This is a genomic window from Lentzea miocenica, from assembly GCF_033949945.1.
Taxonomy (GTDB): Bacteria; Actinomycetota; Actinomycetes; order Mycobacteriales; family Pseudonocardiaceae; genus Lentzea; species Lentzea miocenica.
The window spans coordinates 110,373-219,994 of record NZ_JAXAVW010000006.1; the positions used below are offsets into that span (position 1 = coordinate 110,373).

The 109,622-nt window shown below is 69.5% G+C and carries 121 protein-coding genes (2 of these 121 cut by a window edge); 58 read left to right on the forward strand and 63 right to left on the reverse strand.

The window, feature by feature from the left end:
• On the reverse strand, nt 1–140 hold the start of the coding sequence (locus SK803_RS09285) for a hypothetical protein (protein WP_319965414.1). The gene continues 268 nt to the left of window position 1, outside the view; only the first 140 of its 408 coding nucleotides appear in the window; its start codon is at nt 138–140; its stop codon lies off the left edge, out of view.
• Nucleotides 137–691 (reverse strand): sigma-70 family RNA polymerase sigma factor, encoded by a 555-nt coding sequence (locus SK803_RS09290; protein WP_319965415.1) that lies wholly within the window; start codon nt 689–691, stop codon nt 137–139. The genes SK803_RS09285 and SK803_RS09290 overlap by 4 nt, the downstream gene beginning before the upstream one ends.
• Before the next feature lie 198 nt (nt 692–889).
• Between SK803_RS09290 and SK803_RS09295 the strand changes: the two genes are divergently transcribed.
• The gene (locus SK803_RS09295; protein WP_319965416.1) at nt 890–1,066 is read left to right on the forward strand and encodes a hypothetical protein; all 177 of its coding nucleotides are present in this window, start codon (nt 890–892) and stop codon (nt 1,064–1,066) included.
• Nucleotides 1,067–1,079: 13 nt separating this feature from the next.
• On the opposite strand, the gene SK803_RS09300 is transcribed toward SK803_RS09295, so the two are convergent.
• Genes SK803_RS09300 through SK803_RS09310 form a run of 3 tightly spaced genes read right to left on the reverse strand, consistent with a single transcriptional unit; the run spans nt 1,080 to nt 2,256 of the window.
• On the reverse strand, nt 1,080–1,556 hold the full coding sequence (locus SK803_RS09300) for a DUF6183 family protein (RefSeq protein WP_319965606.1): 477 nt from the start codon (nt 1,554–1,556) through the stop codon (nt 1,080–1,082).
• Entirely contained in the window at nt 1,495–1,755 is a 261-nt protein-coding gene (locus SK803_RS09305) for a DUF6183 family protein (protein WP_319965417.1), read from the reverse strand. Before SK803_RS09305 ends, SK803_RS09300 begins: the two co-directional genes overlap by 62 nt.
• 9 nt (nt 1,756–1,764) lie before the next feature.
• Nucleotides 1,765–2,256: an FBP domain-containing protein gene (locus SK803_RS09310; protein ID WP_319965418.1), complete on the reverse strand. Its 492-nt coding sequence runs from the start codon at nt 2,254–2,256 to the stop codon at nt 1,765–1,767.
• A 67-nt stretch (nt 2,257–2,323) separates the two neighbouring features.
• On the opposite strand from SK803_RS09310, the gene SK803_RS09315 reads away from it, so the two are divergent.
• Both SK803_RS09315 and SK803_RS09320 read left to right on the forward strand, forming a co-directional pair.
• Complete coding sequence (locus SK803_RS09315; protein ID WP_319965419.1) at nt 2,324–2,893, forward strand: TetR/AcrR family transcriptional regulator; 570 nt, start codon at nt 2,324–2,326, stop codon at nt 2,891–2,893.
• Nucleotides 2,894–2,935: 42 nt separating this feature from the next.
• The gene (locus SK803_RS09320) at nt 2,936–3,880 is read left to right on the forward strand and encodes a hypothetical protein (protein ID WP_319965420.1); all 945 of its coding nucleotides are present in this window, start codon (nt 2,936–2,938) and stop codon (nt 3,878–3,880) included.
• Here SK803_RS09320 and SK803_RS09325 read toward each other — a convergent pair whose 3' ends face one another.
• Nucleotides 3,881–4,318 carry an Lrp/AsnC family transcriptional regulator gene (locus tag SK803_RS09325; RefSeq protein WP_319965421.1) on the reverse strand — a complete coding sequence of 146 codons (438 nt, stop codon included), beginning with the start codon at nt 4,316–4,318 and terminating at the stop codon, nt 3,881–3,883.
• A 130-nt stretch (nt 4,319–4,448) separates the two neighbouring features.
• On the opposite strand from SK803_RS09325, the gene SK803_RS09330 reads away from it, so the two are divergent.
• Both SK803_RS09330 and SK803_RS09335 read left to right on the forward strand, forming a co-directional pair.
• Nucleotides 4,449–5,717 (forward strand): ArgE/DapE family deacylase, encoded by a 1,269-nt coding sequence (locus tag SK803_RS09330; RefSeq protein WP_319965607.1) that lies wholly within the window; start codon nt 4,449–4,451, stop codon nt 5,715–5,717.
• A 49-nt stretch (nt 5,718–5,766) separates the two neighbouring features.
• On the forward strand, nt 5,767–6,510 hold the full coding sequence (locus SK803_RS09335; protein ID WP_406601512.1) for a M15 family metallopeptidase: 744 nt from the start codon (nt 5,767–5,769) through the stop codon (nt 6,508–6,510).
• Between the two features lie 6 nt (nt 6,511–6,516).
• Here the strand turns inward: SK803_RS09335 and SK803_RS09340 are convergent, their stop codons facing one another.
• On the reverse strand, nt 6,517–7,170 hold the full coding sequence (locus tag SK803_RS09340; RefSeq protein WP_319965423.1) for a VOC family protein: 654 nt from the start codon (nt 7,168–7,170) through the stop codon (nt 6,517–6,519).
• Nucleotides 7,171–7,260: 90 nt separating this feature from the next.
• Here SK803_RS09340 and SK803_RS09345 point away from each other — a divergent pair, with 90 nt between their 5' ends.
• The gene (locus SK803_RS09345; RefSeq protein WP_319965424.1) at nt 7,261–7,860 is read left to right on the forward strand and encodes a hypothetical protein; all 600 of its coding nucleotides are present in this window, start codon (nt 7,261–7,263) and stop codon (nt 7,858–7,860) included.
• Here SK803_RS09345 and SK803_RS09350 read toward each other — a convergent pair.
• Both SK803_RS09350 and SK803_RS09355 read right to left on the reverse strand, forming a co-directional pair.
• Nucleotides 7,857–11,921, reverse strand: coding sequence for an nSTAND1 domain-containing NTPase (locus SK803_RS09350; protein WP_319965425.1), 4,065 nt, complete (start codon nt 11,919–11,921; stop codon nt 7,857–7,859). The genes SK803_RS09345 and SK803_RS09350 overlap by 4 nt on opposite strands.
• A gap of 107 nt (nt 11,922–12,028) precedes the next feature.
• The gene (locus tag SK803_RS09355; protein WP_319965426.1) at nt 12,029–12,787 is read right to left on the reverse strand and encodes a hypothetical protein; all 759 of its coding nucleotides are present in this window, start codon (nt 12,785–12,787) and stop codon (nt 12,029–12,031) included.
• 360 nt (nt 12,788–13,147) lie between these two features.
• Between SK803_RS09355 and SK803_RS09360 the strand changes: the two genes are divergently transcribed.
• The 6 genes from SK803_RS09360 (at nt 13,148) to SK803_RS09385 (ending at nt 18,025) form a co-directional block, all read left to right on the forward strand.
• Complete coding sequence (locus SK803_RS09360) at nt 13,148–14,140, forward strand: hypothetical protein (protein ID WP_319965427.1); 993 nt, start codon at nt 13,148–13,150, stop codon at nt 14,138–14,140.
• A 69-nt stretch (nt 14,141–14,209) separates the two neighbouring features.
• Entirely contained in the window at nt 14,210–15,076 is an 867-nt protein-coding gene (locus SK803_RS09365) for a hypothetical protein (RefSeq protein WP_319965428.1), read from the forward strand.
• A 6-nt stretch (nt 15,077–15,082) separates the two neighbouring features.
• The gene (locus tag SK803_RS09370) at nt 15,083–15,868 is read left to right on the forward strand and encodes a pentapeptide repeat-containing protein (RefSeq protein ID WP_319965429.1); all 786 of its coding nucleotides are present in this window, start codon (nt 15,083–15,085) and stop codon (nt 15,866–15,868) included.
• 43 nt (nt 15,869–15,911) lie between these two features.
• Entirely contained in the window at nt 15,912–16,325 is a 414-nt protein-coding gene (locus SK803_RS09375) for a hypothetical protein (protein WP_319965430.1), read from the forward strand.
• A gap of 69 nt (nt 16,326–16,394) precedes the next feature.
• Nucleotides 16,395–17,471: an agmatine deiminase family protein gene (locus tag SK803_RS09380; protein ID WP_319965431.1), complete on the forward strand. Its 1,077-nt coding sequence runs from the start codon at nt 16,395–16,397 to the stop codon at nt 17,469–17,471.
• 8 nt (nt 17,472–17,479) lie between these two features.
• Nucleotides 17,480–18,025: a TetR/AcrR family transcriptional regulator gene (locus tag SK803_RS09385; RefSeq protein ID WP_319965432.1), complete on the forward strand. Its 546-nt coding sequence runs from the start codon at nt 17,480–17,482 to the stop codon at nt 18,023–18,025.
• On the opposite strand, the gene SK803_RS09390 is transcribed toward SK803_RS09385, so the two are convergent.
• From SK803_RS09390 to SK803_RS09400, 3 genes are all read right to left on the reverse strand, one after another.
• Nucleotides 18,022–18,786 carry an alpha/beta fold hydrolase gene (locus tag SK803_RS09390; RefSeq protein ID WP_319965433.1) on the reverse strand — a complete coding sequence of 255 codons (765 nt, stop codon included), beginning with the start codon at nt 18,784–18,786 and terminating at the stop codon, nt 18,022–18,024. The two genes, SK803_RS09385 and SK803_RS09390, sit on opposite strands and share 4 nt — an antisense overlap.
• A gap of 82 nt (nt 18,787–18,868) precedes the next feature.
• The gene (locus SK803_RS09395) at nt 18,869–19,318 is read right to left on the reverse strand and encodes a hypothetical protein (RefSeq protein ID WP_319965434.1); all 450 of its coding nucleotides are present in this window, start codon (nt 19,316–19,318) and stop codon (nt 18,869–18,871) included.
• Between the two features lie 106 nt (nt 19,319–19,424).
• A complete protein-coding gene (locus SK803_RS09400; protein ID WP_319965435.1) occupies nt 19,425–19,973 on the reverse strand; it encodes a TetR/AcrR family transcriptional regulator in 549 nt (182 codons plus the stop codon).
• 83 nt (nt 19,974–20,056) lie between these two features.
• Between SK803_RS09400 and SK803_RS09405 the strand changes: the two genes are divergently transcribed.
• Nucleotides 20,057–21,268, forward strand: a complete 1,212-nt coding sequence (locus SK803_RS09405) for an FAD-dependent monooxygenase (RefSeq protein ID WP_319965436.1) — start codon at nt 20,057–20,059, stop codon at nt 21,266–21,268.
• A gap of 18 nt (nt 21,269–21,286) precedes the next feature.
• On the opposite strand, the gene SK803_RS09410 is transcribed toward SK803_RS09405, so the two are convergent.
• Nucleotides 21,287–22,942 (reverse strand): M14 family metallopeptidase, encoded by a 1,656-nt coding sequence (locus SK803_RS09410; protein ID WP_319965437.1) that lies wholly within the window; start codon nt 22,940–22,942, stop codon nt 21,287–21,289.
• 227 nt (nt 22,943–23,169) lie between these two features.
• Between SK803_RS09410 and SK803_RS09415 the strand changes: the two genes are divergently transcribed.
• From SK803_RS09415 to SK803_RS09425, 3 genes are read left to right on the forward strand one after another with little or no spacing between them, the layout of a single operon-like run.
• Nucleotides 23,170–23,892 (forward strand): class I SAM-dependent methyltransferase, encoded by a 723-nt coding sequence (locus SK803_RS09415; RefSeq protein WP_319965438.1) that lies wholly within the window; start codon nt 23,170–23,172, stop codon nt 23,890–23,892.
• On the forward strand, nt 23,885–24,505 hold the full coding sequence (locus SK803_RS09420; protein WP_319965439.1) for a DinB family protein: 621 nt from the start codon (nt 23,885–23,887) through the stop codon (nt 24,503–24,505). Before SK803_RS09415 ends, SK803_RS09420 begins: the two co-directional genes overlap by 8 nt.
• Before the next feature lie 5 nt (nt 24,506–24,510).
• A complete protein-coding gene (locus tag SK803_RS09425) occupies nt 24,511–25,101 on the forward strand; it encodes a DinB family protein (protein ID WP_319965440.1) in 591 nt (196 codons plus the stop codon).
• A 57-nt stretch (nt 25,102–25,158) separates the two neighbouring features.
• Here SK803_RS09425 and SK803_RS09430 read toward each other — a convergent pair whose 3' ends face one another.
• Entirely contained in the window at nt 25,159–25,683 is a 525-nt protein-coding gene (locus SK803_RS09430; RefSeq protein ID WP_319965441.1) for a hypothetical protein, read from the reverse strand.
• 120 nt (nt 25,684–25,803) lie between these two features.
• Here SK803_RS09430 and SK803_RS09435 point away from each other — a divergent pair, with 120 nt between their 5' ends.
• From SK803_RS09435 to SK803_RS09445, 3 genes are all read left to right on the forward strand, one after another.
• The gene (locus SK803_RS09435; protein WP_319965442.1) at nt 25,804–26,772 is read left to right on the forward strand and encodes an ArsR family transcriptional regulator; all 969 of its coding nucleotides are present in this window, start codon (nt 25,804–25,806) and stop codon (nt 26,770–26,772) included.
• Between the two features lie 67 nt (nt 26,773–26,839).
• A complete protein-coding gene (locus SK803_RS09440) occupies nt 26,840–27,415 on the forward strand; it encodes a pyridoxamine 5'-phosphate oxidase family protein (RefSeq protein ID WP_319965443.1) in 576 nt (191 codons plus the stop codon).
• A gap of 79 nt (nt 27,416–27,494) precedes the next feature.
• Nucleotides 27,495–27,998 (forward strand): pyridoxamine 5'-phosphate oxidase family protein, encoded by a 504-nt coding sequence (locus SK803_RS09445; protein WP_319965608.1) that lies wholly within the window; start codon nt 27,495–27,497, stop codon nt 27,996–27,998.
• Here SK803_RS09445 and SK803_RS09450 read toward each other — a convergent pair.
• Both SK803_RS09450 and SK803_RS09455 read right to left on the reverse strand, forming a co-directional pair.
• A complete protein-coding gene (locus tag SK803_RS09450) occupies nt 27,975–29,261 on the reverse strand; it encodes a M20/M25/M40 family metallo-hydrolase (protein WP_319965444.1) in 1,287 nt (428 codons plus the stop codon). The two genes, SK803_RS09445 and SK803_RS09450, sit on opposite strands and share 24 nt — an antisense overlap.
• A gap of 152 nt (nt 29,262–29,413) precedes the next feature.
• Nucleotides 29,414–30,241 carry a M55 family metallopeptidase gene (locus SK803_RS09455; protein ID WP_319965445.1) on the reverse strand — a complete coding sequence of 276 codons (828 nt, stop codon included), beginning with the start codon at nt 30,239–30,241 and terminating at the stop codon, nt 29,414–29,416.
• A 45-nt stretch (nt 30,242–30,286) separates the two neighbouring features.
• Between SK803_RS09455 and SK803_RS09460 the strand changes: the two genes are divergently transcribed.
• The 5 genes from SK803_RS09460 (at nt 30,287) to SK803_RS09480 (ending at nt 36,511) form a co-directional block, all read left to right on the forward strand.
• On the forward strand, nt 30,287–32,050 hold the full coding sequence (locus SK803_RS09460; protein WP_319965446.1) for an ABC transporter substrate-binding protein: 1,764 nt from the start codon (nt 30,287–30,289) through the stop codon (nt 32,048–32,050).
• Nucleotides 32,051–33,001, forward strand: coding sequence for an ABC transporter permease (locus tag SK803_RS09465; RefSeq protein ID WP_319965447.1), 951 nt, complete (start codon nt 32,051–32,053; stop codon nt 32,999–33,001). It abuts the gene before it with no gap.
• Between the two features lie 292 nt (nt 33,002–33,293).
• On the forward strand, nt 33,294–34,181 hold the full coding sequence (locus SK803_RS09470) for an ABC transporter permease (protein ID WP_319965448.1): 888 nt from the start codon (nt 33,294–33,296) through the stop codon (nt 34,179–34,181).
• 4 nt (nt 34,182–34,185) lie between these two features.
• The gene (locus tag SK803_RS09475; RefSeq protein WP_319965449.1) at nt 34,186–35,748 is read left to right on the forward strand and encodes an ABC transporter ATP-binding protein; all 1,563 of its coding nucleotides are present in this window, start codon (nt 34,186–34,188) and stop codon (nt 35,746–35,748) included.
• 1 nt (nt 35,749) lies between these two features.
• On the forward strand, nt 35,750–36,511 hold the full coding sequence (locus SK803_RS09480; protein ID WP_319965450.1) for a hypothetical protein: 762 nt from the start codon (nt 35,750–35,752) through the stop codon (nt 36,509–36,511).
• On the opposite strand, the gene SK803_RS09485 is transcribed toward SK803_RS09480, so the two are convergent.
• Both SK803_RS09485 and SK803_RS09490 read right to left on the reverse strand, forming a co-directional pair.
• The gene (locus SK803_RS09485) at nt 36,432–39,200 is read right to left on the reverse strand and encodes an ATP-binding protein (RefSeq protein WP_319965451.1); all 2,769 of its coding nucleotides are present in this window, start codon (nt 39,198–39,200) and stop codon (nt 36,432–36,434) included. The genes SK803_RS09480 and SK803_RS09485 overlap by 80 nt on opposite strands.
• A gap of 99 nt (nt 39,201–39,299) precedes the next feature.
• Nucleotides 39,300–39,707, reverse strand: a complete 408-nt coding sequence (locus SK803_RS09490; RefSeq protein WP_319965452.1) for a cupin domain-containing protein — start codon at nt 39,705–39,707, stop codon at nt 39,300–39,302.
• A 53-nt stretch (nt 39,708–39,760) separates the two neighbouring features.
• Here SK803_RS09490 and SK803_RS09495 point away from each other — a divergent pair, with 53 nt between their 5' ends.
• A complete protein-coding gene (locus SK803_RS09495; protein WP_319965453.1) occupies nt 39,761–40,741 on the forward strand; it encodes a GlxA family transcriptional regulator in 981 nt (326 codons plus the stop codon).
• Here SK803_RS09495 and SK803_RS09500 read toward each other — a convergent pair.
• From SK803_RS09500 to SK803_RS09520, 5 genes are all read right to left on the reverse strand, one after another.
• Nucleotides 40,719–41,753 (reverse strand): GrpB family protein, encoded by a 1,035-nt coding sequence (locus SK803_RS09500; protein ID WP_319965454.1) that lies wholly within the window; start codon nt 41,751–41,753, stop codon nt 40,719–40,721. The genes SK803_RS09495 and SK803_RS09500 overlap by 23 nt on opposite strands.
• A 34-nt stretch (nt 41,754–41,787) precedes the next feature.
• The gene (ligD, locus tag SK803_RS09505; protein ID WP_319965455.1) at nt 41,788–42,660 is read right to left on the reverse strand and encodes a non-homologous end-joining DNA ligase; all 873 of its coding nucleotides are present in this window, start codon (nt 42,658–42,660) and stop codon (nt 41,788–41,790) included.
• Complete coding sequence (gene ligD / locus SK803_RS09510; protein WP_319965456.1) at nt 42,650–44,092, reverse strand: non-homologous end-joining DNA ligase; 1,443 nt, start codon at nt 44,090–44,092, stop codon at nt 42,650–42,652. Before ligD (SK803_RS09510) ends, ligD (SK803_RS09505) begins: the two co-directional genes overlap by 11 nt.
• Entirely contained in the window at nt 44,093–44,923 is an 831-nt protein-coding gene (gene ku / locus SK803_RS09515; RefSeq protein ID WP_319965457.1) for a non-homologous end joining protein Ku, read from the reverse strand. It lies immediately after the preceding gene.
• A gap of 125 nt (nt 44,924–45,048) precedes the next feature.
• Complete coding sequence (locus SK803_RS09520; protein WP_319965458.1) at nt 45,049–46,026, reverse strand: tyrosine-type recombinase/integrase; 978 nt, start codon at nt 46,024–46,026, stop codon at nt 45,049–45,051.
• Between the two features lie 563 nt (nt 46,027–46,589).
• Here SK803_RS09520 and SK803_RS09525 point away from each other — a divergent pair.
• From SK803_RS09525 to SK803_RS09535, 3 genes are read left to right on the forward strand one after another with little or no spacing between them, the layout of a single operon-like run.
• Nucleotides 46,590–47,084 (forward strand): DinB family protein, encoded by a 495-nt coding sequence (locus SK803_RS09525; RefSeq protein WP_319965459.1) that lies wholly within the window; start codon nt 46,590–46,592, stop codon nt 47,082–47,084.
• 15 nt (nt 47,085–47,099) lie between these two features.
• Nucleotides 47,100–47,900: an LLM class flavin-dependent oxidoreductase gene (locus SK803_RS09530; RefSeq protein ID WP_319965460.1), complete on the forward strand. Its 801-nt coding sequence runs from the start codon at nt 47,100–47,102 to the stop codon at nt 47,898–47,900.
• A 36-nt stretch (nt 47,901–47,936) separates the two neighbouring features.
• Nucleotides 47,937–48,743 carry an LLM class flavin-dependent oxidoreductase gene (locus SK803_RS09535; RefSeq protein WP_319965461.1) on the forward strand — a complete coding sequence of 269 codons (807 nt, stop codon included), beginning with the start codon at nt 47,937–47,939 and terminating at the stop codon, nt 48,741–48,743.
• On the opposite strand, the gene SK803_RS09540 is transcribed toward SK803_RS09535, so the two are convergent.
• On the reverse strand, nt 48,723–49,283 hold the full coding sequence (locus tag SK803_RS09540; protein WP_319965462.1) for a TetR/AcrR family transcriptional regulator: 561 nt from the start codon (nt 49,281–49,283) through the stop codon (nt 48,723–48,725). The genes SK803_RS09535 and SK803_RS09540 overlap by 21 nt on opposite strands.
• 9 nt (nt 49,284–49,292) lie before the next feature.
• Nucleotides 49,293–50,162 carry an SDR family NAD(P)-dependent oxidoreductase gene (locus SK803_RS09545; protein ID WP_319965463.1) on the reverse strand — a complete coding sequence of 290 codons (870 nt, stop codon included), beginning with the start codon at nt 50,160–50,162 and terminating at the stop codon, nt 49,293–49,295.
• Nucleotides 50,163–50,257: 95 nt separating this feature from the next.
• Here SK803_RS09545 and SK803_RS09550 point away from each other — a divergent pair, with 95 nt between their 5' ends.
• Entirely contained in the window at nt 50,258–50,809 is a 552-nt protein-coding gene (locus tag SK803_RS09550) for a cadmium resistance transporter (protein ID WP_319965464.1), read from the forward strand.
• Between the two features lie 29 nt (nt 50,810–50,838).
• A complete protein-coding gene (locus tag SK803_RS09555; protein WP_319965465.1) occupies nt 50,839–53,784 on the forward strand; it encodes an NACHT domain-containing protein in 2,946 nt (981 codons plus the stop codon).
• On the opposite strand, the gene SK803_RS09560 is transcribed toward SK803_RS09555, so the two are convergent.
• Together SK803_RS09560 and SK803_RS09565 are read right to left on the reverse strand one after the other, a co-directional pair.
• On the reverse strand, nt 53,696–53,962 hold the full coding sequence (locus SK803_RS09560) for a hypothetical protein (protein ID WP_319965466.1): 267 nt from the start codon (nt 53,960–53,962) through the stop codon (nt 53,696–53,698). The genes SK803_RS09555 and SK803_RS09560 overlap by 89 nt on opposite strands.
• A gap of 2 nt (nt 53,963–53,964) precedes the next feature.
• Nucleotides 53,965–54,909 carry a helix-turn-helix transcriptional regulator gene (locus tag SK803_RS09565; RefSeq protein ID WP_319965467.1) on the reverse strand — a complete coding sequence of 315 codons (945 nt, stop codon included), beginning with the start codon at nt 54,907–54,909 and terminating at the stop codon, nt 53,965–53,967.
• 52 nt (nt 54,910–54,961) lie between these two features.
• Between SK803_RS09565 and SK803_RS09570 the strand changes: the two genes are divergently transcribed.
• The 4 genes from SK803_RS09570 to SK803_RS09585 are packed head-to-tail and all read left to right on the forward strand — an operon-like array spanning nt 54,962 to nt 58,147.
• Entirely contained in the window at nt 54,962–56,044 is a 1,083-nt protein-coding gene (locus SK803_RS09570) for an epoxide hydrolase family protein (RefSeq protein ID WP_319965468.1), read from the forward strand.
• 15 nt (nt 56,045–56,059) lie between these two features.
• The gene (locus tag SK803_RS09575) at nt 56,060–56,809 is read left to right on the forward strand and encodes a ZIP family metal transporter (protein WP_319965609.1); all 750 of its coding nucleotides are present in this window, start codon (nt 56,060–56,062) and stop codon (nt 56,807–56,809) included.
• Nucleotides 56,810–56,851: 42 nt separating this feature from the next.
• Nucleotides 56,852–57,778, forward strand: a complete 927-nt coding sequence (locus SK803_RS09580) for an isopenicillin N synthase family dioxygenase (RefSeq protein ID WP_319965469.1) — start codon at nt 56,852–56,854, stop codon at nt 57,776–57,778.
• A 9-nt stretch (nt 57,779–57,787) separates the two neighbouring features.
• Nucleotides 57,788–58,147, forward strand: coding sequence for a VOC family protein (locus SK803_RS09585; protein ID WP_319965470.1), 360 nt, complete (start codon nt 57,788–57,790; stop codon nt 58,145–58,147).
• Here the strand turns inward: SK803_RS09585 and SK803_RS09590 are convergent.
• The 3 genes from SK803_RS09590 to SK803_RS09600 all read right to left on the reverse strand — a co-directional run bounded on the left by SK803_RS09590 (nt 58,144) and on the right by SK803_RS09600 (nt 60,267).
• The gene (locus SK803_RS09590) at nt 58,144–58,773 is read right to left on the reverse strand and encodes a class I SAM-dependent methyltransferase (protein ID WP_319965471.1); all 630 of its coding nucleotides are present in this window, start codon (nt 58,771–58,773) and stop codon (nt 58,144–58,146) included. The two genes, SK803_RS09585 and SK803_RS09590, sit on opposite strands and share 4 nt — an antisense overlap.
• Nucleotides 58,774–58,871: 98 nt before the next feature.
• Nucleotides 58,872–59,393, reverse strand: coding sequence for an AAA family ATPase (locus tag SK803_RS09595; RefSeq protein ID WP_319965472.1), 522 nt, complete (start codon nt 59,391–59,393; stop codon nt 58,872–58,874).
• Between the two features lie 10 nt (nt 59,394–59,403).
• Nucleotides 59,404–60,267: a sucrase ferredoxin gene (locus SK803_RS09600; protein ID WP_319965473.1), complete on the reverse strand. Its 864-nt coding sequence runs from the start codon at nt 60,265–60,267 to the stop codon at nt 59,404–59,406.
• 110 nt (nt 60,268–60,377) lie between these two features.
• Between SK803_RS09600 and SK803_RS09605 the strand changes: the two genes are divergently transcribed.
• The gene (locus tag SK803_RS09605) at nt 60,378–60,749 is read left to right on the forward strand and encodes a DoxX family protein (protein ID WP_319965474.1); all 372 of its coding nucleotides are present in this window, start codon (nt 60,378–60,380) and stop codon (nt 60,747–60,749) included.
• Here the strand turns inward: SK803_RS09605 and SK803_RS09610 are convergent.
• The gene (locus SK803_RS09610; RefSeq protein ID WP_319965475.1) at nt 60,746–61,069 is read right to left on the reverse strand and encodes a hypothetical protein; all 324 of its coding nucleotides are present in this window, start codon (nt 61,067–61,069) and stop codon (nt 60,746–60,748) included. The two genes, SK803_RS09605 and SK803_RS09610, sit on opposite strands and share 4 nt — an antisense overlap.
• Nucleotides 61,066–61,653, reverse strand: coding sequence for a PadR family transcriptional regulator (locus SK803_RS09615; RefSeq protein WP_319965476.1), 588 nt, complete (start codon nt 61,651–61,653; stop codon nt 61,066–61,068). Before SK803_RS09615 ends, SK803_RS09610 begins: the two co-directional genes overlap by 4 nt.
• A gap of 48 nt (nt 61,654–61,701) precedes the next feature.
• Between SK803_RS09615 and SK803_RS09620 the strand changes: the two genes are divergently transcribed.
• On the forward strand, nt 61,702–62,400 hold the full coding sequence (locus SK803_RS09620) for an SDR family oxidoreductase (RefSeq protein WP_319965477.1): 699 nt from the start codon (nt 61,702–61,704) through the stop codon (nt 62,398–62,400).
• 46 nt (nt 62,401–62,446) lie between these two features.
• Nucleotides 62,447–63,124: a hypothetical protein gene (locus SK803_RS09625; RefSeq protein ID WP_319965478.1), complete on the forward strand. Its 678-nt coding sequence runs from the start codon at nt 62,447–62,449 to the stop codon at nt 63,122–63,124.
• Here SK803_RS09625 and SK803_RS09630 read toward each other — a convergent pair.
• Together SK803_RS09630 and SK803_RS09635 are read right to left on the reverse strand one after the other, a co-directional pair.
• On the reverse strand, nt 63,078–63,692 hold the full coding sequence (locus SK803_RS09630; RefSeq protein WP_319965479.1) for a TetR/AcrR family transcriptional regulator: 615 nt from the start codon (nt 63,690–63,692) through the stop codon (nt 63,078–63,080). The two genes, SK803_RS09625 and SK803_RS09630, sit on opposite strands and share 47 nt — an antisense overlap.
• Nucleotides 63,679–63,885 carry a hypothetical protein gene (locus SK803_RS09635; protein WP_319965480.1) on the reverse strand — a complete coding sequence of 69 codons (207 nt, stop codon included), beginning with the start codon at nt 63,883–63,885 and terminating at the stop codon, nt 63,679–63,681. The genes SK803_RS09630 and SK803_RS09635 overlap by 14 nt, the downstream gene beginning before the upstream one ends.
• A 26-nt stretch (nt 63,886–63,911) precedes the next feature.
• Between SK803_RS09635 and SK803_RS09640 the strand changes: the two genes are divergently transcribed.
• Nucleotides 63,912–64,412 (forward strand): CGNR zinc finger domain-containing protein, encoded by a 501-nt coding sequence (locus SK803_RS09640; RefSeq protein ID WP_319965481.1) that lies wholly within the window; start codon nt 63,912–63,914, stop codon nt 64,410–64,412.
• A gap of 62 nt (nt 64,413–64,474) precedes the next feature.
• Here SK803_RS09640 and SK803_RS09645 read toward each other — a convergent pair whose 3' ends face one another.
• Both SK803_RS09645 and SK803_RS09650 read right to left on the reverse strand, forming a co-directional pair.
• Nucleotides 64,475–65,374 (reverse strand): pentapeptide repeat-containing protein, encoded by a 900-nt coding sequence (locus SK803_RS09645; RefSeq protein WP_319965482.1) that lies wholly within the window; start codon nt 65,372–65,374, stop codon nt 64,475–64,477.
• Nucleotides 65,375–65,454: 80 nt separating this feature from the next.
• Nucleotides 65,455–65,952, reverse strand: coding sequence for a hypothetical protein (locus SK803_RS09650; protein WP_319965483.1), 498 nt, complete (start codon nt 65,950–65,952; stop codon nt 65,455–65,457).
• 50 nt (nt 65,953–66,002) lie between these two features.
• Here SK803_RS09650 and SK803_RS09655 point away from each other — a divergent pair, with 50 nt between their 5' ends.
• A complete protein-coding gene (locus SK803_RS09655) occupies nt 66,003–67,427 on the forward strand; it encodes an amidase (protein WP_319965484.1) in 1,425 nt (474 codons plus the stop codon).
• 36 nt (nt 67,428–67,463) lie between these two features.
• On the opposite strand, the gene SK803_RS09660 is transcribed toward SK803_RS09655, so the two are convergent.
• The 5 genes from SK803_RS09660 to SK803_RS09680 form a co-directional block, all read right to left on the reverse strand.
• On the reverse strand, nt 67,464–68,537 hold the full coding sequence (locus tag SK803_RS09660; RefSeq protein ID WP_319965485.1) for a hypothetical protein: 1,074 nt from the start codon (nt 68,535–68,537) through the stop codon (nt 67,464–67,466).
• Nucleotides 68,538–68,600: 63 nt separating this feature from the next.
• Complete coding sequence (locus SK803_RS09665; RefSeq protein ID WP_319965486.1) at nt 68,601–69,899, reverse strand: RNA polymerase sigma factor; 1,299 nt, start codon at nt 69,897–69,899, stop codon at nt 68,601–68,603.
• A 28-nt stretch (nt 69,900–69,927) separates the two neighbouring features.
• Nucleotides 69,928–70,350, reverse strand: coding sequence for a YciI family protein (locus SK803_RS09670; RefSeq protein ID WP_319965487.1), 423 nt, complete (start codon nt 70,348–70,350; stop codon nt 69,928–69,930).
• Nucleotides 70,351–70,543: 193 nt separating this feature from the next.
• A complete protein-coding gene (locus SK803_RS09675; protein WP_406601509.1) occupies nt 70,544–71,749 on the reverse strand; it encodes an SPFH domain-containing protein in 1,206 nt (401 codons plus the stop codon).
• 26 nt (nt 71,750–71,775) lie between these two features.
• On the reverse strand, nt 71,776–72,201 hold the full coding sequence (locus SK803_RS09680; RefSeq protein ID WP_319965488.1) for an NfeD family protein: 426 nt from the start codon (nt 72,199–72,201) through the stop codon (nt 71,776–71,778).
• Between the two features lie 153 nt (nt 72,202–72,354).
• Here SK803_RS09680 and SK803_RS09685 point away from each other — a divergent pair, with 153 nt between their 5' ends.
• Nucleotides 72,355–72,936: a dihydrofolate reductase family protein gene (locus SK803_RS09685; protein WP_319965489.1), complete on the forward strand. Its 582-nt coding sequence runs from the start codon at nt 72,355–72,357 to the stop codon at nt 72,934–72,936.
• On the opposite strand, the gene SK803_RS09690 is transcribed toward SK803_RS09685, so the two are convergent.
• The 3 genes from SK803_RS09690 to SK803_RS09700 are packed head-to-tail and all read right to left on the reverse strand — an operon-like array spanning nt 72,917 to nt 74,933.
• Entirely contained in the window at nt 72,917–73,723 is an 807-nt protein-coding gene (locus SK803_RS09690) for a DUF3097 domain-containing protein (protein WP_319965490.1), read from the reverse strand. The genes SK803_RS09685 and SK803_RS09690 overlap by 20 nt on opposite strands.
• Before the next feature lie 59 nt (nt 73,724–73,782).
• A complete protein-coding gene (locus tag SK803_RS09695; protein WP_319965491.1) occupies nt 73,783–74,499 on the reverse strand; it encodes an aminoglycoside phosphotransferase family protein in 717 nt (238 codons plus the stop codon).
• Nucleotides 74,500–74,504: 5 nt separating this feature from the next.
• Nucleotides 74,505–74,933 (reverse strand): hypothetical protein, encoded by a 429-nt coding sequence (locus SK803_RS09700; RefSeq protein ID WP_319965492.1) that lies wholly within the window; start codon nt 74,931–74,933, stop codon nt 74,505–74,507.
• Nucleotides 74,934–75,216: 283 nt separating this feature from the next.
• On the opposite strand from SK803_RS09700, the gene SK803_RS09705 reads away from it, so the two are divergent.
• Entirely contained in the window at nt 75,217–76,017 is an 801-nt protein-coding gene (locus SK803_RS09705; RefSeq protein WP_319965493.1) for an AAA family ATPase, read from the forward strand.
• On the opposite strand, the gene SK803_RS09710 is transcribed toward SK803_RS09705, so the two are convergent.
• From SK803_RS09710 to SK803_RS09720, 3 genes are read right to left on the reverse strand one after another with little or no spacing between them, the layout of a single operon-like run.
• On the reverse strand, nt 76,007–77,101 hold the full coding sequence (locus SK803_RS09710) for a S66 family peptidase (RefSeq protein WP_319965494.1): 1,095 nt from the start codon (nt 77,099–77,101) through the stop codon (nt 76,007–76,009). The genes SK803_RS09705 and SK803_RS09710 overlap by 11 nt on opposite strands.
• Nucleotides 77,102–77,123: 22 nt before the next feature.
• Entirely contained in the window at nt 77,124–77,912 is a 789-nt protein-coding gene (locus SK803_RS09715; RefSeq protein ID WP_319965495.1) for an SCO1664 family protein, read from the reverse strand.
• Nucleotides 77,913–77,922: 10 nt separating this feature from the next.
• The gene (locus SK803_RS09720; RefSeq protein WP_319965496.1) at nt 77,923–78,495 is read right to left on the reverse strand and encodes a DUF3090 domain-containing protein; all 573 of its coding nucleotides are present in this window, start codon (nt 78,493–78,495) and stop codon (nt 77,923–77,925) included.
• A gap of 78 nt (nt 78,496–78,573) precedes the next feature.
• Here SK803_RS09720 and SK803_RS09725 point away from each other — a divergent pair, with 78 nt between their 5' ends.
• The gene (locus SK803_RS09725) at nt 78,574–80,475 is read left to right on the forward strand and encodes a prolyl oligopeptidase family serine peptidase (protein WP_319965497.1); all 1,902 of its coding nucleotides are present in this window, start codon (nt 78,574–78,576) and stop codon (nt 80,473–80,475) included.
• Nucleotides 80,472–81,320 carry a S66 peptidase family protein gene (locus tag SK803_RS09730; RefSeq protein WP_319965499.1) on the forward strand — a complete coding sequence of 283 codons (849 nt, stop codon included), beginning with the start codon at nt 80,472–80,474 and terminating at the stop codon, nt 81,318–81,320. The genes SK803_RS09725 and SK803_RS09730 overlap by 4 nt, the downstream gene beginning before the upstream one ends.
• Before the next feature lie 9 nt (nt 81,321–81,329).
• Here the strand turns inward: SK803_RS09730 and SK803_RS09735 are convergent, their stop codons facing one another.
• Both SK803_RS09735 and SK803_RS09740 read right to left on the reverse strand, forming a co-directional pair.
• Nucleotides 81,330–82,043, reverse strand: a complete 714-nt coding sequence (locus SK803_RS09735; RefSeq protein ID WP_319965500.1) for a poly-gamma-glutamate hydrolase family protein — start codon at nt 82,041–82,043, stop codon at nt 81,330–81,332.
• Between the two features lie 54 nt (nt 82,044–82,097).
• Nucleotides 82,098–82,529: an Hsp20/alpha crystallin family protein gene (locus tag SK803_RS09740; protein ID WP_319965501.1), complete on the reverse strand. Its 432-nt coding sequence runs from the start codon at nt 82,527–82,529 to the stop codon at nt 82,098–82,100.
• Nucleotides 82,530–82,632: 103 nt separating this feature from the next.
• Between SK803_RS09740 and SK803_RS09745 the strand changes: the two genes are divergently transcribed.
• Entirely contained in the window at nt 82,633–83,178 is a 546-nt protein-coding gene (locus tag SK803_RS09745; protein WP_319965502.1) for an HSP18 transcriptional regulator, read from the forward strand.
• Nucleotides 83,179–83,438: 260 nt separating this feature from the next.
• Entirely contained in the window at nt 83,439–83,795 is a 357-nt protein-coding gene (locus SK803_RS09750) for a VOC family protein (protein ID WP_319965503.1), read from the forward strand.
• 57 nt (nt 83,796–83,852) lie between these two features.
• Here the strand turns inward: SK803_RS09750 and SK803_RS09755 are convergent, their stop codons facing one another.
• From SK803_RS09755 to SK803_RS09765, 3 genes are read right to left on the reverse strand one after another with little or no spacing between them, the layout of a single operon-like run.
• Entirely contained in the window at nt 83,853–85,058 is a 1,206-nt protein-coding gene (locus tag SK803_RS09755; RefSeq protein WP_319965504.1) for an acyl-CoA dehydrogenase family protein, read from the reverse strand.
• A 1-nt stretch (nt 85,059) separates the two neighbouring features.
• A complete protein-coding gene (locus SK803_RS09760) occupies nt 85,060–86,076 on the reverse strand; it encodes a phosphotransferase family protein (RefSeq protein ID WP_319965505.1) in 1,017 nt (338 codons plus the stop codon).
• Complete coding sequence (locus SK803_RS09765; RefSeq protein WP_319965506.1) at nt 86,073–86,729, reverse strand: HAD family hydrolase; 657 nt, start codon at nt 86,727–86,729, stop codon at nt 86,073–86,075. Before SK803_RS09765 ends, SK803_RS09760 begins: the two co-directional genes overlap by 4 nt.
• 145 nt (nt 86,730–86,874) lie before the next feature.
• On the opposite strand from SK803_RS09765, the gene SK803_RS09770 reads away from it, so the two are divergent.
• The 4 genes from SK803_RS09770 (at nt 86,875) to SK803_RS09785 (ending at nt 92,576) form a co-directional block, all read left to right on the forward strand.
• A complete protein-coding gene (locus SK803_RS09770) occupies nt 86,875–88,374 on the forward strand; it encodes a carboxylesterase/lipase family protein (protein ID WP_319965507.1) in 1,500 nt (499 codons plus the stop codon).
• 5 nt (nt 88,375–88,379) lie between these two features.
• Nucleotides 88,380–89,858 (forward strand): carboxylesterase/lipase family protein, encoded by a 1,479-nt coding sequence (locus SK803_RS09775; RefSeq protein WP_319965508.1) that lies wholly within the window; start codon nt 88,380–88,382, stop codon nt 89,856–89,858.
• Nucleotides 89,859–89,861: 3 nt separating this feature from the next.
• Nucleotides 89,862–91,157: an MFS transporter gene (locus SK803_RS09780; protein ID WP_319965509.1), complete on the forward strand. Its 1,296-nt coding sequence runs from the start codon at nt 89,862–89,864 to the stop codon at nt 91,155–91,157.
• A 165-nt stretch (nt 91,158–91,322) separates the two neighbouring features.
• The gene (locus tag SK803_RS09785; RefSeq protein WP_319965510.1) at nt 91,323–92,576 is read left to right on the forward strand and encodes a GGDEF domain-containing protein; all 1,254 of its coding nucleotides are present in this window, start codon (nt 91,323–91,325) and stop codon (nt 92,574–92,576) included.
• Here the strand turns inward: SK803_RS09785 and SK803_RS09790 are convergent.
• The gene (locus SK803_RS09790; protein ID WP_319965511.1) at nt 92,573–93,415 is read right to left on the reverse strand and encodes an alpha/beta fold hydrolase; all 843 of its coding nucleotides are present in this window, start codon (nt 93,413–93,415) and stop codon (nt 92,573–92,575) included. The two genes, SK803_RS09785 and SK803_RS09790, sit on opposite strands and share 4 nt — an antisense overlap.
• Before the next feature lie 10 nt (nt 93,416–93,425).
• Here SK803_RS09790 and SK803_RS09795 point away from each other — a divergent pair, with 10 nt between their 5' ends.
• Nucleotides 93,426–93,890, forward strand: coding sequence for a PPOX class F420-dependent oxidoreductase (locus SK803_RS09795; protein WP_319965611.1), 465 nt, complete (start codon nt 93,426–93,428; stop codon nt 93,888–93,890).
• Between the two features lie 15 nt (nt 93,891–93,905).
• Here SK803_RS09795 and SK803_RS09800 read toward each other — a convergent pair whose 3' ends face one another.
• From SK803_RS09800 to SK803_RS09810, 3 genes are all read right to left on the reverse strand, one after another.
• On the reverse strand, nt 93,906–94,550 hold the full coding sequence (locus SK803_RS09800) for a VOC family protein (RefSeq protein ID WP_319965512.1): 645 nt from the start codon (nt 94,548–94,550) through the stop codon (nt 93,906–93,908).
• 15 nt (nt 94,551–94,565) lie between these two features.
• Entirely contained in the window at nt 94,566–96,566 is a 2,001-nt protein-coding gene (locus tag SK803_RS09805; protein ID WP_319965513.1) for a putative bifunctional diguanylate cyclase/phosphodiesterase, read from the reverse strand.
• A 73-nt stretch (nt 96,567–96,639) separates the two neighbouring features.
• Nucleotides 96,640–96,981 carry a hypothetical protein gene (locus SK803_RS09810; RefSeq protein ID WP_030475304.1) on the reverse strand — a complete coding sequence of 114 codons (342 nt, stop codon included), beginning with the start codon at nt 96,979–96,981 and terminating at the stop codon, nt 96,640–96,642.
• Nucleotides 96,982–97,360: 379 nt separating this feature from the next.
• Between SK803_RS09810 and SK803_RS09815 the strand changes: the two genes are divergently transcribed.
• Together SK803_RS09815 and SK803_RS09820 are read left to right on the forward strand one after the other, a co-directional pair.
• Nucleotides 97,361–98,122, forward strand: a complete 762-nt coding sequence (locus SK803_RS09815; RefSeq protein ID WP_319965514.1) for a glycerophosphodiester phosphodiesterase — start codon at nt 97,361–97,363, stop codon at nt 98,120–98,122.
• 54 nt (nt 98,123–98,176) lie between these two features.
• A complete protein-coding gene (locus SK803_RS09820) occupies nt 98,177–99,586 on the forward strand; it encodes an MFS transporter (RefSeq protein WP_319965515.1) in 1,410 nt (469 codons plus the stop codon).
• Here the strand turns inward: SK803_RS09820 and SK803_RS09825 are convergent.
• The 3 genes from SK803_RS09825 to SK803_RS09835 are packed head-to-tail and all read right to left on the reverse strand — an operon-like array spanning nt 99,549 to nt 101,637.
• The gene (locus SK803_RS09825) at nt 99,549–100,436 is read right to left on the reverse strand and encodes a hypothetical protein (RefSeq protein WP_319965516.1); all 888 of its coding nucleotides are present in this window, start codon (nt 100,434–100,436) and stop codon (nt 99,549–99,551) included. The two genes, SK803_RS09820 and SK803_RS09825, sit on opposite strands and share 38 nt — an antisense overlap.
• Entirely contained in the window at nt 100,433–101,293 is an 861-nt protein-coding gene (locus SK803_RS09830; protein WP_319965517.1) for a hypothetical protein, read from the reverse strand. Before SK803_RS09830 ends, SK803_RS09825 begins: the two co-directional genes overlap by 4 nt.
• Nucleotides 101,290–101,637, reverse strand: a complete 348-nt coding sequence (locus SK803_RS09835) for a PadR family transcriptional regulator (protein WP_319965518.1) — start codon at nt 101,635–101,637, stop codon at nt 101,290–101,292. The genes SK803_RS09830 and SK803_RS09835 overlap by 4 nt, the downstream gene beginning before the upstream one ends.
• Nucleotides 101,638–101,973: 336 nt before the next feature.
• Between SK803_RS09835 and SK803_RS09840 the strand changes: the two genes are divergently transcribed.
• Nucleotides 101,974–102,729 (forward strand): thymidine kinase, encoded by a 756-nt coding sequence (locus SK803_RS09840; RefSeq protein ID WP_319965519.1) that lies wholly within the window; start codon nt 101,974–101,976, stop codon nt 102,727–102,729.
• Between the two features lie 238 nt (nt 102,730–102,967).
• Entirely contained in the window at nt 102,968–103,312 is a 345-nt protein-coding gene (locus SK803_RS09845; protein WP_030466135.1) for an RNA polymerase-binding protein RbpA, read from the forward strand.
• A gap of 97 nt (nt 103,313–103,409) precedes the next feature.
• Here the strand turns inward: SK803_RS09845 and SK803_RS09850 are convergent, their stop codons facing one another.
• Nucleotides 103,410–104,042: a TVP38/TMEM64 family protein gene (locus SK803_RS09850; RefSeq protein ID WP_319965520.1), complete on the reverse strand. Its 633-nt coding sequence runs from the start codon at nt 104,040–104,042 to the stop codon at nt 103,410–103,412.
• Between the two features lie 30 nt (nt 104,043–104,072).
• On the opposite strand from SK803_RS09850, the gene SK803_RS09855 reads away from it, so the two are divergent.
• The 3 genes from SK803_RS09855 to SK803_RS09865 all read left to right on the forward strand — a co-directional run bounded on the left by SK803_RS09855 (nt 104,073) and on the right by SK803_RS09865 (nt 106,318).
• Nucleotides 104,073–104,897: an aldo/keto reductase gene (locus SK803_RS09855; protein WP_319965521.1), complete on the forward strand. Its 825-nt coding sequence runs from the start codon at nt 104,073–104,075 to the stop codon at nt 104,895–104,897.
• A gap of 11 nt (nt 104,898–104,908) precedes the next feature.
• Complete coding sequence (locus SK803_RS09860; protein ID WP_319965522.1) at nt 104,909–105,679, forward strand: NYN domain-containing protein; 771 nt, start codon at nt 104,909–104,911, stop codon at nt 105,677–105,679.
• A 213-nt stretch (nt 105,680–105,892) separates the two neighbouring features.
• The gene (locus SK803_RS09865) at nt 105,893–106,318 is read left to right on the forward strand and encodes an MgtC/SapB family protein (protein WP_319965523.1); all 426 of its coding nucleotides are present in this window, start codon (nt 105,893–105,895) and stop codon (nt 106,316–106,318) included.
• Here SK803_RS09865 and SK803_RS09870 read toward each other — a convergent pair.
• From SK803_RS09870 to SK803_RS09880, 3 genes are all read right to left on the reverse strand, one after another.
• Nucleotides 106,315–106,623: a DUF1540 domain-containing protein gene (locus SK803_RS09870; protein ID WP_319965524.1), complete on the reverse strand. Its 309-nt coding sequence runs from the start codon at nt 106,621–106,623 to the stop codon at nt 106,315–106,317. The two genes, SK803_RS09865 and SK803_RS09870, sit on opposite strands and share 4 nt — an antisense overlap.
• Before the next feature lie 108 nt (nt 106,624–106,731).
• On the reverse strand, nt 106,732–107,499 hold the full coding sequence (locus SK803_RS09875; protein ID WP_319965525.1) for an amino acid ABC transporter ATP-binding protein: 768 nt from the start codon (nt 107,497–107,499) through the stop codon (nt 106,732–106,734).
• Nucleotides 107,496–108,965 carry an ABC transporter substrate-binding protein/permease gene (locus tag SK803_RS09880; RefSeq protein WP_319965526.1) on the reverse strand — a complete coding sequence of 490 codons (1,470 nt, stop codon included), beginning with the start codon at nt 108,963–108,965 and terminating at the stop codon, nt 107,496–107,498. The genes SK803_RS09875 and SK803_RS09880 overlap by 4 nt, the downstream gene beginning before the upstream one ends.
• Before the next feature lie 74 nt (nt 108,966–109,039).
• Here SK803_RS09880 and SK803_RS09885 point away from each other — a divergent pair, with 74 nt between their 5' ends.
• On the forward strand, nt 109,040–109,622 hold the 5' portion of the coding sequence (locus SK803_RS09885) for an alpha/beta fold hydrolase (protein ID WP_319965527.1). Its footprint extends 197 nt past the window's final position; only the first 583 of its 780 coding nucleotides appear in the window; it begins with the start codon at nt 109,040–109,042; the stop codon falls past the right edge of the window.

Genomic DNA, 109,622 nt, shown 5'->3' on the forward strand with positions numbered 1-109,622 from the left:
GACTCGACCAGCGCGGCGAGTTCGGCGTCGAGGGCGCGCAACGCCAACGCGGCGCTCGCGTCGCGCATCACGCCCGCCGGGACCGGGTCGAACTCGTCGGCCGCGGCGCGCAGCAGGTCGAGGAAGTCGTCGTCGTTCATGACCGTCCCTCCAACAGCTCATTGCCCCTGACCAGCGCTTTCAACCGGCCGAGGCAGCGCTGGCGGATCGGCCCGATGCTGCCGACCGGCATGTCCAGCGCGAGGGCGACTTCGGCATAAGCAGGCGGCGGCGAGGCCATCAGCACGCGCAGCAACTGCCGGCAGCGGTCCGGGAGCCGCTCGAAGACCCGCCACAGCGCGGCGTTGCGTTCGCCGACGAGGAGTTCGTGGTCGACCTCGGGGGCCGGGTCGGGGGAGTCGGCGATCTCCTCCGCCGGTTCCGGCAGACGTCCGGCGCGCCGCAGCAACTGCAGGCACTCGTGCCGTGCCGTGGTGGCGAGCCAGCCGGCGAGGCGTTCCGGTTCGGTGATGCGGTCCAGGTGCTCGACCAGCTTGATCCACGTGCACTGGACGGCGTCGGCCGCGTCGGCGTCGCCGAGGCGGTAGGCGCGGGCGATCGACCAGAGCAGACCGTTGAACTGTCTGACCAGCGCGTCCCACGCGGCCTGGTCGCCACGTGCGGCCGCGGCCACCGACGCTGGGATGTCCATGTGCTCATGATGCCGCGCGATCCGGCCATGATTCGCCGATTGCACCCGAATGTCGTTCGGTCGCTGATGGACACGCGGCTGCGTGGGCGGGATGAGCGCCGCGACCCGCCCATCGTCGGGAATCGCGAAATTGCCGCCCAATCCGGCGGTCCCGGGTGCATGCTGTGTTCTACATCTCAACCCGAGGACTGATGAAAAATGACCAGTGCGACCGCCGGCTCCCGCCACAACTGGGAGTCCGACCTGGAGCGCTACCGGATCAAAGCGGTGCACGTGCTCGACACGCACCTGCCCGCGACGACCGGATGCACCGAGTGCGGCGACCCGTGGCCGTGCGCTCGTGCGTGCACAGCGGAGCTCGTGCTCGAACTCTGATCCGTGAGCTGACCTAGTCGGTGTCCGTCGCGGCCAGCACGGTCAACCGCGTGCGGTCCGGCGACACCGCGACGATCGCGAGGTCCCAGTCGACGCCCTCGAACCAGACGGTCTCGGGATCGAACCGGTACCAGCTCCACTCGAGCACGCGGGCTTCCACGTCCGCGGCGCTCGCCGTTTCCTCCAGCCCGACGATCCCGGCCATGGAGTGCCAGGCAGCGAGGCGGCCGTAGGCGCCGTGCGCACCCGTGTTGCACACGCCTCCCAGCGACGACGCGGCGAACAACGCCCGCCACGCCTCGGCCGCGGTCGAGCCGGTCACCCAGAACCTCCTGGTCTCGCCGTCCGTGCACTGCAGCCTGAGGCTCAGCAGCACGTTCGCGAGCAGGTCGACGTCCAGGGGCTCGGCGAACTCGAAAGTCCGCGCTTCAAAGCATCCGTTGGGGCCTGGTGAAGTCGCCGTGGCCGTTCTCGTCGTACTCCGGCAGATCGACGTTCTCCTCCAGCTCTGACCGCGTGAGCGGTAGCCAGGCCAGTGGGTGGTCGCCGAGGTCGATCCCAGGCACCTCGACGGCGCGGAGCACGAGTTCGTGCAGCAGACAGGCTCGCTCCTCACCCGGCGCCGCGGCGGACAGATCGGCCGCTCCGCGCGAGGCGAGCATCGAGGCGGTGTGCCGGTGATCAACCACGTGCGGATCCTACGAGTTCACCCGGTGGAGGAACGCGCTGATCCCTGAGACCATCCGCTCGACCTGCTCGTCGAGCGTGATCGACTCGTGGAAACGCGAGCCGGGTCCCGCGTTCTTCTTCCCGCGCAGGTACAGCGAACACTGCAGGTCAGCGCACACGTAGACGCCGACCGAGTTGCCCAGCTGCCCGGACTTGCCCGCCTTGCGCGCGGTCATCAACGACACCCCGTCACCGGAATGCGTGGTCAGGCACCACGAGCACATCGTCTTGCGCGCTCGCCCGGCCTGCGCGGCCCGCCGCAGCGCGATGCCGGCGAGCCGTCCCTCGACGTCGATCACCAGATACGAACGGTCCGGTGCGGCGGGGTCGGTCCAGCCCAGGAAGTCGAGGTCGTCCCAGCGCCGATCCCCGAGGTCCTTGGGTACGTGCATGCGCTTCGCCTCGCCCTTGGTGGAATTGACGAAGGACGCGCGGATGTCGTGTTCCGTCAGCGGCTTCATGCCCAGGGACGCTAGGCTTACCTAGAGGTCCTAGGCAAATCATTATGGACCCTAGGAAGGGTGGCGCATGGCACGCGCGGGGCTCACGGCGGACCGCCTGACACAGGCGGCGGCGGAGCTGGCCGACGAGGTCGGCTTCGAGAACGTGACGGTGTCCGCGCTGGCCCGGCACTTCGGCGTGAAGGACGCCTCGCTCTACTCGCACATCCGCAACGCCCACGACCTGCGCGTCCGCCTCGCCGTCCTGGCACTGGCCGAACTCGCCGACCAGGTCTCCGACGCGCTGGCCGGCCGTTCGGGCAAGGACGCGCTGGTGGCGTTCGCCAACGCCTACCGGAGCTACGCGCTCGCCCACCCCGGCCGCTACGCCGCGATGCAGATGGCACTGGACCCGGACACCGCCGCGACGTCGGCCGCCGGCAAGCACGCCGAGATGACCCGCGCGATCCTGCGCGGCTACGACCTGTGGGAACCCGACCAGACCGACGCCGTGAGATTGCTGCACAGCACGTTCCACGGCTACGTCTCGCTGGAACGCGCCGGGGCATTCCACAGCCACCCGCGCGGGGTGGAGGCGTCGTGGATCCGCACGCTCGACGCGCTCGATTCGCTGCTGCGCGCGTGGCCGGTCGGCTAACCTCGTGCGCATGATCGACAGAATCGAGTCCCACGTCCGCCGATGAGCGTGACGCCCGAGCCAGGTTCGCTCGGATCCCTGTTCGACCACGCGTTGGCGCTGCACCGTCAGTTCCCCGACGATCCTCTTCCCCGGGACGGGTCACCCTACCCGGACGACGCCCGGTATCGCGCTCGCGGCGACCGTTCGCAGAACCTTCGCACCGCCGGCGCCGACGCGGCGGCCGTTCTCGACTGGTACTTCGCCTCTTCCGAGGCGTCGCTGGAGCAGCTCGCCGAGAAGTTGGCCGACCTCCAGGTCCCGATTCACCGCAACGACCACATCACCGCCGCGGCGCTGCGTGCCGACCGTGCACGTGTCCGGCGAACCGGCCGATGGCTCGTGCGTCACGGCCGTGACCGCGGCACGGTCGTCGTTGGTCTGGGCCTGCTTGCGACCGACCACGACGAGCGCGACGTCCCGCTGATCCAGACCATCGGGCTGCTCTCCAACCACTTCGCCCCGCTCGCCGCTGCCGCACTGCTCCGGCGGCGGTCCGGCGGCGAGGCGTTGACGTGGCTCGGTCACCGCACCGCCGGTTGGGGTCGTGTCTACGTCGTCGAGGCGCTGTGCACACGACATCACGGTGGCCCGTGGTTGCTTCGGCACGCATGCGACGGCGACTACCTGAACGGCTACTTCGCTGGAGAGGTCGCGACAGCTGCCCATCTGCACGCGGCGATCACGTCCGACGACGTCGACGAGGAGCTCATCGACCACACAGGCCAGTTGCTGGAGATCATGACCTGGTGCGGCGGCATGGGCATGACCCTGCAGAGGTACCCACCCGCCGGCGCGGTCGTCGAGGCCTACGCCCGGCACGTCGCGCGGCTGCCCTCCACCGTCACCCGACTCCGGCACCGGGCCGCCATCGCCGAGTACGTCCAGGCCGTCCCGCTCACCGGTCTCAACACCGCGACGGTGGTGCGGATGCTGCTGGCCGATTGATCACAGGCGCGGCCGGGAGAGCAGCCGGGAGAGCACGATCGCGCTCTCGGTCCGCTCGACCGGCGCGGTGGCCCGCACGCGCTGGATGGCCTGTTCCAGGTGCGGGATGTCGCGGGCGAGCAGGTAGATCATCGCGTCGGCGGCACCGGAGACGGTGCAGGCTTCGACGATCTCGGGGATGTCGTCGAGGGCCCTGCGCAGGTCGGCCGGGGTGGGGTTGCCGGCGCAGTAGACCTCCACGAACGCCTCGGTGTGCCACGCGAGTGCCTGCGGGTCCACGATCGCGGTGAACCCGCGGATCGCGCCGCTCGACACCAGCCGGTCCAGCCGTCTCTTGGCGGCGGACGCCGACAACCCGGCGGCCTTGCCGATCTCGGAGTAGGTGGCGCGGGCGTTGCGCAGCACGCACTGGATGATCGCTTCGTCGATGCCGTCCATACCTGCGAGCATGCGTCGCCGCGCAAAGAACCGCCAACGGGTGCCCTGATTTGCAAAAAACCCAGTACAGCGCGCCACAGATGACAATTGTTTGCAGTGCCCGGCCGAACCTAGTCTCCGGCTTGTGACGATGAGAGATGTGGAGGCGGCCGCGCTGGACGCGGTGGACGAGGCGGCGATCGGGCGGCTTCTGCTGGAGCTCCTCGAGGTGCCGAGCGTGACGGGCAGCGCCGCGGAGTCCGAACTGCAACACGTCCTGGCCGGACAGCTGGAGCGCCTGGACCTCGACGTCGACCTGTGGTCGATGGACCTGCCCGGCCTGCGGGCACATCCCGAGTTCCCCGGCGGTGAAGCCCCGCGCACGGAGGCGTGGGGCCTGGTCGGCGGGACCCGGCGGCGGGGTGACGGGCCGACTTTGGTTTTACAGGGGCACGTCGACGTCGTTCCTCCCGGTGACCTGGCGCGGTGGGAGGGCGATCCGTTCCGCCCGCGGGTCGCCGGGGACGTGGTGCACGGCCGCGGCGCGTGCGACATGAAGGCCGGTGTGGTGGCGATCCTCGCCGCACTGGCCGCGATCCGCGCGGCCGGCGCACCGTTGCGCGGCCAGGTGTCGGCGCATTTCGTCGTCAGCGAGGAGGACGGCGGGCTCGGCGCGTTCGGCACGCTCGCCCGCGGGCACACCGGTGACGCCTGCATCATCACCGAACCGACCAGTGGCGCGTTGATGATCGCGAACGCCGGCGCTCTCACCTTCCGGATCGAGGTGCCGGGCAAGGCGACGCACGGCAGCACCAGGTATGCGGGCGTCAGCGCCATCGACGCCTACCTGCCCGTCCACCACGCGCTCGCCAGGCTGGAGGCCCGCCGCAACGCCGGCGCCGACCCGCTCATGTCGGACTACCCCGTTCCGTACCCGCTGTCCGTCGGCACCGTGCAGGCAGGCGACTGGGCCAGCACCGTGCCGGATCTCCTGGTGGCCGAGGGAAGACTGGGCGTCCAACTGGGAGAGGACCCGGCCCGCGCCCGCGCCGAGCTGGAGGACTGCGTGGCCGAGGCCTGCGCGGCGGACCCGTGGCTGCGCTCGCACCCCGCCGCCGTGACGTGGCCGGGCGGCCAGTTCGCGAGCGGGCGGCTCCCGGCGGGACATCCGCTCGCGGAGGTGGTCGGCGTCGCGCACGCCGACGTCACCGGCGGCGCGCGGCCTGCCGAGCGCGGCGCTCCGTACGGCAGCGACCTGCGGCTGTACGCCGGGGCGGGCATCCCGACGCTGCAGTACGGGCCCGGCGACGTCCGGCTCGCCCACAGCCCGCAGGAACAGGTCCGCGTGAGCGAGATCGTCACCGTCACGCGGGCGTTGGTGCTCGCCACCCTGCGGACGGTCGGCGACCTGTTCCGTTGACCGGTCTCGGCTCTTCAACGCGGGCACCTGCGCTGCTTGGATGAACTCCATGCGCGCCCTGCTGCTCTCCGTGCTGCTGACCCTGTCGTTCGCGATGCCTGCCAACGCCACCAACGGTTTCGTCGTGCTCAAGGACGTCGCCCCGACGATTCTGCACGACATCCGCTACTACACCGCGCACAACTTCGTGGGCACCCGCGTCGACGGCTACCGGCAGCCGCTGTGCATCCTGACCAGGCCCGTGGCCCTCGCGTTGCGCAAGGTTCAGCGCGAGATGCTCGCGCAGGGCTACACGCTCAAGGTCTACGACTGCTACCGGCCGCAGCGCGCGGTCGACCACTTCGTGCGGTGGGCCCGCGATCTCGCCGACCAGCGGATGAAGCCCGAGTTCTACCCGCGGGTCGACAAGACGCGGCTGTTCGAGGACGGCTACATCGCGGAGAAGTCCGGCCACAGCCGCGGGTCCACGCTCGACCTGACGATCGTGCGGCTGCCCGCGCGGTACCAGCGGCCGTACGTGCCGGGGGAGCGGCTGGTGGACTGTGCCGCGCCCCAACGGTTCCCGGACAACACCGTCGACATGGCCACCGGCTACGACTGCTTCGACACGTTGTCGCACACCGACGACCCGCGGGTCACGGGCCAGGCGCGGGAGAACCGGCAGCTGCTGAAGTCGGCGATGGGACGGGCGGGGTTCCGCAACCTGCCAGAGGAGTGGTGGCACTTCACGCTGAACGACGAGCCGTTCCCGGACACCTACTTCGACTTCCCGGTGTCACGCCGCCTGGGCTGAAGCGGCTCAGGTGACCACTTCCAGGAACGCCTGGTCGATCTCGCGGTGGGTGTAGTTGATGCCGCGGGCCGCCTGGTCCATGGTCCAGGTGATGCGCCGGAAGTCCGGTCCGGTGCGGTAGCCGCCGGAGAAGACCTCGTTGCGGTTGCCGGAAGGGTCGAAGAAGTAGATGGTGCCGCCGCGGGTGATGCCGTGCCTGGCGGGGCCGAAGTCGATGGGTACGTCGTCCATGGACATGACGTCGCCCGCGCGCAGCAGGGCGCTCCAGTCGTCGATCTCGTAGGCGAAGTGGTGCAGCTTTCCGTTGGCGCCCTTCACGAACGCGATGTCGTGCGGCTGGTCACCGCAGTACATCCAGGACCCGACCAGGTCGGAGTCCTCGGAGCCTGCCACCAGCAGCCCGCGGAACCACAGGTCGATCACCCCGAGCCGGACCTGCGGCGGCGGCTGGGCGATGAACACGCCGCCCTGCACACCGGGCTTGACGTTGACCACGCCACGTTCCCGCAGGATGCGCAACGCCTCGTTCATGGCGTTCGCGCTGACCCCGAACCGTTCGATCAACTCGGTGCGCAACGCGAAGCGCGCGCCGGAGTCCAGCCGCTGCTCGAGGATCTCCTTCTCGAGGTCGGCCGCGATCCGGTCGGGAACGGACGTCATGGCGGCAGTTTTCCACAGCCACCGGTCACGACCGTTCCGACTTCCCCGTTTCGCACCAAACCAGGCGGCTCCAGGGCTACGATCCCGAGTGTGTCGAAGACCTGGTCTCTCGCCGCCTTGGCCGTCCTCGCCGCCTGCGCCTCCCCGCCGTCAGGTTCGCCGGAAGTCCAGTCGCCCCAGGCGTTTCAGGACGAGCAGTCCAAGTCACCTGTACTGGGCCTGGAGTTCTGGGTGAACGACGCGAAGTCACCGATGCGCACCCGTGCCGAGAACGGCCGCGACGAGGTGGAGACCCAGATCGGCACCGGCGAGTTCGAGGTCCGCTTCCCCAAGCGTGCCAAGTCCGACCTGGCGCTGCGGATGATCTCGTGGACCGACCGCACGATCTTCGTGCTGGAGCCGGGCATGAAGTTCATGGACGTCCAGTACCTGCGGCCGGGCACGGGCATGCCGGACCAGAGGAGCGGCCGGATGACGCTGCTCCTGGACGCCGACTCGGAGAACTACTACGCCGAGAGCCGGGTGCAGAAGCACTCCGACGACCAGGAGAAGGTGTTGTTCAAACGCGCCGAGGAGAGCCCCGACCTGAAGGTCGACTCGCTCTTCGTCACCGCGGTCATCGACTTCAACGAGAACGAGACCGTCGACCCCGGCGAGTACGAGTACTTCAAGGTCCGCCTGGTCCGCTAGCAGCCGGTGCGGTACGGCTGACCCGCGCCGACGTAGTTGTTCCACTCCTCGACGCCGAACTCGCGCCCGGCACGTGCGCAGGCCAGTTCGACGAGGTGCTCCCGCGCGTCGTGCAGCCGGGAGAAGTCCCACAGCGTCACCGCTCCGGCGTTGTCGCCCGAGACCAGCATGCGGCCGTCCGGGCTGAACGCCAGCGTCAAGAACGGCGAGCCGCTCCCGGCCAGCGGTGACCCGATCGGCCGCGGCCGGTCCGGATCCTCCACGTTCCACAACGACACCGTGCCACCCCGGCCGCTGACGGCCAGGATCCGGCTGTCCGGACTGAACGCGACCGCCAGGGTCGAATCGCCCGCGTCCACCACACCGTCGAACCGGCGCGGTGCGGCCAGGTCGCGGAGGTCCCACAGGGCGACCTCGTCGCCGGCGGTCGCCAGCACCTGGCCGTTCGGGGCGAACGCGAAGCCCGCCACGCCGTCGTCGCCGAGCTTCCCGAGGTCACGCACGTCGTTCAGGTCGCTGATGTCGCGCAGGACGAGCGCACCCCCTGGTTCGCCGCCGGTGACGATGGTCCGGCCGTCGGGGCTGAAGGCGACCGCGATCCGGACGTCCTCGCGGTCCGTCGGGCCCCGGCCGATCTCGCGGGGTTCGTTGGGATTGCTGACGTCCCACCGCATCAGGTCGGGTTTCTTGCCCGCGCTGCGCAGTGTGCGGCCGTCCGCGCTGAACTCCAGCGCGACGATCGGGCCGGTGTGGCCGGTCAGCTTGTTCGGGTACTGGGTGACGTGGTCGGGATCGGCGACGTTCCACAGCACGACGGTGTCGTGTTCCGGCGGGTTGTCGCTGGTGGCGAGCACCTTCCCGTCCGGGCTGAACGCCGCCGCGACGGTCATCGCCGGCTGTCCGGCGATGACCGCGTTCGGGGTGTCGCCGAGCGTCCTGGCGGCCACGGGCCTGGCCGGATCGCTGATGTCCACCAACTGGGCTCGCCCACCGTTCACCGCGGTGAGCAACAGACGGTTGCCCGGCTGGATCACCGCGGTCCGGACGCCCACGTAGTGAGTCCGGAACGGCTCACCGAACCTGACCGGCCGCAACACGTCACGGGTGTGCCACAGGACCACTGTCCGGTCGGCACCCGCGGTGGCGAAGGTCGTGCCGTCCGGACTGAACGCGATCTCGTTGACGGCACCGCGGTGGTCCGTGAGCGGCCGGCCGATCCGCCGCGGGGTGGCGGGTGAGCTGACGTCCCACATGATCGCCGTGCCGTCGTCGCTCGCGGTGATCATGGTGAGTCCGTCCGGCGAGAACGCGACGTCGTTGATCACGTTGGCGTGTTCTCCCAGCGCCGCGGTGAGCGGACTGGGCAGGCCTGGATCACGCACGTCCAGCAGCTGCACGGCACCGGGCGCGTTCGCGGCCACCGCCAGCGTCGCGCCGTCCTTGCCGAAGGCGAGCGCGGTGACCGCCTTGCCGGGCTGCACCCGGCCTCGCTCGACCGGGTTGGCCGGATCACGGATGTCCCACAGCACCACGTCCGCGGCCGCGTTCGGCACGGCAATTTCGGACTGGCTGGTGGCGCTCGCCGCGACCTGGCCGTTCGGGCTGATCACCACGTCGCTGAACGCGCCGTTGTGGCGCAACGGCGTGCTGAGCCGGCGTGGTCCCGCCGGGTCGATCACCCAGAAGGTGAGCGCGCTGCCGTTCGTGGCGGCGAGCAGCCGGCCCTCCTGGGCGAACGCGACACCGAGGGTCTCCGGAGTGCGCACAGTCGAACCCGCACCCGGCTGCGCCTCCAGGACGTGCCGTTTCACCGGCTTGGCCGGGTCGGTCACGTCCCACAGGATCACCTCGGCGAAGCTCGCGGTGGCCAGCGTCGCGCCGTCAGGGCTGAACGCCATCGCGGCGACCCAGCCCGTGTGGTCGGTCAACGGCACGCCCAGCTGCTTCGGTTTCGCCGGATCGCTGACGTCCCACAACCGCACGGCGTGGTCGGCGGTGTCACCGGAGGCCATCACCCGGCCGTCCTTGCCGAAGGCCACCGCACGCACCGCGCTGGTGTGTCCGCCGGCCGTGCCCGCGTAGTTGTTCATGGTGACCGTGCTGGTCAGGCTCGCGAGCGCCTCGCTGCCCGACCCGATCTGGTCCGCGGCGAGAGCCAGTTGCAGGGCCAGCCGCGGATCGCTGTCCCGCGCCTCGTCGGCCTGAGCGACGAGACTGCGCACGGTCGCGGCGTCGCGTTCGTCCTTGAGCGTGCCCGCCTGCCACACCGCGATCACCGCGGCGATCAGGGCGGCGACCGACAGCACCGCCATGGCGGTCGTGACAGCGGCGCGTCGCTTGCGGGTTCGCCGCCGGGTGGCGTCGGCCTGGGCGCGGCTGGTGTCGAGGAACTCCTGTCCGCGTTGATCGAGGTTGAGGGGTGTTCTGGGCAGCCCCGCGAGGCGTTCGTCGTCCCACAGATGGGAACCCGCCCGTTTCGCGGCGACCCAGTCCGCGGCGGCACGTTCGACCGTGCGCGCCGCGCGCAGTGCCGACCCCTTCTCCTCGATCAGCTCGTCCAGCGACGGCCAGGCGGTGAGCAGGGCTTCGTGGGCGAGCCCGATCTCGTCGCCGTCCTTGGTGAGCAGTCGTTCGTCGACGAACACGGAGAACGCCGCCGCCAGCTCGTCAGTCAGCTGGCCGACCTCCACGCGGCGCCGCGAACGCCGGTCCGCGTCGTCGAGCGTGACCAGGCGCAGCAGCCCGCTGAGCACGTCCGCGCTGGTCAGAGTGCTGCGCTCGACCGCGGTGGCGAGGGCGTGGTCGGCCCGGCTGGCGAGCACCGCGTGCAGACCGGTGAGGTCGCGGTAGCCGGACCGGGCCGCGAGGTCGTCGTAGTCGCTCAGGCTGAGCGTGTCGCCGCGGGACCGGCCGTGCGCGAGCCTCTGCAGCGTGAACGCCAGCAACGGCAACGCCTCACCGCTCTCGGTGTCGGCGACGAGGCGGGCGACCAGTTCCGGTGCCGGCCGCAACCCGGCGACGGCGGCGGGTTCCTCGATCGCGAGCCGCAGCATGTCCCTCGGCAACGGCCCGAGCAGAAAAGGCTCGACGTCCGCGGCCAGCTCGGTCTGTTCGCTCAGGTCGTCGAGGAACTCCGACCGCAGGGTGATGACCGCGCGGACTCCGCCGCCGAGCGCGCTGTGCAGGAGCCCGGCCAATCGCGCGCGGCGGTCGGCGTCGGTGCGGGTGAAGAGCTCCTCGCCCTGGTCGATCGGCACCAGCAACCGGGTCCGCCGCGGGCCGTCGCTGTCTGCCAGCAACTCCTCGGCGAGTTCCTTGAGGCCGTCGTCCCGCTTGAGCCGGCGGCGGACGGTCTCGAGCTTCCACCGCAGTCCGTTGCGCCGGGCGGTGTCGACGATCGAGTGGGCCAGCGCGGACACCGGGTCGTCGCCGGGAGTCCAGGGTTCGAGGCACAGCCAGTCCGTGAGCGCGGGAATCAGACCGGCCCTGACCAGCGACGACTTGCCGCAGCCGGACGGCCCGGTCACCGCGAGCACGCCACGCCCGTCGTCGACCCGCACCTTCGCGGCCAGCGCTCGGCTCTCGCGGCCCCGGCCGAAGAACAACCCGCTGAGCTCCGGCGTGAACGGTTCGAGGCCGGGGTAGGGGTTCTCGCCGTCGCGCCACTCGCGGAAGCCGTCGGTGTCGATGCGGCGCAGGGCGACGAGCAGCCATTCGCGGGCGGCGTCCGTCGTGAGGTCGGCGTACTGCTGGCGGTCCAGCAGGGGATGGGCGGCGTCCGTCGAGCGCAGGGGGAGGATCCGGCAGCCGCGCGAGTCGGCGATCGCCACCTCGGCGGTGCACCACGTCGAGGCGACGTACTGCGGTGTCACCAGTGAGACGACGGCGTCGACGCGCCGCAGCTCCCGGTACAGCCGCTGTTTCCAGTCCTCGCCGAGCTCGATGCCACGGTTCTGGTCGCGGTCGAAGAAGACGTCGTGGCCGGCGTCGCGCAGCCAGGAGAAAACCTCCTGCGCCAGTGCCTGGTCCGGCGTGGCGTAGCTCAGGAACACCTCGGCCACGACACCCCCGTCCAGGTATGCGTCACATTATCGAACAGTCCGCGGAGCCTGATGACGGAAATCGTGAAGAACCCGTTGCGCTGCAAGGAGCACCGCAGCAGAAGCCTTCACGGGCCGATCCACAGGTGCGGCGCCACCCGCGCGTAGCCGGCGAGGCTGTCGATGACGGCAGGGAACTGCGGATGCTCCGGCCCGATGATCCACTTCGGCGGGTCCGGGGGCTGTCCGGCCAGCCAGGACGACAACTCCTCGAACGCCTCAGTGGTGTGCCCGCGGGGATTCCACAGCAGGCACGGTCCGGGAACCCGGGTGGAGACGCGCTGCCCCAGCGCCGTCACGATGATCTCGGGGCCGCCCAGTTCACTGTCGAGCAGGCACAGCGATGCACCAGTCGACAGTGCCAGCGTCGCGAAGGTCTCCCGGATCGATGGTGACATCAGGAACAGCCGGCTCTGCGAGTTGACCGCCGGCATGAACCCGAACCTCCAGTGATCCGGCAGGATCGCGAAGGTGTCGCTCATGCTGAGGTAGATGTAGCCCACCACGACCCGGCTGCTGCCGTCCGGCCAGGTGCGGTCCACACCGGCCGGATCCGTCTGCTCATCGCGATAAGCCCGCAGCGGCTCGTCCACCGGAAAGCAGAGGGACAGGTCGAAACTCTGCCCCGACGGGCCGGCGAGGGGCAACTCCACTGTTTTGCCGCTGGTGAAGCCATGGGTGCCTGGCAACCTCACCGACGTGCCGTCGGGCAGGACCACGTTCGTCCACCGTGATTTCTGCGGGTGGCAGAGCTCCGCGACCGCGGTCAGGAAGCGGCGGGCGTCCCGCCGGTGCACGTGGAACTCGTAGTCGAAGTCGATGCCCATGTGTCCCCCCACGCCGGTGCGGCTCATTCTCCATGATCGACAACACGGCCCACCTGTCCATCTCTGTCGGATCCGCTCAGATTTCTGACCGCCGATAATGTTCACTTATCGGCGGTCAGATTTGTCCCGCCCAATTGGGTAGCGTTGCGTTGGGCAACGTTATTACACACGTAATTCTGCTACGATATCCGCGTGGAGACGAGCTGTAACTTCCCCGGCTGCGAGCGCCCCGTTTTTCGAGGTGGCGGCCCAGGCAGGCCCTCGGAGTACTGCGACCTGCCCGAGCACACGCGCTGGCGGGCGTGGAGGGAGCGACAGCGGCTGGCGGAAGCCCCTGAGCAAAACTTGGAGGTCGTCACCGTGACGAATCTCCCCAGGGTCTCCGGTACCGCCAAGATCAGGGCCGAAGAGCTCCTCGACCGTTTCCGGGTGCTGTCCGAGCAGATGACGCAGACGCTGGGCCGGGCGGTCGGCGAGCTGAACGCGATGGCGGACCCGAGCGTCGCGGAGAGCCAGATCCAGGCAGCGGAGGCCGAGGCCGCGCGCCGGGTCGCTGAGGCCCAGTCGGAGTTGGCGGCCGCGGAACGGCGGCGCCACGAGGCGGAGCAGGCGCGCAAGGCGGCCGAGGAGACGACCGAGCAGGCTGTCCGGTCGGCGGAGGAAGCCGACGAGGCCGTGGACGCCGCGTTCACCGAGCGGGACGAGGCCCAGGAGGCCGCGCGGGTGGCCGGCGAGCGGGCTGAGGCGCAGATCGCCGAGGTGAGGGTGCAGGCGGCGGCCGTGATCGAGGAGATCCGGGCAGAGGTGGACGAGAAGGTGCGCCTGGCGTTGGAGGCGGCGGAGCAGGCGCGGGCCGATGCGGTGAAGCACGCCGAGCAGGCACGGCGGCAGGCGGCGAAGGAGGTCGAACAGGCCCGCGTCGAGGCTGCCCGCGAGATCGAGCAGGCCCAGGCCGCGGCTCAAGCGTTGGCCGAGCAGGCACGCGCCGAGACCGAGGCTGCCGCAGCCCACGTCGAGCAGACTCGTGCCGACGCCGCAGCCCAGATCGAAGCCGCACGTCAGGAGGCCGCCGAGACCGTCAGCCGCGCCGCGAAGGCCCGGGATCAGGCCGTGGTGCGGGCGGAACGAGCCGAGCAGACCGCCGCGGACGCCCGTGCCGAGCTCGAACGGTCCCGCAGCGAACTCGACTCGCGGCTCGGACAGGTCAGGCAGGAAGGCGCCGAGCAGGTGGCGGCGGTGCGGCAGACCCTGGCCGCGGTGGAGGACGCGCGGGCGCAGTTGCTGGCGCGGGCCGAACGGGCGGAGCGGCAGCTCGACGAGACGGCGGCGGAGTTGCGGGCGTTGCGCCGTTAGTGCGAGCGGGCTTGTCCGGGGCCGAACGGTTCAGCACCATTGGACTGAACGGCGCACAGGAGGTCTGCGGTGGGTGCTCACGGACATCTTCCCGGACGTGCGTTGCTGGGGCTGCAGGCGCTCGCGGGAAATCGGGCGGTGCAACGGGCCGTCACGGAGGGCAAGTTCAACATCGTCGGCGAGAACCACGACAAGACCAACCGGTGGGAGACGTTCGAAAAGGACTTCGCCAAGTCCAAAGGGCTGGACTACTGGCGGGAGAACAAGTTCAAGCACGGCGGCAAGCGCGGCGACCATCCGGTGCTCATCGCCCTGCAGATGGTGTCGTTTCTCGGTGACCACGCCACTGTCTCGCGCGCCCGGCTCACCACGGTCACGCAGTCGCTGAGCGACCCGGCGACCGACGCCACCGTGCTGCGGGCACGCCTCGGCGCGCTGCTCAATGCGTTGCCGTCGGTGCCCGTCGCCATGTCGCTGTACAAGGTCTGCCAGCGAAAAGGCATGCCGAAGGTGGTCGTCCAGGACTGCCTGCCGTTGGTGAGACTGACGAACGTGGTGCACGCCCTGCGTCCGAGACTGGTGGCGGGTAGCGGGTTGGCGGAGGCGTTGCACGAGGTGGACGGAATGCTGGCCGGGTTGATCAGCGAGGCCGAGAGCATCATCCGGGCCAACGGCTTCGGCTCCGACCTGCTGGCCGAAGGTCATGACGCGTGGAGACCGGTGATCGCGCAGATCTCGTGGCAACGCGCGGGCTACATGCTCAACCGTGCCAACAAGGCGGCCGCGGCCGGTGTCAGGGGCATCTGGAAGGTCGGGGACGACCACGTCACGGAGATGGGCGCCATGGCGTTGGATCCCGGCCCCGACGTCGAGATCACCGGCCGCAAGGAGTTCAGCAGGCAGCTCAAGGAGTGGCGGCGGCGGTCCGTATCCTGATCGGTGATGGACGAGCTGAAGGGCGACTGCGCCAACTGTTTCGGGTTGTGCTGCGTCGCGCTGCCGTTCGCCAGGTCGGCGGATTTCGCCGCCACCAAGGACGCGGGTACGCCGTGCCGCAACCTGCTGGCCGATCACCGGTGCGGCATCCACGACCAGTTGCGGCAGAAGGGCTATTCCGGCTGCACGGTCTACGACTGCTTCGGCGCGGGTCAGCGCGTGTCGCAGACGGTGTTCGCGGGCAACGACTGGCGCACCGGTGAGCGGCAGAAGATGTTCGACGTCTTCCCCGTCGTGCGGCAGCTGCACGAACTGCTCTGGTACCTCGCCGAGGCCCGCCGGCTCGACCCGCACGACGACCTCGACGCCGCCTACAGCGAGGTCGAGGCGCACACGGTCGCCGGCCCGGACGACATCCTGCGGCTCGACGTCGCGGAGATCCGCGCCAAGGTGAACGTCCTGCTGCTGCGCACCAGCGAACGGCTGCGGACCAGCGCGAAGTCCTGCCGCGGCGCGGACCTGATCGGCGCGCGGCTGCGGAACAAGAACCTCGGCAGCGCCGACTTCCGCGGCGCCTACCTGATCGGCGCGGACCTCACGAACTCCGACCTGTCGCGGGCGGACATGATCGGTGCCGACCTGCGCGGCGCCGACCTCGCCGGCGCGGACCTGAGCACCTGCCTGTTCCTCACTCAGCCGCAGGTCAACGCAGCCCGCGGCAACGCCAGGACAAAGCTTCCGGCCACGCTGACCCGCCCCTCGCACTGGACCGCGACGGCCAAGCGCCGCTGAGCGAGTCAGGGCGGTGTCAGCAGCCGCTGCCAGAGTGCCGATCATGAAGAAGGCATTGCTGATCATCGCCGCCGCCCTGGCGTCCTTGCTCGCGCCGGGCGTCGCGCACGCCGAGACGCCGCCGGGCTGCGCGTCGGCCCGGCAGATCGGGTCGACCGCGTACGTGAAGTTCGCCGACGGTCAGACCGCCGCCTCGGTGAAGCAGTTCGCGGGCTGCGGCAAGAACTGGGGCTACGTCTTCGTGTGGGCGGATTGGGCCGCGAGGCACGACCTGTTCCACGTCACCGCCGCGGTCACGACCGACGACGGGAAGAACCACGGCAAGGTGATCGGCCGCGTCGACCAGCGCGAGGTGTGGTCGAACGCCACGAGCACGATCAACCAGTGCACGCGCGCGCTCGGCGTCGTGTCGCTCGGTGAGGACGGCTGGAGCAAGTACACCGAACGCCGGTGCTGAGCAGCGCAGCAATGGGCTGACCAGCTGGAACGGTTTGACTGAAATTTCAGTCAGGGTTACCGTGGCGCCATGAACCGGCGAACTTTCGTGCAGTCGGCGGCAGCAGCCATGAGCGGTCTGATCGCCGGCTGCGGGGACGACACCGGCGGCAGGACGTGGCTGATGCCCGAGGAGGGCGAGCCGCACGCGCGGACGTGGATGGCGTTCGTGGCCGACGAGCGGATCTGGGGCCGTGACCTCGCGCCGCGGGTGCGGCGGGATCTGGCGGCGATCGCGACCACGATCGCCCGGTTCGAGCCGGTGTCGATGCTGGTGCGGGCCGAGGACCTGGAGGCGGCCGAGAAGCTGACCGGTCCTGGTGTGGAGCTGGTGGCCGCGGAGCTCGACGACCTGTGGATGCGCGACACCGGGCCGGTGTTCGTGCGCGGTGCGGCGGTGGACTTCAACTTCAACGGCTGGGGCGGCAAGCAGGGGCATCGGCGGGACGCGAAGGTCGCGGGGTTCGTGGCCGGGCGTGCGGGCGTTGAGCGGGTGCGGACGGATCTGGTGCTCGAAGGTGGTGCGCTGGAGGTCGACGGTGAGGGCACGGCGATCATCACCGAGAGCTGTGTGCTCAACGGCAACCGCAATCGGGGCTGGACGAAGCCCGATGTCGAGGAGGAGCTGGGGCGGCTGCTCGGGATCCGGAAGGTGATCTGGCTGCCGGGCATCGCGGGGAAGGACATCACCGACGGGCACACGGACTTCTACGCCCGGTTCGCCGGTGCCGGTGTGGTGGTGGCGGGGCTGGACAACGATCCCGAGTCGTTCGACTACGACGTGACGCGTCGTCACCTGGAGATCCTCAAGACGGCGACGGACGCGGACGGCCGGGCGTTGCGGGTCGAGGTGCTCGAGGCGCCGTCGACGGTGCGGGTGCCGGATCCCGACTTCGCCGGTGGGTACGTGAACTTCTACGTGTGCAACGGTGCGGTGATCGGGCCGGAGTTCGGTGACGCTCGGGCGGACGCGGCGGCGAAGTCGACGTTGGAACGGTTGTTTCCCGGCCGTACGGTGGTGCAGATCAACATCGACGGCATCGCGTCGGGTGGTGGCGGCATCCACTGCACCACCCAGCAGGAACCAGGCCGGCAGCAACCCAGGTGAGGACGGACGTGTCGGAGCGCAGGACCCAGATGCTCGAGGCCGCGGTGCGGGTGATCGCGCAGGACGGTGTGCGCGGGTTGCGCGTCGAGAAGCTCGCGGCCGAGGCCGGGGTGTCCACGGCGTTGATCTACTACCACTTCAAGGACCGCGCCGGGATTCTGCGGGCGGCGCTGGAGCACGTGAACCACCGCGCGCAGACCTACACGTCCGGCGTGGTGCCGGACGATCCGCGGGAGCAGGTCGAGCAGATGCTGCTGGGCGAGCTGCAGGACACCGAGCACGTGCGGGAGACCAGCGTGGCGTGGGGTGAGCTGCGGGCCAGCGCGGCGTTCCACGAGGAGCTGCGGTCGACGTTGCTGACAGCAACGGACGCCTGGAACGCCGACGTCGAAACCCTTGTCCGCCAAGCGAATCCGGACGTGGACGCGGCGGCCGCCGCGGAGCGTCTCACCGCGCTGGTCGAAGGCTTGAGCGAGCGCTGGCACAGCGGCTCGCTGACGTTGGAACGGGCGCGTGAGCTGCTGTCCGGCGCGATCGAGCGCGAGCTGGGCTAGACCGACAGGCGCTGCTGGGCGACGGCGCGTGCGAAGCCCTCGACGTTGTCGATCATGATGTTGTGGCCGGTGTTCGGCACGGAGATGACCTGGACGCCGGCGGCGGTGAGCTCGCGGGCGCCACGCGGCGGGGCTTCCTCGGGGTGCAGGAAGACGCGCGGGATCTCGAGTTCCAGCAACAGCTTCCGCATGGTCGGCGAGGTGCCGCGCACGAGGTCGACGGCGCTGCGGTAGAGGGCTTCGCGGCCGGCCATGCGCATGGTGGCGGCCCAGTGCGGACCGACGTCGCGCAGGACGCGGTCGAAGCCGTGGGACAGGAAGTCGGCCTCACCGTAGGCGGCGATGCCCCGGCTGCCGGGCGCGCCGAGCGAGGGCGAGGCGGGGTCGACGTGCGGGTCGACGAGCACGAGCGAGCGCACCATCTCGGGATGCCGCGCGGCGAGCACGATGGCGACGGCGCCGCCCATGCTGTGACCGATGATCTCGCTGCGCCGCAGGCCGATCTTGGCCAGCGCCACCGCCAGCGCGTCGGCGTGGCCCTCCAGCGAGTAGGCGAACCCGGTCGGGCGGTCGCTGATGCCGAACCCGAGCATGTCCATCATGAGGCTGCGGCGCCCGGCGAGCAGCGGATGCGCGACCGCCTCGGCGTAGTACGGCGCGGACGACGCGCCGAGGCCGTGCAGGTACACGCGGGCGGGCGAGGCACCCGGCACTTCCACCCAGCGGATCCGGACCCCAGGTCTGATCTCGACGGCGCGCATGTCTCTCCCCGCGTGTAATTCGGTTGCCGGACCCTACCCCGCGCCCAGGTCAACTGAGAGTGGTTTTGAGAGCCGATTCTCATCAGTCGATCAGCCGTGCCGACAGCACTGCGAACAACAGCGTCACGGCGGTGAAGGCGAAGGTGTAGCCGAATCCTATGGCGGCGTGCAGCGGCCGTGACCGCGCTCCCTCGCACAGCCGCAGCTGCCAGTACGCGGCGCCCAGGCCGAAGATCAGCCACGGCACGACGACCAGCGCTTCCGTTGGGCCGCCGAGGACGCCGCCGACCACGAACGGCGTGGCAGCGGTCAGGACCCCGGTGCCGGCGGCGATCGCCCGCGGCCTGGTCGTGGGCTCGCCGGAGATGCGGGTGGCCGCCGCGGCGGTGGCGAGCAGCGCGGCGGTGATCAGGAGGCCGAGCAGCCACACGCGTTCGTCGGTGGGAGCCGTGATCGGGATCAGGGCGACCGCGATGAGCAGCACGACGGCCGTGGGTGTCAGCGGCAGCACCCAGGCGTGGCGGAGGGTCACCCGCGTGATGGTCGTCCACGCGGGCGTTGATCGGGAGAGGCCGAACGGTCTATGGCAGCGCACCACACACACGGCGCTGGCCGGGTTCCCCCAATTTCGATTCTGGTCAGCGGGTCTGACGGTCCAGGCCGAGCGCGGCGCTCGCGGCCGTCACCGTTGCGGCGCGCAGTTCGTCGAACGGCGCGTCGGGGAACTGCATGGTGCAGTCCTGCATGCCGCCGAACGCCAGCACGGCGCGTGCCTGCTGTTCCAGCGTGGGGTTGGGGCCGAACACGAGGTGGGTGAGGCGGGCGCGCCAGGCGAGCACGACGTCGATCAGGCCCAGTTCGGCGAGCGTGGTCAGTTCGGAGAGCAGCAGCAGCACGTCGGCGCGGTGGCGGTGGTGGAAGTCGAAGAAGCCCTCGATGAGTTCGAGGGGCGCCACGTCGTCGCGTTCCTCCATGCGGGCGAGGAAGGTCTCGCCGTCGTCGAGCAGTGGGGTGACGATGCTGCGGATCAGGTCGTCGCGTGAGGCGAAGTGGTAGTAGAGCGCGGGTTTGGTGATGCCGAGGCGGTCGGCGATCTCCTGCAGGCTGGTCTGCTGCACGCCCTTGGTGGCGAACAGTTCCCGCGCGGTCTGCATGATCCGCTTCTTGGTGTCGGACGGTCTGGCCACGGCCGAATCTTACTTAACAGTCGGTAAATCTGGGTGTAGGCTCGCCGGAGTGGCTTACCGACCGTTAAGTAAGGGGGTTTGACGTGCGGATTCTCGTTTCCGGGGCGAGCATCGCGGGTCCGGTGCTGGCGTACTGGCTCACGCGGTACGGGCATCAGGTGACGGTGGTCGAGCGGTCGCCGGTGCTGCGCAAGACCGGTGGGCACGCGGTGGACCTGTTCAAGCCGGCGATGGACATCTCGGAGCGGATGGGCGTGCTGCCGCGGATCGAGGCGTTGGCGACCGGGACCACGCGGCTGAAGTTCCTGCGCGAGGGGACGCGCAAGCCGATCAGCGGTGATGTCACGAAGATCTTCGCGGCCGCGTCGGACCGGCACGTCGAGGTCATGCGCGACGACCTGAGCGAGATCTACTACGACGCCACGCGTGAGGACGTCGAGTACGTGTTCGGCGACTCGATCACGTCCGTCGACGACGACGGGGCGGTCACTTTCGAGGTGGGCGCGCCGCGGCGGTTCGACCTGGTCATCGGGGCGGACGGGTTGCATTCGAACGTGCGGCGGCTGGTGTTCGGGGAGGTCGCGAAGACGTTCGCGGGCGCGTATCTGGCGGTGTTGTCGGTGCCGCGGGAGCTGGGCGTGCCGGGGGCGATGAGCGGGCACATCGGGCCCGGGCGCAGTGCGCAGGTGTACGGGGCACAGCACATCGACGACGCGCGGGCGGTGTTCCTGTTCCGCTCAGCCGAGCTCGAGTACCACCACCGGGACGTGGTGCGGCAGAAGCAGCTGCTCCGGGAGGCGTTCGCCGGGCTCCACCCCGAGGTCGACGAGTGGATGCGCTACCTCGACGAGGACCGGGTGTTCTACTTCGACTCGATCACCCAGCTGACCACCGACACGTGGTCGCGCGGGCGGGTGGCGCTGGTGGGCGACGCCGCGTACTGCCCTGGTCCGGCGATCGGCGGCAGCACGAGCCTCGCCGTGCTGGGCGCGTACGTGCTGGCCGGCGAGTTGTCACAGGGGTCGGACCACGAGGCGGCGTTCGCGCGCTACGAGAGCGAGATGCGTGATCTGGTGCACGCCAGCAGGGCGTTCGCGCTGGGCGTGGCGAAGACGCTGATCCCGTCGTCGCGTGCGGGTGTGACGGCTCTGGTGCGCGGCATGCAACTGGTGACGTCGTTGCCGTCGTGGCTGGTGCGGCCGCTGGCCAAGCTCAACTCGAAGGGCATCCGGCTGCACGACTCGATGCGCGTCAAGGACTACGAGCGTCAGGGCGCCGGCGTTCCGGCGCCCTGACGGCTCATCTCAGACGGTTCAGAACTGCAGGCTCCACTTGTCGAGGAACCCGGTGTCCTGGGCCGCGTTGTCGTTGACCCGCAGCTGCCAGCCGCCGTTGGCGACCTCGCTGGAGGCGTTGACGGTGTAGGTGGTGTTGATGTTGTCCGTGCCGCCGCCGGTGCGGTTGTGCAGGACGTAGACGGTGCCGTCCGGCGCGACCAGGTCGACCTTCAGGTCGCCCTGGTAGGTGTGCTTGATGTCCACCGCGACCTTGAGGGTGGCCGGGGCGTTGCCGGTCACCTCGGACACCGTGATCGGCGAGTTGATCGTGCTGTTGTCGCTGATCGTGAAGTTCGCGGCGTTCTCGAAGTACTTGCCCGGCGGCTGGGTCACGCCGCAGTACTGCTGTTCCTTGCCGATGGCCTCGTACGGGCAGTCGGCGCGCTCCAGCAGTTGCAGCACGGCCTCCTTGTTGCGGGAGGTCTGGGCCGGGATGACCTCGTCGGGCGGGTAGAAGCCGCCGCCGCCCGAGCTGCCGGGGTACATCTCGAAGGTGTAGGCGAAGACGCCCTGCGCGCCCCACAGCCAGTCGGGGATCGACCCGTCGGTGATGTACAGGTCGCTGGACTGCTCGGGCGTGTAGCCGTTGCTCTGCGCCATGGACTGGCCGATGGTCGCGAACGTGTCGCGCTGGTCCTGGGTCAGGCCGGGCGCGATGTCGTCGTAGGTCCAGCCCCACGGCCACAGGATGAGCTGGCTGTAGGTGTGGAAGTCGATCGACGAGGTGATCTGCTGCTTGCCACCGACGTTGCGGCCGCGCACGAAGTCGGCCACGACCTTCACCTCGGGCGCGGACTCCGCGCTCGGCCCGCGGTAGGTGTCAGAGCCGGTGCTGCCAGACGAACCGCCGCAGCAGCCCCACTTGTAGCCCCAGTTGCGGTTGAGGTCGGTGCCGACGTTGGCCGATCCGGCGTTGGGCTGCCGGTTCTTGCGCCACGACCGGTAGCTGCCGGTCGCGATGTCGTACTCGCCGCCGTCGGGGTTGACGTCCGGGATGACCCAGATCTCGCGGGTGTTCACGAGGTCCGTGAGCCGCGCTTCGGAGCCGTACTTGGTCGTGAACTCCTTGATCGTGTACAGCGCCATCTCGACGGTGAGGTGCTCACGGGCGTGCTGGTGGTGCGTGAACAGCACCTCCGGCTCGTTCTCGTCGACGCCGACGTTGTCGCTGATCTTGAGCGCGATGATGTCGCGGTTCTCGTACGACTTGCCGATGACCTGCTTGCTCAGGATGTTCGGGTAGGCCGCGACCGCGGCGTTGATCTCGGCGGTCATCTCGGCGTAGTTGTGGTAGTTCGAGTCCGCGGCGGGGAAGTCGAACGGCCCGATCTCGGAGTTCGCCTCCATCCGCTTGGGCAGCTCGGCGACCTCGAAGCCCTGGGCCCTGAGGCTCTTCACCTCGCGCTCGGTCGCGGTGATCACGACGATGCCGTGCTCCTCGACCGAGTCGATGGCGGCACCGGACTTGGCGACCTTGGTGCGCTGTTCAGCGGTGCGAACGTTGCTGACCTGGTAGTTCGTCGTCGTTTCCTGAGCGCCGGGAGCAGCGCCGGTGGGCACGCCTCCCATGGCGAACACGACGCTCGCGGCGACGGTGACCCCGATCAGGGGTCTGAGATGGCTCTTTCGCATGCAGGGCAACCCTTTCGTACCACGGCAGGGACATGGCTCCGCAATGTTTAGTCCGTGTGAAGGCCCACTGTCATCCCGCCATCCGTATGGGTTTACCTGGTGGGACCGCGAAGGTTTGTGATCGAACGTGCGCTTGGCCGTGCGTGAGCAAGACCCGCGAGGTGACGGTTACCTCAAATGACCGACTCGGCGTTCCGCTGGGCCGGAGGTAACGGTTACCTGGTGGGATGACGCGCTACGACGCTGTGGAGGCCGCCTCGTACCGGGTGGCCCGGGAGATTTCGCTGGTGGGGTTGTCGTCGTGGCGGGAGGCGGTGGCGCCGTACTTCGTGCCTGGTCGCACGGTGCTCGACCTGGGGGCGGGGACCGGGTTGTTCGTGCGGGCGTTCGCCGAGTGGTTCCCGGACGTGGAGGTCGTCGCGGTGGAGCCGTCGCCGGACATGCGCTCGGCGTCGGGGTTGCCGATGCTCGCCGGGGACGCGGCCTCGATTCCGTTGCCGGACGGGTCGGTGGACGTCGTGTGGATGTCCACGGTGGTGCACCACGTGGGGGATCTGGCGGCGGCCGGGGCGGAGTTGCGGCGGGTGCTGCGGCCGGGCGGAGTGGTGGTGTTGCGGTCGTTGTTCCGTGAGCGGCATGGCGGTGTCGGGTTGTTCCGGTTCTTCCCCGCTGCGGTGCGGGCGCTCGACGGGTTCCCGACCGTGGCCGAGGTGGCGGACGGGATGGGATTCGCGGTGCAGCGGCTGGAGCCGGTGCCGCAGGTGACGGCGGAGTCGTTGGCGGACAAGGCGCCGACGGTGCGGTGGGAGGCGGACACGGTGTTGCGGTCGCTGACCGCGGAGGAGTTCGAGCAGGGGCGGGCGCGGCTGCTGGCGGCTGCCGCGGTGGAGAGCGGGCCGGTGGTGGATCACCTGGATCTGCTGGTGCTCGGAAGTGCCGGTGGTGTCTGAGACGCTGTTTCTCGTGGATCTCATCGGCGAGAAGGCGTTGCTGCACCGGTTCCTGGAGGCGGCGCGGTCGGCGTTGCTGTGGAAGCTCGACGGGTTGCCGGAGTACGACGTGCGGCGCCCGGTGACGCCGACGGGCACGAACCTGCTGAGGCTGGTGAAGCACGCGGCCGGGGTGGAGCTGAACTACTTCGGCCGGGTGTTCGACCGGCCGTTCCCCGACCCTCCGCTGTGGTCGACCGCGGACGCCTCACCGGCCTCGGACATGTACGCGGAGCTGGAGGAGTCGCGTGCGTCCGTGGTGGATTTCTACGCGCGGGTGCGGGAGTTCGCCGACGCGACGATCGCGGCGTTGCCCGTGGACGCGCCGGGGCTGGTGACGTGGTGGTCGCCGGGGCGGCGTGAGGTGACGTTGCGGCAGGTGCTGGTGCAGGTGTCGATCGAGCTGCATCGGCATGCCGGCCACGCGGACGTGGTGCGGGAGCTGATCGACGGCGCGGCCGGCATGCAGGACGGCAACTCGAACATGCCCGCGGTGCCGGAGGCGTGGTGGGCCGGGCATCGCGCTCGTCTGGAGGAAATCGCCGTCGCCTCTGGCCGGGCTCTGGAAGGCTGATCGGCATGGCCTCAGATCCGAAAACCGACCTGCACCGCTACCTGAACGTGGCCAGGGCGACGGTGCGCTGGAAGCTCGACGGGTTGTCGGAGTACGACGTGCGCCGGCCGTTGACGCCGACGGGCACGAACCTGCTGGGCCTGGTCAAGCACCTGGCCACCACCGAGCAGGGGTACTTCGGCGGGTGCATGGGCCGTGAGTTCGGCGAGAAGCTGCCGTGGGTGGAGCAGATCGAGAACGACACCGACCCGAACGCGGACATGTTCGCCACCGCGGAGGAGTCGCGTGAGGAGATCCTGGCGCTGTACGAGCGTGTCACCGAGTTCGCGGACACGGTGATCGCGGAGCTGCCGCTGGACGCGCCGGGCGTGGTGCCGTGGTGGTCGGAGGAGCGCCGTTACGTGACGCTGCACGTGCTGCTGGTGCACATGATCGCGGAGACGAACCGGCACGCCGGGCACATGGACATCCTGCGCGAGGGCCTCGACGGCGAGGCGGGGTTGCGGGAGAACGTGTCGAACCTGCCGGACCAGGACTGGCCTGCCTACCGGGCACGGGTGGAGCAGGCGGCGCGGGAGGCGTCGGGCCAGGCGTGAGCGGGTGTGTGCCGGGACGGCCCCCTCGCCGTCCCGGCACACCGTCGGGTGGAGCTGTCAGCAGCTCACCGGGATCGTCTTGCTCTGCCTGGTGATCCGGCTGGAGCTCAGGGCCGGGATGTTGATGGCGGCGGCGGCGGTGACCGAGTTGGCGTTGGGCTTGATGTTGCACACCGTGGAGCGCGTCACGGCGGTGCCGTAACAGGCGGCGTAGCGGTTGGCCGACAGGCCGCTGTCGGTGCAGCCGTCATCGGCGACCTGGGCCGACGTGGCGGGCCCCGCCCACAGGTTGATCTTCGTGGCGCTCATCTGGAAGCCGGTGTTGCCGAGGTTCCACACGACCAGCACGGCCTTGTAGACCGGCTCGACGCCGTTGTGGGAGTTGATCACGCAGACGTCGATCGCGCCCTTCGGTGAGGACGGCGGGAAGTAGTTCTCGGTGCAGTGCCAGTTGCCCGGGTAGGGGTAGGTCGGTGACACCACCCAGCCACGCACGGCCGCCGAGGCGGGCTGGGCCAGCGACAGCAGCAGACTCGATGCCAGTGCGGCGGCAACGGCGCCTGCTTTCTTGTGCCGAATCATCAAATTCCCCTCGCTTGCGGTGATGTCCGCCCCCTCGGCCGACCCGCACAGTTCAGCGCAGCGGCCCGGGACCGGCGAAAGGATTTGAAACAGTTCGAATCGTTGCTAGCTTCCGGGGTCATGATCACGCTGCGCGTGGACGCGGACACAGTCGCCAGGGTCCGGTTCTCGTTCTCGCCGGCGAACGAGGTGATGTCCTGGCTCAAGATCGCCGCGACCGGCCGCCGGCACCCTGTTTTCGGTGATCCCGGCCCCTCGGCACGCTCCGCGCTGACCCATCCCGACGTGGCCCTGCTGGCCGGGCTGATCCCGCCGTCCGGGGCGACCTACGTGCCGGACTTCGTGACGCCGCAGCCCGGTCGCGCCACCCGCCCCGCGGAACTGCTCGACGAACAAATCGCCGCCGTGGAAGCCACCGGTCAGGACGTGCTCGAATTCCAGCTCGGTGAGGCGATCGACCTGACCTGGGGCCGGTGCGCGCCCGTTCCGATTCGCCGGGCGCTGGAATCGGGAACAATGCCGAAACGGCTCGCTTCGGGCCTGTTCCGGCTCTGGACGCACTCACTGGCCGAGGTGTGGCCGACGCTGCAGTCGGTGATCGACCAGGACATCGCCGCGCGGGTGACGACGCTGCGGACGCACGGCCTGGCGCGCCTGCTCAACACCGCCCATCCGAAGCTGACCTGGACCGGCGGCGCGATCGTGCTCGACTCGGCCTTCACCGGCGAGCACGACTTCTCCGGCCGCGACCTGGTGCTCGCGCCGAGCGTGCTGTCCTGGCCCGACCTGCTCGTGCAGGGCCCCGACGACGCGGTCCTCTACCTTCCCCCGCACCAGGTCGGCACCGGATCACCCCGGCACGGCAGGGACCTGGGAGCGGTGATCGGGGACGCCCGCGCGCTGCTGCTCGCCGAACTCGAGCAGGCCCGCTCGACCACGGACCTCGCGCGGCGGCTCGGCTACACCCCGGGAACGATCTCCTACCACCTCAGCGCGATGCACCGCGTCGGCCTGGTCACCAAGCACCGCGACGGCCGGTACGTGCTCTACAAGCGGACCCCGCAGTCCTGCGCGCTGCTGCCGGACTAGTGCGTGCTCGCTCACGACCTGGGAAGTCCGCTGACAGGCATGGGCGCGACGATCAATACTGCTGAGCATGGGTAAGGAATACGAGCGCATCGAGCCGCGGCTGTGGGAGTTCATCGAGAACCAGAAGGTGTTCTTCGTGGCCAGCGCTCCGCTCGCGGGCGACGGTCACGTGAACCTGTCACCCAAGGGCAGGCAGGGCACGCTGCGGATCCTCGACGACCGCACGATCGCCTACCTCGACTTCGGTGGCAGCCACGCCGAGACGATCGCGCATCTGCGGGAGAACGGCCGCATCACGTTGATGTGGTGTGCGTTCGACGGTCCGCCGAACATCGTGCGCGTGCACGGCCGTGGTGAGCCGGTGTTCCGCGACGACCCGCGTTTCGCTGACCTCGTCGAGGGGTTCGGCGAGGCGGACGGGCCGGCGTTGCGGGCGGTGGTCGTGGTGACGGCGGAGCTGATCAGCGACACGTGCGGGTTCGCGGTGCCGTTCATGGACTACCGCTCGGAACGGACGCTGCACGCGGACTACTTCGGCCGCAAGACCGACGAGGAGTTCCGCGAGTACACCGACAAGAAGAACTACAACAAGGCGAGCATCGACGGTCTGCCCGCGGTTCCGCTGCCGTTGCCGCCCCGCTGAGAAATCTCGCCGAAATCCTTCGGCGGCCGTGTCGAGAACGTCGTGGCGGCTCCGTCCCCGGGGCATGACGACGAAGCAGATGCGGCAGAACGAGATCACCGAGGTGCTGGGCCGGCCGCTGAGCCAGGAGCTGCTGGCCCGCGACCTGACGAGGCTGGCGTACGTGGCCAAGGACGGCACGCCGCGTTCGATCCCGATCGCGTTTCACTGGAACGGCGATCAGCTCGTCCTGTGCACCTCGAAGAACGCGCCGAAGTTGCACTCGCTGAAGGCGAACCCGGTGGTGGCGCTGACGATCGACACCGAGGTCCACCCGCCGAAGATCCTGCTGATCCGCGGCACGGCCGAGCTCGACCACACCGACGGCATCCCGTTCGAGTACCTGCAGATGAACGGCAGCTACGAGATGACGGCGGAGCAGCGGGTGGTGTGGGAGCGCGAGGTCCGTTCGCTCTACGCCGACGGCATGGTCCGGATCGTGGTCACGCCGACGTGGGCGAAGCTGATCGACTTCGAGACGACCCTGCCCAGCCCGGTGCGGGAGCTGGTGGAGCAGCGGTCAGCTCGACAGGAAACGGTCTAGGACGCGGACGCCGAACTCGAGGCCCGCGACCGGGACGCGTTCGTCCACGCCGTGGGCCATGGAGCGGTAGTCGAAATCGGCGGGCAGCAGCAACGGCGAGAAGCCGTAGCACTGGATGCCGAGCTGGCTGAAGGCCTTCGCGTCGGTGCCGCCACCCAGGCAGTACGGCACGACGACGCCGGACGGGTCCTCGTCGCGCAGCGCCTCGGCCATCGACGCGAACCACGCCGTGTCCACCGGCGCCTCGACCGGCGGCTGGTGTTCGAGGAACTCGCGGGTCACGCCGTCCTCGAGCAACGAGTCGATGGTCGTGACGAGCTCGTCGACGGTGCCGGGCAGCGTCCGCACGTCGAGCTGCGCGGTCGCGGTGCCGGGGATGACGTTGACCTTGTACCCGGCCTGCACCATCGTCGGCGTGGTCGAGCACCGCACGGTGTTCTCCACCAGCTTCGCCGCGGGCCCGAGCCGGGCGATCGTGCTGTCGACGTCGTCCAGGTCGACCTCGACCCCCAGCGCCTTGCCCGCGCCCACCAGGAACGCCTCCACCGTCGGCGTGAGACGGACGGGGTGCTCATGCGCGGCGATCCGGGCCAGTGACGTGACCAGGGCGGTCACCGCGTTCTGCGGATTGCGCCGCGACCCGTGCCCGGCGCGGCCGACGGCGGTGAGCTTCATGTGCGAGGTGCCGCGCTCAGCCGTCCCGACGGGGTAGAGCCGGGTGCCCTCGACGTCGAAGGAAAACGCGCCGGACTCGCTGATCGCCGCCTCGACCCCGGCGAAGTACCCGGCGTGGTGCTCGACGAGCCAGTGCGCGCCGTACTTGCCCTGGTCCTCCTCGTCGGCGACGAACGCCAGCACCACGTCCCGGCGCGGCCGGCGCCCCTCGGTGTGCCAGCGGTTGACCACGGCGAGCGTCATCGCGGCCATGTCCTTCATGTCCACCGCGCCGCGCCCGCACACGAACCCGTCGCGGATCTCCCCGGCGAACGGGTCGAAGCTCCACTCGGCGGGGTCGGCGGGCACGACGTCGAGGTGCGACTGGACCAGCACGGCGGGCAGCGCGGGGTCGGTGCCGTGGATGCGCGCGAGGACGTTGGTGCGCCGTGGTGCCGGTTCGAGCAACGTGGGCGGCACGCCGTTGTCCTGCAGGATCGCGGCGACGTGCTCGGCGGCGTCACGCTCGCCCGCGCTGTCGCCGCCTCCGCGGTTGGTCGTGTCGAAGCGGATGAGCCGCGCGCACAGCTGCGCCACGTCCAGCGTCATGAGGCCCACCGTATCCGGACGTGTCACGTGGAATCCTCACCGCCCCGCCCAGGTCGTGGAGCGAGCCGCGCGCACGGCCTGGGCGGGGCGCCGAGATCGCCATCGACCTGCGCGGGCCCGGTCGTGCCTGCCCGGCATTCCGGCGCACCCGTTCAGCCGTAGATGCCCTCGATCGCCCCGGCCGCGACGTGCGTGACGATCTTGAACGCCTTCATCGCCTCCGTCATCGACACGGCGTCGAACCCGACGCGCCGCTCGCCGATCAGTTCCACGGTCGGCACGACCGCCGCGGCGTCCGCGAGGTGCGTGGCGTCGAACTCGACCTCGATCCGATGCGCGGACACGACACCGCCGGAACATCCGGCGGAGGCCATCGCGGCGGTGGCCGCTTCGGTGATCCGCGAACAGGCCACGGCGGGTGGCAGGCACACGGCCGCATACCGCGACACGCACTCCTTCACCGCGACCAACCGGGCGCCGGGCGCGTAGTCCGCGGCATCGGCACAGGTCAGGTCGTCACCGGTGACCAGCAGCACGGGCACGCCGTGTTCGGCGGCCAGCGCGGCGTTGAGGCGTCCCTCGGAGGCGTGCACGCCGTCGAGCCACACGCCGGTGATGGAGTTCTCGAGGTAGGTGTGCGCGAGCACGCCGGGAGAGCCCGCGCCGGTGTGGTAGCCGAGGAAGACGACACCGTCCACGCCGGAGTCGACGCCCTGCATCATCGACAGCGGTTTGTGCCGGCCGGTGAGCAGGCGCGCCGAGGTGTGGAGGTCTTCGAGCAGCAGGTTGCGCTGGGAGGAATGCGCTTCGTTGACGAGCACGTCGCCCGCGCCGCCCGCGACCAGGCCCGCGACGCAGGCGTTGACGTCTCCGGTGAAGAGGCGCCGCATCCGTTGCCACTGCTCCGTACCGGGAACGACGTCCCCGGTCCAGGTGACTCCGGTGGCGCCTTCCATGTCCGCCGAGATCATGATCCGCACATCTCGGTAACGTAGCGGTGGGCTGCTGGGGAAGAGGGGTATTTCGTGCGGGTGAAGGTGTGCGCGTTGCTTGCAATAGCAACGACACTGGGGCTGTCGGCACCTCCGGCGACGGCCCAGGAGCAGGCGCCGGCGATCCTCAAGGTCGCGATCGTGCAGCAGATCGACACGTTGAACCCGTTCCTCGCGGTGTTCCAGTCGAGCACCGAGATCGGCCGGTTGATGTACGACTCGCTCACGGCGTACGCGGCGGACGACCAGCGGGTCACCGAGGGCCTCGCGAACAGATGGGAACCCTCGCCTGACAAGCTCACCTGGACGTTCACCGTCCCCGAGGGCAAGAAGTGGTCGGACGGGCAGCCGATCACGGCGCACGACGTCGCGTTCACCTACAACCTGATGCTGACCACCGACGTCGCGCGCACTGCGAACGGCGGCTTCGTCACCAACTTCGAGTCGGTCACCGCGCCCGACGACAAGACCGTGGTGATCAGGACGAAGGCGCCCCAGGTGACGATGCTGGCGCTGGACATCCCGATCGTGCCCAAGCACGTGTGGGAGAAGGTCCCCAGCATCAAGGACTACACCAACGAGCAGATGCCGGTCGTGGGCTCCGGCCCGTTCGTGCTGACCGAGCACGTGGCCGGGCAGTTCATCAAGCTCAGGACCAACACGAACTACTGGCGCGGCGCGGCGAAGTTCGACGAGCTGCACTTCGTGTACTTCCAGAACTCCGACGCCGCGGTGCAGGCGCTAGCGAAGGGCGAGGTCGACCTGGTCAACCGGATGGCACCGGCCCAGTTCGACTCCCTCGACGGCAAGCCCGGTGTGGCGCGCAACAAGGCGCAGGGCCGCCGGTTCACCGAGCTGCTGATCAACCCCGGCGCGCAGACCAGGACCGGGGAACCGGTCGGTGACGGCAGCCCGGCGTTGAAGGACGTGCGGGTGCGGCGCGCCATCGCGCAGGCCATCGACCTGGACTCGCTGGTGAAGCGGGTGAACCTCGGCTACGCGGAGAAGGGTGCAGGGCTGGTGCCGCCGGTGTTCGACAAGTGGCACTGGCAGCCCGGCGAGTCCGAGCAGCGCAAGTTCGACCCCGCCGCCGCCAACACCGCCCTCGACGCCGCGGGCTTCCCCCGCAAGGCCGACGGCACGCGCTTCCCGCTGAGGTTGATCGGCCGCGCGGGCCGGGCCTATGACGAGCAGGCGTCGGAGTACCTGAAGCGGTCGATGAACGACATCGGCATCCCGCTGGACGTGCGGCTGGTGTCGGACAACCAGCTCAACGAGGCGACCACGGCGGCGACCTACGACCTGGCGTTCTCGGGCTGGGCGACGAACGTGGACCCGGACTTCATCCTGGGCCTGCACACCTGCGGGCAACGGCCGGGCGCGGACGGCAAGGGCGGCACCACGGACGCCTACTTCTGCGACGAGACCTACGACAAGCTCTACGCGCAGCAGCTCTCGGAGTTCGACGAGGGCAAGCGGATCGAGATCGTGAAGCAGATGCAGGCGCGCTTCTACGACCAGGTGCCCGCGGTGGTGCTGGCGTACGAGAACGCGCTGGAGGGCTACCGGTCCGACCACTTCGCGAAGTTCACGACCCAGCCCGCGCAGGGCGGCGTGATCATGGCGCAGAACGGCATGTGGGGCTACTACGGCGCCGAACCCGCCGGGCGGGCCGCGCAGTCCTCGGGCAGCAAATGGCCGGGTCTGGTGCTGGGCGGCGCGGTGATCGCCGGTCTGGTGCTGGTGAGCGTGTTCTACGCGCGCCGGCGCAACGCCACGGCCGGGGAGCGCGAGTAGGTGCGCCTCGCCGGCCGGATCGGTGGTGCCGCGCTCAGCCTGGTGATGGTGGCGGTGCTGGGCTTCTTCCTGTTCCGGGTGGTGCCCGGCGACCCGGTCATCTCGATGACGCGCGGCCGGCCGACGACGGCGGCGATGCAGGCCGAACTGCGCACGCAGTTCGGCCTGGACCGTCCGCTGCACGAACAGTTCTGGAGCTACTTCACCTCGCTGCTGCAGGGCGATCTGGGGACGTCGTTCACGTTCCGGCGCCCGGTGGCCGACGTGATCCTGGAACGCCTGGGCCCGACGCTGCTGCTGGTCGGCACGTCGACGCTGATCGCCGTCGCGATCGGCCTGTGGCTGGGGATCAAGGCGGCGTGGCGGCGCGACTCGGCGTTCGACAAGGCCACGACCGGGGTGTCGCTGACGCTGTGGGCGGTGCCGACGTTCTGGCTCGGCATGCTGCTGATGATGGCGACGGGCGACCTGTTCCCGTCGCGGGGCATGCGCGACACCGACACGGCACCGGACTTCGTCTCACAGGCCCTGGACGTCGGCCATCACCTGGTGCTGCCGTCGGTCACGCTGGTCGCGGTGGTGTGCGCGGAGTACGTGCTGGTGATGCGGTCGTCGTTGCTGGAGGAGATGCACGCCCCGTACCTGACGACGGCGCGGGCGAAGGGCCTGCGCGACGACCTGGTGCGCCGCCGCCACGCCGTGCCGAACGCGGTGCTGCCGGCGATCACGCTGGTGTTCCTGCGGTTCGGGCTGGTGGTGGCGGGGGCGATCACGACGGAGACGGTGTTCTCCTGGCCGGGACTGGGGTTGCTGTTCTACGACGCGCTGACCGGCCCGGACTACTTCCTGCTGCAGGGGCTGCTGGTGGTGACGGCGGGCGCGGTCGTGGTGATGAACCTGCTGGCCGACCTGCTGCACGGGGTCCTGGATCCACGGGTGAAGGTCGTATGAGCGGGCTCAGTGCACACGGCGCTGGCGGGACGGGTTGCGGTGGCGGCGAGACGGGTTGCTGGGGCGCTGCCGGGCCGGGCGCGGCTGATCGTGGTGGCGGCGTGATCGGGCGGCCGGGCCGACCGCAGTGCAACGGTGATGGCGGGATGCGCGGGTTCACGGCACACCGGCCTGGCCCAGGCGGCTCTTCGTCGCGCGGTGTCGGCGGTACGGACAGGAGCGGCGCACCGAGGTCGCAGCGGCGCGGCTGGATCGGCAGTGGCTGGATCGGCAGCGGCGGGGCGGTGGCGGCATGAGCATGTTCAGCACGCGGTGGTCCGGCCCGAGCCGTCGCTCCGGTCGTGGCGACGGCGGCCTGGACCGGTTTCTCGCGCAGCGGGCTGGGGTGGCGGGCGCGGTGGTGCTGGCAGTGGCCGCGGTCGTCGCGGTGATCGCGCCGCTGTTGATCCCCGCGGACGCGCTGGACGTCACGCGGGTGACCGACGCGCCGTGGCAGGCGCCGGGCGCGGGACACTGGCTGGGGACCGACCACACCGGGCGGTCGGTGGCGTTGCTGGTGGTGGAGGGCGCGGGGACGTCGTTGTTCGTCGGGCTGACCGCGGCCGTGCTGGCGGTGGGCATCGGCACGCTCGTCGGGATCGTGAGCGGGCATTTCGGTGGGCTGGCGGCGGGCGCGTTGTTGCGGGTGACGGACTTCTTCCTGGTGTTGCCGGCGTTGGTGCTGGCGATCGCGTTGTCGACGGTGCTGCCGCGCGGGCTGGGCACGATCGTGCTGGCGATCGGGTTGACGAGCTGGCCGTCGACGGCGCGGATGGTGCGGGCGCAGACGCTGACGATCGAGGCGCGGCCCTTCGTGGAGCGCGCGCGGGCGTTGGGTGGCGGGCACGGGCATGTGATCGGGCGGCACGTGTTGCCGTCGGTGGTGCCGCTGGTGCTGGTGAACGCGACGCTGGCGGTGGCGTCGGCGATCGTGGCGGAGTCGACGCTGGCGTTTCTCGGGCTGGGTGATCCGACGCGGATCTCGTGGGGCGCGATGTTGCACCAGGCGCAGCTGCACGGGGCGGTGCCGCAGCGGGCGTGGTGGTTCCTGTTGCCGCCCGGGCTCGCGATCGTGGTGGTGGTGCTGGCGTTCACGCTCGTCGGGCGTGCGCTCGAAGCAGTTGTGACGCCGAAGAGGTAACGCGATGCTGGAATTGAAGAACCTCTCCGTCCACTACGGACCCAAGCGCGTCGTGAACGACGTGAACCTGCTGCTGGCTCCCGGTCAGACGCTCGGGCTGGCGGGCGAGTCGGGGTCGGGCAAGTCGACGGTGGCCATGTCGGTGCTGCGGTTGCTGCCCAGGACCGCGCAGGTGCACGGCGAGATCCTGCTCGACGGCGACGACGTGCGGACGATGTCGTGGGGTGCGTTGCGGGCGGTGCGGTGGGCGTCGGCGTCGATCGTGTTCCAGGGCGCGATGCACTCGCTCAACCCCGTGCAGCGCGTCGGTGACCAGATCGCCGAGCCGATGCGGCTGCACGGCACGCCGGGCGGTGTCCGGGAGTTGCTGGAGCAGGTCGAGCTGCCACTGGACAAGGCGCGGGCGTATCCGCACGAGCTGTCGGGCGGGCAGAAGCAGCGGGTGATGATCGCGATGGCGCTGGCGTGCGGGCCGCGGCTGGTCATCGCGGACGAGCCGACGACGGCGCTGGACGTGGTCGTGCAGGCCCAGGTGCTGGGGTTGATGAAACGTCTGGTGGCCGAGCAGGACCTCGGGTTGATGATGATCAGCCACGACCTGTCGGTGCTCGCGGAGACGTGTGACGACCTGGCGGTGATGCATCGCGGGGAGCTGGTCGAGCGGGGCAGGACGCGGGAGGTGATCGCGAACCCGCGACACCCGCACACGGCGGCGTTGACGGCGGCGTTCCCGGTGATCGGCGACCCGGCGCACCGCTGGACCCAACCGACAGATCAACAGCCGGCAGACCATCAGCCTGCGGCCCCCGACGCCGGCACGCGGCCGCTGCTCGAGGTGCGGGACCTGACGGTGGACTACGGCCGGACGCGCGCGGTCGACGGGGTGGACCTGACGATCGGGCGCGGCGAGATCGTGGCGCTGGTCGGGCAGTCCGGCTCCGGCAAAACGACACTGGCTCGTACCATAATGGGGCTGCGGAAACCGTCCTCCGGTCGGGTGATCTTCGACGGTGCCGAGGTGCCCCGCGACGGCAAGGGACTCAAGGCCTTCCGCCGCCAGGTGCAGCTGGTCCTGCAGGACCCCGCGAGCGCCCTCAACCCCCGTCACACCGTGCACGACGCGGTCGCAGAGGGTCTGCGGGTCCACGGCATTCCTGGCGATGAGGAATCCCTGGTCACGGCCGCTGTGGAACGTGCGGAGCTGCGTCCGGCGAACCTGTATCTGGAGTCCCTGCCGCACGAGCTGTCCGGGGGTCAGCAGCAGCGGGTGGTGATCGCCGGCGCACTGGTGCTGGAACCCCGCCTGCTGGTGGCCGACGAACCGGTCGCCTCGCTCGACGCCTCGGTGCGCGGGGAGGTCGTGGCGCTGCTGCTCCGGTTGCGGCGTGAGCTGGGCCTTGCTTCATTGATCATCACGCACGACCTCGGACTGGCGTGGCAGATCGCCGATCGGGTCGCGGTGATGCATCAGGGGAAGATCGTGGAACAAGGCTCGGTGGAACAAGTGCTGCTCAACCCCTCTCACGACTACACCCGCGCCCTGGTGCGCGCGGTGCCTCAGGTCTGAGGTGATCCCGATCGAACACGCCCGCCTGCGGGCTTCGCTGACGCCTGCCGAAATCGGGCGGGGCGGGGCCGACGGCTGGGTCGACGTGGACGAGGTGCCGACGCTGGCCTGGCTGGCGTGGAACGACCTGGGCCGCCCGCCGGGAGTCCTGGGCGAACTCGCCGAGGCCAGCGAACCGGAGCACGTGCTCGCGCTGTGCCGGATCCTGGCCTCGACCTCACGCGCGGACACCGCGGCGGTGTGGCGCTACTTGGCGGCGGACTGGGAACGCACGGGGGAGCGGTCCGACGGCAGGCAGCGTTTCCTGCTGGACAGGGCGATGCGTGGGGATGGCATGGACTGGCGCAGCTACTCGGCGTTGATGGGCACCGACCGGCCGGAGGAGGTCGACGCGGCGTTCGACCGCGGCGAGGACATGGTCGGCATCTCGGTCATCGGCCTGGCGATGTCCTATCCGGACCCGTGGGTGACGCTGCATCGTGTCGCACGCGCGTTGGACCACAACCGCATCGAGGTCCGCCAGCACGGCGCCACGGCCCTCGCGCACGTGGCCCGGATGCACGGGGTGGTGTCACGGGAGTGCCTTGAGGTGCTGCGCCGCCACCCCAACGACGTGGCCGAGGACGACCTGTGGACGTTCATCGCCCACCACCGGCTGCCTCCGTGGCTGTGGTGGCGGCGGATCAGGTCCCGGCTAGGGCGGCGAGTTCCGCGCGCACGGCGCTCTCGGTTACTCGGTTGCGCTGTCCCACTGCCCGCGTGAGCGCTTCGTCGAAGTGCCGGCGAGCCTGACCGAGGTCGCCTTCCGCACCGGCGATGCGGCCGCGTTCGAGCGCGATGTGGCAGCGCATCTCGTCCGGCCCGTACCAGCCGCCGGGACACAGTTCCCACGCCCGCTCGCACTCGTCCCACGCGACACCGAAGTCCCCCTCCAGGCGGGCGAGTTCGGCCAGGCCGACGTGGCAGTTGGCCTCCACGAGCGGCGCACCGGCACGGCGGGCGACGACGAGCGCCTCGGCGTAGTCGGCCCGCGCCCCGGCCGGGTCCCCGTCGTGCAGCCGCGCCCTGGCACGGTTGACGATGACCTCGGCGGAGTCCTCGGTCGCACCGAGCTCCTCCAGCAGACCGCGGGCGCGTTCGATGTGCGTCAGCGCGGCCCGTGTGTCGCCCGCCGCGAGCGCGAGTTCGGCGAGCTGGTTGACCGCGAGCGCCAGGCCCCACCGATCACCCACCCGTTCGAACCCCTCGGCGCCCCGGCCCAACAGCTCCATCGCCCGAGCGGGATCGGCCTGCTGCCAGGCCACCAGGCCTTCGCCCAGGAGCGACAGCGCGCTGGTCCACGGGTCGGTGCCGACGAGCCGGTGCCGGCGGTGCCAGGACTGCGACTCCGTCTCCGGAGCCCCCAGCGCCATGCCCCACATCATCGTCAGGATCGGGAACCGGGGCGGTCCGTCCAGCTCGGCCATCAGCGCGTCGGCCTGGCGTTGCCGCGCGGACTGGTCACCGGTCGCCACCGGCCACGCGATGAGCAGGCACATCGCGTACTCCTGCGCGCGTCCTGCCGGCGGGATCTCGCCGCACGCGTGCAGCACGGCGTCGGCCTGCCGGGCGGCCTCGGTGCGCAGACCCCGGAACCAGTAGTAGGTCGCGAGCGCGGCGACGAGCTCCAGCGCGAGATCGACGTCGTGGGAGGTGGCCCAGGCGACGGCGGCGGTGAGGTTGTCGTGGTCGGCACCGAGCGCGTGCAGCCACTGGATCTGCTCGCGCGCGCGCAGGTGCGGCTCGGCGTCCTGAGCACGGGCGAGGAACCAGCGGGCATGCCGCTCCCGCAGATCCGGCGCGTGCCCCGCGCAGAACGCGCGGATGGTGTCGAGCATCCGGTACCGGTCCTCGACGACCTCGACGAGTGACTTGTCCACCAACGAGGACAGAGTGTCCACATCGGACGGAGCGTTGCTCGAACCCGCGTTGTTCGAACCTGCGTTGTTCGAACCTGCGATGTCCGTGACGGCGTCGAGTCCGGCGCCACCGGAGAACACGGTGAACCGCGCGGCGAGGTCGCGTTCGGCATCGGTGAGCAGGTCCCAGCTCCACTCGACGACGGCGTGCAGCGTGCGGTGCCGGGGCGCGGCGGTGCGGCTGCCGCGAGACAGCAACCGGAACCGGTCGTCGAGCCGCGCGGCGATCTCCCCGATCGGCAACGACCGCACCCGCGCCGCGGCGAGTTCGATGGCCAGCGCGATCCCGTCCAGCCGCCGGCACACGTCCGCGATGACGTCCTGATCCGCGGAGAACCCCGGCTTCACGGCCTGCGCGCGGTCCCGGAACAGCCGGACGGCGGCCTCGGAGTCCAGCGCCGCGACCGGGCTCAGCGTCTCACCGGTGATGCCCAGCGGTTCCCGGCTCGTCGCGAGCACCCGCACGTCGGGGCAGGCGGCGAGAATCCCGCCGAGCACCCGCGCGGCCTCGTCGATCACGTGCTCGCAGTTGTCGACGACCAGCAACACCTCGCGCGCCGACAACGCCGCCCGCAGCCGTTGCTCCACGCTCACCGGCCCCGCCGACAGCAGCCCGGCCTCACGCACCCCGACACCGTCGAGCAACGCGCGGGCGACATCGGTGGTGGCGCTGAGGTCGATGAACGCCACCTCGCCGGGTTCGAGGTGGGCGACCTCGACGGCGAGGCGGGTCTTGCCGGTACCGCCCGGCCCGATGAGCGTGACCAGCCGGTTGTCCCGCAGCCACTTGGTGACGCGGCGCAGGTCCTCGTCACGTCCGACGAAGCTGGTCAGCTGCGCGGGCACACCTCGATGCGGCGACGCGGCCCGCAACACCTCCAGGTGTGCGGCGGCCAGGTCAGGGGAGGGGTCGACCCCGAGTTCCTCGGCCAGCAGTGCCCGCCCGGCCGCGAACACCTCGAGAGCCTCGGTCTGCCGCCCGTCCCGGTGCAGGCAACGCACCAGCGCCGCCCGGACGTCCTCCCGCAGCGGGTGCTCGGAAAGCAACCCCTGGAGGTCGTTTTGGGTCCCACCGGAAAGTGCGCATTTGATGAACACTTCTGTCAGCCGCTGCCGCGCGACCTGCGCGAACGGCGCTTCGACGTCGGCCAGAGCGGGGCCACGCCACAGCCGCAGAGCCTCGGCCGCGCGGCCGGCGTCGAGCAGCTCCAGACACAGCAGCAGGTCCACCTCGGACGGTGACGCGACCAGCCGATATCCCGCCGGGTGGTGCTCGATCACCAGCCAGGGGACGGTCTTGCGCAGCCGGGAGATCTGCGACTGCAGGGCATTCGCCGCACCCGCGGGCGGCGCGGCGTACAAGCCGCCGATCAGCTGGTCGTGCCCCACGATCCGCCCCGCGTCCAGCGCGAGCATCGCCAGCAGCGCGCGCTGACGGGGCGCCGCGACCTCCACGCCGTCGACCAGCACCGGACCGAGCACCCCGAACCTCACAGGACGTGATTCTTCCCGAGTCACAAGATCCACGAGGCCGGAACCAGCGTCACCGGCTCGCCGGAGGCCGGCACGCTCAACGGCCAGCTGATCGGGGACTCAGGCGAACGAGGCCCCTCCCAGCTCGTGCCCGGTCGTCGCGTCCACGTGATCCGGAACCTCGTCGTGCCGGTCGCCGACCGTCAGCGTTCCGGTGGGCTCGAACAACAGGATCGACGCACCCGACACGGACGACGGCTTGTGGAACGTCCCACGCGGCACGGTGAACACCGCGCCCTGACCGAGCACGACCGTGCGCTCACCATCGGCCTCACGCAGCGCGATGCGCAGTTCGCCGTCGAGGACCAGGAAGAACTCGTCGGTGTCGTCGTGGACATGCCAGACGTGCTCGCCACGGACCTTCGTGACACGCACGTCGTAGTCGTTCACCCGCGTCACGATCCGTGGGCTCCACAGGGCGTCGAACGAGTCCAGGGCTTTGTCCAGGGCAATGGGTTCGCTGTTCACACCGTCAACCCTGCCGCTGTGCACGCGACGAGCGTGAGTGCTAGGAATCGCACATGTCGAAAGAATCCTCGCACCGGGTCGTCGTGATCGTCGACGAGAACTCCAACCCGTTCGAGCTCGGCTGCGCCACCGAGATCTTCGGCCTGCACCGCCCCGAGATCGGCCGCGACCTCTACGACTTCCGCCTCTGCGCACCCGAACCGCACACGCCCATGCGTGACGGGTTCTTCACCCTCACCGGCGTCGCCGATCTCAGCGCCGCCGACACCGCCGACACCCTCATCGTCCCCAACCGCCCCAACGTCGACGCACCCCGCCGACCCGCCGTCCTCGACGCCGTCCGCCGCGCCCACACCCGCGGCACCCGCCTCGTCGGCTTCTGCAGCGGCGCCTTCACCCTCGCCGAAGCCGGCGTCCTCGACGGCCGCCGAGCCACCGCGCACTGGCAGTGGGCCGACAACTTCCGCACCCGATTCCCGGCCGTGCACCTCGAACCGGACGTGCTGTTCGTCGACGACGGCGACATCCTCACCGCCGCAGGCAGCGCCGCCGCCCTCGACCTCGGCCTGCACATCGTCCGCCGCGACCACGGCGCCGAAATCGCCAACGCGGTGTCGAGGCGGCTCGTCTTCGCCGCCCACCGCGACGGCGGCCAGCGACAGTTCGTCGAACGCCCCGTGCCCGACCTGCCCGACGAATCCCTCGCACCCGTCCTGGCCTGGGCCCAGCACCACCTCGACCACGCCCTCACCGTCACCGACCTCGCCACCCGCGCCGCCGTCAGCCCCGCGACCCTGCACCGACGCTTCCAGGCACAACTCGGCACCACACCCCTCGCATGGCTCACCGGCGAACGCGTCACCCTCGCCTGCCGGCTGATCGAACTGGGGGAGTCACGCCTCGACGTCGTCGCCCGCCGCACCGGACTCGGCACCGCCGCCAACCTCAGAGCGTTGATGCGCCGCGAAACCGGACTGACCCCGACGGCCTACCGGCGCCGGTTCGGCCAGGTCAGGCCAGCGCCCGCAGAATGATCCGCTCCACGACCGCAGCCTTCGCCTCGGCGTAGTCCTGCACCCGATGCCACGTCCGGCCCGCCAAAGCGCGCTTCGTCCGCTCGTACTCCGCACGATCCTCGGGATGCGTGCGCAACCTGTCCCGGAACCCCACCATCCGGTCCCACTCCTCGCACGCGGGAGAGATGACATGCAGGTTCACGTTCGGCTCCGACCTCTTGAGCAACCGGTGCTCATGCCAGCCGCGCTCCCGCAACAGCAACCAGTACCCGGCCTCCACCAACGCCGGCACGTAGGCGTCCTCATCGGCCGAATCAGGCACCACCAGCAGAACGTCGATCAACGGCTTCGCCGCCAGACCCGGAATCGACGTCGACCCCACGTGCTCCAGCCGCACCACCACATCACCCAGCGCCGCCCGGATCCTGGCCTCCTCCACCGCGTACCACCGCGGCCACACCGGGTTGTAGTCCTCCAGCACCACCGGCGCGTCGTGCGGCGGCGTCTTCGTCACGTACTCCACCTCGCCCGACGACGGCCGCCACGTCATGTACGCCCGCTCGAGGATCTCCAGCACCACCTCGCCCTTGGCCGCGGCGTAGTCCTGCACCCGCTCCCACTCCCGCGCCGCCAGCTCCCGCTTCGCCCGCGCGTATAGCTCACGGTCACCGGAATCGGCACGCAACCAGTCACGGAACACCAGATGCCGCCGCACCTGAGCACACCCACGCGAGAACACGTGCAGGTTCACGTTCGTGTCAGGACCCTTGAGGATCCGGTGGTCGTGCCAGTCGTCCTCGCGCACCGTCACCCGATACCCGGCGGCCTCCAGAGCGGGCACGTACTCCTCGTCCGCCGCGTCCTCCACCACCAGCATCATGTCGATCACCGGCTTCGCACACAGCCCCGGCACCGAAGTCGACCCCACGTGCTCCAGGTCCGCATCCGGCAGCACAGCCAGGATCCGTGCCCGCTCCCGTTCGTACAGACCTGGCCAGGCATCGTCGTACTCGGCAAGTTCGATGTTCACGCGCGACCCCCTCGATAGGCAGTCGGCCAGAATATCAACTGCCGAACAGGTCACCCGCCGAATCCACGCGGGCCAGCACCTCGTCCGCGGTGAACACCAGGTCCTCCGCCACCTGGCACTCCTCGACCTCGTCCCACGTGATCGGCGTCGACACCGTCGGCCGCTCACGCGCCCGCAACGAATACGGCGCCACCGTCGTCTTCGCCGTGTTGTTCTGCGACCAGTCGATGAACACCTTCCCCGGCCGCTGCGCCTTCGCCATCGTCGCCACGACCAGCTTCGGCTCCTCCTTCGCCAACCGCTGCGCCACAGCCTTCGCGTACTCCGACGTGTCCTTAGCCGGCGCATACGCGTACACCTGCATGCCCTTGTTACCCGACGTCTTCGCCCACGAGTCCACACCGTCGTCGTCCAGCACCGTCCGCACCAGCTCAGCGACCCGGCAACACTCCACCACCGACGCCGGCGCACCCGGATCCAGGTCGAACACCAGCAGGTCAGGATCCCGCTTGCCCCCGCGCGGCCCCACCGTCCACTGCGGCACGTGCAACTCCAGCGCCGCCAGATTCGCCAGCCACACCAACGTCGCCAACTCGTCCACCATCACGTAGTTGACCGTCTCGTTGCCCTTCGAACTACCCGGCGACTCCAGCCGCATCGTCCGCACCCACTCCGGACGGTGCTCCGGCGCGTTCTTCTCGAAGAACCACTTCCCGTCCACCCCGTTCGGATACCGCTTCAACGTCACCGGACGATCCTTGAGATGGGGGAGCAGCACCGGAGCGATCCGGGTGTAGTAGTCGATCACCTCACCCTTGGTGAACCCGAACTCCGGATACAACTCCTTGTCCAGGTTCGTCAGCTTCAACACCCGATCCTCGACCCGAACCGTGGCATCACTGCTCAACGCGACGCACCTCCTCAGGCGACTTGTCCGGCCGCAACCCGCGCCACGCCGGAAACCGCATCCGCCCGTCCGGCGTCCACTGCCGGAACACCACCTCCGCCACCAGCTCCGGCTCCACCCACAACGCGCCCTTCGACCGTTCCCTCGGCATCTCCGTCACGAACGGCGAACCCTTGCGCGCCAACGCCTTCAGCCGCGGCGTCAACACCGCCAACTCGGCGTCGTTGAACCCCGTGCCCACCGAACCCGCGAACGCCAGCCCACCGTCCTGCGGAATACCCAGCAACAGCGCGCCCACCACACCCGACCGCTTGCCTTCACCCATCCGCCAGCCACCGATCACCACCTCCTGCGCCATCAGGTCGGTGATCTTGCGCCACACCGGCGACCGCGTCCCCGGCTGATAGACCGAATCCAGCCGCTTCGCGACCACCCCCTCCAAACCCTGCTCCCGGCTCGCGGCCAGCACCGCCGCGCCATCGGTGTCGTAGGACGGGGGAGTGAGCCAGTTCGACCCCCTCAGCTCCAACTCCCGCAGCAGCTCACGACGCTGCCGAAAAGGCAACTGCAGCGTGGAACTGCCATCGAGGTGCAGCAGATCGAACAACAGCAACGTGATCGGGTACTGCCTGGCCGCTCGGCGCGCTGCCTCGGACTTGGTGACGTGCATCCGGTTCTGCAACGCGCTGAAACTCGGCCTGCCGTTCTGCAACGCGACGATCTCGCCGTCGAGCAACGCCTCGGTCGAACCGAGCTGCTCACCGACACCCTGGAGTTCGGGATACGCCACGGTGATGTCGTTGCCCAGACGCGACCACGCCTGAACCCGACCACCCTCCACCCGCAGGATCGCCCGAACCCCGTCCCACTTGAACTCGTAAGCCCAAAGATCATCATCGTCCTGGGGGAGGGGACCGGGCACCGCCAGCATCGGCTTCAACTGCTCCGGCAGCGTCTTCCAATCCGCACGCGCCGGAGCGTGCCGGCGCTTCATCATCCAGTTCTTCCCGTCGTTGCCCGACCGGAAGAACACGAACTGACCCTCGACCCGGTGACCGTGCAGGATCACGTCGACCTCGCGATCCGACCACTTCACCGTCTCGTACCGGCCGCGATCCCAGATGAACATCTCGCCGCCGCCGTACTCGCCCTTCGGGATCTTCCCCGAGAACTCCGCGTACTCCAGCGGGTGATCCTCGGTGTGCACCGCAAGCCTGACCACATCAGTCGTGGGCGGCAAACCCTTCGGCACCGCCCACGACACCAGCACACCATCACGCTCCAACCGCACATCCCAATGCAGGCTGCTCGCGTGATGCTCCTGAATCACGAACGTGTCGTTCTCACCGTGCGGAAGTTCCTCAGCACTGGGAACAGGCTCCGGCGTCCTGGCCGGATCCCGCTTCCGCCGGTACTCGTCGAGCCCGGCCATCTACGCCGACGAAGCCTTCTTCTTCGGCGCGTCCTTCTTCGCAGCGCCCTTCCGCCCCGCCTTCGCCTTCTCCACACTGCGCTCCAGAGCCGTCATCAGATCGATGACATCACCCTTGTCCTCCGCCTCAGGCTGCTCAGGCAACTCCGCACCCTCAGCCTTCGCCGCGATGACCTTCTCCAGCGCGTCCCGGTAGTCATCGGTGAACGTGTCCGGATCAAAATCCCCGGCCATCGACTCCACCAACGACGTCGCCATCTTCAACTCCTGCGGCCGCACCTCGACGTCCTGATCCAGGAAGTCGAACTCCGCCTTCCGGATCTCGTCCGGCCACAACATCGTGTGCATCACCAGCACGTCATCCCGCGCCCGGATCGTCGCCAGCGTCTCCTTCTGCCGAATCGTGATCTTCACGACCGCCAGCTGACCCGTCTTCACGAGCGCGTCCCTGAGCAGCACATACGGCCGCGCCGCGGCCTTGTCCGGCTCCAGGTAATACGTCTTCTGGAAGTAGATCGGATCGATCTCCTCCGCCGGCACGAACTCCAGAACGTCGATCGACTTGTCGGTCTTCACCGGCAACTTCTCGAAGTCCTCGTTCTCCATGATCACCATCCGGCCGTCGTCCAGCTCATAGCCCTTGGTGATGTCGCCGTACTCCACCTCGTTGCCGCACACCGAACAGACGCGCTTGTACTTGATGCGCCCGCCGTCCTCCCGGTGCACCTGGTTGAAACGGAAGTCGTGCTCCTCAACAGCCGTGTAGAGGCGCACGGCGATCGTCACCAACCCGAAGGAGATGGCCCCACGCCACACGGATCTCATTCTCATTGGGTACCCCTGAAATGCGGTTTTCGCACTATCAGGTCACCCACTTGGCCTAACGATCCGGCAACTGAGCGACCCCCGGCCCACACGTGTTTCAGCCGAGAGTGCCCTACCGCGGTAGAGCCGGGCTAGATGTCTTTGAGCGCCCGATACGTCCGATTGCTCGCCACCGCCGCCCTCCGCTCCCGCGCCGTCGCCTCGATGTAGTTCTGACTCGTCGCCAAACTCGCATGTCCCAGCAACGCCATGATCTCGCTCGCCGACGCCCCGTCCTCCGCAAGCCGCGTCGCGAACGTGTGCCGCAAAGCGTGCAGATTCGCCCCCGTCGGCACCCGGTCGTTCAACCCCGCCCACCGGAAACACGACTTGACCAGGTATTCCAGCCCGCCCCGGCCGATCGGCTCACCATGCCGATCCCGGAGCAACGCGCTCTCACGATCGAACCGGCCCTGCGGAAAACGCTGCTTGCAGCTCTTGAGGTAGGCATCGACGATCCGTTCCATCGGCGGCTCGATCGGAACGGATCTGTCCCGGTTGCCCTTGCCCTTCACGTGCAACCGCTGGTCACCCTCCCGCCCGACGATGCTCGCCAGCGTGAGAGTGCGCATCTCCGCACTCCGCAGACCCGCGACCAAGCCCAGGGCGATGACCAGCACGTCGCGTTCAGGCCAGGGATCACGACCTTTCCGCGCACCTTCCGCGGCCGCCGTGAGCAACTGCTCGGGGGTGTCCTCACCCCGCAGCGGCTTGGGGACGAGCGGAGGGGTCCTGGGGCGGGCGACGGCGCCCATCGGGTTGCCGGCGATGAGGTCCTCGGCCACGCAGAACGTCAGGAACTGGTTCCACGTCGACCAGGCCCGCAGCACAGAGCTCTTGGCGTGGGTGTCCGCGAACAACCCGAAAGCGTTGCGGAGGTTGGCGCCGGTCAGGTCCTGGACGACGAGATCCTCGACGGGGGAGAGGAGTGTCTCGGCCAGGAGCGTGTTCACGCCGGAGAGATCGCGCTGGTAGGCCGCCGTTGTGTGCGGCGAGTCCTTGCGAGTCCGGCGAGCGAGGAAGAAGGCGTCCTGGGCGGCGAGCACGTGCATATGGATCTTGTACCGCACGCCACCGACAATTCCGCGTTCCGTGCTGGATAATGGCGATTATGCATGAAATGTCCGTTTCGCCCGAGTTCGCCGGGCGCTGGACCAGGTGGCGTCACTTGTCGGGGATCGTGAGCGTAATGAGGCGCCTCTACGTACGTCTCACTGACGACACGTCGGTGTCGACCGCGCTCCGACATCGCCGAGGTTCGGATGTTGTGGCGTCTGCAAGCGCAGCCGGCCTGCCCGTTGGCTGACGCTTGCAGACGCGCCAACACGGGCGTTTCAGCCCCTTCTGATGACGATCTTCGCAGGTCGCCGTTTCGCCGATAATCTACATTATGTCAAGTAACGCGGATCTGGGCGTCCTGGAGGGACTCTCCCGCCGTGCTTCTTGGCGGTGCTCAAGCTCCTTGGCGCCGTGTCTGACTGGTGTCGGGCCGCGGAGTGCGTGCCGTGGTTCGTCGAGCCCGCACCGGGACGCGGTGTCGCGGCGGGTCCGTCTGGACGCGTGACGCACTTGCCGGGCTTCCGCCACTTCCGTCACCGTGGCGATACAGGCCGACGTGGCAGGCTTCGGCGCCATGATCGACGAATTCGCCAAGGCGTACCTGCACAGCGATCTGCGCGAGCTGCGGGAAGCGATGCTGTGGAAGCTGGACGGTCTGGTCGATGCCGACATCCGCCGTCCGCTCACCGCCAGTGGCACGAACCTGCTGGGTTTGGTGAAGCATCTGACGTTGTCGGAGTCGCGCTACTTCGGCGAGGTGTTCGGCCGGTCGTTCCCGGAGCCGTTGCCGCGGTGGGATGACATGGCGGCGCGCGGGTTGGACATGCGGGCGGCGGAGGGTGAGACGCGTGAGGAGATCGTGGCGCGTTATCGGCGCGTGTGGGCGCATTCGGACGCGACGATCGATGCACTTGCGGTGGACTCCCCTGGTCATGTGCCGTGGTGGCCGCGTCCTGACGTGATGCTGTTCAACGTGTTGGTGCACGTGTTGACGGAGACGGCTCGTCACGCGGGGCATGCGGACATCGTGCGGGAGCAGATCGATGGCGCGACGGGTGTTGGGCCGTGAGGCAGACTCCCCCGCATGCGTTTTGCGATCTACGTGCCTTGTTATGGCGAGACCTATGGCGATCCGGCGGTGTTGTGTTCTCTGGCCGTTGAGGCGGAGGCGGCTGGGTGGGACGGGTTTTTCATGTGGGACCACGTGGTCGCGCAGCCGTTGGTGGCGGATCCGTGGGTGACGTTGGGTGCGGTGGCGGTGCGGACGTCGTCGATCGTGCTGGGGCCGATGATCACGCCTGTCCCCCGGCGGCGGCCGTGGAAGTTGGCGTTGGAGGCGTCGACGTTGCAGCGGTTGTCGGGTGGGCGGTTGGTGCTCGGGGTGGGGATGGGTGTGCCGCGGGATTTCACGTCGTTCGGTGAGGCTGCGGATGCTCGGTCGCGGGCGGTGCGGATGACCGAGGGTGTGGAGTTGGTGCAGAAGTTGTTGTCGGGTGAGGTTGTTGAGCATCACGGCGATGTTTTCGACGTGTCCGGGGTGCGGTTCGCGCCGGTGGAGGTGCCGGTGTGGACGTCGGGGATCTGGCCGCGGAAGGTGCCGTTCCTGGCGGCGTCGCAGGCGTCGGGGTTGTTTCCGATCATTCAGGACGGTTCGGGTGGGTTCGCGGTGGCGTCTGCTGAGCAGGCGGCGCGGATGAAGGCTGATTTCGTCGCGGCGGGTGGGCCGGTGGACGGGGATCTGGCGATTTGGGGTGGTGGGGCGCGGCCGTCGGCGGCGGAGGTGTCGGAGTACGCGGACGCGGGGGCGACGTGGTTGTTGCTGGACGGGTGGAAGGCGTCGCTGGAGGAGCTGCGTTCGTACATTTCCGCTGGTCCGCCGCGTTAGAACGATCTTGTCGGGGGTGCTTGCCACACTTGGGGCATGCGTTGTGCGATCTATGTGCCCAATTACGGTTCGTCGCTCGGTGACCCGTCGGTGCTGGTGTCGCTCGCTGTCGAGGCTGAGGCGGCGGGGTGGGACGGGTTCTTCCTGTGGGATCACGTCGTGCAGCCGGGTGAGTCGGTGGTGGCTGACGTCTGGGTGGTGTTAGGTGCGGTGGCGGCGCGGACGTCGTCGATCGCGTTGGGGCCGATGGTGACGTCGTTGGGGCGGCGTCGTCCGTGGAAGTTGGCTCTTGAGGCGTCGACGTTGCAGCGGTTGTCGGGTGGCCGGTTGGTGCTGGGGGTGGGTGCGGGTGTGCCGCAGGACTTCTCGCCCTTCGGTGAGCGGGTGTCGCGTGCGGAGGCGATGTCCGAGGGTGTCGAGCTGTTGAAGGCGTTGTTGTCGGGCGAGGTCGTCGAGCATCACGGTGACCTGTTCGACGTGTCCGGGGTGCGGTTCGAGCCGGTGGACGTGCCGATCTGGGTCGGCGGGGTCTGGCCGCGCGAGGTGCCGTTCCGTGCGGCGGCGCAGGCGGCCGGCGTGGTTCCGGCGACGTTCGGGGCTGAGGGGCTGGTGGTCCTCTCCCCCGGTGATGCCGCGCGGCTGAAGGCTGACTTCGTGGCGTCGGGTGGTCCGGCGGATGGTGATGTGGCGTTGTGGGGTGGTGGTGTGTTGCCGGAGGAGGTGCGGGAGTACGAGGCCGCTGGGGTGACGTGGATGTTCACCGACGGTGGCGCTCTGGAGGTGGAGGAGTTGCGGGCGTTCGTGGCGGCTGGTCCGCCGTGGTCAGGCGCTGAGGCCTCGTAGCAGGGTGTCGAGGTAGCGGCGGGCGGTGGGGAGCCGGTCGGCTGGGGTGTCGCTGTGGACGTAGGTGGCGTAGGCGACGCCGCACATGAGTGGGACGAGGTCGCCGTCGGCGAGGTCGGGTCGTACGGCTCCGGCGGTGCGGGCGCGGGCGAGCAGTTCGGTGCCTTGTGCCATGACTTGCCGCTTGAGTTCGGTGGTGCGCGGGAGGGTGTCGACGGTGGTGGCGGCGACTTTGGCGAGTGAGGGGTCGCTGACCTGGGCTTCGACGAGCCGGGTGAGGAAGTCGGAGAAGGCGCGCCAGACGTTGTCGTCCTGGAGTGCTTTGGCGCCGTGGTCGGCGAGTGCTTCCAGGCAGGGCGTGGCGACGGTCTCGAGGAGCGCTTCGGTGGTCGGGAAGTGCCGGTAGACCGTGCCGACGCCGAGTCCTGCGCGGCGGGCGACGTCGTTGAGCTGCAGCGGGGTGCCTTCGTCGACGAGTTCTCTGGCGACGGTGATGATGCGGTCCCAGTTGCGGGCGGCGTCCTTCCGCAGCGGCGTCATGTGCCCAGCTTAATTGGATATCCCATCCGGAACCTGGACGAGTGGTGCGTGCCTCTCGCTGAGCCTGCGCACGGCCTCGGTGACGCGTGGGTCCGTGGCGGCCCGGATCGGTGTGACGGGTGCTCCGCGGCGTCCGATGACGGTGCCGGTGGGCAGTGTCTGGTCGGTGGCGGCGATGATCGAGGGCCGCGCGGCGGCCGATGCGGGTCCGGAGGTGGCGCGTTCGAAGGTGCGTCGCACCAGTGGCCAGAGCAGGCGCAGGCCTGGTGACACGATTTTGGGCGTGCGCATGGTGCCGTCGGTCATGTCGGTGGCCGCGCCGCCGGGGTCGGCCGCGAACACCGCGACGCCACTCGCCTTCGTCCGTTGGGCGAGGTCGAGCGTGTAGGCGAGGTTCGCGAGCTTGGCGCGTCCGTACCAGTGGAAGCCGTAGTACCCGCCGGGCGGTTCGACCTCGTCGAAGACCTTTTTGGCCACCATCACGGACCCTGATGTCACGTTGACGACCCTGTGCAGTCGCGGCAGCAGCAGTTCGGTGAGCAGGTAGGGCGAGAGGTGGTTGACGACGAATGACGCTTCCACCCCGCCGAGTTCCGTGTGGTCCGGGAACATCGCGCCGACGTTGTTGACGAGCACATCCACCTCGCCTTCTGCCGCGATCTGCTCGGCCAGCGTGCGTACCTCGTCGAGGGAGGCGAGGTCGGCTTGCAGGAACTGTGCGGGCTCTTCTCCCCCGGTGTTGATCCTCTCCACGGCTCGGGCGCCGCGCTCGGCGTTGCGTCCGATCACCGTGACCGCGTATCCGGCTTTGGTGAGCCCGAGGGCGGTCTCCAGTCCGATGCCTCCGGTTCCCGCCGTGATCACTGCTCTGCGTGCCATGACACTCTCCATCCGGATAGCTCATCCACTTACCTGTCCGACGCTAGCACACATCCGGATCGACTATCCGTTTCACGCTCGTGGAGAATGCCGCCGTGGATCTTGGGGTGATCGGCCAGGCAGCGGGCATGTTCGCCGTGACGAACGTCGACGACCTGGTGCTGCTGGCCCTGTTCTTCGCACGGGCTCGTTCGGCGTGGCAGGTGGTCGCGGGCCAGTACCTGGGCTTCGCCGGCATCCTCGCCGTCGCCGTCGTCGGCGCGCTGGGGGCGTCGCTGCTCCCCGCACAGTTCCGCCCGTGGCTCGGCCTGATCCCCTTGGCGCTGGGCTTCAAAGCCGCCTGGTCGCTCTGGCGCGGCTCCGACGACGATGACGAACCGGAGGCCGCCCCCGGCATCCTCGCCGTGGCGGGCGTGACGCTCGCGAACGGCGGCGACAACATCGGTGTCTACGTCCCGGTCTTCACCGTCGCCGACTCGCTGTGGGTCTACGTCGCGGTGTTCCTGGTCCTGGTGGGCGTGTGGTGCCTGGCGGGCTGGTTCCTGGCATCCCGGCAGGTCGTGGCGCGAGTTCTGGCGAAGTGGGGCCACATCGCGCTGCCGGTCGTCCTGATCGCGATCGGCCTGTTGGTGTTGTTCTCCGGCTGAGCGGCCCGGTCGTGCGGTAGACACTTCGGGTGCGCAAGACCTACAGCTACAACGAGGCCGTGAAGATCCTCGGCGGCCGCGAGCACCCGATCGTCGCCGCCATGGACAAGCTGCTGGGCGGCGCGCTGCTCGCGGGTTCGTTGGGGCTGTGGCAGGTGCTGGATCTGTTCGACGCCAAGCCGGATTTCATCAAGCTCAGCAACGAGCTGATCTCCAAGGTGTCGCAGAAGCGCCGCAAGGTCAGCCGTTACACCCGCACGCAGCAGCTGCACGCCGCCCACGCCGTGCTGGTGATGACTGCGTTCTTCGAGGCCTTCGAGGAACAACAGATCAGGTTGAAGGCAACCAGGAGCGATCGTGAGATCGTCGCGCAGTACAACCCGTGGCGGCTGAACCTGCCACTGCCATCGGTAGGCCGCCCGTACGAGGAGAACCTCGCCGCCCTACGGCCCCTCTACGACCGTCTGGGCGTCAGCCTGCTCGACGCGGTCACGAACTCGGCGTCGTGGGACAGCCTGAACGAGACCGAACGCGACCGGGTCAGGGAGGCCGCCCTGCGCCGTGCACCGGTGCGGGCGGTGCAGCGGTACGAGGAGTTGCTCGGTCAGCTCGCGGCCGAGTACCCGGAGATCCGCTTCTGGTGTGCGATCCAGGACGCCGGGTCGACGCGCAAGGCGCTGGCAAGGCTGGAAGAGGTGCTGTGCGAGACGACCACTGATCTGACGCCCGAGGTGCGGCTGGCGGAACTGGCCGGCGCCTACCGGGGTGCGCTGGCACGGCCGCTGGTGAAGTCGACCGAGGTACCGGAGGGCGTGCAGATCCCGAGTTTGGCCGACGCCTACATCGACCCGCGGTTTCAGGTGGTGATCGGCACCGAACGCGCCGGCGCACCGTCCCTGCTCGCGTGGTGGGACGACGTGGCCGTCCGCGCCGACCTGCACGCCTACCTGGTTGGGTATCTGACGTCACCGATGGCGTTGACCGCTCCCCTGCTGGTGCTGGGTGATCCGGGCTCGGGCAAGTCGGTGCTGACCGAGATGCTGGCGGCACGGTTGCCCGCGTCGGACTTCGCCGTGGTGCGGGTGGAGCTGCGCAGCACTCCCGCGGACGCGGACCTGAAGCGGCAGATCGAGCACGGACTGCGGACCTTGCTGCACGAACCCGTCAGTTGGGCCGACTTCTCCCGGAACACCGGCGGAGCCTTACCCGTGGTCGTCTTGGACGGGTTCGACGAGTTGCTGCAGGCGACCGGGGTGAGCCAGACGCGGTACCTGACCGTGATCGCCGACTTCCAGCAAACGCTCAAGGACATGGGCAGGCCGGCCGTCTTCGTGGTGACGAGCCGGTTGAGTGTGTGCGCTGGGCTGCAGCTGCCCGAGGACACGCATGTCGTGCGGCTGCTGCCGTTCTCCGAGCAGCAGGTGCGTTCGTGGCTGGACGTGTGGAACTCGGCCAACGTCCCGTTGCCCGCCGAGACCGTGCTGGAGTACCCGGATCTGGCGTCGCAGCCGCTGTTGTTGCTGATGCTGGCGTTGTACGACGCCGTGGACAGCTCGTTCCAGCGCGATCATCTCGGCATGAGCCGAGGGCAGTTGTACGAGCGGCTGCTCGACCGGTTCACCCGGCGTGAGGTGACCAAGGACGACGCTGACCGGTCAGAGGCCGATCTGGCGGCGGACGTGGAGTTCGAGCTGGAACGGTTGTCCGTCGTGGCGCTCGCGATGTTCAACCGGGGCGCGCAGTGGGTCGCCGAGCACGAGGTGACGTCCGATCTCGCACAACTGCTCGACGTCGGCTCACCAGACCGGCAGGTGGGCACGCGCACTCCCCTGTCCGCCGGTGAGACGGTGCTGGGGCGCTTCTTCTTCGTGCAGAAGACCGAAGCGGTACGTGAGGACAACACCAAGCTGCGGACCTACGAGTTCCTGCACGCCACGTTCGGCGAGTACCTGGTGGCGCGGTTCGTGTGGGAACGGCTGCTCATCCTTCAGCGCGAGGACGCGGCACGGTCGCGGCGCAAGTCCACGGTGGACGACACCGAGCTGTACTCGGTGCTGTCGTTCATGACGCTGTCCAGCAGCGTTCCGTTGCTGGACTTTCTGCGGGAGTTCGCGCGGAAGTCCAGCAGAGACGGCTTGTTCGACCTGGTCGCGCGACTGCTGGGGGCGCGGGACGAGCGGCGCCTGTCGCGGGGTGAGTACGAGCCGGTGGCGCTGACGAACTCGGTCAGGGACGCGAAGTACTCGGTGAACCTGATGGCGCTGGCGGTGGTGCTGAAGGAGAAGGTCTACGGCTCGGATCTGCGGCTGAGCGCGGACGACTGGCGTCGGGAGGCGCTGTTCTGGAAGTCACGGCTGTCGGGCGTCGAGTGGACGGGTGTGGTGCGGTGCTTCTGGGTCGAGTGGGACCCGGATCGTCACTTCGTGGTGGGCCTGAGCAAGCGAACGCAGGACGTGCGTGCGGAATGGCTGCTCATGACGGAACCGGACGTGACGCTGGACGATTTCGCGCTGATGCTGCGAGACGCGGTGTTGCCATTGGTATCGCAACATGGCTTGGACGTAACCGCCGCGCTGATCAACTTGATGGCGACGCCCATTGAACGGGTCGCACCGGCGATCCGACGGCTCGCCGAGGCGGGCGCCCGAGGCGAGGTCGTTCTCAGGGAGGCCGACGCCAGGCTGGGCCTCGGCGGTGACGACGTGGCGATCATCAAGGCGACCTACGGCGTGCCCGGAGCAGCGGACCGGGAGGTGCAGTTGGACGCCTGGTTGCGGCTGCATGAGCGGGGATTCCGGTTCGAGTTGGTGCCCGAGGTGCGGGATCTGACGTCCTTGTTGACCACTGTGGGCCTGTGGGAGGTGTTTCAGCGCAGGCCGGATCTGTTCAAGCGGGCCACAGCGGCCGCTGCCGAGTTGGGTCTTGAACGGCCTCTGCCAAACTGGCAGCTATCGCAGCCAGATCGTCCTCGCTGAGGTCGCGCTCCCCCACCTGCCGCTGGATCTCCGACCGGGAGCAGACCACGACGGCGCCGGTGTAGCCGCCCAAGTCGACCGCGGCGACGATCTCGGTCGAGCCGTTGTGCACGACCAGGATCGGGTCGGGCGTTTCGGTGTAGAGCAGACGCTCGATGTCCCGTCCGGTGATGGCCATGCTCAGTCTTGTACGGCGCGGGCGTAGCGGGCCGCAAGGGTGCGAACGTGTGCCACGAGTTCTGGTGGCGAGGTGACTTCGAAGTCGTAGCCGAGCATGCCGATCCACACGGCCATGGTTTCGACGGTGTCGGCGCCGGTCACGAGCACGCACGAGAGGTCGTCCACGGCCTCGACGGTGCCGACCGCCGGGCTGATTCGAGCGGCCACCGCGTCGGCTGGGGCGTGGACGAGGATGCGGGCCTGGACGCGCCAGGCGGCCGCGCTGCTGCTGGAGGCGACGTAGGTGGTGGCGTCGAAGTCGCGGGGTGTGAAGCGCGGGCCGAACGGCGGTCGGGGCGGGACGATGCGGTCCACGCGGAAGCTGCGCCAGTCGGCCTTGTCGCAGTCCCAGGCGACGAGGTACCAGCGGCGGCCCCAGTTGACCAGGCGGTGGGGTTCGACTCGGCGGCGGGACGGGGTGCCGTCGTGGGAGTTGTAGTCGAAGCGGATGGTGTCGCTGTCGCGGCAGGCGGCGGCCAGGGTGGAGAGCAGCTCCGGGTCCAGGGCGGGGGCCACGGAGTCTCGCGGGACGGATTCGACGTGTTGCAGGGCGGAGACGCGGTGGCGCAGGCGGGACGGCAGGACCTGTTCGAGCTTGAGCAGTGCGCGCAGGGAGACTTCTTCGAGGCCGGTGACGGCGTTGGTGCGCAGGGCGGCCGCCACGGCTACGGCCTCGTTGTCGTCGAGCAGCAGCGGGGGTAGTTCGGCGCCGGCGCCGAGGCGGTAGCCGCCGAAGCTGCCGGTGGTGGCGTTGACCGGGTAGCCGAGTTCGCGCAGGCGGTCGACGTCGCGGCGGACCGTGCGCGGGCTGATCTGGAGCTCGTCGGCGAGTTCGCTGCCTTGCCAGTCGCGGCGGGACTGCAGCAGGGCGAGCAGGCGCAGCAGGCGCGCCGAGGTTTCCAACATGACCGCAGACTTTAGGACAGAGGCTGGCCGCAAGTAGTTCTAGCCTTGGGTTATGACGGAGATCAGGGAATTCCACATCGCCATCGACGAGGCCGACGTCGACGAGCTGCGGCTCCGTTTGGGGCGGACGCGGTGGACCGACCAGGTGCCGGGAGCCGGTGCGCGCTACGGCGACGACGTGGCGGACGTGCGGGAGCTGGCGCGGTACTGGGCCGAGGAGTTCGACTGGCGGGTCGTGGAGCGCAGGCTCAACTCCTTCCCGCAGTTCATCACCGAGATCGACGGCACCGGCGTGCACTTCCTGCACGTCCGCAGCGCCAACCCGGACGCGTTGCCGTTGCTGCTGATCCACGGCTGGCCCGGGTCGATCATGGAGTTCGTGGACGTCATCGAGCACCTGCGCGACTTCCACCTGGTGATCCCGTCCATCCCCGGTTTCGGGTTCTCCGGGCACACCACCGAGACCGGCTGGCACTCCGGGCGCATCGCACGGGCGTTCGCCGAGTTGATGGCGCGGCTGGGCTACGAGCGGTACGGGGTGCACGGCAACGACGCCGGGTCGATCATCGCGCCGGAGGTCGGGCGGGTGGACCCGGAGCACCTGGTGGGGGTGCACGTCACGCAGATCTTCTCGTTCCCCTCGGGCGACCCGGCGGAGATGGAGGGGCTGACCGAGGACGACTACCGGCGGCTCGGGGTGCTGCAGGACTACTGGGAGACCAAGTCCGGCTACGCGAAGCTGCAGCAGGCGCGGCCGCAGAACGTCGCGTTCGCGCTCGCGGACTCCCCCGTCGGCCAGCTCGCCTGGACGATGCAGCTGATGGGCGAACCGGCCGTCAGCAAGGACTTCCTGCTGGCCAACGTGTCGATCTACTGGTTCACCGCCACCGCGGGTTCCTCGGCGCGGCTGTACTACGAGGACGCGCACCGCGAGGACCCGCCGAGCGAGCCGACGACGTTCCCGATGGGGGTCGCGATCTTCGCCGACGACTTCCAGACCATCCGCCGCTTCGCCGAGCGCGATCACCACAACCTGGTGCACTGGTCGGAGTTCGCGACCGGCGGTCACTACTCCGGGCACGACGCGCCGGAGCTGCTCGCCGGTGATCTGAAGGCGTTCTTCGACAAGATGTAAGCCGTGCCCCAGGAAATGTCACAGTGGGTTGAGGCAGGGCTGTGGGGATTGGCAGGCGGCGGTGCGCTCGTGCTGGGCGCGCTCGTCGCCTGGTTCCTGCGCGTGCCCCGTGACGTCGTCGCCGTCGTGATGGCGTTCGGCGCGGGTGTGCTGACCGCCGCGGCGGCGTTCGAGCTGATGGACGAGGCGGAGAAGAACGGCGGGCTGCTCGCCACCTCAGCCGGGTTCCTCGGCGGCGCCGTCATCTACGTGCTCGCGAACGTGCTGCTGGCGCGCCGCGGTGGCCGGCACCGCAAGCGCAGCAGCAACCAGCCGTCCGAACAGGACCAGTCGGGCAGCGGCACGGCGATCGCGGTCGGCGCGCTGCTCGACGGCGTGCCCGAGTCCGTGGTCCTCGGCGTCTCCCTGCTGAACGGCGGCGGCATCGGGGTGGCGATGCTGGCGGCGGTGGTCATCTCGAACGTCCCGGAAGGACTGTCCAGCGTCGCCGGCATGAAGCGGGCGGGCCGCGGAGCCGGGTACGTGTTCGGGGTGTGGGGTGCGATCGCGGTGGCCAGCGGGCTGTCCGCAGCGCTGGGCAACCTGCTGCTCGACGACGCGTCGCCGCAGCTCATCGCCGTGATCACCGCGGTGGCGGCGGGTGCGATCCTGGCGATGATCGCGGACACGATGATCCCCGAGGCCTACGAACGCGCCCGTCTCTACACCGGGCTGTGCACCACGGCCGGGTTCCTGACGGCTTTCGTGGTGGAACGGTTGGGCTAGTTCACCTGGTGCGGCCGGGCCGGTGGCGGTAGGAGTGCAGCCATGGGTGTTCCGCTGGTGGACTTGTCCGGGTGGTTCGACGGCACGCGGCGTGCCGAGGTGGCGGCGCGGGTCGACGCGGCGCTGCGGGAGTCGGGGTTCCTGCTGATCACCGGGCACGGCGTCCCGGACGCGCTGCGCTCCCACGTGCGTGAGCTGACCCGCTCGTTCTTCGCGCTGCCCGCCGCCGGCAAGTCGGTGTACGCGGTGCGGACCGGTGGGCGGGGCTGGCTGCCACCCGACGAACAGGCCACCGGCCGGGCCTCTGGCGGCCTGGCGCCCGCGGACCTGAAGGAGACGCTGGCGTTCGGCTCCGACGACCCGGAAGGCGACGCGTTCTTCTTCCGCCCCAACGTCTTCCCCGCCGAGGTACCCGCGCTCCAACCCGCCGTGACGGAGTACGTGCGCCGCATGCGGGCGCTGTGCGACGAGCTGCTGACGATCTTCGCCGTCGCGCTCGGCTCACCCGAGGACCTCTTCACCCGCTGCACGCGCCGGCCGTCGTACACGCTCAACGTCAACCACTACCCGCCGCTGCGGCAGGTCGGACCCGCGCAGCCGGGCCAGTTCCGCATCGGCGAGCACACCGACTTCGGCACCGTGACGATCCTGGACCGCCAGCACGGCGTCGGCGGCCTGCAGGTCCGCACCCTCGACGGCACGTGGGAGAACGCGCCGTTCGACCCGGCGGCCTTCACCGTCAACATCGGCGACCTCATGGCCCGCTGGGTGTCCGACCGCTGGCGCTCCACGCCGCACCGCGTGCTGCCCCCGGACGCCAGCGCCCCCGACGAGGACCTGGTGTCGCTGATCTTCTTCTACAACACTGACACCGACGCGCGGATCGTGTCGCTCGACGGCCGCTACCAGGAGGTCGGCGGCGGCGAGTACCTGCGGGCCAAGCTCGAAGCAATCTCGATCGGACAGTAAGGGGCATGTGTGGCGATCGGTGAGCTCTACGACGTGGTGATCGACTGCCCGGACCCCGACGCGCTCGCCGAGTTCTACCGGCAGGTCGTCGGCGGCGAGATCGTCGACTCCGACAGCGAGTGGACGACCCTGGAGACCTCACGCGGCCGGGTGTCGTTCCAGCGCGTCGACGACTACACGCCACCACAGTGGCCCGGCCAGGAGCACCCTCAGCAGGTCCACCTCGACGTCATGGTCACCGATCTCGACGTGGCCGAACCTCAGGTGCTGGCCCTGGGCGCGACCCTGCTCGACGGCTCGGACAAACCGATCGGCTTCCGGGTCTACGCGGACCCAGCCGGTCACCCGTTCTGCCTGGTCACGAACTAGATCGCCCACACGGTCGCGGCGCGGGTCTCCGTGCTCTCCAGGGTCAGCGGCACCGGCACGTCGTAGCGGCCCTGCGCCCGGAACCGGTCGCGTGGCAGATGCGCGCGGTCCGGATCGCCGAGCAGCACCAGCGCACCCCGCGCCGCGGCCCTGGTGAGGAACGGCAGCATCAACGAGGTGATCTCCGCGTCGTAGAAGACGTCGCCCGCCAGCACGACATCCGCCCCGTGGGCGTCGCTGTCGAGCTGGTCACCGGGCAACGGCATGACCGTGACGTCGTTCGCGGCGGCGTTGAGCTCCACCGCGGCCAGCGACAGCGGGTCGATGTCGTTGGCCGTCACCCAGTCGGCGCCGGCCAGCGCCGCGGCGATCGCCACCAGTCCACTGCCGGACGCCAGGTCGAACACCTTCTTGTCCCGCACCAGCCCGGGATGGTCGAGCAGGTGCCGCGCCAGCGCCTGACCGCCGGCCCACGGGAACGCCCAGAACGGCGGCTGGTCGTGGTCGGTCAGTTCCCACAGGTCCATCGCCTCTGCCGCGCTGTGCAGGACGACCTCGGGCACCAGCGGCACCGGCGTGAGAGCCGTGTTGGCGAGCACGAACTGGCTCAGTGTGGGCGCGGACATGACGGAGAAGCTTAGGGGCAGCGGTGCCGGGGGCCGCAGAGGCGAAAGGCCGTAGGTTCGCGCGGGGTTTCGCCGGGATGGACCAGGCCCGGTCCGCGTCACCCGCCCAGCGCGGCCACCAGTGCCTTGTAGGTCTGGTCGGCGTCGGCCTCACCGGTCTCGATCACCACCGACTCCGGCGTGACGTACCCGGCGAACTGGTCGCAGATCCGGTGGATCATCCCGGCCCCGCCCAACGCCTCCACCGCGCCGTCGATGTGGTGATCACGCCGCCGGAACCGCGCCACCGCCACCTCCGCGGGCGCGAGGAGCACGAACTCCAGGTAGTCCGCGCCCGCCGAGCGCGCCACGTCGGCGAACCGGTCACGCTCGCCGCGGCGGGCGATCAGTTGCGGCATCACCACGTCGTTGCCCGAGGACAGGTGGGTGGCCGCCATCGTGAGCGCGAGCGGGCGGACCAGGTCGACGGTGCCGAAGAAGTCGTCCTGCCAGCCGCCGACGAGCCGGACGATCTCGTCGGCGTCGAGGTTGAGGGTTTTCGGGTGGTCGGCGGCGTAGCGGGCGGCGATGGTGGACTTGCCGACGCCGGTGGGGCCGTTGAGGTGGATCAGCCTGGGCACTGGACCGAGGTTATCGGCAGACCTTCGCCAGTTCGTCGATGGCGGTGGCGACCAGGGCGATCGCGATGTCCGGGGACTTGCCGCAGCTGGCCGGGCGCGGGGGCACGGGTTGTTCGGTCAGGGCGACGCGCCACTCGCGGCCGTCGGTGTGGCGGACGGTGGCGGAACCGGGGGTTTCGGCCACGACGGTGAGGACGTCGCGGGTCTCGCCGATCTGGTGGCGGACGGCCACCTCGGCCACCTGACCCCGCGGGGTGAAGCAGGAACGGCCGCGGCAGCGGTCGGCGACGATGCCCTCGGTGACGACACGCTGGGCCAACTGGTGGTCCAGTCGTCCGTACAGGTGACCGGTGGGCAGCAGAACGCCGGTGGGGGCGAAGCGGTGGCCGCCGGTGTGGGTGCACTCCCACAGGTTCAGCGCGGTGGCGATCGGGCGGCCGTACAGGGCGCAGCAGACGTCACGTTTGCTGTTGGTGCAGACCAGCAGCAGCGGCTCGTGGACCGGAGTGCCGAACGCGGTCGAGCGGCCCGCGCCGAGCGCCTCGAAGTCGAGTTCGAGCGCCTCCTCGGGGGCGGCGAGGTCGGCTTGTTCCAGCCAGGAGGCGCCGGGCTTTGCCGAGGCCAGGTACAGGCGCCGGGTCGCGGGCAGGTGGTCGTCGGCGTGCTTGCCGGGGCGGCGGATCAGCAGGATGCGCACACCGGTGCCGGCCGCGCGGCGTTGCAGTTCGGCGCCGAGTTCGGGGTCGAGGTGGCTCTCCACGATCGCGTCGCGGCCCCACGGGCCCGGCTGCTCCAGGCACAGCCACGCCGTCGCGGTCGCGGCCGTGCCGGCCAGCGGTTCGCCCGCGAAATCGGAGAGCACCGAGCACCTCATCTGCACACTCTATACGGCCGATCGGGTGAGGAATAAGGACACCCTTACCTCGTCTCTGTGAGTTTGAACATCAGTGGTTCCCGCACTGGGCCACCGGCTAGGTTTCGTTCATGAACCTCGCCGCGTGGATCGTGTCCGGCGTGCTGGCGGCCCTGTACCTGATGGCGGGCTTCACCAAGCTGGTCAAGTCGAAACAGGCCCTGCTGGCCGAGCCGCGGATGTCGTGGGTGTCGGACTTCGCCGAGGGCCAGGTCAAGGCCATCGGCGCGGTGGAGGTCGCGGGCGCGCTCGGCCTGGTGCTGCCATGGCTGACCGGTGTCGCGCCGATCCTCACCCCGATCGCGGCACTGGGACTCGCGCTGGTGCAGGTGGGCGCCGCGATCACACACATACGGCGCGGCGAGGGCGGCACCGTGCCGATCAACGTCGTGCTGTGCGCGCTGGCGGTGTTCGTCGCCGTCGTGCGCTTCGGCCAGCTCTAGCCTTCGAGCTGCGCGACCCGCTGCCGCATCGAGGCCTCCAGCCGGGCGCGGTAGCCGATGAACAGCTTGTTCGCCAGGCAGGGAGCCCAGTTGCCCTGCTTGGCGATGTTGTAGACGCGATGCACGACCAGCGCGCCTTCCGGATGGGCGTGCAGCGTGTCCTCGCCGCGATACCACCAGTCGCCCCAGTAGGCGATGACGCCCCGGTCGCGGTCGACGAGCCGATGCGACCCGGACTCGCCCGCGTCGTGGAACATCCGCTCGCGCACGTCCTCCAACGGCGCGTGCACCACACCCTGCACTTCGAACAGCAGTCTCATCGGTGCTTTCCCTCCCAGTAGTCGTACCCGCCGACCGTGCCTTTGCGGGTGGCGGCGGCGAACCAGGTGAGCCACGAGCGTTCGGCGCGCAGCATCGCCATCCGGTAGTCGAGCTCGATCCACGCCAGCTGCGGCAACCCCATCGTCGAGAGCTGCTCGATCAACGCCGCCAGCGCGACGATCTGCTCCCCCACGGCCCGCTCACGACGCTCGACCACGGTCAGCGCCTCGCCCGGGGGCAGCAGCCCGACCAGCGAGATCCCCGCCTCGAACCGCGGGTACTCCTTGGCCGGCACCGCGATCAGCTCGCGCAGCCAGTCGTGCAGCTCCTCCGTGCCCGCGTCGGTGACCGCGTAGACGGTCCGCTCAGGCCGGTTGCCCGCCTTCTGCGTGGCACTCGCGGTGATCAGCTCGTGCTTCCGCAGCGACTCCACGACGGTGTAGAGCGACCCGTAGTTGAGCTTGATCACCTCCTCCTGATGCCGCTCCCGCATGGTCTGCGCCATCTCGTAGGGGTGCATCGCCCGTTCCGACAGCAACGCCAGCACCGCGAGGGCCAGGGGGTTCGTGCGCTTGAACGACATATCCGCTCCCAAATACTCGGCACCGAATATATGGGTAGTGTGGGCGTCATGACAACGGTGATCACCGGGGGAAGCCGGGGTATCGGTGCCGCGACCGCACGCAGGCTCGTGCGGGACGGGCGCCGGGTCGTGATCAGCTACCGCCAGGCCGCCGACGAGGCCCGCCTGCTGGAGAAGGAGCTCGGGGTGCTGGCCGTGCGGGCCGACACCTCCGACGAGGACGACGTGGCCCGCCTGTTCGACGCCGCGGGCGGCGGCATCACCGGCGTGGTCAACAACGCCGGCATCACCTCGCCGTCCGGCCCGCTCGCCGAGCTGCGCACCGAGGACCTGCGGCGTGTGGTCGACGTGAACGTGATCGGCGCCTTCCTCGTCGCCCGCGAGGCGTCACGCCGGATGACCGGCGGCTCGATCGTGAACGTGTCGTCGGGCGCGGCGACCCTGGGCAGTCCCGGCGAGTACGTCCACTACGCCGCCACCAAAGCCGCGGTCGACGCGATGACGATCGGCCTGGCCAAGGAACTCGCGCCGCGCGGCATCCGGGTCAACTGCGTGCAGCCCGGCACGATCCGCACCGACATCCACCAGCTCTCCGGCCAGCCGGACCGTCCCGACAAGGCCGCCGGGCGCGTGCCGATGGGCCGGGCGGGCGAGGCCGAGGAGATCGCGAACGCCATCGCGTGGCTGCTGTCGGACGAGGCCTCCTACGCGACCGGCGCGATCCTGCGGGTCACCGGCGGGACCTGACCGAAAACGGCGCGGGAGTGTCGGACCCGCTGGGTAGATTGATCGAATGGGTCCCCTGCGCAGCACTCATCCCGTCGCCACCGACCGAAGACGCGTCCTGGGCCGCGTGTTGCTCGTCGTGGCCCTGGTCAGCGCACTGCTGCTGGTCCTGATGTTCGTGATCGACCTCGGCGGCGCCCAATACGCGCTGATCTTCGCCGCCTTCCCGTTCCTGCTCGCCGCCCCGGCGTCGGTGGTCCTGCTGCGCAAGGCCCGCACGCCCGAGCTGATCGAGCTCTACGACGACGGCATCGCGCACGTCCTGGGCGGCACCAGGCGCAGCTGGACGTGGGACCAGGTGCGGGCCATCGACGTCGCCGAACGCGGCGACCACTCCTACACCGGCTCCGACCTCGACTGCACGATCCGCTTCGCCGACGGCAACCTGCTGCACTTCAACGGCCTCACCGAGAACAGCCGGGAGATCGTCGGCGCACTCGGGACCCACTGCCTCGACGCAGCCAGGGAGCCGGTGCGCAAGGCGTACAAGGCACGCGCGGTGGCGATCCTGGGTTCCGTCACGCTTGTGGGCGGCGCGGTCGCGACCTGGGCGTTCTTCACCGTTCCGGGCACACCGGACGGCGGCGACCAGTTCGGGCTCGCGATGCTCGCCGTCGCGTGCGTCGTGCCGGCCGTGATCAGCCTGATTCTGCTGATCTCCGTCCTGGTGACCGGCCGGCGTTAGGCGCGGTCGCGGAGAACACGCCGATCCCCAGCGCGTACGGGTCGTCCAGGCCGACGGTCTCGAGCGTCTCCGTCGGCAGCGCCAGCAACGAGATCGCCACACCCAGGAAGTACGCGTCGAGCAACCCGGTGTCGCGCACCGTGGACGACAGGCCCGCCGCCTGCTGCAACGCCGCGGCCGCCTCGGCGTTGGCCAGCACCATCCCGGACAACGCCGCCCGCACGCCCGGACGGCGCACGGCCTCCAGGTACAGCTCGACCATCGCGAGCATCTGCGTCGGGTCGTCGGCGACCGCGCGGCGCAGCAGGGCCGGGTAGAGCTCGGCCACGTCGGAGGCGCTGATGTCGGCAGGGGTGGTCTCGCGCAGGCGGTCGACGGCCGCGCGGTGCAACGACGTCATGCGCGCCGCGGAGGCCTCGAGGATCGCCTCGCGCGTCGGGAAGTAGTTCTTGGTCGTGCCGATGGGGACGCCGGCCTCGCGGTCGATCGCGCGGTGGGTCAGGCCCCGGCCGCCGTCCACCGCGAGGATCTGGATCGCGGTGTCGCACAGAAGATCACGACGGCTCACGGTCCGGGACACTAGCAAGATCACCACAGCCGTGGTGAATCGGGGCGAACGTGCTGGTCCCGGCGGTCGCGGTGACCACTCCGCGTTCCACGACCAGGAACAGGCCGCAGACGCATCTGACATAGGACACCGAGCCGTGCGACGAGACGGCGGCGGTGCAGGACCAGGAGCACGCGGGGCAGGTGGCGATCATGCCCACCAGCGTGCTGTCATGGTCTAGTGCATTTCAACCCTTACGGCGGGGCGGCAGCCGAGCTCGCCGCGACCCTGGTCAACGCCGACACCGGCGCACACCTGCTCGACGTGCTGAAAGCCTCCGACTACAAGCCACTGGGCTCGCTCGACACCCGGCAGGAACGTGACGTACGAGACTGGATCGAACGGCTGCGGCAGGTCTTCGAGGACCCCACCGTGGAGCTGCTCAACGAGCTGCTGGCCGCGTCGTCGACCACGCACTACATCTCCACCCACGACGGACGCGCGCCGCACCTGCACTACGCCCGTGAGGACGCACCGACCGACGTGCGCGTGAAGGCGTACACGGCGGCGGGCATGGCGGCGCTGTTCTGCGAGGACCCGCACCGCATCGGGAAGTGCGGCCGCGAGGGCTGCGACACGGTCTTCGTCGACACCAGCCGCAACGGACGCCGCCGGTTCTGCTCCACGAAGTGCGCGAACCGGGTCGCCGTGGCGAACCACAGGCAACGCCAGTCGGCGTGAGATCAGTCGGCGTGAGATCAGTCGGCGTGAGATCAGTCGGCGTGAGATCAGTCGGCGTGAGATCAGTCGGCGTGAACGCGGTGCCCGAACCGGGTGTTCTCGAACGACGACTCGCCCCCGAACACGGCGTCCACGAAGTCCTCCCGGCCCCGGAACCACGCACCCGCGAACACCGAGGCCCCGGCGAACCAGGCGCGGCGGAACACCGCCCGGCCACCGAAACGCACCCCCGAGCAGTCCAGATCCGACCCGAACCGGGCGCAGGTGAAGTCCGCGCGGCCGGAGAACCGGCTGCCGCGCAAGCTCACCGCGCCGGCGACCTGGATGCTGGAGAACTCGCCGTTGCCGCACACCGCCGTGCCGCGCAGGCCCAGGCCGCGGGCGAACACCGACTGCGTGAACAGCACGTGCCGCCCGAAGAACGCCCCGGCGGCGTCGAACTCCCCGAGGAACGTCGTCTGGTCGAACCGCGTGTCCCCCAGAAACCGCGTCCCGGAGAAACGGGCGTCACGCAGCCGGCACTCCGACAGGTCGAAGTCGACCAGCGTGGTGTCGCGCAGATCGAGGTCACTGCCCAGCCAGAACCCCGGCCCGGGACGCAGGTGCGCGGCCAGCGACGCCTGCAGCACCATCCGCCACCGCTGATCCACCTCGGTACCCGGCCACGGCAGCGCCCGCAACGCCTCGCACAGCACGTCCAGCGCCGGCTGCCGGTTGCGCGTCGACCGCCCGCCGTACTCGACCCAGTCCCGCAACCCGCCCAGCCGCGCGTCGGCCTCCACCGCCATGAGACGGCGGCGGATGTCCTCCAGCGGTGCGTGCTCCCGCGCTGTGTGCTTCTCGGCGCGAGGCGCGGCGACCTCCACGTCGTGGTGCACCGTCAGACGACGCCTGCCCAGCGTCACCGCCGCCACGGTCAGAACAGAGGAAGTCGCTGTGAGCCAGCGCGAGAGAAGGGACATGACTCGATGATGTGACCTGGGTCATTGCATCGGACAGTGGTGGAGTTCAACGCCGCGGGCAACGACGGGCCCACCGACTGTCACCCGGTGACGTTGGTCAGCCGTCGTGCCACGTACTGGTCGCCGCCCAGGCCGTACCGCAGGACGCGGTAGGTGGTGCCGTAGGTGCTGCGCTGCTCGTAGGCGTAGTAGGCGGTCTTGTAGGGGTCTGCCCACTTGTCGAAGATGACGACGTGCCGGGTGTCGCCGTCGCCCACGGGGTCGACGACGATGTCGGCCCATCGCAGCTCGCTCATCGCGATCCCGGTCGAGAACGGGGACTGCGCGAGCTCGACGGTCCGCTGGCCGGGCGCGCCGAGCTTGGCGGCCATCGAGACGTAGCCGGAGCAGTCCTGCCGGTAGCGCTCGGCACCCCAGTAGGCCGCCTGGTTGTACGGGACGGGCCCGCCGGCGTTCGCGGTCAGCCACGACTTCGCGCGGTTGATCACCTCCTGGCGGGACACGCTGACGGCGTGGGCCGGGGCCACCAGCGTGCTCAGGGCGACGAGGGTGGCGGCGACTGTCGCGAGGACTCTCATGCGCGGTACTCCCATTCCGTAGATCACCTGTCGGCGCTTAGGGTCGGTTCATGGAGCTGACGGAGCTGTGTTTCGCCGGGGTGGCCAGGCAGGCCCAGGCCGTGCGGTCCGGCGAGGTGACCGCGCGCGATCTGGTCGCCGAGCACCTCGGCCGCATCGAGCGCGTCGATCCGCAGCTCAACGCGTTCCGGCTGGTCTTCGCCGACAAGGCCCTGGCGGAGGCGGAGGAGGCGGACGCACGCGGGGAGCGTGGTGAGGACCTGCCGCTGCTGGGTGTGCCGATCGCGGTCAAGGAGGACATCGCGATCGAGGGCCTGCCCACGACGAAGGGCACGAACGCCGCCCGCACCCCCGAACCCGCCGACTCCGCGATCGTGCGGCGCCTGCGCGAGGCCGGTGCGGTGATCATCGGCAGGACCCGGATGCCGGAACTCGGGCTGTGGCCCTACACCGAGAGCAGCTGGGCGGGCCCGACGCGCAACCCGTGGTCGCTGACGCACTCCCCCGGCGGTTCCAGCGGTGGCTCGGCCGCTGTGGTCGCCGCCGGGCTCGCGGCGGCGGCGATCGGCACCGACGGCGCGGGCTCGATCCGCATCCCGTCCGCGATGACGGGCCTGTTCGGGCTCAAGCCCCAGCGCGGCCGGATCTCGCTCGCGCCCGAACGCGAGGTGTGGGGCGGTCTGGTGGTGGCGGGGCCGATCACCCGCACGGTGCTGGACTGGGCGTTGGTCGCCGACCAGATCCACGGCCCGGTGCCCGGTGACGCCCACGTCGCGCACCCACCGCGGATGAGCTTCAGCCAGGCGGCGCGGACCGATCCCGGCCGGCTGCGGATCGGGGTGTCGCTGCGGCCGTGGGGGCCGGGCATCCCGATCGCCGACGAGGTCCGCGACGCCGTGCAGGACACCGCCGCGTTGCTCACCGACCTCGGCCACGACGTCGTGCGGCTCGACCCGCCGATGAAGGACGTCATCGCCTCCACGCAGTTCGCGTTGCGCTACCTCTACAACGCCTACCTCGCGCGCAACGGCATGGAGTTCCCGGACCTGGTCGAGCCCCGCACCCGCGCGATCGGTGAACTGGGCCGCCGCATCCCGCGCGGCGCGGTGCGGTGGGCGACGAAGGACGACGCCACGCTCACCGCGTACGCGAACCGGGTGTTCACCTCGGTCGACGTGCTGCTCACCCCGGCGCTGACCCGCCCGCCGATCCGCGTGGGCGAGTGGGGCGGCCGCAACGTGGTCACGGCGCTGCTCGCGGCCTCGCACTACACGACGTTCCTGCCGCTGTGGAACATCGTCGGCAACCCCGCCGCCTCGGTTCCCGCCGGTCGCACGTCGTCCGGTCTGCCGCTCGCGGTGCAGCTCGTCGGCCGTCAGCACGACGAGTGCACGCTGCTGTCGGTGTCCGCCCAGCTGGAGCGCGCTCGGCCGTGGGCGGACCGGACACCCTCCGGCCTCGGTCATGCGAAGTAGGATATTACGATGACGGACTATCCGAAACGGGAATGGTCAGAGTCCGCGCTTGGACAACTCGTCGAGCAGTTGACGGTCCGCGACGTGCCGCGACTTGATGTGCTCCAGGTAGTCCGCGAACGCGTCGGGCTGCAGGCCGCGTAGCTGTTGCAGCCATTCGACGACGAGTTCCTGCTCCTCGATGCCGCGCCGGGCCAGTTCGACCTCGACGATCCGCCGGTAGACCTCGATCGCGAGCCGGCTGCCGTCCTGCACGAGGTGGTTCACCAGCTCGGCCCGCAGCGGCGGCCACTCGTCGGTGTGCACGACCAGCGCGCGGATCTTGAGGTAGATGTCGAGGTTCGGCCGCGCGAAGAACGCCTCCCGGCACACCTCCACCGCCCGCTGCGGACTCCCCTGCCGCAGGTGTTCCTCCACGGCCAGGTCGATCAACCGCAGTGCCGCGCCACGGCCACCGACGGCGCGCAGGCCGCGTTCGACCCACTCCAGCGCCTCGCCCGAGCGGCCGTTGTCGCGCAGCACGGTCGCGACCTGCAGGTAGTGCCAGCCAGAGGAGAGGTCCTTGGACAGCACCAGCAGCTGCAGGTCGACGTCCTCGCTGTACTCGGCGAGCTCCTCCATGACGCGCAGCAGTGCCCAGCGGGCGCGGTCGTAGCGGCCGGTCTCGCCGAACCCGATCACCGGCAGCGGCGCGAACAACTCGACGGCGCGGTCGCGGTAGTGCGCGAGGCCGTCGTCGTCGAGCGCGTCGGCGTAGGCGGAGAGGGTGACGTCGGGGGCGTCGGGGTGGTCCAGCTGCAGATCCAGCAGCCAGTCGGCGAGCCGGATCGGGTCGGGGCGGGTCTCGACGCACGCGCGGGCGTGGATCGACAGGACGCGGTGGGCCAGTTCGGCGAGCTCGACCCGGTGTCTTCGGCTGCCGGCCACTCCGTCGGCGAGCTGGGTGACGATCTGCTCGATCAACGCCACCAGCTCCGGCCCCGGATCGGTCACCAGCAGTGACTGCAGCTCGATCGACACGGCGGTCAGCGCCTGCCAGCGGGCGGGCCAGTCCGTCTCGCTGTCAGCCTCGACGAGCGCGGAGGCCACGGTGGCGGGCAGCGAGTCCATCACAACATCATTCCCGCGTCGCCCGGTCGAGTGCTACAGATGTCGCCCTAACGGATTTAAGGTTCACCCCTCGTGGTCAGATACCTGCAGTTCGGCGAGCTTCCGGGTGAGTACCGCGCGTTCGCGTTCGTTGCCGCACAAACGAATCGCCTGTTCAAGTTCGGTGCGTGCCTCGTCGACCCGGCCGAGCCGGCGCAGCAGCTCGCCCCGTACTCCGGGTAGTTGGTGCGAGTCCTTGAACGCCTCCCCGGACGCCAGTGAGTCGACGATCGGCAGTGCGGCGGCGGGGCCCTGGGCCATGGAGACGGCGACCGCGCGGTTGAGGTCGACGACCGGGGACGGGGCGAGACGGCCGAGGGCGTCGTAGAGCACGACGATGCGGTCCCAGTTCGTCTCCTCGACCGACGGGGCGAGCGCGTGGCACTCGGCGATGGCGGCCTGCAGCCCGTAGTAGCCGTAACCGCGGCCGATGTCGGAGGCTTTGGCCAGCGCCGCACGACCACGGGCGATGGCCGAGCGGTCCCAGCGGCGCCGGTCCTGGTCTTCGAGCAGGACCGTCTCGCCGTCAGGGCCGCGGCGGGCGGGAAAGCGGGCGGCGGTCAGCTCCAGCAGGGCGAGCAGGCTGTGGGCCTCGTGCTCGTCGGGCATCAGCCGCGACAGGATCCTGGCGAGCCGCTGGGCCTCCCCGGCGAGGTCGAGGCGTATCACCTCGTCACCGGAACTGGCGGACGAGCCCTCGGTGAAGATCAGGTAGATGCAGCTCAGCACCTGGGCCAGGCGCGCCGGGCGTTCGGCGACCGGAGGGACCTCGAACGGCACGTTCGCCGCGCCGAGGGTCTTCTTGGCCCTGGTGATGCGGGCCTGCACGGTCGCGGTCGGCACCAGGAACACCCGCGCGATCTCGTCGCTGGTCAGACCACCGATCACGCGCAACGTCAACGCGACCGCCGCTTCCCGCGACAGCACCGGGTGACACGAGGTGAAGATCAGCGCGAGGGTGTCGTCGTCGATCTGGTCCGGGTCCCACAGCACGTCGTCGGGCGCGGGACCGGGGTCGGTGGCACCGGTGAGAGCGCCGCCCTCGCTCAGGTTGTGGGCGAGGGCGGCGTACTTCTCGTCACGGGTGCTGCGGCGGCGGAACGCGTCGATCGCGCGGCGCCGGCCGACCGTGAGCAACCACCCGGCCGGGTTGTTCGGCACGCCCTCGCGCGGCCAGGTCACCAGTGCCTCGGCCAGGGCTTCCTGGGCGAGGTCCTCGGCCAGCGCGAAATCGCCGGTGTAGCGGGTGAGCGCACCGATGATCCTCGCGGAGTCGATGCGCCACACCGCGGCGACGGCCTTGCGTCCGGTGGGGTCGCTCATGGTTCCTATGAGATCAGAGCCTGCGAAATCAGAGTTGACCGGTGGACTCGCGCCAGGCCCGTTCCTTCTTGATCCACTCGTTGTCCTGGGGGAACTCGTCGATCGTGGGGACGCGGCGGATCTCGGTCTTGAAGCCGGCGGCGGTCATCGGGGTGCGCTTGGCCCACTCGACGGCGTCCTGGATGGTGGGGACGTTGATCAGGTAGAAGCCGTTGAACAGCTCCTTGGTCTCGCCGTACGGGCCGTCGGTGACGACGGGCGGTTCGGAGGAGAAGTCGACGACCACGCCTTCCTCGGCGGGGGCGAGGCCCTCGGCGGCGATCAGCACACCGGCCTCGATCAGCTCCTCGTTGAACTTGCCCACGGTCTCCAGCATCTGGTCGAAGTCGATCTCGCCGAGGTTGCCCCAGGCCTCGTCGGAGGTCACGCGCCAGATCAGCATGAACTTCATGTGTGCTCACTCCCCAGTGGGATCGTCGGGTCCGTTGTGGACCCTTTCACGCCAAGGTCGAACGGGCACGCGGTTCGATCGACACACGACCCGGAATTTCTTCGAACTTTCTGTTTACCCTGGTCAGACGACTGAGCGGCCCACCCCGGAGTCCGGGACGGGCCGCTCAGTGATGTTGCTCAGGCGGTGTTGCTCAGGCCTGGTCGTCGGGCTGGTGCAGTGACCGCGGCTGGTCTGCCTCGAGCTCGGGCAGCACCGGCGCGGCGGACACCGAGCGCGGCGAGCTCAGCGGTCCGGGGACCTCCTGGCGTGCCACGGCCTCGGCGGCGGCGACCGCCTCGGCGACCTTCGGGTCGGACTTGAGGTCGAACCACGCGGCGACCGACTCGTCCTCGTCCTCCGGCTTCGACAGCTCGCCCGCCTCGGTGGCCGGGGGCTCGTAGCGGAACACGCCGTCGTCGCCGGGGGCGCCGAGCATGCGGGCGAAGCCCTCGAGCGCCTTGCCGTAGTCGGACGGGATCATCCACACCTTGTTCGCGTCGCCCTGCGCCATCTGCGGCAGGGTCTGCAGGTACTGGTAGGCCAGCACCTCCGGGGTGGGCTTGCCCGCCTTGATCGCGGCGAAGACCTTCTCGATGGCCTTGGCCTGACCCTGCGCCTGCAGGTAGCGGGCGGCACGTTCACCCTGCGCGCGCAGGATCTGCGACTGCCGCTCACCTTCCGCGGACAGGATCGCGGCCTGCTTGCCACCCTCGGCGGCGAGGATCTGCGACTGCTTCTGGCCCTCGGCCGTCTTGATGGACGACTCCCGCTGACCTTCGGCGGTGAGGATCATGGCGCGCTTCTCGCGGTCCGCGCGCATCTGCTTCTCCATCGAGTCCTGGATGGAGGGCGGCGGGTCGATCGACTTGAGCTCGACGCGGGCCACGCGCAGGCCCCAGCGGCCGGTGGCCTCGTCGAGGACGCCGCGCAGCTGGCCGTTGATGTGGTCGCGGGAGGTGAGGGTCTCCTCCAGGCTCATGCCACCGACGAGGTTGCGCAGCGTCGTGATGGTGAGCTGCTCGACACCGATGATGTAGTTCGAGATCTCGTACACCGCGGAGCGCGGTTCGGTGACCTGGAAGTAGACGACCGTGTCGATGGACACCGTGAGGTTGTCCTGGGTGATCACCGGCTGCGGCGGGAACGACACGACCTGCTCGCGCAGGTCGATGCGGGCACGCACCTTGTCGATGAACGGCACGATGATGTTCAGGCCGGGTGCCGCTGTGTTGCGGTAGCGGCCGAGGCGTTCGATGACAGCGGCCTGCGCCTGCGGGATGACCAGCACCGACTTGACGGCGATGGTCAGCACGAAAATGGCGATGACGGCCACGACCACAGCGGTGATCGGGTCCAACTCGGTTCACACCCTCCTGGGAACGCTCATACCGCGGCAATCACCACGGCCATCGCGCCCGAGATCTCGACAACGGTGACGGCTTCGCCTTCTTCGACCACGGACCCGTCCAGGGTCCGCGCGCTCCAGGTGTCGCCGCCGATCTTGACCTGCCCGCCGTGCTCGTCCACGCGTGACACCGCGACGGCTTTGCTCCCGAGCAGCGCCTCGTGGTGCATCCGGATGCCGGAACCGAGCTGCAGCCTCTTCTTGAGCAGCGGCCGGGCTCCGATGATCAGGCCGACCGACGACGCCGCGAAGACGAACACGCTCACCAGGTCGGCGGCACCCAGTGCGGACACGCCCGCCGCTGCCAGCGCCGCGGCGCCGAGCATCACCAGCACGAAGTCACCGGAGAGAACCTCGGCGACGACGAGCAGTATCCCGACGATCAGCCAGATCAGCGCGGCCATGAGCCCATACATACACCAACGGGGACCCCCGGTCGGCGAGATTCACCGTGCTGGTCCCCCGACCGTGACGAAATCGATCAACCGGCGGTGTCGAAACCCGGTTTCGCCGTTCGTGTGGCTCCCGACAGGCACTTCGGAGAAGGGGTACGGCTCATGGGTTCGATCAGCGCGACGATGTTCACGACGCTCGACGGTGTGGTGCAGGGCTTCGGCCGTCCGGACGAGGACACCCGCGGCGGTTTCACCCACGGCGGCTGGGGCGGCCGCTACCACGACGAGGTCCTCGCCGCCGAGATGGGCAAGGGCATGGCGCGGTCGGGCGACATGCTGTTCGGCCGGCGGACCTGGCAGGACTTCGCTGTTGTGTGGGGGTCGGCGACGGACGGCAACCCGTTCTCCGCGCATATGAACGCCGCGCGCAAGTACGTGGTCTCGACGAGCCTGGCCGACGTGGACGCGTGGCAGAACTCGGTGCTGCTGCGCGACCTCGGCTCGGTGGCCGCGCTGGACGGTGAGCTGTCGATCGTCGGGAGCGCGTCGCTGGTGCGGTCGCTGCACGCGGCCGGTTTGGTCGACCGGCTGACGCTGGTGATCCACCCGCTGACGCTGGGCAGCGGCGCGCGGTTGTTCGAGGGGCCGGCGCCGTTGACGGAGTTCTCGCTGACCGGCAGCGTCGTGACGACTCTGGGCGTGATCGTCGCGCACTACACGCGGGTCAGTCCTGGGGCACGGTGACGAAGTCGATCAACCGCTCGACCGCGCCGAGCAGGTCGGACTCGATGTCTCGGTAGCTGCTGACCGAGCTCAGCACGCGCTGCCAGCCTTCCCACGTCTCACCCCAGCCCAGCTGCCGGCAGACGCCTTCCTTCCAGCCGATGTTCCTGGGGACGACGGGCCAGGCCTTGATCTTCACGGCCTGCGGTTTCACGGCCTGCCAGATGTCGACGTACGGGTGGCCGGTGACCAGGACGTTGCCGTCGCGGATCTGGTCGACGACGCGCTGTTCCTTGGAGCCGGGCACCAGGTGGTCGACGAGGACGCCGAGGCGCCGGTGGGGTGCGGTGCCGAACTCGGTGATGAGACCGGGCAGTTCGTCGACGCCGTTGAGGGGTTCGACGACGATGCCCTCGACGCGCAGGTCGTGCCCCCAGACGCGTTCGACGAGCTCGGCGTCGTGCTTGCCCTCGACCCAGATGCGGCTGGCCTTGGCGGTCTTGGCGCGCAGGCCCTCGACCTTGACCGAGCCGGACGCGCTGATGCGGGGCTGCTGCGGCTGGGGCGCGGGTTTGACGAGGGTGACGGGCCAGCCGTCGAGGAGGAAGCCGGCCGGGTTGAGCGGGAACAGCCGGTGGCGGCCGTGGCGGTCCTCCAGCACGACCTGGCCGTACTCGAACTTGACGACGGCGCCGCAGAAACCGCTGGCGGGGTCCTCGACGACCAGGCCGGGTTCGGCCGGGATCTCGGGGACCTTCTTGCGCTTCGGGGTGTTGAGGATGTCGCGGCCGTAGTCGTGAGAACGCACGGTGTCGAACCCTAGCGTCTGAGACGTGCGAGACGTGGCAACGGTTAGCGATCGCCGCGCTAGCCGTAGAAGGGTTTGAAGGCGGTGAGCCACTCGTGGACGCGGTCGAGGTCGACGTCGGCGCCGTGCAGGTCGTAGTTGCCGTGCACGAAGTCCATCCAGTCGACCGCCGGGTCGCCGATGCACGCCCTGGGGTCGATGGCCTTCGGGCCGTGCGGGCCTTGCAGGACGTTGCCGGGGTGCATGTCGCCGTGCAGCAACACCGGTTCGACGTTGTCGTCGGCGAGTTTGCGGGCACGGTGGTGCTCGGTGGCGTAGTAGGTGCCGGTGCGCCGGGTGAGCACGGTTTCGAACAGGAAGTCGACGCGGGCTTTGAGCGGCGGGAAACCGGTGGGCTCGGCGTCGTGGAGGTGCGGGACGACGCGCGCCGGGTCGGTGGCGGGCGTGCCGGGGTTGATGGCTTCGAGCAGCAGGGCGCCGCGGGTGAGGTCGGTGTCGAGCAGGTCGACCATCGCGTCGGTGTGGGCCGAGGAGGTCAGCGCTTTGGCTTCGTGGACCGCGATGTCGCGGTCCGGGGTGATTTTCAGGACCGCGTCGGCGCCTGGGCCCGTCGTGCACAGGAACGTGGTGCCGGTGCCGCCGGGCATCAGCTTGACGACGGTGAGGTTCCAGCGGGCAGTGAGGGTGGAGAGGAGGTCGGGCAGCGCGTCGATCCACCCGGTCACGTCGTCGCCGAAGCGTCGGATCAGCCGGGATCTGGCGCTCTCGTCGATCACCCGGTTCAGGCTAGCGAGTCGGCTCCGGCTTGGCGGCGGAACTGGTAGTCCGCGAGCGCGGGCCGCCACAGGCCGTTGAGGTCGAAGCAGGTCGAGAGCAGCCGCAGGTCCGCGCCGTCTCCGGCGACGGCGACCTTGCCGTCGACGACCCACCTGTTGACCGGCAGCAGCGGCACGGGCCAGCCGACGACGACCAGGCGGTCGCAGACGAGGCGTTGCAGGCGGCCGCCGTCGTTGTCCACGACGACCGCGGGGGTGTCGAGGTCGAGGTCGCGGACGGTGGCGAGCGGGTAGCGGCGCACGCCGATGTCGGCGAGCGCGTCGGCTCCGGGGCCGATCAGGTGGACCGGGCCGAATCTTCGCGCCAGGCAGGCGGCCGCTCGTGCGCCGAGATCTGCGGCACCGACCACCACGATTCGTTCGAAATAGGTCATGTCACCCGTGTCCCGCATTCGCTATTCGAATGTTTCCGCAGGTCAGAACGCCTTCAAGAAGATAGGGCCGTGGCGGTCGGGCGTCAATGTCAGAACATCTCATTTGGCTATAACAATGGACGGGGAATAGTCCAATTGAGACGTGGTCGGCAGTGAGCTGATCTCATCGAGATCAGGTGCCGCGTGCCGCGTCGCAGGCAGTCGTGGGCGAACGTCCGGGCGGTCTCCTGGCAGGCTCGCTAGGCTTGATCGGCTCGCCTCAGCCACCTTGCCCGGGGGAACAGTGCACCGTTTCGCGGCCAGTCCTGCCCTGGCGCGGCTGGAGTGGGTTCTCGACGGCCTGGACGGGAAACCCGGCTGGGGAGCTGACGCGTCCGACGTGCTCGCGGCCGCGTTCACCGCCGTCGTCACGCCCGAGAGGTACGTCGAGGTCACCCGCGGTCGAGCAGCCGACTACGCGCCGGTCGTCGTGGTCGGTCTCGACGTCGGCGAGACCACCGCGCGGGCGCGGATCCGCCATCACGACGGCACCGTTGATGTCGTTTCCTGCGTCGTCGAGGCCGCACGGCCGTATCGAATTGTCTCCACGTGGGTTACCGGGCTGGTGCCGACCGATCTGGCACCGAGGTTGCCGGCCGATTTCACCGACTACGACCTGCCTTCCGTCGCCACGGACGCCCGGCTGGTCGTGTTCTCCGGGTTGCCCGGCAGCGGGAAGAGCACCCTGGCCGACGCCGCGGGCGCCGAGCTGGGCATTCCGGTCTTCGCCACCGACTGGCTGCTCGGCGCGCTGACCCCGTTCGGCGGTCGTCACTTCGAGGCCCCACTGGCGATGGCCGAAGAGGTGCTGACCACGCTCGCTCTCCGGCAACTCGTCGCCGGACAGTCCGTCATCCTCGATCACCCCACCGAACGGGTCGCGACCAGGGATCGCTGGCGCAGCCTGGCCCGCCGGGCCGGTGCGAGCTTTCCCTCCTGGCACGGGGAGGCGCTCTCAGTGGACACCGTTCGACCACGTGAGCGGTCCCTTGCCGCGGTCATGCGGTACATCACCGCCAGCCCACGTGATCAACTCAGTAGGTGACGGTGATCGTGCGGTCGGGTCCGTTGACCTTGATGGTGCCGCCGACGGGCATGACGAGCTGCGGGTCGGTGTGGCCGAGGTCGACGTCGAACACGATCATCGTCTCGGGCGCGTACTCGCTGAACGCCTTGAGGACGGCCTCGCGCTGTTCGGCGGTGTAGGTGGCGCGGTCGGTGTCCTGGTTGGTGAAGAACCAGGACTTGGCGCGGCCGACGAGCGCGGCGGGGAACCGGTGCAGCAGGCCGCGTTCGCCCATGTTGCGCAGGATCCGGTAGACCTCGGTCGCGGACGGCATCTCTTCGGAGGTCTCGAAGAACAGCACGCGGCCGTCGTAGTGCTCGGGGGTGTTGATCTCCCGGTCGGCCATCATCAGCCACGACAGGATCTCCAGGTTGCCGCCCCACGACCGGCCCTCGACGGTCTTGCCGGGCTGGTGCCAGATCCACCCGCCGCTGGGTTCGAGCACGGGTTCGGTGGCGAAGGTCGCCGGGTCCTCCCAGGGGCTCTCCTTGTCGCCGTAGGCGGTGCTCTCGGTCAGCCGGTACTCGCCGGGCGTGAACAGGGCGGCGCGCAGCGAGCCGGCGGTGGCGGGGTGCATCGAGCCGGGGCGGCCGAACTGGACCATGAGGCTGCCGCCGTAGAAGCCGGCGATGCCGCGGTTGGCGAGCCACACCAGCAGGTTCGTGTTGTCGCTGTGCCCGAAGAACGGCTTGGGGTTCGCGGTGATCAGCTCGGCGTCCAGGTGCGGCAGCACGGTGATCTGGTCGTCGCCGCCGATGGTCGCGATCACGGCCTTGATGGTGGGGTCGGCGAACGCGGCGTGCAGGTCGGCGGCGCGTTCCTGCGGGGTCGAGCCCATTTTGCGGGTGGCCGGGTATTCGACCGGGTCGAGGCCGAAGTCGTTCTTGAGGCGCTCGAGGCCCAGTTCATAGGGCAGGGGGAACAGGCCGGGCAGGCCGGCGGCCGGGGACACGATCGCCACTCGGTCGCCTGGCCGTGGCTTGGGCGGGTTGATCAACGACATGGTTGCCGAGCGTAACGCCGGCGGGTCGGTCAGGGCCCTGATCTCTTCGATGTCAGGCACGCGGGCGACGGGACCGGCGTGATCAGAACGCGGGCCAGGGGATGGCGGGCCAGTCGCCGGACGGCTCCGGGAACACCCCGGCGGCGAGGAGTTTGTCGGTGCGCTCCCCCACTGCCCGGACCTCGGCGCGGGTGAGGTGGTCGTGCAGGGCCTCGCCGAGCGCGCCGTCGAGCTCGGATCTCAGTCGGCGCAGCGACTCCAGCACGGCGTCCGGGAGGGGTTCGCGGGCCCAGCCCCACAGGACGGTGCGGAGTTTGGGTTCGGTGTGCAGGCAGATGCCGTGGTCGACGCCGTGGACCGCGCCGTCGAGGGCGTGCAGGACGTGGCCGCCCTTGCGGTCGGCGTTGTTGACCACGACGTCGAACGCGGACATCAGGGCGACGCGCGGGTGGTCGGCGTGCACGAGGACGGCGGGGTCGCCGAAGCGGTCGTGGGCGTGGAAGACGGGGATCCAGCCGGGTTTGACGTCGTCGACCCCGACGATGTCGACGAGTTCGTCTTCCTCGCGGGTGTCGATCCAGAGCTGGACCATGCCGCTGCCGAACGGGCCGGGGCGCAGCACGGTGGGCGGTACGACGTCGAGTTCGGCGGCGGCGGAGATCAGGTAGGTGGCCACCTCGCGGCCCGCGAGCGTGCCGTCGGGGAAGTCCCACAACGGGCGTTCGCCCCGCACGGGCTTGTAGACGCACTGGGCGTCGACGCCGTCCAACGAGATCTTGCAGAACAAGGTGGCGTTGGAGGCGTCGACCAGGCGGCCTTCGACCTCGATGCGGCCGTTGTTGAGCAACTCCAGGGCCGCGGAGGTGTCCATGTCAGTCTTCTCAGTCTTCTTCGGTGCGGCGGTAGCCGTTTTGCCGTGGGCAGATGTGGCCGTCCGGGTCGAGCGGTTCGGCGCACAGCGGGCACGGTTTGCGGCCGGCGTTGATGACGCGGTCGGCTCGTTCGGCGAAGGCGCGGGCGGCGGTCGGCGACAGGAAGACCCGCACGGCGTCGGGGCCCTCCTCGGTGTCGTCGAGCACGACGGCCTCGTCGACCTCCTCCTCGGAGACGGCGAGGAGTTCGATCACGACGGCTTTGGACTCGGCGTCCCACCCGAGGCCCATGGTGCCGACGCGGAACTCCTCCTCGACGGGCACGTCGAGGGGGTCGGTGTCGAGGTTGTCGTCGTCCGGCGGCGGATCGTCGGGGACGTCGGCGCCGAAGCGGCGGTGCACCTCCTCGAGCAGCGAGCCGATGCGCTCGGCGAGGACCTGGACCTGTTGCTTTTCCAAGGCGACGCTGATCAGCCTGCTCTGCTCTGAGGCCTGCAGGTAGAAGGTGCGGTCGCCGGGCTGCCCGACGGTTCCTGCGACGAACCGGTCGGGTGCGCGGAATACGTGGATGACACGAGCCATGGCACTGACGACCCTAGGCCACGCGGAGATCGTCGGCAGGTCCTCCCCCACCAAACACTCCGCGTATAGGGTCGGGTTGTGGTGAAGATCGCTTCGTACGGAACCTGGACCTCGCCGATCAGCGCCGGCGACACCTCGAAGCCGGGTGGTGGCTTCCAGTGGGCCGACCTCGCCGGTGAGCGGGTGTGGTGGGCGGAGAGCCGTCCGGCTGAGGGCGGCAGAGTGGCGTTGGTGCGTGACGGCGTGGAGGTGCTGCCCGCGCCGTGGAACGCCCGCAACCGGGTGCACGAGTACGGCGGCCGGCCGTTCGTGGTGCTCGCCGAGGACCGGGTCGCGTTCACTCATTGGGACGACCAGCGCGTCTACGTCTTCAACCCCGACGACCCGAAGCCCGCCGCGTTGACGCCGGAACCGGAGCGTCACCACGGGATTCGCTACGCCGACCTGTCCGCGGGTCCGGACGGCGAGGTGTGGTGCGTGCGGGAGACGATCACCGGTGACGCGCGCACGGACGTTCGCCGCGACCTGGTGGCGATCACCTCTTCCGGTGATGTCCGCGTGCTGGGTTCCTCGCACCACTTCATGACCGGCCCGAGGATCAGCCCGGACGGCACGAAGTTCGCGTGGATCGGCTGGAACCACCCGCAGATGCCGTGGGACGGCGCCGAACTGTGCGTCGCCGACCTCGATCCGTCCGGCGCCGGTTCGTCCGGGCACCGGGTCGTGTCCGGTTCGGAGAGCGAGGCGGTGTGCCAGTTCGAGTGGGAGGGCGACTCGCTGCTGGCGCTGACCGACCCGGACGGCTGGTGGAACCTGTTCCGCGTGGGCCTGGACGGGTCGCGCAAGAACCTGGCGCCGTGCGAGGAGGAGCTGGGCGGCCCGATGTGGCGGCTGGGCAACCGCTGGTTCGCCACGCTCTCGCCGGGCCGGTACCTGGTCGTGCGGTCGGGGCATCTCGCGGTGCTCGACGAGCGCAGCGCGACGGTGACCGACGTGCAGACCGACCTGCCGACGTGGGCCGGTGACCTGTCGGTGCGCGACGGCGTGGTGGTGTGCGGCGCGGCCGGGCCGACCTCGGAGTTCGCGGTGGTGCGGCTGGACCTGTCCAACGGTGAGCTGACGTACCTGACCGGCGGGGAGTCGTCGCCGGAGGACGCGTACCTGCCGGTGCCGGTGGAGCGGATGTTCGGCGAGATCCCCGCCTACGTCTACGCGCCGGCGAACCCGGACTTCGCCGCGCCCGAGGGTGAGCTTCCGCCGTACGTGGTGCACGTGCACGGCGGGCCGACGGGGCGTGCGTTGCCGAAACTCGACACGGACATCGCGTACTTCACCAGCCGTGGCATCGGCGTGGTGGCGGTGAACTACGGCGGTTCGACCGGCTACGGCCGTGCGTTCCGTGAGCGGCTGCGTGAGCAGTGGGGTGTGGTGGACGTGGAGGACTGCGCGTTCGTCGCCCAGCAGCTGGCGAAGGAGGGCACCGCGGACCCGCAGCGGCTGGGCATCCGGGGTGGTTCGGCGGGTGGCTGGACGTCGGCCGCGTCGCTGACCTCGACCGACGTCTACCGATGCGGCATGGTGGCGTTCCCGATCCTGGATCTGGCGGGGTGGACGTCGGAGGGCGGCGAGACGCACGACTTCGAGTCCCGTTACGTCGAGGGCCTGGTCGGCACGCTGCCGGAGGCCGCTGACCGCTATCGGGACCGGTCGCCGTCGACGAAGGCGCGGTCGGTGTCGGGGCCGGTGCTGTTGCTGCAGGGCCTGGAGGACGAGATCTGCCCGCCGGAGCAGGCCGACCGGTTCGCCGCGGACCTGGCCGGGTCGGGGATCCCGCACGCGTACATCACGTTCGAGGGTGAGCAGCACGGGTTCCGCAAGGCCGAGAACATCAGGACCGCGCTGGAGGCGGAGCTGTCGTTCTACGGCCAGGTGTTCGGGTTCACGCCGCCCGGTGTGCCGGTGCTGGAACTGTCCGAGTGAGCTTGCTGGTCCGCGGGGACCGGGTCGCGCTGGTCTCACCGGCCGGCCCGGCGTCGCAGGTGAAGGTCGCCGCCGGGATCGACGTGCTGCGGTCGTGGGGCCTGGAGGTCACCACGCCTGTGGTGGAGCCGTGGTCGCTGCCGTACCTGGCGGGTTCGGACGAGGCGCGGGCGGCGGAGTTCGTGGCGGCGTGGTGTTCGGACGTGGCCGCGGTGATCTGCGTGCGGGGCGGGTACGGGTGTCTGCGGATGACCGACCTGGTGCCGTGGAAGGACCTGCCCTCTCGGGTTTTCGTCGGCTCGTCGGATGTGACGGTGCTGCACGCCGAGCTCAACGCGGTCGGGTTGCCGACGGTGTTCGGGCCGATGCCGGGCACGTCGGACTTCGTGGACGATCCGCTGGCCCAGTCGCGGCTGCACGAGGTGCTGTTCGGGTCGGTGTCGTCGTGGACGGCGGGAACACCTGTGGTGCCGGGTACCGCCCGCGGGGTGTTGACGGGCGGGAACGCGGCGTTGCTGGCGGCGTCGGCGGGCGGGCCGCGGTGGGCGCTCCCGGTGCCGGGGTCGATCGCGTTGCTCGAGGACGTCGGCGAGGAGCCCTACCGGTTGGACCGGATCCTGACGCAGCTGCTGCGGGCGGGCTGGTTCGCGCCGGTGTCCGGGATCGTGCTGGGGTCGTGGACGGACTGCGGGGACGTGTCGTCGGTGCTGCACGACCGCCTGTCCGGGCTGGGTGTGCCGATCCTGGGCGAGTTCGGGTTCGGGCACTGCGCCGGCCAGTGGTCGCTGCCGCTGGGTGTGGAGGCGGAGCTGGACGTCGAGGCTCGCACGCTCACGGTGGTGTAGAGCCGAGGCTCAGTTGTTCATGGCCTCGCGTGCGGTGAGGGCGGCCCGGCAGGCGTGCACGAAGTCCCAGAACACCTCGGTGGTGGTGTGCCGGCGTTCCGGGCGGGTGTTCTCGGCGAACATCGCGTTGCGCAGCGGTGTGGTGAGTTCGAGCTGGCCGCCCTGCTTGGAGCGGGTGCGGTTGGCGATGTTGGCCCGGTCGTAGCCGCCCAGTATCGGGTGGTCGACGGCGTCGATGGTGTGGAACCCGGCGCGCCGCAGCCGGGTGAGCAGCTCCAGCCGCAGCAGGGCGTCGCGGCCGCCGACGAGCACGGCCCGGTCGTGGTCCTCCAGGCCCGCGGCCGCGGACGTGCAGCCGTGCAGGCCCAGCGCGTGCGACGCGCCGGTCACGAGGGTGCGGGCCACGCGGTCGTCGCAGTTCGACGAGGTGACGTGCAGTTCGTCGTTCGCGGCCGACCGCAGGCCCTCGAACATCCAGTAGTCGTGCGTCTGGCCGATCGGCACGCGCGTGGAGGGGTGATAGCCCGCGATCGCGAGGCACAGTTCCGACGTGCCGATCTCGATGCCGCCGCCGTGCGGGGCGAGAACGACCGACTGCGTGCGGGGCCGGTGTCGCTTGAAGCGCCGCCGGTAGTCCACCCGTTCCACCAGTCGAGGATCGGCGTAGAGGTCGGAGTTGGAGGCGTAGAGGTCTAACGCCGCCCACTGAGGCTGGGGTCTCATGGCGGGCGGAAGCCTACCTGGCGTCACCCGGCCGGCCGCCGCCCGCCGGGTGGATCAGGCGTCGATCTGCCGGGGCTGCTCGTCGGCAGAGGTGATCGCGATCTTGCGGGGCTTCGCGCGTTCGGCGATCGGGATCCGCAGCGTCAGCACGCCCGCGTCGCAGGTGGCGTCGATGTGGTCGGTGTCGAGGGTGTCGCCGAGGAACAGCTGGCGTGAGAAGACGCCCAGCGGCCGTTCCGACACCTGCATCTGGACGTCCTTCCCGATCGGCCGGCGCTCGGCCTTGACGGTCAGCACGTTGCGTTCGACGTCGAGCTCGATCGCGTCCGGCGACACGCCGGGAAGGTCGAAGCACACGACGAACTGCTCGCCGTCGCGGTAGGCGTCCATCGGCATCGCGGTGGGCCGCGACCACGTACCCGTGTTGCCGAACACCTGCTGGGTCAGCCGGTCCAGCTCACGGAACGGGTCAGTGCGCATCAACATCTGACACCTCCTCCATCTGTCGTTCGGGTTGTCAATGCGCTGCCCCACCGTTGTAACATGTCGTCGAAACGATGACAAGTCCGCCAGTCGTCGGAAGGATGACATGACGAGTGACTACGAATCAGTCCGCGCGGCCGCCGCCGCGCCGGGCGATGCCGCCTCGGTGCTGGCCGCGCTGATGTTGCTGCGGGAGCTGCGCGACGAGCTGTCCGGGTGGGAGCCGCAACTGATCGAGGCGGCGCGGGCACTGGGCACGAGCTGGGCGGACCTCGCGCCGGCGCTCGGGGTGGCCAGCCGGCAGGCGGCGGAGCGCCGCTACCTGCGGGTGCGCCGCACGGGCGAGTCCGGGACGGGTGACGAACGGGTGCAGGCCGAGCGTGACCGGCGGGCGGGTGACAAGGCGGTCGCGGCGTGGGCGCGGGAGAACGCGGGTGTGCTGCGGATGCTGGCCGCGCAGGTCGGGCCGCACGCCGCGGAGGTGCGGCGGGCGCTCGGGGATGAGGACGCGGCGGGGCTGCTCGGGCCGCTGGCCGAGGCGGGGCCCGGGTTGCGGGCCGGGCATCCGGGGCTCGCGGACCAGATCGCGGAGATCGGGGAGCGGACCGACCAGTTGCGCACGGACGCGCGGCACCGCAGATCCGAGGCGTGAGCGGCGCGAACCGATCTTGTCGGTGGTGCCGAGTACGTTGAGATGTAGGGGTTCCCGGCTCGGGGGGACGCCTGCGCGAGCGTGCCGGCCCGGCCTGGGCGGACTCGCGGCGGACTACAAGGGGCCTGCTGCTCAGTGGTCAGACAGGCGCATCGGGCCGCAAGGCGCTGTGCTGGGCGCGGATTGCCCGGCCAGGACGGATCGTGTGGCGGGCGTGCCGTTCCGGCCGCTTTCCGGGGCCTGTCGCTAGCGTCGGCCGCATGCGGCTCACCTCGGTCACCGTCGGCACGTCACGGCCACGCGAGCTCGCCGGGTTCTACGCCCGGCTGCTCGGCGCCGAGGTGAGCGCGATGGAGGACGGCTGGGCGCAGGTGCGGGCGCCGGGCGGGTTCACGCTGAACTTCGAGCGCGAGCGGCACTTCCGGCGGCCGGTGTGGCCGAGCGTGGCGGGTGAGCAGACGGCGTCGCAGCACCTGGACGTCGAGGTCGGCGACCTGGCCGAGGCGGTGGCGCACGCCGTGGCGTGCGGGGCGGTGCTCGCGGCGGGGCAGCCGCAGGACGACGTGCGGGTACTGTTCGATCCGGACGGACACCCGTTCTGCCTGTTCCTGGGTTAGACGTGCCGCGCCCGGCTGACGCGGCACGTCCCCCCACCCCCCACTACCGCACAGTGGCTACAGGTACTTCTTGAGTTCGCGCTTGGCCAGCGACATGCGGTGGACCTCGTCGGGGCCGTCGGCCAGGCGCAGGGTGCGGGTCGCGGCCCACAGTTCGGCCAGCGGGAAGTCCTGGCTGACGCCGGCGCCGCCGTGGGCCTGGATGGCCTTGTCGAGGACCCATTCGGTCATCGACGGGACGCCGATCTTGATGGCCTGGATCTCGGTGTGGGCGCCCTTGTTGCCGACGATGTCCATCAGCCACGCGGTCTTGAGGACCAGGAGGCGGGCCTGTTCGATGCGGACGCGTGATTCGGCGATCCACTCGTGCACGACGCCCTGGGCGGCGATGGGCTTGCCGAAGGCGACGCGGGAGGAGGCGCGCTTGCAGAGCAGTTCGAGGGCTCGCTCGGCCATGCCGATCAGGCGCATGCAGTGGTGGATGCGGCCGGGGCCGAGGCGGGCCTGGGCGATGGCGAACCCCTCGCCCTCACCGGAGATGAGGTTGGACGCCGGGACGCGGACGTTCTCGAAGAGGATCTCGGCGTGGCCGCCGTGGGCGTGGTCCTGGTAGCCGAAGACGTGCATCGCGCGCTTCACGGTGATGCCGGGGGTGTCGCGCGGCACGAGGATCTGGGACTGCTGGCGGTGCCGGTCGGCGTCGGGGTCGGTCTTGCCCATCACGATGAAGATGGCGCAGTTGGGGTTCATCGCGCCTGAGGACCACCACTTGCGGCCGTTGATGACGTAGTCGTCGCCGTCGCGTTCGATGCGGGTGGCGATGTTGGTGGCGTCGGAGGAGGCGACCTCGGGTTCGGTCATGCAGAACGCCGAGCGGATCTCGCCGTCGAGCAGGGGCTGCAGCCACTGCTTCTTCTGCTCGTCGGTGCCGAACATCGTCAGCACCTCCATGTTGCCGGTGTCCGGCGCGGCGCAGTTGAGCGCTTCGGGGGCGAGGTGCGGGCTGCGGCCGGTGATCTCGGCGAGCGGCGCGTACTGCAGGTTCGTCAGCCCGTCGCTGTGCTCGGGGTGGAAGAGGTTCCACAGGCCCTGCTTGCGGGCCTCGGCCTTCAGCTCTTCCAGGATCGGCTGGCGTTCCCACGGGTCGGCGGCGTCGTGGAGTTGCTGTTCGAGGACGGCCTCGGCCGGGTAGACGTGCTCGTCCATGAACGCGAGCAGCTTGGTGCGCAGTTCCTCGGTCTTGGCGTCGAAGGCGAAGTCCATGTCAGAGCTCCTTGTGGGCGGCGGCGAGACCCTGCCGCACGAGGGGGGCGGTGAACGCGCCGAGCTTCTCGAACCCGGCGCCGACGGTTTTGCCGCTGGCGAAGCGGAAGTGGATGCCCTCGACGATGACGGCGAGCTTGAAGTAGCCGAAGGCGATGTACCAGCCCAGGCCGGAGGTGTCGGTGCCGGTGCGGGCGGTGTAGCGGGCGACGAGTTCGTCGGCGGACAGGAACCCGGGCAGTGAGGTGACGCCGCCGGTGATGGGGTCGCTGCCCGCCGCGGGGTCGACGCCCAGGCCCGCCCAGTAGACGTAGAGCAGGCCGAGGTCGGCGAGCGGGTCGCCGAGGGTGGCCATCTCCCAGTCCAGGACGGCGCTGATCCGCAGTGGTGACTCGGTCACCAGCGCGTTGTCGAGGCGGTAGTCGCCGTGGATGATCGCCACGCGCTTCGAGTCCGGGACGGTGTCGGCCAGCTTGTCGCGCAGTTCGTCGATGCCGGGCAGGTCGCGGCTGCGGGAGGCGTCGAGCTGCTTGCCCCACCGCTTGACCTGGCGGGCGAGGAACCCCTCCGGGCGCCCGAAGTCGCTCAAGCCCACCGAGTCGGGGTCGACCGAGTGCAGGTCGGCGAGCACGTCGACCAGCTTGCGCGACAGCACGGTGGCCTTCTCGGAGTTGAGCCACGGGGCCTGCGACCGCTCGCGCATCGCCACCCCGGGCATCTCCGACATGAGGTAGAAGGGCGCGCCGATGACGGAGGTGTCCTCGACGAACTGATGCGCGTGGGGTACCGGCACCGAGGTGGACTCCAGCGCGGAGATCACGCGGAACTCGCGGGCCATGTCGTGCGCGGTGGCGAGGACGTGGCCCAGCGGCGGGCGGCGCAGCACCCAGCTCTGCGAGCCGTCGGTGACGCGGTAGGTGAGGTTGGAACGGCCGCCGGGGAACAGTTCCCCGGACAGCGGGCCTGTGCCCAGGTGCGCGGCCAGTGCCTCCAGGTCGAGGCCGGGAAGGTCGGTCACAGGTTCACTCCGAGGGTGGCGAGGTTGACGCGGGTGTCGTCGGCGGTGGTGTGGCGGAACGCGTGCATGCCGACGGCCTGGGCGGCTTCGACGTTGACCGGCGCGTCGTCGAAGAACACCGCGCGCCCTGCGTCGACGCCGACCTGGTCGAGGGTGTGGCGGTAGATGCGCTCGTCGGGCTTGCGCAGGCCGATCCGGCCGCTGATCACGATCGTGTCGAACAGCTCGACGAGCAGGTCCTTCGGGTATCCCTCGCCCCAGCTGTTGGACAGCAGCGCGGTGTGCAGGCCGGCGGTGCGGGCCTTGCGGACGAGCTCGACCATCGCCGGGTCCGGGGCGGCGCCGCCGAACATGCGCTTGAGCAGCCCGTTCTCGTCGATCGCCGCGCCGGTCGTGGTGATCAGCTCGGCGGCCAGCAGCCGTTCGAACTCGGGCACCGTCAGCTCGCCGGTCTCCAGGCGGTAGACGGGGTTGTCCGGGAGCGCGTCGCGGCTCATCCACTCGCGCATGATCCGGCCGTAGACCTCGCGGTCGATGGCCTCGGCGTGCAGCCAGGCGCCGACGAACTCCGGGACGGAGACGGTCAGGACGCCGCCCCAGTCGAAGACGAGCGCGTCGACGAGAGGCTGTTCCGGAAGCGTTGTGTCACCCACGACTCGGAGGGTACCGACCGGTCGGTATGTCGGCAACAGGGGAGGCGGAACAACGACTTTCGGTGGATGGGACATGTTCTCCTTCAGCGGTTCCGAGCTCCCCCGCTCCTCGATACGTTCGAGTCCGAAGGGGGTCGAACACAACATGGCGAGGAAACTCACGGCGGCACTGGCCGCCGCGATGACGCTTGTCGGCATCGCGGTCCCGGCAGCGCACGCGGACGGCGACGGCCACGTCGTCAGAACGGACAAGGGCGTGCTCTCCGGCACGGTGACCGGCACGTATCGGACGTTCGGGAACATCCCGTTCGCCGCTGCGCCTGTCGGGGAGAACCGGTGGCGTGATCCGCAGCCGGTCACGCCGTGGCAGGGCGTGCGGGACGCGACCAAGCCGGCGCCGATGTGCGCGCAGAACGCCGACCTGGGGCAGCCGGCGGGTTCGGAGACCGAGGACTGTCTCCATCTCAACGTCACCACACCGGCCGGGCAGGCGCGCAAGCCGCGGCCGGTGATGGTGTGGATCCACGGCGGGTCGTTCACGTCCGGGTCGGGCTCGATGTACGACGCACGGGCGTTCGCGACGAAGAACGACGTCGTGGTCGTGACCATCAACTACCGGCTCGGCGTGTTCGGGTACTTCGGGTATCCCGGCCTGCGCGGCTCGGGGGCGTTCGGGATCGCGGACCAGCAGGCGGCGTTGAAGTGGGTGCAGCGCAACGCCCGTGCGTTCGGTGGCGATGCCCGCAACGTCACGATCTTCGGCGAGTCCGCCGGTGGGTTGAGCGTGTGTGCTCAGCTGGCCTCACCGCGGGCGGGCGGGTTGTTCGCGAAGGCGATCATCCAGTCCGGTCCGTGCGGGGTCGACGCGCCGTCGTTCGCCAAGCCCGGCGAGTTCGTGCACCTGTGGAAGCCGCGGGCTGAGGTGGAGAAGCAGGGCGTGGGCACCGCAGGCTGTGCCGACATCGCGTGCCTGCGGGCGCAGCCGGTGTCGAAGCTGCTGACCGTGCACGCGCAGTTCTCCTCCCCCGCCTATGACACGGCCGTGCTGCCGATCGATCCGGTGGTGGCGCAGAAGACGGGACGGATGCATCACGTGCCGACGCTGGTGGGGTCGACGCACGACGAGATGACGTTGTTCGTGCCGATGATCTACCCGCGGCCCGTGCCCGAGTCCTCTTACCAGGAGCAGTTGGTCGCGCTGTTCGGTGAGCACGCGGACGAGGTCGCGGCCGAGTACCCGGTCAACGGCAACGGCGACGCCCGTGACGAGATCGCGCGGACGCTGACCGACAAGTCGTGGTCGTGCACCTCGCAGACCACGCGCGACGAACTCGGACGGCACGCCCGTGTGTCGGGCTACGAGTTCGCGGACAGGAACGTGCCGGTGTTCTTCCCCGGCATGCCGCCGTTCCCCGGTGGCTACGGGGCGTTCCACGCTTCCGAGCTGCCGTTGCTGTTCGACTTCGGCGTTCCGCTGACGCCGGGACAGCGGGAGCTGTCGGACTACATGATCGCGGCGTGGGGCAGATTCGCCCGCACCGGCGATCCCGGCTGGCGGGCGGACGTGCAGTCGCTGGCGGCGGGCGCGATCGGGCCCGCTGACTTCGTGAAGGACCACAAGTGCGGCTTTTGGGGGCAACTGTGAGAAGGATGCTGACCGCGGTCGTCGCCGCGGCGATGGCGTGTGCGGTGGCTGGTCCGGCTTCCGCGAGCGACAACGGTGCGGTGGTGCGGACCGACAAGGGCGCGGTCTCCGGCACGGTGACCGGCACGTATCGGACGTTCGGGAACATCCCGTTCGCCGCTGCGCCTGTCGGGGAGAACCGGTGGCGTGATCCGCAGCCGGTCACGCCGTGGCAGGGCGTGCGGGACGCGACCAAGCCCGCGCCGCTGTGTGCGCAGAACTCGCAGCTCGGGCAGCCGAGCTCGCAGACCGAGGACTGCCTGTACCTGAACGTCACCACGCCGGCCGGGCAGGCACGCAAGCCGCGGCCGGTGATGGTGTGGATCCACGGTGGCGGGTTCACCGCGGGTGGCGCCTCGATGTACGACGCGCGGTGGCTCGCCACCAAGAACGACGTCGTCGTGGTGACGGTGAACTACCGGCTGGGGGTGTTCGGGTACTTCGGTCATCCGGGGCTCCCCGGCTCGGGCGCGTTCGGCCTGGCCGATCAGCAGGCGGCGCTCAAGTGGGTGCAGCGCAACGCCCGTGCGTTCGGCGGGGACAGTCGCAACGTGACGGTGTTCGGTGAGTCGGCGGGTGGGTTGAGCGTGTGTGCTCAGCTGGCCTCACCGCGGGCGGGCGGGTTGTTCGCGAAGGCGATCATCCAGTCCGGTCCGTGCGGGCTCACGTTTCCCGGTAGCGCGCCGGGCGAGTTCGGCGGTGTCTGGCGGGCTCGGGCGGACGTCGAGAAGCAGGGCGTCGGCACCCTGGGCTGTGCCGATCTGGCGTGCCTGCGGGCGCAGCCGGTGGACAAGCTGCTGACGGTGCACGACCTGTTCAACTGGCCCGCCTACGACACCGCGGTGCTGCCGATCGATCCGGTCGTGGCACAGAAGACGGGCCGGATGCACCACGTGCCGACGCTGGTGGGGTCGACGCACGACGAGATGACGTTGTTCGCGTCGTTGTTGTTCCCGCAGCCGCTGCCGGAGGCCGGCTACCGGGCGCTGCTGGCCGGGGTGTTCGGGGAGAACCACGCCGATGCCGTGCTGGCCCGGTACCCGGTCAACGGCAACAACGACGCTCGTGACGAGCTCGCGGCGTCGCTGACGGACAAGTCGTGGGCGTGCCCCTCGCAGGTCGCGCGCAAGGAACTGGGACGGCACGCGCGGGTGTCGGGCTACGAGTTCGCGGATCAGGACGTGCCGCTGATCTTCCCGTTGCCGCCGTTCCCGGACTACAAGGCCTATCACGCGTCCGAGCTGCTGATGCTGTTCGACTTCGGGGTCGAGCTCTCACCTGAGCAGCGGAAGGTGTCGGACTACATGATCGCCGCGTGGGGCCGGTTCGCGCGCACCGGTGATCCGGGGTGGCGTTCGGCCGTGCAGTCACTGGCACCCGGAGCAATCGGCGGCACCGACTTCGCCCGTGATCACCAGTGCGGGTTCTGGTCGTCCATCCTGTAGTGCATGCCCGGCTACCGTGCGCTCGCCCGCGACGGTGAGTTCCGCGCCGTTTTCGTGGCGCACGTCGTATCGGTGGCCGGGGACCAGTTCGCGCGCGTCGCGTTGACGGTGCACGTCTACGACCGCACCGCCAGCGCCGGCCTGACCGCGCTGACCTACGCGTTGACGTTCCTGCCCGACCTGATCGGCGGGCCCCTGCTGTCGGGGCTCGCCGATCGGTTCGCGCGAAAAGAAGTGATGGTGGCCGCCGATCTGATCCGAGCGGCCCTTCTGCTGTTCATGGCGGTGCCGCGGATGCCCTTGTGGGTGCTCGCGGCACTGCTGGTTCTGGTGCAGTTCGCGGGCGCACCGCACGGGGCGGCGCGCGCCGCGTTGTTGCCGCAGATCCTGCCCGACGAGCGGTATCCGCTGGGTCAGGCGGTGCTCAGCACGGTCACGCAGGCCGCCCAGGTCGCCGGGTTCCTCACCGGCGGCGCGCTGGTCGCCTGGCTCGGACCGGGACCGGTGCTGGTCGCGGACGGGGTCACGTTCGGTGTCTCGGCGTTCCTGGTGGGGGTGTTCCTGCTGGACCGGGCCGCCCCGCGGCGCCCGCACGTGCGGGCGTGGTCGGCGGACCTGGCCGGAGGGGCACGACTGGTGTGGGGGCAACGGCGGCTGCGGGCGCTGGTCGCGCTCGCCTGCGTCTCCGGGTTCTACATCGTCGGTGAGGCCCTGGCCGTGCCGTACGCGGCACAGCTGGGAGCGGGACCGGCCGGGGTCGGGCTGATCTTCGGCGCCTACGCCGCGGGCGCGGCCGTCGGCATGCTGGTCGTGGCGCACCTGGGCGCGCGCCTGCAACTGCGGCTGATGCCGTGGCTGGCCATCGCCGCGTGCGCGGTTCTGGTCCCGGCCGCGCTGCGGCCGGGCCTGGCGGTGAGCTTGGGACTGTTCGCGTTGTCCGGTGCGGCCAGCGCCTATCACCTGGTCGCGAACACGACGTTCGTGCGCGCGGTACCGGACTCGTCGCGGGGGCAGGCGTTCGGCCTGGCCGTCACCGCGCTGCGGGTCTCCCAGGGCATCGGCGTCGCCCTGGCCGGTCTAGCTGCGGAAACCCTCGCGGTGCACCAGGTCGTCGCCGCCGCCGGAGCACTGGGCGTGCTCGCGGCAGGCGGTGCGGCGATCAGCTGGTGGGTCACCGACGCCAGTCGGTCGGACGGTGCCAGTCGGTCGGACGGCTCAGGTCGGTCAGGCGCAGCCAGTCAGTCGGACGGTTCCAGTCGGTCGGACGAACAGGACGGCCGGCGGCGGAGGTACGGTTGATCATGACTGCTCCTATGGGTGTTCGTTGCGCGTGAACTGCGACGACTTGCGGGGCTGCATTCTGTGAGGACTACTCACGGTGAGGTCCCCCACATGGAGCCACGACTTTGCGTTACCCGGTAGCTACAGTGGTTGGTTCCTGGACGGTGGTGTGGGGGTGGCAGCGTGCCTTGGCTCGACCCGCGCCGGTGGAAGTTATGGTCGCTTCCTCCTGTGGTGCTGGCCTATGTCGTGACGGTGGTTGTGTCAGCGACCCTCGTCACGCTCGCCACCGCATGGCGTACCCCTGCCGAGGCCTTGAACTGGCCCATCTTCTTGCTGCTCGCCGGCGGTGCGGTGGTGCACCTGGAAGCGGCACGGGGCATCGAACGGATCCGCGAAATCGGCGCCGAGGGCTCGCCGCACGCCCACATGCAGTCGGTGTGGCTGTTCGCGGGCGTGCTCCTGCTACCGATGCCACTGCTCGTGGCGCTGATCGTCATCAGCTACACGCACTCGTGGTACCGGGTCTACAAGCGGCGGGCGGTCCTGTTCCGCAAGGTGTTCTCCGCGGCCACTGTCGTCCTCGGCAGTGCGACGGCGCAACTCGTTCTGGGGCTGTTCCCAGTCCGCGCCGTTGACGTTGACGGCCCGCTCGGCCTGTTGGCATTGGTTACGGCCGGATTCCTCTATTGGTTCATCAACTATGCGTTCGTGGTGACCGCGATCTTCGTGACGAACCGCCAGAACCCCGTCCGCACGGCGCTGGGAAACGCCTCCGACGTGCTGATCGTGCTGGCCTCGGTCGGCCTGGGCTCCGGCGTCGCGATCATCATGACCCTGCGGCCCTGGCTCACGCCGATGCTGCTGCTGACCGTGCTCGCCCTGCACATGGGCTTGCTGCTGCCGCAGTTCCGCGTCGCCGCCCGCACCGACTCCAAGACCGGCCTGGTCGACGCGACGTTCTGGCACGACGTGGCCGAACGCGAACTCGCCCGCGCCCGCCGGCTCGTCTCCACCGTCGGCGTGCTGATCCTCGACCTCGACCACTTCAAGCTCATCAACGACACCTACGGCCACCTCGCCGGCGACCGCGTCCTGCGCGCCGTCGCCGACGCGCTCAGACACTCCGTGCGCTCCTACGACCTCGTCGGCCGCTTCGGCGGCGAGGAGTTCGCCGTCCTGCTGCCCGGTGTGAGCACCGACGAGGTCCGCGCCACCGCCGAACGCATCCGCTTCGAGATCGCGAGCCTGCACATCGTCGTCACCGACCGCCTCGGCGAACAACAGGTCGTCCTCGGCCTCACCGCCTCGGTCGGCGCGGCAGTCTTCCCGGACACCGCCACCGAGCTCAGCCCGCTGCTGCTGGCCGCGGACGACGCGCTCTACCAGGCCAAGAACAACGGCCGCGACCGCGTCGCCACCGCCCGCGTCTTCTAGTCGTCCAGGAACGCCGCGATCTGCCCGGCGACCTGCTCAGGTTCCTCCACCCACGGGTAGTGCCCCACACCCTCATGCACGTACAACGTCGCGTCCGGGAACAGCTCCGCCAGCTCCGCACAACGCCGCACCGGCGAGATCGGGTCCACCGAGCACGCGTACACCAGCACCGGATGGTCGAAATCCGCGATCGCACGCCGCAGCACACCCGGCACGAACGCGCCCTCGGCGTTGTAGCCCAGCGCCACGGAGTACTTCCACTGACCCAGCTCGGCGTTCGCGTGCGCCTGGGAACGCTCGTCCCACCGCGCATAGAGCAACGGAGACGCCGCCACCCGGTTCTCCACCGAGTCGTCACCGGCGGCGTTGCGCTCCAGCGCCGTCGTCGCGCTCTCGAACCACGGCTCGTTCACCCGCGCGGCCAAAAACGTGTCCCAGTCACTCTGCTCCGGCGACAACCCGACCGACCGCAGCGCCGGGGTGAGCAGCACCAGCTTGCCGACGCGATCCGGGAAATCCGCCGCGTACCCCATCGCGATCCCCGCACCCGCCGAGTGACCCAGCACGTCGACGAGCTCCAAAGCCAGGTGGCGGCGCAGCATCTCCACGTCCCGCACCAGCATGTCCCGCCGATAGGTGAAGGGATCCACCGGCTCGCCGGACTCACCCGTGCCACGGTTGTCCAGCACGATCAACCGGCGGAAGGCGTCCAGACCGCCCAGCGTCTCCAGGTACTCAGAAGCCCGGCCGGGACCACCGGCCAGCACGACGAGCGGGGTGCCCTCACCCGCTTCCCGATAGGCGAGTTCGGTGCCGTCGAAAGAGGTGAAGCGTGCCATGCTGCACATCATGCCGAAGATCGCCACGGCCGACCTCGTCGACCGGCCGCAGCTGCTCGAGTTCCTCCGGACGCGCCACCACGGCGTCCTCATCACCCGCCGCTCCACCGTCGACGGAGTCCAGGTCTCCCCCGTCTCCTGCGGCGTCGACACCGACGGCCGCATCGTCATCGCGACCTACCCGCAGCGCGCCAAGGTCCGCAACGCCCGCCGCACCCCGTCCGTCACGATGTGCGTGCTCTCCGACGACTTCGACGGCCCCTACGTGCAGATCGACGGCACCGCCGAAGTCCTCGACCTGCCGGACGCCCTCGAGGACTTCGTCGAGTACTACCGCTGCATCGCGGGCGAACACCCCGACTGGGACGAGTACCGCGCCGCCATGCTCCGCCAGGGCAAATCCCTCATCCGGATCACCATCGACAGCTGGGGCCCCATCGCCACCGGCGGCTTCCCGCCCGAGCTGGAAGCCTGAGCAACCCCGCATCCGCTAGCTGGCCCAGGTCCCGCCCCAGCCCTTCGGCTGCTCCAGCAGCACGCAGGCACCACCGTGCGGACCCTCGATCGACGCGATGAACCCGGTTGGCACGGTCGTGGGTTCCAGCAGCACACGACCGTCCAACTCGGACACCGCCGCACAGGCCGCCGCGAGATCGTCCACCGCGAAATAGGTCTGCCAGCCCTGCGCGCGCTCGGTCCTCAACCGGCCCGCGACCGCACGCGGGTCACCGTGCCGGGAAGACGTGTAGAGCACGAAGTCATCCGCGCCGGGCTCGACCTCCCAGCCCAGCTCCCGCGACCAGTACTCGTCGTCCGGCTCACCGGTCATCAACTCGACCCAGCACGGCTCACCCCCGCGCGGCGCCGGAGCCCACGGACCGTGCAGCACCCTGCCACCGTCCACAGAGGAATTGACCTTCAGCTCGCGCGGCTCGTCACCACCGAAGAACACCCGCCAACCCTGTTCTCCCGCAACAACCTGAGCCGCGAGTCTGTCACCCACCCAGCCCGTAAAAGTACCGCCGGTCTCCGCTATCACCGTCCAACCGAGAACACCGGCGAAGAAGTCCACCGACAACTCAGGCTCGGCAACGCTCAACTCAAGACGACGCAGACCACAAGACGACACGGGCATCCCATCGGGCGGGAATCAGGAGCGCGCACCATCCTCTGCTCCGACCACCCGAGACGACAATGCGCCATTCGGAGGCATGCGCTCCGCGTTCACCACGTCACGCAACGGCACCGGCCTGCCCAGGTGGAAACCCTGCCCCACCCGCACACCCAGCCGCCGCAGAGCCTCCACCTGAGAAGGCCGCTCCACCCACTCCGCCACCGCGGACAACCCCAGCCCGTTCGCGATCTGCACGATCCCCGACACCAGCACCGCGTCCGCGTCGTTGGTCTCGATGCCCTTCACGAACTCGCCATCGATCTTGATACCCGTGATCGGCAGATGCTTCAGGTGCACGAACGACCCGAAACCCGACCCGAAGTCGTCCAGCGTGATCCGGCACCCGAAACTGCGCAGCTGCGTCGCCAGCGTCACCGCGGCGTCCAAATTGGTCACCGCCGCCGTCTCGGTGATCTCCAACCCGAGCCTGCCCGGCGCCACCCCCGCCGAACCGAGCTTGTCCAGCACGAAGTCGCCGAAGTCCGGATCCTCCAGCGTGCGGCCCGAAACGTTGACGTTGAACTTCAGCCGCGAGTCCGGCTCCGCCACCAGAGCGTCGATCGCCGTGGTCAGCACCCACCGGTCGACCTCCAGGATCAGGTTCGACCGCTCCGCCACCGGCAGGAAGTCCGCCGGACCGAGATAAGGCTCCTGCTGATCCTCAAGCCGCAACAACAACTCGTGCCCGAGCGTGTGACCCGTCATCAGATCGACCATCGGCATGCCGTACAACGCCAGACCATCGCCCGCCAACGCCGCCCGCAACCGATCCAGCACACTGACCCGCTTCACCGTGTCCGCGTAGTGGTTCGGCTCGTACACCGTCACCCGATCCCGGCCCGCCGCCTTCGACGCGTACAACGCCAGATCCGCGTTCGCCAGCACCAGCTCCCACGAATCCCCAGGCCCGAACTCCGCCAGACCCGTGCTCACCGTGATCCGCGCCGGCGTGCCGATACCCGCCAGAGGGAAACTCGCCACAGCCTCCTTCAGGTTGTCCGCGACCTCCGAAGCGTCCTTCAAGGACGCACCCGGCAACACCACCGCGAACTCGTCACCACCCAGACGAGCGATCAACCGATCCGCCAGCCGCGACTGCAAAGCACTCGCCAGCATCCGCATCACCCGGTCACCCACCGCGTGCCCGCGCAGATCGTTGACGTCCTTGAAGTTGTCCAGGTCCAGCACCAGCAACGCACCAGAACCGTTGTTCGCCAGCTCCTGCTCCAGCGCACGCGTGAGCGCCCGGCGGTTCGGCAGCCCCGTCAACGGGTCCTGCTCCGCCATCCTCACCAGCTCGTCGTGAACCCTCGACGACTGCGTGACGTCGTGCGCCGTACCGAGAGCCCGCAGCGGCACACCGTCGTCACCGACCACGACCTCACCGAAACACTCGAACACCCGCTCCTTGCCGTCCGGCCGCAACATCCGATGCGTGTACGTGAACACCGAACCGGTCTTGAGCGCCGCGTCCAGCGTCTCCTCGATCATCGGCAGGTCGTCCGGGTGCACCAGCTGCGAGTACATCTCGAAGTCGAACGCCGTCCCCGCCGCGAACCCGAACATCTCCAGCAACGTGTCCGACCAGGTCACCCGGTCCTCGGTGATCGACCACTCCCACGTGCCCATGCGCCCCAGCGCCTGAGCCCGCCGCAAAGCGTCCGCCTCCTGCGTCACCGTCAGCTCGCGATCACGCCACGCCGACACGTCCACGACCTCGTACATCAGGTCGTCACCCAGACTCGAACACCGCACCTCGAGCCACTTCGGACCCGGCACCAGCACCTCCCGCGCCGGAGCGGGCACCTCGGGCACACCGGGAAGAAGCGCCGGCAACGACCGCCCGTACGCCTGCTCGACCGGAACACCCAGCACAACACCCAGCGCGCGGTTGCACCACAACAGGTTCCCGCGCGAGTCCGTCACGGCATAGCCGACACCCGCTCGGTCCAGCACCGTGCGGCAGTAGGAGGTCACGCGCGTCATGATCGTCCGATCACCGGACGTAAGCAACCCGCTACGCCGGTCAGTTCGCTACTTCGCGAACGGCTCAACGAAGCCGTTCCAAACCTTTCGCCGACTCCACCAGCTCCGCGGCCAGCTTCCGCAGCTCCTCGTTCTCGGCCCCGTCCTGCGCGGCCGTCACCACGTCCTCAGCCGCACACCGCAGCTGGAACAACCTGTCCTGCAGATCAGCCAGCTCGGCCGTCGAGAGAACGACCGCGTCCTCCGGCAGACCACCCCGCTGCAACGCCGCCCTGCGCTCGTAGGCGCGCTGACGACACGGCTGCGCGCAGTACCGCCTCGGCCGGCCGATCCGCCCACTCCCCGGCAACCTCCGCCCGCACCACGCACAGTGCCTGGGCTCATCCGCCTCCATGGAGCGCTCCATGGCGCGCGACGGTAGCGAATTCCGGCGGGTGGTCTCCAGCGACGCGCCAGAAAGCCCGACCTTCGTAGGGAACCGGACAGTACCGCTTCGGCGATTGGTGTTGGTTTCGGGCGGGGTTTGATCGCCTTGAGTCGAATGACGGTGCGTCTGCCTCGATTGATCGCTTTTCAACTACTTCTCCCCTGCCCGGATTTCCCGACCACTTCGAGGGCCGAAGTCGCCCTCGGGTTCCGTGGCGTTGTTGATTCGGGAGTTTTCTGTGAACAAGACGACTGGGAGGTTTGGTTTCAGATCACACTGAAGTAATAGAGGTGAAGAAGAAAGTGTCCCGCCACCCACCGTCCACCCCGGAGCCACCGCCGGCAGGCACACTCAGGACGTGACCCACCCGTACCTCACAGGTCCGCGCCCCCGAGCGTTCGCCCACCGCGGCTGGCACGTCGACGATCTGACGGGCATGGAGAACTCGCTGAGTTCGTTCCGCCGCGCCGTGCAGGAGGGCTACCGCTACATCGAGACCGACGTGCACGCCACCGCCGACGGCGAGGTCGTCGTGCACCACGACCACACGCTCGACCGCACCACCGACGGACAGGGGCCCGTCGCCGAACTGCCGTGGACCGAGGTCCGGCTGGCCCGAGTCGGTGGCAGGGAACCCATCGCACGCCTCGCGGACGTCCTCGAAGAACTGCCGGAGACGTTCTTCAACATCGACGTCAAAGCCGACAGCGCGGTCGAACCGATCATCGCCCTGCTGCGCAAGGCCAAGGCACTGCAACGGGTCTGCCTCGCCAGCTTCTCGGACAACCGGCTCGCGCGGCTGCGCCGCCAGGGCGGCCCGGAACTGCTGACGTCCATGGGACCGCGATCAGCCGGCGCGCTGTGGGCGGCGGGCCGGATCCCCCTCGCCGGACTGGCCGTGCGCGGACAGGTCGCCCAGGTGCCGGTGAGCCAGGGCCGGCTCAAGATCGTCGACCGGAAGTTCGTTCAGGCGGCCCACCGCCGGGCCCTCGAAGTACACGTGTGGACGATCGACGACGAGGCCGACATGCGGACGCTGCTCGATCTTGGCGTCGACGGCCTCGTGACCGACAGGCCTGATGTCCTGCGCGAAGTTCTCCGGTCGCGCAACAGCTGGTAACAGCTTGGACAGTCGGTCATGGGATGAGTCGGCGGACAAGTACAGTCCGCCGACATGAAGGTCAAGGGCGACGACGCCGCCGACGCCAACATCACCAGCCGACGCAGGGAACAGCGCGGCTGGGTCTGGTACGACGTGGCGAACTCCGTGTTCCCCACGTCCGTGATCACCGTCTTCCTCTCGCTGTACCTCACGAGCATCGCGACCAACGCGGCCAAGGCCGACACCGCGCTCAACGGCGCCAACCCGTGCGCGGGCGACAACGCGTTCGACCACTGCGACGTCACGATCCTCGGCCTGCAGTTCCCCTCCGGCTCGCTGTGGGGCTACCTGCTCTCCATCGCGACCGTGGTCCAGGTCCTCGTGCTGCCCGTCATGGGCGCCATCGCCGACCGCACCCAGAACAAGAAGAAGATGCTCGGCTTCTTCGCCTTCACCGGCTCCGCGGCCACCATCGCGCTCGCCACCGTCGAAGGCACCAACTGGAAGCTCGGCGTCGTCCTCTTCATCATCGCCAACATCTGCTACGGCTCCAGCGTCGTCGTCTACTACGCCTTCCTGCCCGAGATCGCGGCACCCGACGAACGCGACGCCGTGTCGAGCCGCGGCTGGGCCTTCGGTTACCTCGGCGGCGGCGTCGCCCTCGCCATCCAGCTCGGCATCACGCTGTCCGCCGACTTCCTCGGCATCACCTCCGGCGACGCCGCGCGCATCGCGTTCGTCATCTCCGGCATCTGGTGGGCGGCTTTCACGATCATCCCGCTGCGCGCCCTCACCGAGCACCAGAACCCGCACGGCCGCGAACACGGCGCCTCGGTCGTCTCCGCCGGCTTCAAGGAGCTCGGCACGACCCTCAGGCAGGCCAAAGCCTTCCCGCTCACGCTCGCGTTCCTCGGCACCTACCTGATCTACACCGACGGCATCGCCACGGTCGCGAACGTCTCCGCCCAGTACGGCAGCGTCGAGCTCAAGTTCGACCAGCAGACGCTGATCACCGTGATCCTGATCGTCCAGTTCGTCGCCTTCATCGGCGGCGTCCTGCACGGTTTCGTCGCCAAGCGCGTCGGCGCCAAGAAGACGATCCTCGGGTCGCTCGTGGTGTGGATCGTCGTGATCACCGCCGCGTTCTTCGTCAAGGCGGGCGACGAGCTGCAGTTCTACTTCGTCGCCGCGGGCATCGGCATCGTGCTCGGCGGCACCAACGCGTTGTCCCGCAGCCTCTTCAGCCAGATGGTGCCGCCCGGCCGCGAGGCGCAGTACTTCTCGCTCTACGAGGTCGGCGAGCGCTCCACCAGCTGGCTCGGCCCGCTGGTGTTCGCCGGTGTCGGCCAGGCCACCGGCAGCCTGCGCCCCGCCATCCTCGCCCTGATCATCTTCTTCGTCGCCGGCTTCGTCCTGCTGATCTTCGTGCCCGTCCGCAGGGCCATCAAGGCAGTCGGGAACGCAGAACCGACGCTCGTCTGACCGGTGCGGCGGCGCTGACCCCCACCAGCGCCGCCGCCACCAGCACGTACCCCCGCAGCTCCGGTGGAAGCCTCAGGTACGTGACCACAACGTCGGGCAGCAGCCACAGCGCGAGCAGCGACAACGCCCGCCCCAGCGCCACTTCCCCACGCACGTACGCGAGCACCCGCACCGCGAGCAGCACCACCGGCAGCACCACCGGGTACACCTGCCAGGCCAGCAGTTCCGCGGCGCCCACGAGCACCGCTCCCCCGCACCACCACAGCATCGGCCCGACCCGCGGCGTCGGCGCCTCCCGGTGAAAACCCAGGCACAGCGCCACGAACGCCACCAGCACCGGCAACTGCCACAGCACGCTCAGCGCACCGGCCGGCCCCACATCCGTCACCGCGTTCACCAGCCACGGCACGAACGCCGCACCGGCCACCACCTTCGCCCACGTCCGGTGCCCGCGCAGCAACAACGCGATCACCACCACCGGGCTGAAGTTCGCCAGCACCGCGTTCCACTGCGGCGCCACGACCTCGCCACTCGCCCGCACGACGATCTCGCTGTAGATCACGTGCACCACGTTCTTGAGGCCCAGCAACAACCCCAGCACGGCCAGCCACCGCGCGACCTCCCCCAGCCGCACCGCACGCTCCGGCGCGCCCGACGCCGCGAACCGCGTGCGGATCGCCAGCGCCAGCATCGCCCCCGTCTCACCCCAGCCGGGCCAGCTGTGCTCCAGGTCCAGCTCGTCGGTCCGCTCCACCAGGAACAGCCCGACCATCTCCTCCTCGCGGTCCTCCCGGTACCACCCCGGCAGCACCTTCAGCAGCGCGCGATACCGCCGCTCGAGGTTGGTCACGAAAAGCTCGGCTTCCTCACCGGCGCCACCGCACTGACCACGAGCAACACCACCAGCACGAGCGCGGCGGCGAAGACCTCTCCCCCGACGAGCAGCACCACGATCGGCCCCAGCTCCAGCACCGCGAACACCGACAACGCCCGCCCCAGCACGAAGTCACCGCGCACCAGCGCCACCACCCGCACGGCCACCAGGACACCGACGAGCGCGACCGTCCCCAGCCACGGCCCAGCGACCAGGCCCAGCAGCAGCGCTCCCCCACCCCACCACGCGAGCCGCCCGGCAGGCGGCGTCGGAGCCTCCCGGTGGAAACCCAGGCACAGACACGCGAACGTCACCAGCATCGGCAGCTGCCAGAGCAGCCACGACCCCGGTTGCGGCCCGAACAGCAGCAAGCCGGGCACGGCCGCCAGGAACGCCATGGACTTCGCCAGCGTCCGCTTCCCCGCCAGCAACGCCACGAACGCCGCGATCGGCAGCACGTTGATCACGAGCATCTCCGGGGCCGGCCGGGACAGCTCCGGGTTCCCGGTCGCGTAGAACGCGCTCCGCACCGACGCACCCGCCTGGAACACGCCGACGAGCAACCCGATCATGCCCAGCGCCCGCACGATCTCGCCGCGCCACATCACTCTGGAGGGAACACCGGTGAGCCCCGCCCCCGCCGCCAGGTGCGTCCGCACCGCCAGCCCGAGAACCGCCCGCGTCTCGCCCCACCCCGGCCAGCCGTGCTCCAGCTCCAGGTCGTCCGCGCGGCCGGCCAGGAAGATCCCGGCCATCTCCTCCTCGCGGTCCTCCCGGTACCACCGCGGCAGCACCTTCAGCAGCACGCGATACCGCCGCTCCAGGTTGCTCATCCCCTGCTCGCCCATGTCTGGACGCCCCTCCCCCTCAACACCGCCGAGGCCGCCCGCACGTTCGCGCTGAGCCTCGCGACCTCCGCCTGCAACGCCCGCACACCGGAGTCGGTGAGCTTGTAGTAGCGCCGCAGCCGCCCCTGATGCACCTCTTCGCGGTCGCGCTCGGCGAGCCCGTCCGCCACCAAGCGGTCCAGGACCCCGTACAGCGTGCCCACCCTCAGCACCATCCGCCCCTCGGACAGCTGCTCCACCGCCTGCACGATCGCGTAGCCGTGCAACGGCTCCTCGGCGAGCGCGGTGAGCACGAGGAACGTCTGCTCCGACATGACCCGACCACTCATGTCGCTGAATATATCGCAGCGCGAGCTATATCGGGAAGCCGCATATTTCGGCGAGCACGACACAGTCGTCCCACGGGGCGCTGACCGGGCTACGCGCCCCTGTCTTGGTGTTGTTGGGGGTCGGCACTGCGCGGGGGTTGGGAGCCGCGCAAGGTGTTGGACTTCGGTCAACACTGAAGTTATCGAGCAGCCCGAGTCGAGACGATGTTTGGTCGATCTGCGCAATGGCTATGACGTGCTCAGACATGCGGCGCCGACGCGGAGGACCGATCGATGGGCAGGGATACGCCATGGGGATGCCTGTTGATCAGGAGCCAGGCACTAGGGTGACCCGCCGTGGACGCCCTTCCCGATCCGACAGACGCCCTCTCCGCTGTACCTGTCGCGGGTTCCCGGCGATCGACGCCGGTGGTCGGGCACCTCAAGTTCTTCTTCGGCCCCATGGACTGCGGCAAGTCGACGCTCGCCCTGCAGATCGACCACAACAACTCGCGGCAGGGTCGCCGCGGGCTGCTGCTGGTGCGGCACGACAGGTCGGGCCGGCCGCAGATCTCCAGCCGGATCGGCATCACGCGCGAAGCCGCGGAGATCCGCGACGACGATCTCCGCCGGCTGGTCCGCGCGGAGTGGGCCGAGGGGCGCCGGGTGGACTACCTGATCGTCGACGAGGCCCAGTTCCTGTCCCCCGACCAGGTGGAGCAGCTCGCCGAACTCGCGGACGACGTCCAGGTGGACGTCTACTGCTTCGGTCTCGCCACGGACTTCCGCGGCGAGATGTTCCCCGGCTCGCAGCGGCTGTTCGAGCTGGCGGACGAACTGAAGGCGATTCAGGTGGAGGTGCTGTGCTGGTGCGGGGTGCCGGGACGGTTCAACGCGCGGGTGCGGGCCGGACGGGTGATTCGCGCCGGCGACACGGTTCTGGTCGCAGATACAGCTTCGGACACGGAACAGCACCGATCGGGTACAGAGAGCAACGGTGTAACCGATACCACGGAAACTACTATCCGTTACCAGGTGCTCTGTAGGCGTCACTTCCGATTGGGCGACCTGGGCCCTGACGTCGCACAAAGTGGCCAGCTGCGCTTGGCCTAGGCGGTTACACACAGGGTTGGCTAGGCCATTAGAGTGACGCATGAGCGCGATAGCTTGATAACGCGTCACGATCCTGTGGCGATCGCATCCATTAGTAGGAAGCCTTCGTTGACGAGTGAACGACGTCACTGTGGGCGACCATGAGAGCGAACCGGAAACAAACGGAGCAATCCGGGCGTTGCACACGGTGAGCAAGAAGCCTGGGCCCCGGCCCTGAGCCGAGCGAAAGGACACCGCCATGGCCGACCGCGTTTTGCGTGGCAGCCGGCTCGGAGCAGTCAGCTACGAGACCGACCGCAACCACGATCTCGCTCCGCGCCGGGCAGCGCGGTACGCCTGCCCGAAGGGACACGACTTCGAGGTCCCGTTCTCCGACGACGCCGAGTTGCCGCCGACCTGGGAATGCCGTCTCCACGGCACCGAGTCGAAGATCATCGACGGTGTCGAGCCGGAGGTGAAGAAGGTCAAGCCGCCGCGCACGCACTGGGACATGCTCCTGGAGCGCCGGTCGATCCCCGAGCTCGAGGAGTTGCTCGACGAGCGACTCGAAGAGCTTCGCGGACGCCGTACCCGCACGGCCTGACCTTCCCAGCGAAGGTCATAGACGCTTCAAGCCGTCCCGGTCTCCCGCCGGGGCGGCTTTTCGCGTTTCGGAGGGCGGTTCTCTCCGGGCGGGGGTCCTACGCCGTTGTGGTGACGAGCCGGCGTCCCCACCACAGGCCGACGGCCGCCAGCACCGTCCAGATCGACAGGGCCACGACGGACCGCGGTGACCCGAGGTCGCTCAGCGCGTCCCCCAGCACCGCGGCGAGCACGGTGGACGGCACCAGCCCCAGCGCCGTGCCGAGCGCGAAGTCCCTGCCCCTGACCGCCGTGACGCCCGCGCCGTAGTTGGCGAGCGTGAACGGCACGATCGGCAGCAGCCTGATCACGAGCGTCGCCTCCACGCCTCGGCGCGCGAAGACCTGTTCGAGCGTGTGCAGCCGCTCCCCCAGCCATCCCTTGATCGCGTCCCTGCCGAGTCCGCGGGCGATGCCGAACGCGATCAGCGCCCCCGCGGTGAACCCGGCGATCGCGAGCGCACTCCCCCACCCCCCACCGAACAGCAGGCCCGCCGCCGTGGCGAGTACCGGTTTCGGGAAGAACACCGCCGTGCCGAACGCGCAGATGGCGATGAACAACGCCGGTGCCGCGGCTCCCGCCTGGTCGACGAGTTCTCGCAGTCGTGCGCCGTCCGGGATGTCGATGAGTTGTGCGGTGGCGGCCAACGCGACGACGAGCAGCACCAACAACACAAGGCCCGCACGTCGCATCAGTCCAACGTACCGGGCATCCTGAGGTGCATGACTGTGGCGCTGCCGTCCGCTGAGACCATCCCCGCGCTCGGCATGGGCACGTGGATGATGGCAGAGAACCCCTCTCGGCGCGCTGCCGAGATCGCCGCGCTCCGTGCAGGTATCGACCTCGACATGACGTTGATCGACACCGCCGAGATGTACGGGTCCGGCGCGTCCGAGTCGCTCGTCGGCGAGGCGGTGGCCGGGCGGCGCGACTCGGTGTTCCTCGTGTCGAAGGTGCTGCCGTCCAACGCCACCGCCAAGGGCACTGTGCGGGCCTGTGAGGCCAGCCTGCGCCGTCTGGGCACCGACCGGCTGGATCTGTACCTCCTGCACTGGCGCGGCCGCGTACCGCTCGCTCAGACCCTGGACGGGTTCGCCGAGTTGATCGAGGCCGGCAAGATCCGGCACTGGGGCGTCAGCAACTTCGACCTGGCCGACGTGCGGGAGCTGACGGCGTTGCCGGGCCTCTGCCAGACCAACCAGATCCTCTACAACCTGTCGCGGCGCGGGCCGGAGCACGACCTGCTGCCGTGGCACGCGTCGGCCGGGATGCCGGTCATGGCCTACTCCCCCGTCGAACAGGGCCGGTTGCTGGGTTCGCCGGTGCTCGCGGAGGTCGCCCGGCGGCACGACGCCACGCCCGCTCAGGTGGCGCTGGCCTGGGTGTTGCGGCTGCCGCACGTGAACGCGATCCCCAAGGCGGGCACCGTCGAGCACGTGCGGGAGAACGCCGGGGCGCTGTCGTTGCGGCTGTCCTCAGTGGACCTGGCCGACCTGGACCGGGCGTTCCTGCCGCCGGACGGCCCGGAGCCGCTCGCCATGCTCTAGCTTCTGGTCCTATGGCATTGCCGAACGAGAACACCGCCAAGCTCGCCGTGCTCATCGACGCGGACAACGCGCAGCCGGGCAACGTCGAGGCGTTGCTGGCCGAGGTCGCCAAGTACGGCACCGCGCACGTCAAGCGCGCTTACGGTGACTGGACCGGCACGAACCTGAAGGGATGGAAGGACCAGCTGCTGGCCCAGTCGATCCAGCCCATCCAGCAGTTCGCGTACACGTACGGCAAGAACGCCACCGACGCCGCCATGGTGATCGACGCGATGGACCTGTTGTACTCCAACCGGTTCGACGGCTTCTGCATCGTCTCCAGCGACTCCGACTTCACCAGGCTCGCGGCACGGCTGCGCGAGTCCGGCCTGACCGTGTACGGCTTCGGCCAGCGCAAGACGCCCAAGCCGTTCGTCGCGGCCTGCGACAAGTTCATCCACGTCGAGAACCTCATCGACACCACCGCGACCACGCCCGACGCGGCACCAGCACCGAAGTCCACCTCGGCCACTCAGCTCAAGGGCGACACCGCGCTGGTGAACCTGCTGCGCAACGCCGTCGAGGCCGCCTCGGACGACGACGGCTGGGCGACGCTCTCGTCCGTCGGCAACATCGTCACCAAACAGCGGCCGGACTTCGACCCCCGCACCTGGGGCTACGCCAAGCTCAGCGACCTGATCACGGCGACGACGCTCTTCAAGACCGACCGCCGCAGCCCCGGCGAGGGCAAACCGGCGATCATCTTCGTGCGTGATCGACGCCGCGCCGAGCAGACCGCCTGAAACTGGGACGTCCGTCTCACTCTCACCCGGGACTCACACCGGGTTGGCTAGCGTGAACGACCGGTCTTACCAACCAGACACGAGGAAGCGAGGTGAGCGACACATGCCAGGCGACAGTAGCCCGCGCAGGTCTTTCACCTCGCACGTCCGTTTCGGGCACGCTTCAGTTTCTGGCGTGTGACGCACACCCCTGAACACAAGGGGAGTCACACGATGCACGTCTTCGACATGACGCTGCGCATTGCCGAGAGCATGGGCCTCGGCGCGTTGATCGGTTTCGAGCGGCAGTACCGCTCGCGCATGGCAGGCCTGCGCACCAACGCTCTCGTGGCGGTGGGAGCGGCATTGTTCGTACTGCTGTCCGCACAAGGTTTCGACGGCCAGGGCGACCCCACGCGGGTGGCGGCCCAGGTCGTGTCCGGCATCGGTTTCCTCGGCGCGGGCGTCATCCTGCGCGACGGGCTGTCGGTGCGCGGCCTGAACACCGCGGCCACGCTCTGGTGCGCGGCCGCGGTGGGCTCACTGACGGGTGCCGGCCTGCACGCCGTCGCGGCCGCCGGCACCGTCGCGATCATCGCGGTCAACGTCGGCCTGCGAGAGCTGGGCAGGGCCGTCGACCGCAAGGAGGAAGACGCCTAGCGAGGTTGGTAGGTCAGGCAGTTCGCGTGGTGGTCTCCCGCACCGGCACCGATGCGCACGCTCTGCGCCGTGCATTCCAGCGAGGCGTTGTGCGTGCAGTCGGTGCGCAGACAGGCACCCACCTGTGCCACGACCTTCTCCAAGCCGCCCTTGGTGCTCAACGGGATGAAGGTGCCGCAGTCGGCAGCCCCGTTGTCGCCGCGCACGGTGATCGCGAAGGCGTGGCAGCCGTCGTGGTTGTACGAGCATTCGCTCACGGAGCAATCGTGGACGGCGGGCATCGCCGGGTTCTCGAGGGTGGTCATGTCCGCTCCTGCCGTGGTGGGAAAGGTTCGGTGATTCGGACGATGCCACCACGGCAGAAGGCCCGCAATTCGAAGGGAATTAGGCGAGCCTATCCTCAAGAATTGTTTCTAGCCCGGATCGAGGATCCTTTGCAGGAATCGTCGCGTCCGTTCCTCCAGCGGGTCCCCGATCACCTGCCCCGGCGCTCCCCGCTCCACGATCACCCCGCCGTCCAGGAACAGCACCTGGTCGGCGACGTGCTCGGCGAACCGGATCTCGTGGGTCACGATGACCGTCGTCCAGCCCTGCGAGGCGAGGTCCTTGATCACCGCCAGCACCTCCCCCACCAGCTCGGGGTCCAGCGCGGACGTCGGCTCGTCGAACAGCACGACGCGTGGCTTCAAGGCCAGCGCACGGGCGATGCCGACGCGCTGCTGCTGACCGCCGGACAACTGGTACGGGTACGCGGAAGCCTTGTCGGCCAGCCCGACCTGATCCAGCAGAACGCAGGCCTCGGCGACGACCTCCTCGACAGGTCGCCGTTGAGCGACGACCGGGCCCTCGGTCAGGTTCTCGAGAACCGTGCGGTGCGGGAACAGGTTGTGCGACTGGAACACCATGCCGCTCTGCCCGCGCAGCCGTTGAGCGGCAGCACGCCCCGCCTTTCCGGCAGGCAATGAAGAGAAGTCCACCGACACGTCGTCGATGCGGACGATGCCGCGGTCCGGGGTGTCGAGGACGTTGAGGGAGCGCAGCAGGGTGGTCTTGCCGGAGCCGGACGGGCCCAGCAGGACGGTCGAGGTGCCGCGCGGGACGGTGAAGTCGATGCCGCGCAGGACGTCGAGCGAGCCGAACGACTTGTGCAGGCCGGAGACCTCGATGCGGATGTCGGTCATGCGATCACGTACCTGTTCAGCCTGGTCTCCAGTCGTTTCTGCCCGGCGGAGAGCGCCACGCAGATCAGCCAGTAGTAGAGCCCCGCGAAGGCGTAGAGGGCGAGGAACTCGTTGCTTTCGGCTGCGGCGAGCTGGGACTCGCGGAAGAGTTCGGTCAGCAGCACCACGGACCCGAGCGAGGTGTCCTTCAGGAGCGAGAGCAGCGTGTTGGACAGCGGCGGCACGGCGGTGCGGGCGGCTTGGGGCAGGACGATGCGGCGCAACGTCTGCGCGTAGCCCAGGCCGATGGTCGAGGCCGCTTCGAACTGGCCGCGGGGCACGGACAGGATCGCCGAGCGGACCACCTCGGCCGCGTAGCCCGCGACGTTCAGGGAGAACGCGACCACCGCGGCGGTGAAGGGCGGGAACTTCAGGCCTATCTGCGGCAGGCCGTAGAAGACGATGAACAGCTGGAGCAGCAGCGGGGTGCCGCGGATGATCGAGATGAACGCCCGCGCCAGGCCGGACAGCACCCGGTAGGGCGATATTCGGGCCAGGGCGACGAGAAGGGCCAGTGCCAGGCCGATCGCGAACGACAGCGCGGTCAGCGGGATCGTCACCTTGACCAGGCCGGCGAACATCGGCCACGCGGTGGAGCGCAGGACGTCCCACGTGCTGCGCGGACCGCGGCCCTCGGACAGGTCGGCGGCGCCACCGTCCTCAACGGACACGTCGGCCTTGAAGTACTTCTCGGAGATGCCGCGCAACGTGCCGTCGGCCTTCAGCGCGTCGATCGCCTGGTTCGCCTGAGAAAGCAGAGCGGCGTCCGTCTTGCGAAGCGCCAGCACCTGTTCGCTGCCCGCCTGGCCCGCGTCGCCGGCGATCTCGACGTCCTTCGAGCCGGTGGTGGCGAGGTAGTCGAGGACGGCGATGTTGTCGTTGACGATCGCGTCGACGCGTCCCTGCTGCAGCAGCGCGGCGGCTTGGGCGAAGCCTTCGACGGCCTCCACGTTGGCCCCGGCGTCGCGGGCGACCTTGGCCCAGTTGCTGGTGCTGGACTGGGCGGTGGTCTTGCCGCTGAGGTCCGAGATGGACTTGATCCGGTCGTCGCCGGTGCGGCGGACGATCACGCCGCGCGAGTAGGTGTAGGTGTTCGACAGGCCGTATTTGGCCGTTCGTTCGGGGTTGCGCGACACCTGGTTGGCGATCAGGTCGATCCGCCCGGAGTCGAGCGCGGGGAAGATCGCGTCCCACTGCGTCTCGACGAACTCCAGCCGCCAGCCGGCCTTCGCGGCGATCGCCTTGATCACCTCGATGTCGTAGCCGGTCAGTTCCTGGGTCTGGGGGTCGTGGAACGAGAACGGCGGGTAGGTGCCCTCCGTGCCGACCTTGACCACGGAAGGTTGCTGTTGTTGCGCGTTCGCCGGTGCGGGGACGACGATCAACAGCAGCAGGAGCAGCACCGCGCCCCTGATCACTTGTCGCATTCGGGCAGGGTAGAGCGAACAGGGCGGGTGCCGCTGATGATCCACTATGAGGGAAACCCGAGATGAGGTGTGGCATGGCGACGGTCATGACGGCCGACGGACAGCTGGTGTCCTACGTGGACCACGGCGGTGACGGCCCCGCGGTCGTGCTGCTGCACAGCTTCCTGATGGACGCGACGATGTGGGCGCCACAGGTCGCGGCGTTCGGCGACAGCTTCCGGTTGATCGCGGTCGACGAACGCGGGCACGGCGGGACGCCCGCGAACGGGCCGTTCGACCACTGGGACGTCGCCAGGGACACGCTCGCGGTGCTCGACGACCTGAAGATCGGCAGCGCGGCCGTCGTCGGCACCAGCCAGGGCGGGTTCGTGGCGCTGCGGATGGCGTTGCTGGCACCGGAACGGGTCACCGCGCTGGCATTGCTGGGCACGTCCGGCGAGACCGAGGACGAGCAGATCGCCGCCGCGTACCACCAGCTCGCGGAGGTGTGGATCGCACAGGGACCCGGGACGGTGATCGAAGCCGTCGCCAACATCTGCCTGGGCGACTACGACCCGTCCGAGTGGACGCCGAAGTGGTCCGAGGTCGAACCGGAGCGGCTGCGGCTGATCATGAACGCCCTGGTCGGCCGCGAAGCCGTGCTGGAACGGGTCGACG

Excerpts from the sequence above, each read along its gene's own strand:
- SK803_RS09290 (WP_319965415.1), bottom strand. The coding sequence starts at position 691 with ATGGACATCCCAGCGTCGGTGGCCGCGGCCGCACGTGGCGACCAGGCC.
- SK803_RS09295 (WP_319965416.1), top strand. The coding sequence starts at position 890 with ATGACCAGTGCGACCGCCGGCTCCCGCCACAACTGGGAGTCCGACCTG.
- SK803_RS09310 (WP_319965418.1), bottom strand. The coding sequence starts at position 2,256 with ATGAAGCCGCTGACGGAACACGACATCCGCGCGTCCTTCGTCAATTCC.
- SK803_RS09315 (WP_319965419.1), top strand. The coding sequence starts at position 2,324 with ATGGCACGCGCGGGGCTCACGGCGGACCGCCTGACACAGGCGGCGGCG.
- SK803_RS09320 (WP_319965420.1), top strand. The coding sequence starts at position 2,936 with ATGAGCGTGACGCCCGAGCCAGGTTCGCTCGGATCCCTGTTCGACCAC.
- SK803_RS09325 (WP_319965421.1), bottom strand. The coding sequence starts at position 4,318 with ATGGACGGCATCGACGAAGCGATCATCCAGTGCGTGCTGCGCAACGCC.
- SK803_RS09330 (WP_319965607.1), top strand. The coding sequence starts at position 4,449 with ATGAGAGATGTGGAGGCGGCCGCGCTGGACGCGGTGGACGAGGCGGCG.
- SK803_RS09335 (WP_406601512.1), top strand. The coding sequence starts at position 5,767 with ATGCGCGCCCTGCTGCTCTCCGTGCTGCTGACCCTGTCGTTCGCGATG.
- SK803_RS09340 (WP_319965423.1), bottom strand. The coding sequence starts at position 7,170 with ATGACGTCCGTTCCCGACCGGATCGCGGCCGACCTCGAGAAGGAGATC.
- SK803_RS09355 (WP_319965426.1), bottom strand. The coding sequence starts at position 12,787 with ATGGGCATCGACTTCGACTACGAGTTCCACGTGCACCGGCGGGACGCC.
- SK803_RS09370 (WP_319965429.1), top strand. The coding sequence starts at position 15,083 with ATGGACGAGCTGAAGGGCGACTGCGCCAACTGTTTCGGGTTGTGCTGC.
- SK803_RS09375 (WP_319965430.1), top strand. The coding sequence starts at position 15,912 with ATGAAGAAGGCATTGCTGATCATCGCCGCCGCCCTGGCGTCCTTGCTC.
- SK803_RS09380 (WP_319965431.1), top strand. The coding sequence starts at position 16,395 with ATGAACCGGCGAACTTTCGTGCAGTCGGCGGCAGCAGCCATGAGCGGT.
- SK803_RS09390 (WP_319965433.1), bottom strand. The coding sequence starts at position 18,786 with ATGCGCGCCGTCGAGATCAGACCTGGGGTCCGGATCCGCTGGGTGGAA.
- SK803_RS09410 (WP_319965437.1), bottom strand. The coding sequence starts at position 22,942 with ATGCGAAAGAGCCATCTCAGACCCCTGATCGGGGTCACCGTCGCCGCG.
- SK803_RS09415 (WP_319965438.1), top strand. The coding sequence starts at position 23,170 with ATGACGCGCTACGACGCTGTGGAGGCCGCCTCGTACCGGGTGGCCCGG.
- SK803_RS09425 (WP_319965440.1), top strand. The coding sequence starts at position 24,511 with ATGGCCTCAGATCCGAAAACCGACCTGCACCGCTACCTGAACGTGGCC.
- SK803_RS09430 (WP_319965441.1), bottom strand. The coding sequence starts at position 25,683 with ATGATTCGGCACAAGAAAGCAGGCGCCGTTGCCGCCGCACTGGCATCG.
- SK803_RS09435 (WP_319965442.1), top strand. The coding sequence starts at position 25,804 with ATGATCACGCTGCGCGTGGACGCGGACACAGTCGCCAGGGTCCGGTTC.
- SK803_RS09440 (WP_319965443.1), top strand. The coding sequence starts at position 26,840 with ATGGGTAAGGAATACGAGCGCATCGAGCCGCGGCTGTGGGAGTTCATC.
- SK803_RS09445 (WP_319965608.1), top strand. The coding sequence starts at position 27,495 with ATGCGGCAGAACGAGATCACCGAGGTGCTGGGCCGGCCGCTGAGCCAG.
- SK803_RS09450 (WP_319965444.1), bottom strand. The coding sequence starts at position 29,261 with ATGACGCTGGACGTGGCGCAGCTGTGCGCGCGGCTCATCCGCTTCGAC.
- SK803_RS09470 (WP_319965448.1), top strand. The coding sequence starts at position 33,294 with ATGAGCATGTTCAGCACGCGGTGGTCCGGCCCGAGCCGTCGCTCCGGT.
- SK803_RS09475 (WP_319965449.1), top strand. The coding sequence starts at position 34,186 with ATGCTGGAATTGAAGAACCTCTCCGTCCACTACGGACCCAAGCGCGTC.
- SK803_RS09495 (WP_319965453.1), top strand. The coding sequence starts at position 39,761 with ATGTCGAAAGAATCCTCGCACCGGGTCGTCGTGATCGTCGACGAGAAC.
- ligD (WP_319965456.1), bottom strand. The coding sequence starts at position 44,092 with ATGGCCGGGCTCGACGAGTACCGGCGGAAGCGGGATCCGGCCAGGACG.
- ku (WP_319965457.1), bottom strand. The coding sequence starts at position 44,923 with ATGAGAATGAGATCCGTGTGGCGTGGGGCCATCTCCTTCGGGTTGGTG.
- SK803_RS09525 (WP_319965459.1), top strand. The coding sequence starts at position 46,590 with ATGATCGACGAATTCGCCAAGGCGTACCTGCACAGCGATCTGCGCGAG.
- SK803_RS09530 (WP_319965460.1), top strand. The coding sequence starts at position 47,100 with ATGCGTTTTGCGATCTACGTGCCTTGTTATGGCGAGACCTATGGCGAT.
- SK803_RS09535 (WP_319965461.1), top strand. The coding sequence starts at position 47,937 with ATGCGTTGTGCGATCTATGTGCCCAATTACGGTTCGTCGCTCGGTGAC.
- SK803_RS09540 (WP_319965462.1), bottom strand. The coding sequence starts at position 49,283 with ATGACGCCGCTGCGGAAGGACGCCGCCCGCAACTGGGACCGCATCATC.
- SK803_RS09545 (WP_319965463.1), bottom strand. The coding sequence starts at position 50,162 with ATGGCACGCAGAGCAGTGATCACGGCGGGAACCGGAGGCATCGGACTG.
- SK803_RS09560 (WP_319965466.1), bottom strand. The coding sequence starts at position 53,962 with ATGGCCATCACCGGACGGGACATCGAGCGTCTGCTCTACACCGAAACG.
- SK803_RS09565 (WP_319965467.1), bottom strand. The coding sequence starts at position 54,909 with ATGTTGGAAACCTCGGCGCGCCTGCTGCGCCTGCTCGCCCTGCTGCAG.
- SK803_RS09570 (WP_319965468.1), top strand. The coding sequence starts at position 54,962 with ATGACGGAGATCAGGGAATTCCACATCGCCATCGACGAGGCCGACGTC.
- SK803_RS09575 (WP_319965609.1), top strand. The coding sequence starts at position 56,060 with ATGTCACAGTGGGTTGAGGCAGGGCTGTGGGGATTGGCAGGCGGCGGT.
- SK803_RS09580 (WP_319965469.1), top strand. The coding sequence starts at position 56,852 with ATGGGTGTTCCGCTGGTGGACTTGTCCGGGTGGTTCGACGGCACGCGG.
- SK803_RS09590 (WP_319965471.1), bottom strand. The coding sequence starts at position 58,773 with ATGTCCGCGCCCACACTGAGCCAGTTCGTGCTCGCCAACACGGCTCTC.
- SK803_RS09600 (WP_319965473.1), bottom strand. The coding sequence starts at position 60,267 with ATGAGGTGCTCGGTGCTCTCCGATTTCGCGGGCGAACCGCTGGCCGGC.
- SK803_RS09605 (WP_319965474.1), top strand. The coding sequence starts at position 60,378 with ATGAACCTCGCCGCGTGGATCGTGTCCGGCGTGCTGGCGGCCCTGTAC.
- SK803_RS09610 (WP_319965475.1), bottom strand. The coding sequence starts at position 61,069 with ATGAGACTGCTGTTCGAAGTGCAGGGTGTGGTGCACGCGCCGTTGGAG.
- SK803_RS09615 (WP_319965476.1), bottom strand. The coding sequence starts at position 61,653 with ATGTCGTTCAAGCGCACGAACCCCCTGGCCCTCGCGGTGCTGGCGTTG.
- SK803_RS09620 (WP_319965477.1), top strand. The coding sequence starts at position 61,702 with ATGACAACGGTGATCACCGGGGGAAGCCGGGGTATCGGTGCCGCGACC.
- SK803_RS09625 (WP_319965478.1), top strand. The coding sequence starts at position 62,447 with ATGGGTCCCCTGCGCAGCACTCATCCCGTCGCCACCGACCGAAGACGC.
- SK803_RS09635 (WP_319965480.1), bottom strand. The coding sequence starts at position 63,885 with ATGATCGCCACCTGCCCCGCGTGCTCCTGGTCCTGCACCGCCGCCGTC.
- SK803_RS09645 (WP_319965482.1), bottom strand. The coding sequence starts at position 65,374 with ATGTCCCTTCTCTCGCGCTGGCTCACAGCGACTTCCTCTGTTCTGACC.
- SK803_RS09650 (WP_319965483.1), bottom strand. The coding sequence starts at position 65,952 with ATGAGAGTCCTCGCGACAGTCGCCGCCACCCTCGTCGCCCTGAGCACG.
- SK803_RS09655 (WP_319965484.1), top strand. The coding sequence starts at position 66,003 with ATGGAGCTGACGGAGCTGTGTTTCGCCGGGGTGGCCAGGCAGGCCCAG.
- SK803_RS09660 (WP_319965485.1), bottom strand. The coding sequence starts at position 68,537 with ATGGACTCGCTGCCCGCCACCGTGGCCTCCGCGCTCGTCGAGGCTGAC.
- SK803_RS09665 (WP_319965486.1), bottom strand. The coding sequence starts at position 69,899 with ATGAGCGACCCCACCGGACGCAAGGCCGTCGCCGCGGTGTGGCGCATC.
- SK803_RS09670 (WP_319965487.1), bottom strand. The coding sequence starts at position 70,350 with ATGAAGTTCATGCTGATCTGGCGCGTGACCTCCGACGAGGCCTGGGGC.
- SK803_RS09680 (WP_319965488.1), bottom strand. The coding sequence starts at position 72,201 with ATGGCCGCGCTGATCTGGCTGATCGTCGGGATACTGCTCGTCGTCGCC.
- SK803_RS09685 (WP_319965489.1), top strand. The coding sequence starts at position 72,355 with ATGGGTTCGATCAGCGCGACGATGTTCACGACGCTCGACGGTGTGGTG.
- SK803_RS09700 (WP_319965492.1), bottom strand. The coding sequence starts at position 74,933 with ATGACCTATTTCGAACGAATCGTGGTGGTCGGTGCCGCAGATCTCGGC.
- SK803_RS09715 (WP_319965495.1), bottom strand. The coding sequence starts at position 77,912 with ATGGACACCTCCGCGGCCCTGGAGTTGCTCAACAACGGCCGCATCGAG.
- SK803_RS09720 (WP_319965496.1), bottom strand. The coding sequence starts at position 78,495 with ATGGCTCGTGTCATCCACGTATTCCGCGCACCCGACCGGTTCGTCGCA.
- SK803_RS09735 (WP_319965500.1), bottom strand. The coding sequence starts at position 82,043 with ATGAGACCCCAGCCTCAGTGGGCGGCGTTAGACCTCTACGCCTCCAAC.
- SK803_RS09740 (WP_319965501.1), bottom strand. The coding sequence starts at position 82,529 with ATGTTGATGCGCACTGACCCGTTCCGTGAGCTGGACCGGCTGACCCAG.
- SK803_RS09745 (WP_319965502.1), top strand. The coding sequence starts at position 82,633 with ATGACGAGTGACTACGAATCAGTCCGCGCGGCCGCCGCCGCGCCGGGC.
- SK803_RS09750 (WP_319965503.1), top strand. The coding sequence starts at position 83,439 with ATGCGGCTCACCTCGGTCACCGTCGGCACGTCACGGCCACGCGAGCTC.
- SK803_RS09755 (WP_319965504.1), bottom strand. The coding sequence starts at position 85,058 with ATGGACTTCGCCTTCGACGCCAAGACCGAGGAACTGCGCACCAAGCTG.
- SK803_RS09770 (WP_319965507.1), top strand. The coding sequence starts at position 86,875 with ATGGCGAGGAAACTCACGGCGGCACTGGCCGCCGCGATGACGCTTGTC.
- SK803_RS09775 (WP_319965508.1), top strand. The coding sequence starts at position 88,380 with ATGCTGACCGCGGTCGTCGCCGCGGCGATGGCGTGTGCGGTGGCTGGT.
- SK803_RS09780 (WP_319965509.1), top strand. The coding sequence starts at position 89,862 with ATGCCCGGCTACCGTGCGCTCGCCCGCGACGGTGAGTTCCGCGCCGTT.
- SK803_RS09790 (WP_319965511.1), bottom strand. The coding sequence starts at position 93,415 with ATGGCACGCTTCACCTCTTTCGACGGCACCGAACTCGCCTATCGGGAA.
- SK803_RS09795 (WP_319965611.1), top strand. The coding sequence starts at position 93,426 with ATGCCGAAGATCGCCACGGCCGACCTCGTCGACCGGCCGCAGCTGCTC.
- SK803_RS09800 (WP_319965512.1), bottom strand. The coding sequence starts at position 94,550 with ATGCCCGTGTCGTCTTGTGGTCTGCGTCGTCTTGAGTTGAGCGTTGCC.
- SK803_RS09810 (WP_030475304.1), bottom strand. The coding sequence starts at position 96,981 with ATGGAGCGCTCCATGGAGGCGGATGAGCCCAGGCACTGTGCGTGGTGC.
- SK803_RS09820 (WP_319965515.1), top strand. The coding sequence starts at position 98,177 with ATGAAGGTCAAGGGCGACGACGCCGCCGACGCCAACATCACCAGCCGA.
- SK803_RS09830 (WP_319965517.1), bottom strand. The coding sequence starts at position 101,293 with ATGAGCAACCTGGAGCGGCGGTATCGCGTGCTGCTGAAGGTGCTGCCG.
- SK803_RS09835 (WP_319965518.1), bottom strand. The coding sequence starts at position 101,637 with ATGAGTGGTCGGGTCATGTCGGAGCAGACGTTCCTCGTGCTCACCGCG.
- SK803_RS09845 (WP_030466135.1), top strand. The coding sequence starts at position 102,968 with ATGGCCGACCGCGTTTTGCGTGGCAGCCGGCTCGGAGCAGTCAGCTAC.
- SK803_RS09850 (WP_319965520.1), bottom strand. The coding sequence starts at position 104,042 with ATGCGACGTGCGGGCCTTGTGTTGTTGGTGCTGCTCGTCGTCGCGTTG.
- SK803_RS09855 (WP_319965521.1), top strand. The coding sequence starts at position 104,073 with ATGACTGTGGCGCTGCCGTCCGCTGAGACCATCCCCGCGCTCGGCATG.
- SK803_RS09860 (WP_319965522.1), top strand. The coding sequence starts at position 104,909 with ATGGCATTGCCGAACGAGAACACCGCCAAGCTCGCCGTGCTCATCGAC.
- SK803_RS09865 (WP_319965523.1), top strand. The coding sequence starts at position 105,893 with ATGCACGTCTTCGACATGACGCTGCGCATTGCCGAGAGCATGGGCCTC.
- SK803_RS09870 (WP_319965524.1), bottom strand. The coding sequence starts at position 106,623 with ATGACCACCCTCGAGAACCCGGCGATGCCCGCCGTCCACGATTGCTCC.
- SK803_RS09875 (WP_319965525.1), bottom strand. The coding sequence starts at position 107,499 with ATGACCGACATCCGCATCGAGGTCTCCGGCCTGCACAAGTCGTTCGGC.
- SK803_RS09880 (WP_319965526.1), bottom strand. The coding sequence starts at position 108,965 with ATGCGACAAGTGATCAGGGGCGCGGTGCTGCTCCTGCTGCTGTTGATC.